Annotated in this window: 114 protein-coding genes, 1 tRNA gene and 4 pseudogenes (2 of these 119 only partly in view); 44 read left to right on the top strand and 75 right to left on the bottom strand. The window is 71.3% G+C overall.

Annotation, left to right across the window (positions count from 1 at the left end):
- The 9 genes from ABD385_RS12270 to ABD385_RS12230 all read right to left on the bottom strand — a co-directional run.
- Positions 1-1,512: the 5' end (the start) of a lantibiotic dehydratase gene (locus ABD385_RS12270; RefSeq protein ID WP_344575204.1), read on the bottom strand. The gene continues 1,554 nt to the left of window position 1, outside the view; only the first 1,512 of its 3,066 coding nucleotides appear in the window; its start codon is at positions 1,510-1,512; the stop codon falls past the left edge of the window.
- 84 nt (positions 1,513-1,596) lie between these two features.
- Positions 1,597-1,785 carry an FxLD family lanthipeptide gene (locus tag ABD385_RS12265; protein ID WP_344575203.1) on the bottom strand — a complete coding sequence of 63 codons (189 nt, stop codon included), beginning with the start codon at positions 1,783-1,785 and terminating at the stop codon, positions 1,597-1,599.
- Between the two features lie 50 nt (positions 1,786-1,835).
- Positions 1,836-3,050 (bottom strand): methyltransferase, FxLD system, encoded by a 1,215-nt coding sequence (gene fxlM, locus ABD385_RS12260; RefSeq protein ID WP_344575202.1) that lies wholly within the window; start codon positions 3,048-3,050, stop codon positions 1,836-1,838.
- 94 nt (positions 3,051-3,144) lie between these two features.
- Positions 3,145-3,315 (bottom strand): hypothetical protein, encoded by a 171-nt coding sequence (locus ABD385_RS12255; RefSeq protein WP_344575201.1) that lies wholly within the window; start codon positions 3,313-3,315, stop codon positions 3,145-3,147.
- Positions 3,316-3,532: 217 nt separating this feature from the next.
- On the bottom strand, positions 3,533-4,429 hold the full coding sequence (locus ABD385_RS12250; RefSeq protein WP_344575200.1) for a BUD32 family EKC/KEOPS complex subunit: 897 nt from the start codon (positions 4,427-4,429) through the stop codon (positions 3,533-3,535).
- 58 nt (positions 4,430-4,487) lie between these two features.
- Entirely contained in the window at positions 4,488-5,411 is a 924-nt protein-coding gene (locus ABD385_RS12245) for a serine/threonine-protein kinase (protein ID WP_344575199.1), read from the bottom strand.
- A complete protein-coding gene (locus tag ABD385_RS12240) occupies positions 5,408-5,878 on the bottom strand; it encodes a DUF6415 family natural product biosynthesis protein (RefSeq protein ID WP_344575198.1) in 471 nt (156 codons plus the stop codon). Before ABD385_RS12240 ends, ABD385_RS12245 begins: the two co-directional genes overlap by 4 nt.
- Entirely contained in the window at positions 5,875-6,345 is a 471-nt protein-coding gene (locus ABD385_RS12235; RefSeq protein WP_344575384.1) for an ATP-binding protein, read from the bottom strand. Before ABD385_RS12235 ends, ABD385_RS12240 begins: the two co-directional genes overlap by 4 nt.
- 130 nt (positions 6,346-6,475) lie before the next feature.
- The gene (locus tag ABD385_RS12230; protein ID WP_344575197.1) at positions 6,476-7,261 is read right to left on the bottom strand and encodes a TauD/TfdA family dioxygenase; all 786 of its coding nucleotides are present in this window, start codon (positions 7,259-7,261) and stop codon (positions 6,476-6,478) included.
- A 171-nt stretch (positions 7,262-7,432) separates the two neighbouring features.
- Here ABD385_RS12230 and ABD385_RS12225 point away from each other — a divergent pair, with 171 nt between their 5' ends.
- Together ABD385_RS12225 and ABD385_RS12220 are read left to right on the top strand one after the other, a co-directional pair.
- Positions 7,433-7,867 (top strand): NUDIX hydrolase, encoded by a 435-nt coding sequence (locus ABD385_RS12225; RefSeq protein WP_344575196.1) that lies wholly within the window; start codon positions 7,433-7,435, stop codon positions 7,865-7,867.
- Positions 7,868-7,873: 6 nt separating this feature from the next.
- Entirely contained in the window at positions 7,874-9,040 is a 1,167-nt protein-coding gene (locus ABD385_RS12220; protein ID WP_344575195.1) for an XRE family transcriptional regulator, read from the top strand.
- 223 nt (positions 9,041-9,263) lie between these two features.
- On the opposite strand, the gene ABD385_RS12215 is transcribed toward ABD385_RS12220, so the two are convergent.
- Complete coding sequence (locus ABD385_RS12215; protein ID WP_344575194.1) at positions 9,264-9,755, bottom strand: hypothetical protein; 492 nt, start codon at positions 9,753-9,755, stop codon at positions 9,264-9,266.
- Positions 9,756-10,088: 333 nt separating this feature from the next.
- On the opposite strand from ABD385_RS12215, the gene ABD385_RS12210 reads away from it, so the two are divergent.
- On the top strand, positions 10,089-11,330 hold the full coding sequence (locus tag ABD385_RS12210) for a helix-turn-helix transcriptional regulator (protein ID WP_344575193.1): 1,242 nt from the start codon (positions 10,089-10,091) through the stop codon (positions 11,328-11,330).
- A gap of 55 nt (positions 11,331-11,385) precedes the next feature.
- Here ABD385_RS12210 and cutA read toward each other — a convergent pair whose 3' ends face one another.
- Both cutA and ABD385_RS12200 read right to left on the bottom strand, forming a co-directional pair.
- Positions 11,386-11,709: a divalent-cation tolerance protein CutA gene (gene cutA / locus ABD385_RS12205; RefSeq protein WP_344575192.1), complete on the bottom strand. Its 324-nt coding sequence runs from the start codon at positions 11,707-11,709 to the stop codon at positions 11,386-11,388.
- A gap of 50 nt (positions 11,710-11,759) precedes the next feature.
- Positions 11,760-12,104, bottom strand: coding sequence for a hypothetical protein (locus ABD385_RS12200; protein ID WP_344575191.1), 345 nt, complete (start codon positions 12,102-12,104; stop codon positions 11,760-11,762).
- A 639-nt stretch (positions 12,105-12,743) separates the two neighbouring features.
- On the opposite strand from ABD385_RS12200, the gene ABD385_RS12195 reads away from it, so the two are divergent.
- From ABD385_RS12195 to ABD385_RS12185, 3 genes are read left to right on the top strand one after another with little or no spacing between them, the layout of a single operon-like run.
- Positions 12,744-13,055 (top strand): helix-turn-helix transcriptional regulator, encoded by a 312-nt coding sequence (locus ABD385_RS12195; protein ID WP_344575190.1) that lies wholly within the window; start codon positions 12,744-12,746, stop codon positions 13,053-13,055.
- 53 nt (positions 13,056-13,108) lie between these two features.
- Entirely contained in the window at positions 13,109-14,023 is a 915-nt protein-coding gene (locus tag ABD385_RS12190; RefSeq protein WP_344575189.1) for a tyrosine-type recombinase/integrase, read from the top strand.
- A 4-nt stretch (positions 14,024-14,027) separates the two neighbouring features.
- Positions 14,028-14,348 (top strand): tyrosine-type recombinase/integrase, encoded by a 321-nt coding sequence (locus tag ABD385_RS12185; protein WP_344575188.1) that lies wholly within the window; start codon positions 14,028-14,030, stop codon positions 14,346-14,348.
- Between the two features lie 296 nt (positions 14,349-14,644).
- On the opposite strand, the gene ABD385_RS12180 is transcribed toward ABD385_RS12185, so the two are convergent.
- Entirely contained in the window at positions 14,645-15,493 is an 849-nt protein-coding gene (locus ABD385_RS12180; protein WP_344575187.1) for a HipA family kinase, read from the bottom strand.
- 123 nt (positions 15,494-15,616) lie between these two features.
- Here ABD385_RS12180 and ABD385_RS12175 point away from each other — a divergent pair, with 123 nt between their 5' ends.
- On the top strand, positions 15,617-15,838 hold the full coding sequence (locus tag ABD385_RS12175; RefSeq protein WP_344575186.1) for a hypothetical protein: 222 nt from the start codon (positions 15,617-15,619) through the stop codon (positions 15,836-15,838).
- Positions 15,839-15,855: 17 nt separating this feature from the next.
- Here the strand turns inward: ABD385_RS12175 and ABD385_RS12170 are convergent, their stop codons facing one another.
- Complete coding sequence (locus tag ABD385_RS12170) at positions 15,856-16,869, bottom strand: NADPH:quinone reductase (RefSeq protein WP_344575185.1); 1,014 nt, start codon at positions 16,867-16,869, stop codon at positions 15,856-15,858.
- A gap of 786 nt (positions 16,870-17,655) precedes the next feature.
- Between ABD385_RS12170 and ABD385_RS12165 the strand changes: the two genes are divergently transcribed.
- The 3 genes from ABD385_RS12165 to ABD385_RS12155 all read left to right on the top strand — a co-directional run bounded on the left by ABD385_RS12165 (position 17,656) and on the right by ABD385_RS12155 (position 21,079).
- Positions 17,656-18,717 (top strand): S53 family peptidase, encoded by a 1,062-nt coding sequence (locus tag ABD385_RS12165; protein ID WP_425585395.1) that lies wholly within the window; start codon positions 17,656-17,658, stop codon positions 18,715-18,717.
- A gap of 254 nt (positions 18,718-18,971) precedes the next feature.
- A complete protein-coding gene (locus ABD385_RS12160) occupies positions 18,972-20,267 on the top strand; it encodes a C2 family cysteine protease (protein ID WP_344575183.1) in 1,296 nt (431 codons plus the stop codon).
- 203 nt (positions 20,268-20,470) lie between these two features.
- Positions 20,471-21,079, top strand: a complete 609-nt coding sequence (locus ABD385_RS12155) for a GNAT family N-acetyltransferase (RefSeq protein WP_344575182.1) — start codon at positions 20,471-20,473, stop codon at positions 21,077-21,079.
- Between the two features lie 201 nt (positions 21,080-21,280).
- Here the strand turns inward: ABD385_RS12155 and ABD385_RS12150 are convergent, their stop codons facing one another.
- The 3 genes from ABD385_RS12150 to ABD385_RS12140 form a co-directional block, all read right to left on the bottom strand.
- Positions 21,281-22,339 (bottom strand): tartrate dehydrogenase, encoded by a 1,059-nt coding sequence (locus ABD385_RS12150; RefSeq protein WP_344575181.1) that lies wholly within the window; start codon positions 22,337-22,339, stop codon positions 21,281-21,283.
- 73 nt (positions 22,340-22,412) lie between these two features.
- A complete protein-coding gene (locus tag ABD385_RS12145) occupies positions 22,413-23,315 on the bottom strand; it encodes a LysR family transcriptional regulator (protein WP_344575180.1) in 903 nt (300 codons plus the stop codon).
- Positions 23,316-23,522: 207 nt separating this feature from the next.
- Positions 23,523-24,455, bottom strand: a complete 933-nt coding sequence (locus ABD385_RS12140; protein ID WP_344575179.1) for a LysR family transcriptional regulator — start codon at positions 24,453-24,455, stop codon at positions 23,523-23,525.
- A gap of 83 nt (positions 24,456-24,538) precedes the next feature.
- On the opposite strand from ABD385_RS12140, the gene ABD385_RS12135 reads away from it, so the two are divergent.
- A complete protein-coding gene (locus ABD385_RS12135) occupies positions 24,539-25,507 on the top strand; it encodes an EamA family transporter (RefSeq protein ID WP_344575178.1) in 969 nt (322 codons plus the stop codon).
- A gap of 63 nt (positions 25,508-25,570) precedes the next feature.
- On the opposite strand, the gene ABD385_RS12130 is transcribed toward ABD385_RS12135, so the two are convergent.
- Complete coding sequence (locus ABD385_RS12130; protein WP_344575177.1) at positions 25,571-26,074, bottom strand: MarR family winged helix-turn-helix transcriptional regulator; 504 nt, start codon at positions 26,072-26,074, stop codon at positions 25,571-25,573.
- A gap of 132 nt (positions 26,075-26,206) precedes the next feature.
- Here ABD385_RS12130 and ABD385_RS12125 point away from each other — a divergent pair, with 132 nt between their 5' ends.
- Both ABD385_RS12125 and ABD385_RS12120 read left to right on the top strand, forming a co-directional pair.
- Positions 26,207-26,833, top strand: a complete 627-nt coding sequence (locus ABD385_RS12125) for a UbiX family flavin prenyltransferase (protein WP_344575176.1) — start codon at positions 26,207-26,209, stop codon at positions 26,831-26,833.
- Between the two features lie 56 nt (positions 26,834-26,889).
- A complete protein-coding gene (locus ABD385_RS12120) occupies positions 26,890-28,401 on the top strand; it encodes a UbiD family decarboxylase (protein WP_344575175.1) in 1,512 nt (503 codons plus the stop codon).
- A 45-nt stretch (positions 28,402-28,446) separates the two neighbouring features.
- Here ABD385_RS12120 and ABD385_RS12115 read toward each other — a convergent pair whose 3' ends face one another.
- The 10 genes from ABD385_RS12115 to ABD385_RS12070 form a co-directional block, all read right to left on the bottom strand.
- Positions 28,447-29,550 carry an NAD(P)-dependent alcohol dehydrogenase gene (locus tag ABD385_RS12115; protein ID WP_344575174.1) on the bottom strand — a complete coding sequence of 368 codons (1,104 nt, stop codon included), beginning with the start codon at positions 29,548-29,550 and terminating at the stop codon, positions 28,447-28,449.
- An 86-nt stretch (positions 29,551-29,636) separates the two neighbouring features.
- Positions 29,637-30,200 carry a cysteine hydrolase family protein gene (locus tag ABD385_RS12110; protein WP_344575173.1) on the bottom strand — a complete coding sequence of 188 codons (564 nt, stop codon included), beginning with the start codon at positions 30,198-30,200 and terminating at the stop codon, positions 29,637-29,639.
- Between the two features lie 143 nt (positions 30,201-30,343).
- Positions 30,344-31,588, bottom strand: a complete 1,245-nt coding sequence (locus ABD385_RS12105; protein ID WP_344575172.1) for a beta-ketoacyl-[acyl-carrier-protein] synthase family protein — start codon at positions 31,586-31,588, stop codon at positions 30,344-30,346.
- Entirely contained in the window at positions 31,585-31,854 is a 270-nt protein-coding gene (locus ABD385_RS12100) for an acyl carrier protein (RefSeq protein ID WP_344575171.1), read from the bottom strand. The genes ABD385_RS12105 and ABD385_RS12100 overlap by 4 nt, the downstream gene beginning before the upstream one ends.
- Positions 31,827-32,927 carry a beta-ketoacyl-ACP synthase III gene (locus ABD385_RS12095; RefSeq protein WP_344575170.1) on the bottom strand — a complete coding sequence of 367 codons (1,101 nt, stop codon included), beginning with the start codon at positions 32,925-32,927 and terminating at the stop codon, positions 31,827-31,829. The genes ABD385_RS12100 and ABD385_RS12095 overlap by 28 nt, the downstream gene beginning before the upstream one ends.
- A gap of 27 nt (positions 32,928-32,954) precedes the next feature.
- A complete protein-coding gene (locus ABD385_RS12090; RefSeq protein ID WP_344575169.1) occupies positions 32,955-33,797 on the bottom strand; it encodes an SDR family NAD(P)-dependent oxidoreductase in 843 nt (280 codons plus the stop codon).
- Complete coding sequence (locus ABD385_RS12085) at positions 33,794-34,909, bottom strand: 3-oxoacyl-ACP synthase III family protein (protein ID WP_344575168.1); 1,116 nt, start codon at positions 34,907-34,909, stop codon at positions 33,794-33,796. The genes ABD385_RS12090 and ABD385_RS12085 overlap by 4 nt, the downstream gene beginning before the upstream one ends.
- A gap of 13 nt (positions 34,910-34,922) precedes the next feature.
- Positions 34,923-36,767: an acyl-CoA dehydrogenase family protein gene (locus ABD385_RS12080; RefSeq protein ID WP_344575167.1), complete on the bottom strand. Its 1,845-nt coding sequence runs from the start codon at positions 36,765-36,767 to the stop codon at positions 34,923-34,925.
- A complete protein-coding gene (locus tag ABD385_RS12075) occupies positions 36,739-37,647 on the bottom strand; it encodes an acyltransferase domain-containing protein (RefSeq protein WP_344575166.1) in 909 nt (302 codons plus the stop codon). The genes ABD385_RS12080 and ABD385_RS12075 overlap by 29 nt, the downstream gene beginning before the upstream one ends.
- 306 nt (positions 37,648-37,953) lie before the next feature.
- Positions 37,954-39,309, bottom strand: a complete 1,356-nt coding sequence (locus tag ABD385_RS12070) for an NsdA family TPR-like regulatory protein (RefSeq protein WP_344575165.1) — start codon at positions 39,307-39,309, stop codon at positions 37,954-37,956.
- 426 nt (positions 39,310-39,735) lie between these two features.
- On the opposite strand from ABD385_RS12070, the gene ABD385_RS12065 reads away from it, so the two are divergent.
- Positions 39,736-41,082, top strand: a complete 1,347-nt coding sequence (locus ABD385_RS12065; protein ID WP_344575164.1) for an NsdA family TPR-like regulatory protein — start codon at positions 39,736-39,738, stop codon at positions 41,080-41,082.
- A 357-nt stretch (positions 41,083-41,439) separates the two neighbouring features.
- Here ABD385_RS12065 and ABD385_RS12060 read toward each other — a convergent pair whose 3' ends face one another.
- From ABD385_RS12060 to ABD385_RS12050, 3 genes are all read right to left on the bottom strand, one after another.
- Positions 41,440-42,198 carry a maltokinase N-terminal cap-like domain-containing protein gene (locus ABD385_RS12060; protein ID WP_344575163.1) on the bottom strand — a complete coding sequence of 253 codons (759 nt, stop codon included), beginning with the start codon at positions 42,196-42,198 and terminating at the stop codon, positions 41,440-41,442.
- Positions 42,199-42,256: 58 nt separating this feature from the next.
- Positions 42,257-43,216, bottom strand: coding sequence for an erythromycin esterase family protein (locus ABD385_RS12055; RefSeq protein WP_344575162.1), 960 nt, complete (start codon positions 43,214-43,216; stop codon positions 42,257-42,259).
- A 186-nt stretch (positions 43,217-43,402) separates the two neighbouring features.
- Positions 43,403-44,305, bottom strand: a complete 903-nt coding sequence (locus ABD385_RS12050; RefSeq protein ID WP_344575161.1) for a LysR family transcriptional regulator — start codon at positions 44,303-44,305, stop codon at positions 43,403-43,405.
- A 194-nt stretch (positions 44,306-44,499) separates the two neighbouring features.
- Here ABD385_RS12050 and ABD385_RS12045 point away from each other — a divergent pair, with 194 nt between their 5' ends.
- A complete protein-coding gene (locus ABD385_RS12045) occupies positions 44,500-44,850 on the top strand; it encodes a DoxX family protein (protein WP_344575160.1) in 351 nt (116 codons plus the stop codon).
- Between the two features lie 79 nt (positions 44,851-44,929).
- Here the strand turns inward: ABD385_RS12045 and ABD385_RS12040 are convergent, their stop codons facing one another.
- Positions 44,930-45,067 (bottom strand): hypothetical protein, encoded by a 138-nt coding sequence (locus ABD385_RS12040; protein ID WP_344575159.1) that lies wholly within the window; start codon positions 45,065-45,067, stop codon positions 44,930-44,932.
- A 128-nt stretch (positions 45,068-45,195) separates the two neighbouring features.
- Between ABD385_RS12040 and ABD385_RS12035 the strand changes: the two genes are divergently transcribed.
- Complete coding sequence (locus tag ABD385_RS12035) at positions 45,196-45,768, top strand: RNA polymerase sigma factor (protein WP_344575158.1); 573 nt, start codon at positions 45,196-45,198, stop codon at positions 45,766-45,768.
- A gap of 166 nt (positions 45,769-45,934) precedes the next feature.
- Positions 45,935-46,177, top strand: a complete 243-nt coding sequence (locus ABD385_RS12030; RefSeq protein ID WP_344575157.1) for a hypothetical protein — start codon at positions 45,935-45,937, stop codon at positions 46,175-46,177.
- 258 nt (positions 46,178-46,435) lie between these two features.
- On the opposite strand, the gene ABD385_RS12025 is transcribed toward ABD385_RS12030, so the two are convergent.
- On the bottom strand, positions 46,436-46,900 hold the full coding sequence (locus ABD385_RS12025; protein WP_425585394.1) for a nuclear transport factor 2 family protein: 465 nt from the start codon (positions 46,898-46,900) through the stop codon (positions 46,436-46,438).
- Positions 46,901-47,084: 184 nt separating this feature from the next.
- On the opposite strand from ABD385_RS12025, the gene ABD385_RS12020 reads away from it, so the two are divergent.
- Together ABD385_RS12020 and ABD385_RS12015 are read left to right on the top strand one after the other, a co-directional pair.
- Positions 47,085-47,660, top strand: a complete 576-nt coding sequence (locus tag ABD385_RS12020) for a PadR family transcriptional regulator (protein WP_344575155.1) — start codon at positions 47,085-47,087, stop codon at positions 47,658-47,660.
- Between the two features lie 312 nt (positions 47,661-47,972).
- The gene (locus ABD385_RS12015; RefSeq protein WP_344575154.1) at positions 47,973-48,728 is read left to right on the top strand and encodes an SDR family oxidoreductase; all 756 of its coding nucleotides are present in this window, start codon (positions 47,973-47,975) and stop codon (positions 48,726-48,728) included.
- A gap of 82 nt (positions 48,729-48,810) precedes the next feature.
- On the opposite strand, the gene arsB is transcribed toward ABD385_RS12015, so the two are convergent.
- Together arsB and ABD385_RS12005 are read right to left on the bottom strand one after the other, a co-directional pair.
- Complete coding sequence (arsB, locus tag ABD385_RS12010) at positions 48,811-49,929, bottom strand: ACR3 family arsenite efflux transporter (RefSeq protein WP_344575153.1); 1,119 nt, start codon at positions 49,927-49,929, stop codon at positions 48,811-48,813.
- Complete coding sequence (locus tag ABD385_RS12005; RefSeq protein WP_344575152.1) at positions 49,926-50,327, bottom strand: ArsR/SmtB family transcription factor; 402 nt, start codon at positions 50,325-50,327, stop codon at positions 49,926-49,928. Before ABD385_RS12005 ends, arsB begins: the two co-directional genes overlap by 4 nt.
- A 78-nt stretch (positions 50,328-50,405) precedes the next feature.
- On the opposite strand from ABD385_RS12005, the gene ABD385_RS12000 reads away from it, so the two are divergent.
- Positions 50,406-50,840 (top strand): ArsI/CadI family heavy metal resistance metalloenzyme, encoded by a 435-nt coding sequence (locus ABD385_RS12000; protein ID WP_344575151.1) that lies wholly within the window; start codon positions 50,406-50,408, stop codon positions 50,838-50,840.
- Between the two features lie 115 nt (positions 50,841-50,955).
- On the opposite strand, the gene ABD385_RS11995 is transcribed toward ABD385_RS12000, so the two are convergent.
- The 3 genes from ABD385_RS11995 to ABD385_RS11985 all read right to left on the bottom strand — a co-directional run bounded on the left by ABD385_RS11995 (position 50,956) and on the right by ABD385_RS11985 (position 53,325).
- Entirely contained in the window at positions 50,956-51,702 is a 747-nt protein-coding gene (locus tag ABD385_RS11995) for a phosphotransferase family protein (RefSeq protein ID WP_344575150.1), read from the bottom strand.
- A gap of 114 nt (positions 51,703-51,816) precedes the next feature.
- On the bottom strand, positions 51,817-52,467 hold the full coding sequence (locus ABD385_RS11990) for a LysE family translocator (protein WP_344575149.1): 651 nt from the start codon (positions 52,465-52,467) through the stop codon (positions 51,817-51,819).
- 216 nt (positions 52,468-52,683) lie between these two features.
- Entirely contained in the window at positions 52,684-53,325 is a 642-nt protein-coding gene (locus ABD385_RS11985; RefSeq protein ID WP_425585393.1) for a helix-turn-helix domain-containing protein, read from the bottom strand.
- A gap of 108 nt (positions 53,326-53,433) precedes the next feature.
- Here ABD385_RS11985 and ABD385_RS11980 point away from each other — a divergent pair, with 108 nt between their 5' ends.
- From ABD385_RS11980 to ABD385_RS11970, 3 genes are all read left to right on the top strand, one after another.
- Positions 53,434-54,420: an alpha/beta fold hydrolase gene (locus ABD385_RS11980; protein WP_344575147.1), complete on the top strand. Its 987-nt coding sequence runs from the start codon at positions 53,434-53,436 to the stop codon at positions 54,418-54,420.
- A gap of 346 nt (positions 54,421-54,766) precedes the next feature.
- On the top strand, positions 54,767-55,441 hold the full coding sequence (locus ABD385_RS11975) for a DUF4328 domain-containing protein (RefSeq protein WP_425585388.1): 675 nt from the start codon (positions 54,767-54,769) through the stop codon (positions 55,439-55,441).
- Between the two features lie 141 nt (positions 55,442-55,582).
- The gene (locus ABD385_RS11970) at positions 55,583-56,140 is read left to right on the top strand and encodes a GNAT family N-acetyltransferase (protein ID WP_344575145.1); all 558 of its coding nucleotides are present in this window, start codon (positions 55,583-55,585) and stop codon (positions 56,138-56,140) included.
- Positions 56,141-56,236: 96 nt separating this feature from the next.
- On the opposite strand, the gene ABD385_RS11965 is transcribed toward ABD385_RS11970, so the two are convergent.
- Positions 56,237-56,854 (bottom strand): TOPRIM nucleotidyl transferase/hydrolase domain-containing protein, encoded by a 618-nt coding sequence (locus ABD385_RS11965; protein ID WP_344575144.1) that lies wholly within the window; start codon positions 56,852-56,854, stop codon positions 56,237-56,239.
- Between the two features lie 133 nt (positions 56,855-56,987).
- Between ABD385_RS11965 and ABD385_RS11960 the strand changes: the two genes are divergently transcribed.
- Positions 56,988-57,674 (top strand): hypothetical protein, encoded by a 687-nt coding sequence (locus ABD385_RS11960; protein WP_344575143.1) that lies wholly within the window; start codon positions 56,988-56,990, stop codon positions 57,672-57,674.
- 180 nt (positions 57,675-57,854) lie between these two features.
- On the opposite strand, the gene ABD385_RS11955 is transcribed toward ABD385_RS11960, so the two are convergent.
- Positions 57,855-59,705, bottom strand: a complete 1,851-nt coding sequence (locus tag ABD385_RS11955) for an FG-GAP-like repeat-containing protein (protein ID WP_344575142.1) — start codon at positions 59,703-59,705, stop codon at positions 57,855-57,857.
- A gap of 67 nt (positions 59,706-59,772) precedes the next feature.
- Positions 59,773-60,492, bottom strand: a complete 720-nt coding sequence (locus ABD385_RS11950) for a hypothetical protein (RefSeq protein WP_344575141.1) — start codon at positions 60,490-60,492, stop codon at positions 59,773-59,775.
- A gap of 415 nt (positions 60,493-60,907) precedes the next feature.
- Between ABD385_RS11950 and ABD385_RS11945 the strand changes: the two genes are divergently transcribed.
- From ABD385_RS11945 to ABD385_RS11935, 3 genes are read left to right on the top strand one after another with little or no spacing between them, the layout of a single operon-like run.
- Complete coding sequence (locus tag ABD385_RS11945) at positions 60,908-62,008, top strand: hypothetical protein (RefSeq protein ID WP_344575140.1); 1,101 nt, start codon at positions 60,908-60,910, stop codon at positions 62,006-62,008.
- Between the two features lie 41 nt (positions 62,009-62,049).
- Positions 62,050-62,532, top strand: coding sequence for a hypothetical protein (locus ABD385_RS11940; protein WP_344575139.1), 483 nt, complete (start codon positions 62,050-62,052; stop codon positions 62,530-62,532).
- Between the two features lie 31 nt (positions 62,533-62,563).
- Complete coding sequence (locus ABD385_RS11935) at positions 62,564-64,090, top strand: NHL domain-containing protein (RefSeq protein ID WP_344575138.1); 1,527 nt, start codon at positions 62,564-62,566, stop codon at positions 64,088-64,090.
- A 104-nt stretch (positions 64,091-64,194) separates the two neighbouring features.
- Here the strand turns inward: ABD385_RS11935 and ABD385_RS11930 are convergent, their stop codons facing one another.
- The 3 genes from ABD385_RS11930 to ABD385_RS11920 all read right to left on the bottom strand — a co-directional run bounded on the left by ABD385_RS11930 (position 64,195) and on the right by ABD385_RS11920 (position 66,653).
- On the bottom strand, positions 64,195-64,926 hold the full coding sequence (locus ABD385_RS11930) for a Sua5/YciO/YrdC/YwlC family protein (RefSeq protein WP_344575137.1): 732 nt from the start codon (positions 64,924-64,926) through the stop codon (positions 64,195-64,197).
- Complete coding sequence (locus ABD385_RS11925) at positions 64,923-66,170, bottom strand: 2-isopropylmalate synthase (RefSeq protein WP_344575136.1); 1,248 nt, start codon at positions 66,168-66,170, stop codon at positions 64,923-64,925. Before ABD385_RS11925 ends, ABD385_RS11930 begins: the two co-directional genes overlap by 4 nt.
- A 264-nt stretch (positions 66,171-66,434) precedes the next feature.
- Positions 66,435-66,653 carry an EF-hand domain-containing protein gene (locus ABD385_RS11920; RefSeq protein WP_344575135.1) on the bottom strand — a complete coding sequence of 73 codons (219 nt, stop codon included), beginning with the start codon at positions 66,651-66,653 and terminating at the stop codon, positions 66,435-66,437.
- A gap of 189 nt (positions 66,654-66,842) precedes the next feature.
- On the opposite strand from ABD385_RS11920, the gene ABD385_RS11915 reads away from it, so the two are divergent.
- Positions 66,843-67,919, top strand: a complete 1,077-nt coding sequence (locus ABD385_RS11915) for a polyprenyl synthetase family protein (RefSeq protein ID WP_344575134.1) — start codon at positions 66,843-66,845, stop codon at positions 67,917-67,919.
- Between the two features lie 46 nt (positions 67,920-67,965).
- On the opposite strand, the gene ABD385_RS11910 is transcribed toward ABD385_RS11915, so the two are convergent.
- The 5 genes and pseudogenes from ABD385_RS11910 to ABD385_RS41330 form a co-directional block, all read right to left on the bottom strand.
- Positions 67,966-69,129: a UDP-N-acetylglucosamine--N-acetylmuramyl-(pentapeptide) pyrophosphoryl-undecaprenol N-acetylglucosamine transferase gene (locus ABD385_RS11910; RefSeq protein WP_344575133.1), complete on the bottom strand. Its 1,164-nt coding sequence runs from the start codon at positions 69,127-69,129 to the stop codon at positions 67,966-67,968.
- 153 nt (positions 69,130-69,282) lie between these two features.
- Positions 69,283-69,356: transfer RNA gene (locus tag ABD385_RS11905), tRNA-Met, on the bottom strand.
- A gap of 102 nt (positions 69,357-69,458) precedes the next feature.
- Positions 69,459-72,065, bottom strand: a complete 2,607-nt coding sequence (rph, locus tag ABD385_RS11900; RefSeq protein ID WP_344575132.1) for a rifamycin-inactivating phosphotransferase — start codon at positions 72,063-72,065, stop codon at positions 69,459-69,461.
- Positions 72,066-72,683: 618 nt separating this feature from the next.
- Positions 72,684-73,964 carry an IS701 family transposase gene (locus ABD385_RS11895; RefSeq protein ID WP_425585387.1) on the bottom strand — a complete coding sequence of 427 codons (1,281 nt, stop codon included), beginning with the start codon at positions 73,962-73,964 and terminating at the stop codon, positions 72,684-72,686.
- Between the two features lie 138 nt (positions 73,965-74,102).
- Positions 74,103-74,183 (bottom strand): annotated as a pseudogene (locus ABD385_RS41330) (transposase); the annotation flags it as partial.
- A gap of 272 nt (positions 74,184-74,455) precedes the next feature.
- Between ABD385_RS41330 and ABD385_RS11890 the strand changes: the two are divergent.
- Positions 74,456-75,049, top strand: a complete 594-nt coding sequence (locus ABD385_RS11890) for a lipoprotein (protein ID WP_344575131.1) — start codon at positions 74,456-74,458, stop codon at positions 75,047-75,049.
- A 44-nt stretch (positions 75,050-75,093) separates the two neighbouring features.
- On the opposite strand, the pseudogene ABD385_RS11885 reads toward ABD385_RS11890, so the two are convergent.
- From ABD385_RS11885 to ABD385_RS11835, 11 genes and pseudogenes are all read right to left on the bottom strand, one after another.
- Positions 75,094-76,213 (bottom strand): annotated as a pseudogene (locus ABD385_RS11885) (IS630 family transposase).
- Between the two features lie 87 nt (positions 76,214-76,300).
- Positions 76,301-76,795 (bottom strand): DinB family protein, encoded by a 495-nt coding sequence (locus ABD385_RS11880; protein ID WP_344575130.1) that lies wholly within the window; start codon positions 76,793-76,795, stop codon positions 76,301-76,303.
- A 70-nt stretch (positions 76,796-76,865) separates the two neighbouring features.
- Positions 76,866-77,984, bottom strand: a complete 1,119-nt coding sequence (locus ABD385_RS11875) for an acyl-CoA dehydrogenase family protein (protein WP_344575129.1) — start codon at positions 77,982-77,984, stop codon at positions 76,866-76,868.
- Positions 77,985-78,057: 73 nt separating this feature from the next.
- The gene (locus ABD385_RS11870) at positions 78,058-79,317 is read right to left on the bottom strand and encodes an acyl-CoA dehydrogenase family protein (protein WP_344575128.1); all 1,260 of its coding nucleotides are present in this window, start codon (positions 79,315-79,317) and stop codon (positions 78,058-78,060) included.
- Positions 79,314-80,864, bottom strand: coding sequence for an AMP-binding protein (locus tag ABD385_RS11865; protein WP_344575127.1), 1,551 nt, complete (start codon positions 80,862-80,864; stop codon positions 79,314-79,316). Before ABD385_RS11865 ends, ABD385_RS11870 begins: the two co-directional genes overlap by 4 nt.
- Before the next feature lie 60 nt (positions 80,865-80,924).
- The gene (locus tag ABD385_RS11860) at positions 80,925-81,512 is read right to left on the bottom strand and encodes a helix-turn-helix domain-containing protein (RefSeq protein ID WP_344575126.1); all 588 of its coding nucleotides are present in this window, start codon (positions 81,510-81,512) and stop codon (positions 80,925-80,927) included.
- Between the two features lie 99 nt (positions 81,513-81,611).
- On the bottom strand, positions 81,612-82,133 hold the full coding sequence (locus ABD385_RS11855; RefSeq protein ID WP_344575125.1) for a gamma carbonic anhydrase family protein: 522 nt from the start codon (positions 82,131-82,133) through the stop codon (positions 81,612-81,614).
- A gap of 81 nt (positions 82,134-82,214) precedes the next feature.
- Positions 82,215-82,673: a MaoC/PaaZ C-terminal domain-containing protein gene (locus ABD385_RS11850; RefSeq protein WP_344575124.1), complete on the bottom strand. Its 459-nt coding sequence runs from the start codon at positions 82,671-82,673 to the stop codon at positions 82,215-82,217.
- A complete protein-coding gene (locus ABD385_RS11845) occupies positions 82,670-83,911 on the bottom strand; it encodes an MFS transporter (protein ID WP_344575123.1) in 1,242 nt (413 codons plus the stop codon). The genes ABD385_RS11850 and ABD385_RS11845 overlap by 4 nt, the downstream gene beginning before the upstream one ends.
- 83 nt (positions 83,912-83,994) lie before the next feature.
- Positions 83,995-85,206 (bottom strand): amidohydrolase family protein, encoded by a 1,212-nt coding sequence (locus ABD385_RS11840; RefSeq protein ID WP_344575122.1) that lies wholly within the window; start codon positions 85,204-85,206, stop codon positions 83,995-83,997.
- A complete protein-coding gene (locus ABD385_RS11835; RefSeq protein WP_344575121.1) occupies positions 85,200-86,558 on the bottom strand; it encodes a MalY/PatB family protein in 1,359 nt (452 codons plus the stop codon). Before ABD385_RS11835 ends, ABD385_RS11840 begins: the two co-directional genes overlap by 7 nt.
- A 765-nt stretch (positions 86,559-87,323) precedes the next feature.
- Between ABD385_RS11835 and ABD385_RS11830 the strand changes: the two genes are divergently transcribed.
- The 4 genes and pseudogenes from ABD385_RS11830 (at position 87,324) to ABD385_RS11815 (ending at position 88,624) form a co-directional block, all read left to right on the top strand.
- Positions 87,324-87,464, top strand: a complete 141-nt coding sequence (locus ABD385_RS11830; RefSeq protein ID WP_344575120.1) for a hypothetical protein — start codon at positions 87,324-87,326, stop codon at positions 87,462-87,464.
- 69 nt (positions 87,465-87,533) lie between these two features.
- On the top strand, positions 87,534-87,806 hold the full coding sequence (locus tag ABD385_RS11825) for a Tn3 family transposase (protein WP_344575119.1): 273 nt from the start codon (positions 87,534-87,536) through the stop codon (positions 87,804-87,806).
- A gap of 31 nt (positions 87,807-87,837) precedes the next feature.
- Positions 87,838-88,023, top strand: a pseudogene (locus ABD385_RS11820) (MmyB family transcriptional regulator); the annotation flags it as partial.
- A 235-nt stretch (positions 88,024-88,258) separates the two neighbouring features.
- A complete protein-coding gene (locus ABD385_RS11815; RefSeq protein WP_344575118.1) occupies positions 88,259-88,624 on the top strand; it encodes a recombinase family protein in 366 nt (121 codons plus the stop codon).
- A 301-nt stretch (positions 88,625-88,925) separates the two neighbouring features.
- Here the strand turns inward: ABD385_RS11815 and ABD385_RS11810 are convergent, their stop codons facing one another.
- Entirely contained in the window at positions 88,926-89,930 is a 1,005-nt protein-coding gene (locus ABD385_RS11810; RefSeq protein WP_344575117.1) for a helix-turn-helix transcriptional regulator, read from the bottom strand.
- Positions 89,931-90,090: 160 nt separating this feature from the next.
- Between ABD385_RS11810 and ABD385_RS11805 the strand changes: the two genes are divergently transcribed.
- The 3 genes from ABD385_RS11805 (at position 90,091) to ABD385_RS11795 (ending at position 92,761) form a co-directional block, all read left to right on the top strand.
- A complete protein-coding gene (locus tag ABD385_RS11805) occupies positions 90,091-90,513 on the top strand; it encodes a VOC family protein (RefSeq protein WP_344575116.1) in 423 nt (140 codons plus the stop codon).
- Between the two features lie 114 nt (positions 90,514-90,627).
- The gene (locus ABD385_RS11800; protein ID WP_344575115.1) at positions 90,628-91,659 is read left to right on the top strand and encodes an aldo/keto reductase; all 1,032 of its coding nucleotides are present in this window, start codon (positions 90,628-90,630) and stop codon (positions 91,657-91,659) included.
- Between the two features lie 7 nt (positions 91,660-91,666).
- The gene (locus ABD385_RS11795) at positions 91,667-92,761 is read left to right on the top strand and encodes a winged helix DNA-binding domain-containing protein (protein WP_344575114.1); all 1,095 of its coding nucleotides are present in this window, start codon (positions 91,667-91,669) and stop codon (positions 92,759-92,761) included.
- Positions 92,762-92,764: 3 nt separating this feature from the next.
- Here ABD385_RS11795 and ABD385_RS11790 read toward each other — a convergent pair.
- From ABD385_RS11790 to ABD385_RS11780, 3 genes and pseudogenes are all read right to left on the bottom strand, one after another.
- Positions 92,765-93,269, bottom strand: a pseudogene (locus ABD385_RS11790) (Tn3 family transposase).
- A 107-nt stretch (positions 93,270-93,376) separates the two neighbouring features.
- Positions 93,377-93,532, bottom strand: coding sequence for a hypothetical protein (locus ABD385_RS11785; protein WP_344575113.1), 156 nt, complete (start codon positions 93,530-93,532; stop codon positions 93,377-93,379).
- Between the two features lie 238 nt (positions 93,533-93,770).
- Positions 93,771-94,238 carry a MarR family winged helix-turn-helix transcriptional regulator gene (locus tag ABD385_RS11780; RefSeq protein WP_344575112.1) on the bottom strand — a complete coding sequence of 156 codons (468 nt, stop codon included), beginning with the start codon at positions 94,236-94,238 and terminating at the stop codon, positions 93,771-93,773.
- Positions 94,239-94,407: 169 nt separating this feature from the next.
- On the opposite strand from ABD385_RS11780, the gene ABD385_RS11775 reads away from it, so the two are divergent.
- Together ABD385_RS11775 and ABD385_RS11770 are read left to right on the top strand one after the other, a co-directional pair.
- Entirely contained in the window at positions 94,408-95,634 is a 1,227-nt protein-coding gene (locus ABD385_RS11775) for an MFS transporter (protein ID WP_344575111.1), read from the top strand.
- A 68-nt stretch (positions 95,635-95,702) separates the two neighbouring features.
- Positions 95,703-96,527 (top strand): aldo/keto reductase, encoded by an 825-nt coding sequence (locus ABD385_RS11770; RefSeq protein ID WP_344575110.1) that lies wholly within the window; start codon positions 95,703-95,705, stop codon positions 96,525-96,527.
- 134 nt (positions 96,528-96,661) lie between these two features.
- Here ABD385_RS11770 and ABD385_RS11765 read toward each other — a convergent pair whose 3' ends face one another.
- Positions 96,662-97,579 carry an alpha/beta fold hydrolase gene (locus ABD385_RS11765; protein WP_344575109.1) on the bottom strand — a complete coding sequence of 306 codons (918 nt, stop codon included), beginning with the start codon at positions 97,577-97,579 and terminating at the stop codon, positions 96,662-96,664.
- A 129-nt stretch (positions 97,580-97,708) separates the two neighbouring features.
- Here ABD385_RS11765 and ABD385_RS11760 point away from each other — a divergent pair, with 129 nt between their 5' ends.
- On the top strand, positions 97,709-98,332 hold the full coding sequence (locus ABD385_RS11760; RefSeq protein ID WP_344575108.1) for a TetR/AcrR family transcriptional regulator: 624 nt from the start codon (positions 97,709-97,711) through the stop codon (positions 98,330-98,332).
- A gap of 21 nt (positions 98,333-98,353) precedes the next feature.
- Here ABD385_RS11760 and ABD385_RS11755 read toward each other — a convergent pair whose 3' ends face one another.
- Positions 98,354-98,836 carry a DUF7144 family membrane protein gene (locus tag ABD385_RS11755; protein WP_344575107.1) on the bottom strand — a complete coding sequence of 161 codons (483 nt, stop codon included), beginning with the start codon at positions 98,834-98,836 and terminating at the stop codon, positions 98,354-98,356.
- Between the two features lie 262 nt (positions 98,837-99,098).
- Positions 99,099-99,674 carry an Rv1733c family protein gene (locus tag ABD385_RS11750; RefSeq protein WP_344575106.1) on the bottom strand — a complete coding sequence of 192 codons (576 nt, stop codon included), beginning with the start codon at positions 99,672-99,674 and terminating at the stop codon, positions 99,099-99,101.
- 252 nt (positions 99,675-99,926) lie between these two features.
- Between ABD385_RS11750 and ftsH the strand changes: the two genes are divergently transcribed.
- Positions 99,927-101,879: an ATP-dependent zinc metalloprotease FtsH gene (ftsH, locus tag ABD385_RS11745; RefSeq protein ID WP_344575105.1), complete on the top strand. Its 1,953-nt coding sequence runs from the start codon at positions 99,927-99,929 to the stop codon at positions 101,877-101,879.
- 170 nt (positions 101,880-102,049) lie between these two features.
- The gene (locus ABD385_RS11740) at positions 102,050-102,385 is read left to right on the top strand and encodes an SHOCT domain-containing protein (protein WP_344575104.1); all 336 of its coding nucleotides are present in this window, start codon (positions 102,050-102,052) and stop codon (positions 102,383-102,385) included.
- 37 nt (positions 102,386-102,422) lie between these two features.
- Here the strand turns inward: ABD385_RS11740 and ABD385_RS11735 are convergent, their stop codons facing one another.
- The 3 genes from ABD385_RS11735 to ABD385_RS11725 are packed head-to-tail and all read right to left on the bottom strand — an operon-like array spanning position 102,423 to position 104,323.
- Positions 102,423-102,956, bottom strand: coding sequence for a hypothetical protein (locus ABD385_RS11735; RefSeq protein ID WP_344575103.1), 534 nt, complete (start codon positions 102,954-102,956; stop codon positions 102,423-102,425).
- Between the two features lie 49 nt (positions 102,957-103,005).
- The gene (locus ABD385_RS11730) at positions 103,006-103,551 is read right to left on the bottom strand and encodes a SixA phosphatase family protein (RefSeq protein ID WP_344575102.1); all 546 of its coding nucleotides are present in this window, start codon (positions 103,549-103,551) and stop codon (positions 103,006-103,008) included.
- Between the two features lie 34 nt (positions 103,552-103,585).
- Positions 103,586-104,323 (bottom strand): Type 1 glutamine amidotransferase-like domain-containing protein, encoded by a 738-nt coding sequence (locus tag ABD385_RS11725; RefSeq protein ID WP_344575101.1) that lies wholly within the window; start codon positions 104,321-104,323, stop codon positions 103,586-103,588.
- A gap of 186 nt (positions 104,324-104,509) precedes the next feature.
- Between ABD385_RS11725 and ABD385_RS11720 the strand changes: the two genes are divergently transcribed.
- The 3 genes from ABD385_RS11720 to ABD385_RS11710 all read left to right on the top strand — a co-directional run bounded on the left by ABD385_RS11720 (position 104,510) and on the right by ABD385_RS11710 (position 105,949).
- A complete protein-coding gene (locus ABD385_RS11720; protein WP_344575100.1) occupies positions 104,510-104,995 on the top strand; it encodes a ribonuclease FAU-1 family protein in 486 nt (161 codons plus the stop codon).
- A gap of 192 nt (positions 104,996-105,187) precedes the next feature.
- Positions 105,188-105,517: a DUF3040 domain-containing protein gene (locus ABD385_RS11715; protein WP_344575099.1), complete on the top strand. Its 330-nt coding sequence runs from the start codon at positions 105,188-105,190 to the stop codon at positions 105,515-105,517.
- A 105-nt stretch (positions 105,518-105,622) separates the two neighbouring features.
- On the top strand, positions 105,623-105,949 hold the full coding sequence (locus tag ABD385_RS11710; protein ID WP_344575098.1) for a hypothetical protein: 327 nt from the start codon (positions 105,623-105,625) through the stop codon (positions 105,947-105,949).
- Positions 105,950-106,008: 59 nt separating this feature from the next.
- Here the strand turns inward: ABD385_RS11710 and ABD385_RS11705 are convergent, their stop codons facing one another.
- The 5 genes from ABD385_RS11705 to ABD385_RS11685 form a co-directional block, all read right to left on the bottom strand.
- The gene (locus ABD385_RS11705) at positions 106,009-106,290 is read right to left on the bottom strand and encodes an acylphosphatase (protein ID WP_344575097.1); all 282 of its coding nucleotides are present in this window, start codon (positions 106,288-106,290) and stop codon (positions 106,009-106,011) included.
- A gap of 74 nt (positions 106,291-106,364) precedes the next feature.
- Positions 106,365-106,742, bottom strand: coding sequence for a 5-carboxymethyl-2-hydroxymuconate Delta-isomerase (locus ABD385_RS11700; protein ID WP_344575096.1), 378 nt, complete (start codon positions 106,740-106,742; stop codon positions 106,365-106,367).
- Positions 106,743-106,789: 47 nt separating this feature from the next.
- Complete coding sequence (locus ABD385_RS11695) at positions 106,790-107,914, bottom strand: prephenate dehydrogenase (RefSeq protein WP_344575095.1); 1,125 nt, start codon at positions 107,912-107,914, stop codon at positions 106,790-106,792.
- 128 nt (positions 107,915-108,042) lie between these two features.
- Entirely contained in the window at positions 108,043-108,981 is a 939-nt protein-coding gene (locus ABD385_RS11690; protein ID WP_344575094.1) for a DMT family transporter, read from the bottom strand.
- Positions 108,978-109,443, bottom strand: partial view of an aminotransferase-like domain-containing protein gene (locus tag ABD385_RS11685; RefSeq protein ID WP_344575093.1) — the 3' portion only. The gene runs 854 nt beyond the window's last position; only the last 466 of its 1,320 coding nucleotides appear in the window; the start codon falls outside the window, past its right edge; the stop codon is at positions 108,978-108,980. The genes ABD385_RS11690 and ABD385_RS11685 overlap by 4 nt, the downstream gene beginning before the upstream one ends.

Here is a 109,443-nt window from a genome sequence, read left to right as displayed (position 1 = left end):
GGGGCGGTAGGTGCGCGCGAGGGCATCGCGGTCCGCCTCGGGTAAGAGGTAGGCGAATCGGCCCGCCATGCTGTTAGTGGTCCGCGGCACGCTGGTGACCCACACGTCGAACCGTCCGCGGGCCAACTCCCGGGTGCTGGCCGCGTGAAGTTCGAAGGCCACCTCCAGCCGGGGGGCGAACTCGGGCTCCTCGGAGCCCGTGACGCGGGCCAGCTCGTCGACGTCCGCGTCGGTGAGCACCAGCTCCTCGCGCCCGTCCATGAGGACCTGCTGAAGATGGGCCAACAGCCACTCGTCGCGGTTCGTCCACGACGCGATCGACTTCTCCCGCTCCGCGCCGACGTAGGTCGCAGGCAGGCCCAGCCCGTGATCACCGATCAGGTCCAAGACGGGCACCGCGGCGCCGACACCGTAGCGGGCGCGGAAACGGCGGTGGTAGTCGCGCCATGCCTTGTGCCCGTAGGGATGCGGGGTGACCCGGTATAACGCGGCAACCGCGCGTTGCACCTCGGACACGACGGAGTGGGGGATCTGCACGTGACCGTCCACCGTCATGTCGACGAGGAGAGGCGCCGGAGCAACGGCCCGATCGCAGACGGCATGCATCCGCGGGACCGCGTCAACCAGCACCTTGCTGGAGGGAGCTTCGGCACTGAGGATGGCGTGGATGCCGTCCAACTCATGCACCAACGGGCCAACGCCAGGAAGGCCGTGCGCGCCGATCCGCTTCAGCTCGGCGCAGACGTGCGCCAGGGCGTCAACGGTGGTCATCGGCGCCCACAGGCTGGAGATCAGCAGATGCTGCGCGATGAGATCACCGAGCAGACCATCGACCTGCCCGTCAGAGGCGTTGGGGAACCGGCCGCGCATCTGCTCGCGCAACTCCCGATAGGAAACAGGCACGGCGGCAGCGGTCAAGGCCGCGAGGACGGTGCGCCGCGCCGGAACGGACACCTCCACGGGCGCCATCAACACCGCGCGTCCGTCAGCGGGCGGGCCCGAGGCCACGACCCGATCTCCGCGCACCACCGCGGTGTCGTTCGCCACGCACGACAGCCGCTCCACCACGGCGATGTCACTGTGCAGTTGGCGGATCACCTCGGCCAGCCACGCAGCATCGGCACGAGCCGTAGCCCGCGGCGGCCCGTGCCAGCGCACCTGCGCAGTCGGACCTACCGAGAGGGGGGCTATGCCGGCGAACCCCCCGAAGGGAGTGGCGCGGTGCTGCCACCGCAGCAGGTAGGAGGCGACCGACAGGACCGTCCGCTGGATCTGTCGTGGTCGTTTCTGTGCCCCGCTCACGAGGCTCTCGACTGCCTGACACAAAACGGGAGAGGCCACTCGCACGGCATCGCGCACGTCGGCGTCCTGCCAGAGGCCGCCGAGCCAGGCACGGGCAACGGCCGCGTCTCCCAGGCCGCCGCGCGGGAGGCCGGCGACGCCAGGGCGGGTGGTGGCGCGCAGCATGGCGCCGCCGTCGTACTCGTAGATCACCGGAGGGAAAGCGGACACGCAGGTTCCTTCGACGATGGGGAGTAATGGCCACAGGTGCTGGTGTGCCGGGCTGATGAGCCCGGCACACCAGCGAGGAGCCGATTAGGCCGGGTCCTCCGTGAACGACGTGCAGGCCGAAGCCCCGTTGGCGCAGGTGTTGCCGCACCCGTCGTTCGTGGCGCACAGCAGCTTGCCGTGCGGGTGGGCGGCGACGACGACCTTCACGTCCAGCGGCGCGAAGTCCTCCTCACCGTCGATCTCCGTCGGATCGAGCAGCGCGATGTGACTCATGAATCCTCCCCTTCAGTGATGGAGTGGTGCATGAAACCCTGGCCCCGCGGTTACTGCGTGGGCCAGGAGAGCGAGATCCGGCAGTGCACCTTGTCGATGACCCGGTCGCCGCGGACCTGGTCATCGCTGGTGCCGGCCGGATACACCCGGATGACCGGGCTGGGGCCGCCGCGGCGGCTGAATTCCCAGGTATGCAGCTGTTCCGCCACCTCGTCGGCGAGCTGCTGTGCGTGGGCCCCCAGAGCGTGCACGCCGAATTCGGACGCCTCACCGTCCTCGGTGCGGCGGTAGACGACGTACGCGAAGCTGTCCTTGTCGACGGCGGCGAGGGAGAAGCCGGGGTTGGTGGGCGCGACGATGCCGGAGTCGAGTTCCTTGTCGAGCGCCATGATGCAAAAGCCCGGCAGCCCGATGGCCAGGTGCATCTGCAGTGTGTCCATCAGTTCCCCGCGCCCGATGGTGACCCCGGTCCACGCCTCGACCCGCGGTGTGGTGATCGCGTTGTCGAGCTGGCTGGGTTCGATCGGGACACCGTCGTCGAACCGCAGACCGATCTCCGCGCTGCCCGCGACCAAGAGCAACGTCACCTCGTGGGCGGTGGCGCCCTGCATCGGCACGAAGCCGCAGATCTTCGCCGACTCGCTCTCCAGGTGACCATCGCGGCGGACGAAGGCGACGGAACGGGTCAGCCCCCGCATCCGCAGGGGCACCACCAGCCGCCCTTCGGGAGCGAGTTGATCGAGCCAGGCTGCGGGGATGTCCCAGGCCCCAGCGGTGACCATGATGACGTCGACCTCTCCCAGGCCGGGGATCGGCTCGGCGGCATCGGCGGTGACGACCTGGACGCTCTTGTAGCCCTGCTCGTCCAGGAGCCGCCGGGCCCGCTCGGTGACCTCGGGGTCGATGTCGACCGAGGTGACCTCGCCGGAATCGCCGACCAACTCGGCCATGTAAGCGGCGTTCAGTCCACCGGAGCCGATCTCCAACACGCGCATACCAGGGCGTAGTTGGGCCTGTTCGAGCATCATGGCCTGGATCTGCGGAGCGGAGACGCTGCTGATCTGCACGCCGTACTCGTCGGTCTTCGTGACGACGGCCGCGTAGGGCTCGTAAGCCTTTTCGAGGGGGGTCTCGGGGGCGAAGGCGTGACGCGGGACCTTCCGCATCGCCGCCTCGACCTCCGGCGTGACGAGCACGCCGTCCGCCCGTAGCTGGTCCATCACGGTGTTGCGCAGTCTCGTGGCCTGTTCAGTATCAACGGTCATGACGATCCTTCGTAGTGCGTTTCTGGAAAGCCGGCAGGCGGCGGACAGCGCAGCCTGCCACCTACGGCGAAGCTGACTCAGACGGCGTGGCCGGTCAACTGTTCGGGTTCAGCGGGCACGGCTTGTCGCAGTAGTCCTCACAGACGTGGGTCTGCCTGGTGTGTCGGGCGCCGAGTACCTCCTGCCTCTGGGCGTCGCCGCGGTTGTTGTTGCCCCGGTCACCAGCGCTCTTCGCCGCCTTGATGGTGTCCTTACCCTTGCGCACGTTGTCCCTTCGGGGTGGTTGTTTCGCAGGGCGGTGAAGTCCGCCCGTTGCCTGTGAATTGGTGGAATGCGTGGGTGAGGTTCAGACGGACGACCGCCACGAGGGTCGCCCGAGGACCGGCGGTGAGGCGCAGCCCGCGGTCCTCTCGAATCGCAGCGACAGGTTGGAGGGAGAACAGCGAGTGTCACGGTGGTGGCCGACCTACCTGCGTCCGCCGTCAGATGAGCGGGACGGCTTTGAGCTGGTCGGCGAGCTGAAGGGCGCTGGGTCGACTGCCGGGCGGCTGCGTCATCGCGGCGCTGAGCGGAGCGAGGAACTGGGGCCAGGGATGGCCGGCGGCCTTGGCGAGGGGGATCTTGATCGTGGCGATGGCGCGGCGCAGGGCGAGCGAGGTCATGGTGCTGGGGTCGATGCCGGCGTCGGCGTAGGCGAGGGGCCACGTGGTGGTGGCGGCCCACCACAGGCCGGCGGCCAGGGTGTAGACCTCGTCGTCGGAGTCGAGCACCACGCCTACCGTGGTGGACTCCAGGGCGGCGGCGAGTTGAGGGGAGAGCAGGTACACCAGGCCGCCGAGGTAGGAGGCGGAGATGGCGTTGCCGATCCGTGAGGCGGCGGTGCAGGACAGCAGCCGGACGCCTGCGGTGGTGTGGACGGCGTGGTGGGGGCGCAGGTCGCCGTGGACCCAGCCGACAGCGTGAAGACGCCCCACTGACATGCACAACTCGACTGCGGCGCGACGGGCTTCGTCCCGACCGGCGTTCGTGTCGTCGCGCAGTTTCTTGAACGTGTCCCACGTGGTGGGGCCGTCAGCCCAGGCGGTGATCAGCCAGGCCCAGGGCGCGGGGCAGTAGACGCCGTCAGCGGTGTGCAGGACGCGGACGCCCCCGGGCGGCATGGCCCGGAGAGCGGCGGCTTCGCGCACCAGGGCCCGGGCGGCGTTCTCGCCGCTGGCGACCTTCACGGCGACCGTCGTGCGCGGGCCGCGGACCTGCCAGAGCTGGTGGTCGTGGCGGTCGCGCATCAGGGTCCAGGTCGTGGGGGAGCCGGCGCATTGGGTGGCGTAGGCACTGGCGGTGTCAGGGCATTGCAGGCGTGGTGTGGCGCCGATGGTCATGGGGCTCCGTAATGAGAGGAAAGAGACATGCCGAACAGCTGGGGCGGGTACTGGCTAGTCAGAGCGGAATCGTGATCAACCAGTCCGCGAGCTGATGGGCGGTGGGCCGGCGGCTGAGCGAGGGAGACATCGCGGCGGCCAGCGGGTCCAGGAACTCCGGCCAGTGGTGCACGGTGGGATCGGCACGGGGCACTTTGCCACTGGCGATGACGCGCCGGAGTTGGGAGCGGCTCTTCGTCTGCGGATCGAATCCAACCTCGCGCTGCTCGTGATAGGCCAGCGGCCACGTACCGGTGGCTGCCCACCACAGCCCGGCGGCCAGGGTGTAGACCTCCGAAGGGCGGTTGAGGAGCACGCCGTTGCCCCGGGACTGGTCCACCGCGCTGGCCAGTTCTGGCGAGAGCAGATGCACCAGGCCCCCGCCGTAGCCGGCGCTGGTGCGCTTGCCGGCGTGGGTCGCCCAGGCGCAGGACAGCAGCCGGACACGGCCACGCCCACGGGTATGCACGACGTGATGAGGGTCGAGGGTGCCGTGCAGCCAGCCGGCCGTGTGCAGGCGACCGACGGCCCGGCACGTCTCAATCGCGACCGCACGAGCCTGCTCGCGACCTTGCCGATCGCCCTCGCGCAAGAGGCGACACGCCTCCCAGGTCGTCAGGCCGAGCACCCAGGGGGTTACCTGCCAGGCGAACGGATCCGCCGGGCGCAGGTCGCAGCCGGCTCCCAACGGCCGTAGGTTCCCGGCGGGCATGGCGCGCAGATTCTCGGATTCCCACACCAGGGCCTGGGCCGCACTCTCGCCTCCGGCGATCTTGACCGCCACCGACGACTCAGGGCCGCCGACATGCCACACATGGGTGCTGGTGTAGCTGCGGCACAGTCGCCAGATCGCGGGGGAGCCGACCAGCCGGTTCGCAAGGGTGGTGGCCTCGAACGGAGTACGCAGGCGCGGCTTGCGGCTAGATACGATGCTGCTGGTCACGTGAAGTCCTCCGCCGAGCACTCCCGGGCCGACGCACGGCCAGCGTCGGCCGTCGCCTCGTCGCGGAGCAGGCTGAGGGCGCGGTTCAGGGCCTCGACGAGTCGACCAAGGCCCTGCGCCCGGACCACCGCCTGCGGGAGAGCGAGGGGCGCCGGAAGCGGCAGCCGCCGGCCGGCTTCGCCGAGCGTGGCCCGCACGCGAGCAGCGTCGATCGAACCGACCGGACGGCTCGCGAGCACGGCGCGTATCTCGACGACGAGTCCACGTCCGTACGCGGTGAGCTGGTCCACCACCTCCTGGACCACCTCCCGCTCCCGGACGCCAGGACCCTGGGGTTCCCAGGCGCGAGCCAGCTCGACGAGCGCGCGAACCTTAACCTCGGTAGAGCGGGTGTTGCCGTCGGTCAGGCCCTCAACGACCTGGCGCTCTCTGCCTGCGAGAAGAACCTGCTCGAACGTCGTGTTCACTGTTCGACTCCCTGCCGGCCCACTCGCAGGAGGGCCCAGACGCTTTTGCCGGCGGACGTCTTCGCGACGCCCCAATCTGCGGACAGCTCGGACAGCACCCTCAGCCCACGCCCCGTTTCGGATTCCGCATCAGGGTGGCGCTGTACCGGACCGCACGGTGACGGGTCCGACACCGTGATCCGCACCGCGGTGTGCTCTGGCCGTTCCACGGTCAGGCGGCAGCAGATCGGTTCCTCTTCCGGCAACCGGATCGGCGTGGCATGGCGCAGGGCATTGGTGACCAGTTCCGAGACGACCAGCTGTGCGGAGTCGATCAGAGAGTCCAGACACCAGCACGCCAGCGTGGTGCGCACCGAAGCCCGAGCCTGGCCCACTGCCTGTGGGATCAGGGGAAGGGTCTGCGTGTAACCCGGGATCGTAAGGGTGAGAGGACGCAGGGGCGGCGCAACGGACGGAAGGGGGGCCATCGTCACCGGCCCCCTCGCAGTCCCGTGTACGGCTCGCGCCGGGTGCGGGTTGCCGCATCTATCGGCCGGGTGGTCCAGAGCTGCGTGATTTTGGATGTGGTCGAGCGGTGGTGCTCCTGGTTGTGTGTCATCAGAGCGTCTCCAGGGGGACTGCGGGTGCATCGTGGGGAGGGAATCCGCGGGGGAGGCGGAAGCGGGGGTTACCCAGGGCTCGGTAGCAGCGACGGGCTCCGAGGAAGGCGGTACGGGCGTGGAGCCATCGATGGTTGTCCAGCAGGTACCCTTCGCCGGCGTGGAGCTCCAGCGGCTGTTGGTGCCGGGCGGCAGAGTCACGGAGGTTGGGCAGGTACGTGCGTGTGAACGGGTGCCAGCGCACCAGGCCGTCCTGCCTCAGCCGTATCGAGAACCGGCCGCCGGGGAGGGGCGCGAAGACCGGGGCGAAGACGCCGTCGGCGCGGCCGAAGAAGGCGGCCTGCGGCTCGGAAAACGCGGCCAGGGCCTCGGGTTGATGGGCGTGGAGGGTTGAGGTCACTGCCTGGCCGTCGGTCAGCAGGCAGACGCCACCGCATTCGGCGGGCTGGGCGCAGACGAACAGCATCAAGCGCGGAGGCACAGGCAGGCTGGAGCGGTCGGTGTGGGGCGCCAGCTCGCCGTGACCTAGCCCGGCGAACCCCGCTCGACGGGTGTGTCGGCCGGTGTCTCGGATCACGGTCAGCCCGTCTGGGTCACTGTCGCGGTGGGCGCTGAGGTGCAGGTACCGGGAAGTGACCTCCAATACCGCGTCGCGAGAATCGAGACCGTCGAAGGTAACGAGACCGACGTTCCTGACCTGCTGCTCGACGGCGTGCGGAGCGTCGCGGACATGCAGGTTGACGTAGGAAGACGCGAAGAGGTCACGCGCAGTGGCACGGTGCACAGCCGAACTCCCTTGATGCGTATGGCCAGTGGCCTCACTGTCTGGAGTTGCTGGCGGCGGCGTAAAGCGACGAATTGTCGACTCGGGCATTTCGCCCACCACGGCTGAGGGCCGGCCACCGCGTGCTACGTTCCGACAGACCCGGTCGTCGACCTCTGCAAGAGGACCGTCATGTCGTACACACCCCCGCTGTGGCCCGTCTCCGTCAAGGGCATCGCCTGCGATGCCCAGGACCGAGTCCTGCTGTTGAAGAACGAGCGCGAGGAGTGGGAGCTGCCGGGCGGACGCCTGGAGATCGTCGCGCAATGCGGCCAGCCGGCCGACGAGAGCCCGCAGAGCGCGGTCGAGCGCGAATTGCTGGAGGAAACCGGCTGGAAGGTCAAAGCCGGCGCCCTCATCAACGGCGGCGTCTGGATCTACGAGCCGATCCCCGGCCGCCGGGTCCTGATCGTCACCTACGGATGCACGGTGCTCAACCCCGAACAAGAGCCGGTCCTGAGCCACGAGCACAAGAAAGTCGGACTGTTCACCGAACAAGAGGTACCGGGCCTCGTCATGCCCGACGGATACAAGCGGTCGATCGCGGCCTGGTACAAGACCAAGTAACCGACCATGGGCATCGGCCACCTCGCATCCCGCCCGACGAGCAACCACGTCGCATGGCACTGGGCGACCCCCCAAGCACAGACGATCCTGGCCACCCGCGACCTCGGCGCGATCCTGCGCTTCTACCGGGCCGTCCACAGCCTGAACCAGACCCAACTCGGCACCCTGCTCGGCTACGACAAGACCTACGTCTCCGCCCTGGAACTGCGCAAACGCACCGTCGACGACATCAGATCCCGACGCCGCATGTGCGAAACACTGCACCTGCCACCACACGTTCTCGGCGTCACCGACGCCGCCGACGCAGACCACCACGCGATGCTGCAGTTCGGACAGTCCACGGTGCGACTGGCCGAGATCGCCCGCCAGTCCGGCCACGCCTCCGAAGCGGTCGCCGAACTGTGGCCACTGGTTGCCCGACTTGAAGCCCGCGCCGAAGACGGCCACGCCGAACGCGACGTCCTGCGCTTGCTCGCCCGCGCCCGCGTCAGCCTCGGCGTCGCCCTCGGCAACATCCTCCCGGAAGAGAGGCTGAGCACCGCAGCCCACTGGACCGCCAAGGGCCTGGAGATCGCCAAGATCTTCGCCGAACCGAGCTTCACCTCCTACGCCCTGCGCATGCACGGCAACGAACTGCGCAAAGCACGACTTCGCGGAGCCGCGGTCGACCGCCTGTCCCGCGCCGCCGCACTGGCTCCAGATCACGATGCGCGAGCCGCAGTGCTGCCGCTCCTCGCCCGTGCCGCCGGCGCGCTCGGCAACGGCCCGCTGCTCGACAGGGTGATCAGCGAAACGGAGCACCTGCTTGACCAGGCCGAGCACACCAGCCTGTTCAACCCGTTCGCCCTGCACGAGATCCGACTGCGCGGCCTGATCGCCACGGGACGAGTCCACCTCGCCATACAGCGTGCGGAGAACACCCCAACACCGACCACAGCTGTCGCACCGCAGTGGCGCGTCATCGAGCAGGTGACCGTCGCCCACGTACGACTGCACGCCCAGGACCACGGAGGCGCCGCCGAATCGCTGCACACAGCAGTCCAGGAGGCGGTCAGGCAGCGCCTTCCTCACCAGCTCCAACGCGTCGTGCGCACTGCCGGAGAACAACTGCCCGAACTCAGGGACGCCGCTGAACACGCGCTCGCCAGGATGCGACAGGAGATGGCGGCTTGACCATGCGGAACGCGTGATAGTGATCTGGCTCATCGTCGGCCTCGGCTCGTCAGGGAAGGATGGGGTTGCGGGCAGGCCGAACGGCCTTTCAGGGGGCAGAGCTGCGCGCGAGGAGCGTCACGACGACGACGGCGACCACCGCGATCAGCAGGATCTGGCAGGCGATCTGTCGCCATCCCACGCCCCGACGATCAAGCCAGCGGAGCGGTGAACTAGGCAGTCTTCAAGTGCTCGTCTCCGCGCGAACCAGGAGCAACAGTGCATTGCGCTCGCCGAACCAACGCACCTCCCGCTCGTAGGCTTCCAAGTCCGAGCTGACGGTCTCCTGGTCCAAGACGATCACACCGTGGGCGAAGCCCTCGTAGACCGTCGCTCGCACCGTCGCCCAGCCGGAGCGCTCGTTCGGCGGGCACCCACGGCGCTCCCTTACGTACTGGTTGACGAATTGCCCTTGAGCTTTCGCTCGTTCGCGGAGTTGCGAGAACTCCTTGGAACCATCGTCGCCTCTCCCAGTCACCACGTAGGCAACCAGGCCCCTGGGCTGGGGAAAGCACTCGGTGGTGTGCGCGTTGTATGCGTTCCGCAGATCGCGAAGTCGCTTCCTCAGGAGTGGTTGGAACTGCCGATCCGGGGACGACCGGCCTTCGAAAGCACTCTCATCGCGACTCGTGCAGGCCATGTTGGGAACGGACTTCCGTAGGAGCTTGCCGATCACCACATGTCTCCCACGCCGAAGTAGAGCTCTTCGGCCACCTCTGCACCCCTGCTGCAAGGGATGCGGATGGGGGCGAAGCTGCCACCCGTACCGTGCGAACGGTGTCCGTTCTCCGGAACTCGAGACGGTCGGCATGATGCGATTGGCAGCGTCGACTCTCCTGCTGGCGAAGCCTCTTCAGAGGGTGGTGTTTCGCTGGTCATGACCCCATCGCACCGCGAGGCAGGGCCGTCTACCAGGGGAATCCAGAGGGGGGAAAATCTGTCAAGGGGGGAATTCCAGGAGGGAGTTGAGGCCATGATTGGGTTCCGCCCACCGACAGAGGTCACACTCATGCCAGACCCGTTCGCCGAACTCCTCGTCCAACTCCGGAAGGACGCCGGCCGGACACAGGAGGAACAAGCAGCCGCGATCAACGATGTCTCCCGCCGGGACACCCTGACCCGCCGCGAGGTCAGCCGCTATGAGAACTTTGAGAACGTCCCTACGAACCACACTCTCGGACACATCGCGGTGGCCTGCAGCTTCCCCTTCGAAGAACTAAAACGGGAGGCCCAGGCCGCCCGCGCTCGGCGGAGGAAGGGGAACGACCGTGAAGAGGAGGACCAGGACGCCATGAAGCGCCGCACGTTACTGGGAGGTGCCGTCGTCGGCGTGAGTGCAGCCGCTGAGCCTTGGGGACGGCTGGCCTTAGCCCTCAGCAAAGGCTCCCAAATCGATCACTCCGCTGCAGCCATGCTCATCGATCGGGCTGCTGAGCTGCACGTCCAGGAACTGAACCTCAGCGCCCGCCGCCTCCAGAGGATGGTGGAGTCACATCTCGACACGATCACCACTGCCCTGCCTCGCGCCGGGAAACACGAACAGGCACTTACCGTCGCAGCCGGGGAGACCGCGGCCCTGGCCGGATGGGTTGCATGGGACCTGGGCGAGCACGACAAGGCCGATGCCTACTACAAGGTCACATCACAGTGCGCGGCGACGGCTGGGCACCCTCCGCTCCGAGCGTTGGCCTTGACCTACGCCAGCTACGGGGCTACGGCACCGAGGGATAGGCTGACATTCCTCTCCCAGGCTGCCCAGGACGTACGGGGCCACGGGAATGCCACCGCTGCCGCCTGGGTCCTCGGCAGGCACGCGGAGGAAGCTGCGTCGCTAGGCGACGAGATGGGGGCGCTGCGTGCACTGGAGCGAGCGCGCTTCGCCTACGACTTCGCGGATCACACCAGTGAGCAGGCATGGGTCCGATTCGTAACGCCTTACCGCATGGACTCGCTAGCGCTCTCTGTGTACGGGCAGCTGGCGCGGTCCGAACTTGCAGCCACGGCCGATAGCGCGGTCGAACGCCTCGGAGAAGACCTACCGGATGGCGGTGTTGTCGTCCTCGGTGACCTCGCCGCGGCCCTGTTGCGCGGAGGCGACGTCGACCGGGGCGTCTACGTGTCGCGCCAGTTCGCTGCGGCGGCACAGGCCAAGCCCAACACGATGGGGAAGGACCGTGCCGTGCAGATCGCCGCAGGGCTCCCTGTTGGAGAACGGGAACTCGCGCTTCACCTGAAGCAGTTCGCGTCCTGAGCCGATCCCTGAGTTGGGCATCCGGGACGGCCCGGGACGCAATTACTGTCGTTCCTCAGCCCTTCGTCGTCTCCTCCACGACCCACGACAGATACGCTTCCGACCCGCCGGTCACGGGAAGGGTGATCCACTCGGGGACGTCGTACGAGTGCTTCTCTGCCACCCACGCCTCCAACTCCGGGAGACGCTCCGTGGTCGTCTTGTACGAAATCCGCCACTCCTGAGCGGTCTCGATCTCGGTCTTCCACCAGTAGAAGGCAGTGAACGGCGCATCGATGTGCGCGCACGCTGCCAACTTGCTCTCCACCGCGCCGCGCGCCAGTGCCTTGGCTTGGTCCTCGTCGTCGATGGTCGTCTGTGCAATCACGATGTCGGTCATGCCACTACCTCCCCAGCTCGGTGTACCCCGACCCTATCCAGCCGTCTGAGCTACCTCGAAAGTCCGATGCCGGAAGTTCTCGCCTCACCGTCGCCGAGGCGTCCGGCCTGGAACTGTGCAAACGCACCGTCGACGACATCGGATCCCGACGTCGCCTTTGCGAAACACGGCACCTGCCAACACACGTTCTCGGCGTTACCGATGCCGCCGACGCAGATCATCACGCGATACTGCAGTTCGGTCAGTCCGCGGTGCGACTGGCCGAGATCGCACGCCAGTCTGGCCACGCCTTCGAAGCGGTTGCCGAACGGCGGCCGCTGGTCGCTCGATTGGAAGCCCGCGCCTAGGCCAGCCGCGCCGAACGCGACGTTTTGCGCCTGCGTGCAGGCGTGCATGCCTGCACCCCGCGTCAGCATCGACGTCGCCCCAGCAGCGTGAGGCCCTGGACCTGTGACGCGTCGGGAGTGCCAACCAGAGCGTCCGCACCAATGTTCCCGTGGTCCTCCTATATAGGCAAATGAGTCGTCCGGCCGGTGCCTTGTCGGCCAATTATGGGATTCAGCCTCCTCCGCGTTCTCTGCTGAAATCGCTCACAGCAGAAGAGAAAGAGTTCGACCAAGACTGGAATATCCGCTGGACTGATGCCAAGGTGCAACGTCCTGAGGGTGGCATCTGGCCGGCGCAATGATCTGGTGCGATCTCTGCGTCATGAGGACGTCATTTGGTGAGAGGCCGGCTGCTGGTGTGTTCGTTCACGCGATAGTTGGTGCGAGATCGCCTCCCGATTCAGAGAGTCGAGGAGTGGAGGGGCACTTGGGAAGCGCAACATAGCCGACGACCACCGGTTAGCCAAACCGGCGACCGTGCAGACAATAGAAGGCGCTGACGCTCTGCTGTGTTTGCGAGAGGAATAGTGCGAACGAAGCTGGCGGTAGTGCAAGGAGTCAGAAGGTGGATCGCGAATATTTTGCGTGCAAACTTCTGGAAATCCGGTACGCCTTTCAAAGTAAGGCGTACTTCTAGAGAGGAGCTCTATGTCTGCATGTCCCCCGCCGGCTTCTTCGGCTTCACGTCATTCCGATCTCGTAGGCCGTGCGGCTTTCCTTACGGTCAAGGCTGCTGCGCTACACCTCGGCTTGTCACCCCATATGCTCTATGTGTGGAGGCATCGGCGGCTGGGGCCGCCGAGCTTCCGCATGGGGCCACGTGGGCGTGTGATGTATCGACGGGAAGCCTTGGACGCCTGGGTTCATGAACAAGAAGAAGTCGATTCCCGATCCAACACTGCTCTGAGTCCGTTGAGCGTCGCTCCGCAACATCTTTCCGGGCGAGCAAACGGCAGCTGAAGTGTGATGCGTCGTCGAGTCTAATTTCTCTCCCTTTCACCTAGGAGGTTGATTTGGCAGGATACATTGAAGATCGTTGGGTTAATAAGAAGAGGGCCCCAGTTACTGGGAGAAGGGAGAAGTCGGCTCGCTACGGTAAAGGTAAGCGATATAAGGTCGCCGGCATACCCGGAGTTCGGAACCGGTCGTTTGATTCTTTGGAAGACGCCAAGGCATGGCTCCGCCGGTCGGCGACAGATGAGGAGCGTGGGGAGTTCGTTGACGCTCGCGACGGGTCCATTACGCTCGCCGACTACATCTCGAGGCACTGGTTGCCAGGCGGGGGAGGCGCTCACAAGACCCAGCAGAACCAGGAGCGCAGGGTTCGGCTCCACATCATTCCGCATCTGGGGCAGTTGCCGCTGAGGAGCATCACGACGGCGGAACTCCGTTCCTATATAGCGAAGTTGGAGGCCGCCGTGGTCTCAGTCGACTATCGGCGTGGGATACTGTCGGAATTGTCGAGCCTCTTGGGGGCGGCTGTAGATGACAAGCGGCTTGTTAGCAACCCTATGTATGCGAAGTCCGTGAAGTGGCCCAAAGCGTCACAGGAACGCCGAGAGGCGTGGCCATCGGAGACCGCGGTCCGAGTTCGTGATGTGATTAGCCCACGAGGTCGAATCACCGTCGTACTTGGTCTGGGGTGCGGGCTTCGCCAGGGTGAGGTGTTCGGTTTGAGCCCGGATGACCTTGACTTCGCCAGGGGCATTCTCCCCGTACGTCGCCAAGTGCAGGCGATTGGAGGGAAGTTGCACTTCGCGCTTCCCAAGGGTGCGAAGACGCGTGCCGTCGACATGCCCTCGTCGCTGGCAGGGGAATTGAAACGCTACGTGGCACTGTTTCGGCCGACAGAGGTGGAGCTTCCGTGGGGCAGGCCGGAGGCAGTCAAGTGTAAGGGTATCCCTACTGCTCACGACGCGATTCGGTAGTGCTATGGCCGTGAACACGTGGAACACGTACATGTGGAAACCGGCATTGGCCAAGGCTGGCATCATCCCGCCGCTGCCTCAGGGGGCAAAGCGGTGGCAGTGGGAGGCGGCACCGAAGGACGGCTTCCACGTCCTGCGTCATACCTATGCCTCAGTCTTGTTGGAGGCGGGGGAGTCGGTGGTAACCGTGGCGCGGTGGCTCGGCCACTCCTCGCCAGCCATTACGCTAAGTTACTACGCTCACTTCATGCCCGAGGCCGGAGGTAGGGGGCGGACTGCCCTTGATGGGCTGCTGGGGAGCGAGGCGGATCGGAGCGCCGATTGAAACTCCCCAGATTCTCCCCAGAGCTGATCGCTGGCGGTCCTCGGACGTGCTTCTCTGGGGCGGCGGTGGTAGTGGAGTCTGAGATTTAGCGCGGTTTGGGGCACGTCCAGCGAGGCCGATCGCGGCGGGCTGCCATGTCGCTGCCCCGCGTGAGTGTGGGGTGTTTCCGAGTTCGTTGACGGTTGGGATCTCGGCGACGGTGACGCGAGGGCGGCCGTCATCTACCAACGGATTGACGGTCATTTCGTAGATGTGTTGGTTGGTGTGGCTGCTGCCTCCCCGTGTGCCCGCAGCGCTCACCTGTGTGGTTGCTCCAGTCGGTGGCCGGGTCGGTTGATGGGTGAGGGGAATTCCGTGGGGAGCCAGTGGGTGGAGGCTGCGGCTCGGGCTGCGAGGTGGGTGATGTAGGCGTTGCGGACGTCCGTCGGGGTGGTGAAGCCCGGCTCGTCGGTCAGCCAGGCGTCGGGGACGGTGGAGACGACCTCGTGGAGTAGTTCTGTGGTGATGCGTGGGGTGAACTCGGCGTCGGCTGTGGCCATTTCGGGTTGGTGGGAGGCGAGTGCGTGGTGGCGGAGGTCGTAGGCCTTGGTGGTCGTGTCGGGTGCGGTGCGCCAGCGGTGGTGGAAGACGAGGGCGGCGCCGTGGTCGATGAGCCAGAGGCGGGGGCGCTGGTGGCCGGGGGGCGGCCAGGTCATGAGGTTGGGGCTGTGGGTGGTGCGGTCGACGTTGGCGGTGAAGGCGTCGAGCCAGATGATGCGGGCGGCTTCCGTGGGGTCGACGTCGACGGCGTTCGGTGCGTTGGGGTCGAAGTCGGTGGCTCCGGGGAGGTGGTCCATGCCGAGGTTGAGTCCGGCGCTGGCGTGCAGGAGGTCTTGGACTTCTTGGTGCGGTTCGTCGGCGGCGACCGCGGGGTCGAAGTCGATCAGGACCAGTTCTGGTACCCGCAGACCCAGGCGCCTGGCCAACTCGCCCACGATGACCTCGGCCACCAGTGCCTTGCGCCCCTGCGCCGAGCCCGTGAACTTCACCACGTATGTCCCCAAGTCGTCGGCCTCGACGACACCGGGCACGGAACCGCCGCTCCGCAGCGGCGTCACGTACCGGACGGCCGTCACGGTGCGCAGCCCGCCCGAAGGAGTCCCCATGCCTGCCTGCCCCTGCCCCGTCGCCGCTCCGGTCGCCCGTGCGGCACCTCGCCAAAAACTGCAATGCATTGCAAATATACAACGCGCTACAGTTTTCGTGAGCTGCTACGAGAGGGGACGACGGTGACGACGACGCAGGAGCACGACGCCGCGGTGCGGCGGGCCAACGCGGCTCTGGAGACCTACACGCTCTCCGGCGACGGTTGGCGCGACAGCCCCGGCGAGACCTTGCAGCACGTCCTCGCCGACCTGCTGCACTGGTGCGCCGACACCCAGCGCGACTTCGACGCCGCCCTGGAGCGGGCGCGTGCCCGGTACGCCGGAGAGGGTGTGCCGCGCGGGTAGGCGCCCCGGCGGGGTGGTCACGGGACGTCGATCAGGACCCTCCCGACCACGCCCCGTTCGAGCGCGGCGTGGGCGTCGGCGGTGCGCTCCAACGGGAAGCGGTGCAGCGCCAAGCCCGCCTCCTCGCCCACGCGCAGGGCGCCGGCGTCCACGGCTGCCGCGACGTCGGTGACCGCCTGCTGCTTCGCCGCGGCCGGGACGGTGTAGACGAAGACGCCCTGCCAGCGCAGGTTCGCCGGCAGGGAGGACAGCACCGGGACGGTGAGCCGCTCGTCCTCGCCGCCCGAGTAGTAGGCCACCACGGCACCCGGGGCGGCGACCGCGACGTCGAGGGCGGCGTTGGTGCCCGGCGCGACCTCCACGACGATGTCGACGCCCTCGGGGGCGAGGGCGCGGATCTCCGTGACGGCGTCCTGCGTCCGGTAGTCGACCACCTGGTGGGCGCCGGCCGCGCGTGCCAACGCGGCCTTGGTGGGACTGCTGACCGTGCTGATCACCTGCGCCCCGGCCCAACGGGCCAGTTGGACGGCCGCGTTGCCGACCGCACCGGCGCCGCCCGCCACCAGTACCGTCGCGCCCCGCAGCGTGCCGGGGGCGATGCGCCCCGGGCCGCCGTCGTGAACGGTCAGTGCCCGGTGGGCAGTCAGGGCCGGAATGCCCAGCGCCGCACCGAGGTGGAACGGCGCGTGGTCGGGGAGGGCGACGGCGTGCCGGTCGGGGACGAGCGTGTACTGCTGGGCCGTTCCCCAGGGCCGTTGCCAGGCGGCCTCCCAGATCCACACCCGTTCGCCGACCCGCGTCGGCTCGACCCCCGGACCCACCGCGTCGATCACGCCGGCACCGTCCTGGTGGGGCACCTGCTCGGTGACGCCGGGCGGCAGCGGGCGCCGACGGCTGCGCCAGTCGGTGGGGTTGACGCCCGAGACGTGCACGCGTACGCGCACCTCGCCCCGGCCGGGCTCGGGCACCGGACGCTCGACGAGTTGCAGGACCTCGGGGCCACCGGCCGCCGTCCGGATGACGGACTTCATTTCGTACCTTGCCTTCGCTCGACTCGTTCGCTCGGCTCATGGATCCGCTACGGACGCTGGGGCGGCGTCGTTGCGGACATCCGCTGAACTCCGGTGCGGAGCGGAGTATTTCCGGCACGGGGAATTTCGGCACGGGGAATTCCGGCTGTGCCGGAGTGCTGCGGAAGGGGGAGTGGAAGGAGGGACTGGGGCGTTTGGGCGTCGTGGTGACGGTCGTCCGCGACGTGGCCGTCAGCGGACCGAGGGCAAGCCTTTGCCGTAGCTCGGTATCGCTTTGACGCAGGGTTCACTACTTTTCCCTACAGAGCCACCACTCAACGGGGTGGCATCACTGAGTGCACGTGCGCAACTCATCACCGGCAGGCTGGCGCGCCCTGATGGGGCGTCATCGTCGTTGCAGCATGAATGTCATGAACGCGCCAATTCCTGTGTGTCTGCCTGTTCGCTTGCAGGTGTGCAGGCATGCGGAGGCGCGGGTAGACGTGCACGCCACGCAACGCGGTCCGTTCCTCGGCGCGCTGACTGCCGGCCCCTTCCCCCACGGAGGTCGTTTCCTTGCGTTCCCTACGAAAGGGCAGATCGGATCGTGCCAGTGGCCTGGCACACCGCGCCGTTCCGGCCCTGCTGTCGGCAGCAACCCTCGTCATCGGCGGTGTGATCGCCGCCAGCCCGTCCGCCGCCGCACCGGCGACGCACACCACCCGGGCCGGTCACTCCGCGTCGGCCGGGTCCAGTGCAGAGGTGCCCACCCGCCGGTTGTGCGCGCACCCGTCGCACCCCGGCTACATGGCCTGCAACGCGGTGGCCCGCACAGACATCAAGCCGCAGCTCTCCCTGCGACCGCACGCCGCCCCCTCCGGCTACGGTCCCAGTGACCTGCAGAGCGCCTACAACCTGCCCCAGTCGGGCGGTTCGGGCCAGACCGTGGCGATCGTCGACGCCAACGACGACCCCAACGCCGAACAGGACCTGGCGACCTACCGTTCCCAATACGGCCTGCCCGAATGCAGCACGTCCAACGGGTGCTTCCAGAAGGTCGACCAGAACGGCGGCACCAACTACCCGGCTGCCGACTCTGGTTGGGCCGGTGAGATATCCCTCGACGTCGACATGGTCAGCTCCGCCTGCCCCTCGTGCCACATCCTGCTGGTCGAGGCGAACAGCGCCAGCATGGACGACCTGGGTACGGCGGTGAACCGCGCGGTCACCATGGGCGCCAAGTTCGTCTCCAACAGCTACGGCGGACCCGAGGACTCCACCGACCCCACCTCCGACGAGCAGTACTTCAACCACCCGGGCGTCGCCATCACGGTCAGCTCCGGTGACAGCGGTTACGGCGTCGAGTACCCGGCGGCCTCGCAGTACGTCACCGCGGTCGGCGGCACGTCACTCCAGCAGGACAGCAGCGCACGCGGCTGGTCCGAATCCGTCTGGGGAACCAGCGCAGGCGGTGAGGGCGCCGGTTCGGGCTGCTCGCAGTACGATGCCAAGCCGTCCTGGCAGAAGGACACCGGCTGCGCGAAGCGCGCCGTGGCGGACGTCGCCTCGGTCGCCGACCCGGCCACCGGCCTCGCGGTCTACGACAGCTACCAGGCCACCGGCTGGAACGTGTACGGCGGCACCAGCGCCGCCGCGCCGTTCATCGCCGGCGTCTACGCCCTCGCCGGCACTCCTGGTGCGTCGGACACCCCGGCTTCCTACCCGTACAGTCACACCTCGGCGCTGAACGACGTCACCAGCGGCGCCAACGGCTCCTGCTCGCCGTCGTACCTGTGCACGGCGGGTGCCGGCTACGACGGCCCGACCGGGCTCGGCACTCCGAACGGCACCGCGGCCTTCACGAAGTGACGGGCGCAGACCGCCGGTCGCGGTGAGCGGGTGGTGATCCGGTAGGCCAGGCACGGCGCAGTCGGCCGTCCCCCGGCGTCCGGCACGACCGCTCTCCGCAATCGATCGCCACAGTCCGGCAGCCTTCCGAGCTGCCGGACTCGTGGCATGAGTGCATGAGTGCATGAGTGCATGGGCGCAGGGGTGGTGGCGCGACGGCCCCGTCGGCTGCGTAGGCTCGTGGGCCGGGTGGGAGCCGGACGGGGGAGAAGCACGTGAACTACCACCGCAACAATTGGCGCCAGGTCGCCGGCGCCGCCGCGCCGTTCATTCCGGGCGGTCGCGCACTGATCGACGCCGTGAACGTGGTGCAGGGGTTCAGCGACAGCGTCGGACGGGACCGGCTCCAGTACGTGCCGGACGGTCGCCCGGTGGTCGAGCTGCCCTGGCAGCCGCCCGGCCCGCCGCCGGACCCGCAGCGGGCGGAGACGGTCGGGCGACAGGCATGGGGCGTGTTGTTCGCCGATGCGCAGCAGTACGGCGCCCGGTCGTTGCTCGACCAGGTCGGCACCTTGCTGGCGCCGCTGCCACCCACCGAACTCGACCTGGTCGTCCGCCGCTTCGGGACGCAGGGCCTGGACCGCTGGGACGCCCTCGCCCACGTCGAGGACGAGCACGGCCAACCGGCCTACGACTGGCGTCGCCAGCAGGAACTGTTCAGCTGGCTGCTGCGCACGGTCAGCCCGTACGGGGCCATGCTGGTCGGCACCGGGATGCCGTGCAGCCAGCCCGACTACGACGCCGAGTGCGGCTGCGGCGACCACGGCTGGGTGCTGCCCGAGGGGCCGTTCGCGCAGGTCGACGGGGCGTACGTCACCGAGAACTGGCAGTGGGTCTCGGCCTCGACCGAGGCGATGTCCTGGCAGGACATGGACCAGGGGAGGTTCGGCACCTGCTGGCTGTTGACGAGCATGCAGGCCGTGCTCCAAGCCAATCCCCAGTACGCCCCGCGCCACCTCCGGTTGGAGGCCAACGGCACTGTCACGGTCACCCTCTACGAGGAGGGCACCCCGATCGGGATCACGCTGGTGCCCGACCTGCCGTACGGGCACGGCGGTCTGTGGGGCGCCAAGGGACACACCGCGGACGCGCGGTACGCGGAGACCTGGCCGGGCTACTTCGAGAAGGCCGCCGCCCAGTACTTCGGCAACTACCACGACGTCGCCCACGGCGGCGCGGTCGGCGTCGCGCTCGCCCTGCTCACCGGGCGGGTGGCACAGCCGCTCGACCTCACCTCGCCGTGGCTCGCCCAGGAGGTCGCCGACCGCAGGGCGCGCGGCCAGGCACTCGTGGCCACCACCCCCGGAACGAGCGACCGCGACACCATCGCGGACGGCCGACTGGCCGCCAACCACGCCTACTTCATCAAGGACGTGGACCCGGCCGGCGGCCGGATCTGCCTGGGCAATCCGTGGGGCGACGGGGCCACCCGGAAGATGTGGGAGTGCTGGCTGACGCGGCAGGAGATGGGCTACCACCTGGTGCGGATCGACGCCGTTGACACGTGGTGACGGGGGAGGGGGCGTCGTCAGCTCCGCCTTCGTGCCGGCTCACGGACGGGAGGCCGTGAGCGAGCCTCGCCACGGTCGCCGCGCCCGATCCGCTGCGCGGCGTCCGTTATTGCCTGAACCTCCCTACTCTACTGTCCCGTTGGTCCGCGTATGTGTCGGGGCCCCGTCGAGCACCGAAGATCATCGGGTACAGAATGAGCCGTATGCCGAATGCGACCACGCCGCAGCAGACCACGATCGACGATGCGCCGCTGATCAGCCGCACCTTCGCCCGTGCCTTCGACGGCGACCCGATGATGCGCTGGTTCTTCCCCGACGCCGCCTCGCGCGAGACGGCACTGGGCCGCTACTTCACCACCCTCTTCACCCGGCAGTACGTCCACCACGGGGTGTGCGAACGCACCGCGTCGGCGGCCGCGTTCTGGGTGCCGCCGGAGGCGCAGGCCAAGGCGGTTCCCGACGCCGAGACCATCAAGGAACTCCAGGACATCCTCGGCGACCGGGCCGGGGCGTTCCAGGACGCCGTGCAGACGGCCGCCCAGCACACCCCCGAGGAACCGCACTGGTCCCTGGCGGTCATCGGCGCGGACCCGGCCGCCCAGGGCCAGGGACACGGGTCGGCGCTGCTCCGTTCGGGACTGGCCCAGGCCGACGCGGCAGGGCTGCCGGTCTACCTGGAGTCCTCCAAGGCGTCCAACGTCCCCGTCTACGAGCACTTCGGCTTCACCGTGCGCGCGGAGCTGGCGCTGCCGGGGGGCGGGCCCGCGCTGTGGGGCATGTGGCGCCCGGCGCGCCGCCCGGCCGACGGGTAGCCGTGCTCGGCACGGCCGCCCGGGCGGCCGTGCCTGGGCGGTGGTGCTTGGACGGGTGCCTGGATGGTGGTGGCCGCGCCGCCAGGCTTTCGAAGCCGGTCCGTGCGGAGCCCCGCGCCGGCCCGCGGCACCTGCGCAGCCCACGGCCCGGCTGTCACGCGCCCGACATGAGCCCAACAGCCTCACCAACTCGCCCATCAGCTAAAGGAGTTGGAGAATGGCTTCGGTGAAGTGCTCGGTGCTGGCGGTGCCGCCCAGGTCCGGTGTGCGGACGTCCGTCGTGGCCAGCAGGGTCGCGATGGCGTTGGTGACGTCGCCGGCGGCCTCCTGGTGGCCGAGGTGGTCGAGCATCAAGGCCGCCGACCAGATGGCGCCCAGCGGGTTGGCGACGCCCCGGCCCGCGATGTCGGGCGCGGAGCCGTGCACCGGCTCGAACATCGAGGGGAAGGTGCGCTCGGGGTTGAGGTTGGCGGCCGGGGCGATGCCGATGGAGCCCGCCACGGCGGCGGCCAGGTCGCTGAGGACGTCGCCGAAGAGGTTGGAGGCGACGATCACGTCGTACCGCGCCGGTTCCAGGACGAGTTTGGCGGCCAGCGCGTCGACGTGCTCCTGCTCCCAGGCCACGTCCGGATGCCCGGCCCCGCACGCGGCGACCAGCTCGTCCCAGAACGGCATGGTGTGCACGATGCCGTTGGACTTGGTGGCCGAGGTCAGTCGGCTACCGCGGTCGGCCGCCAGGCCGAAGGCGTAGTCCACCACCCGGGTCACCCCGGTCCGGGTGAACACCGCTTCCTGGACGGCGAGTTCCTCGGGGAGGCCGCGGTTGAGCCGGCCGCCGATCTCGCTGTACTCGCCCTCGGTGTTCTCGCGGACCACCACGAGGTCCACCTCGCCCGGGAGCGCACCCCGCACCGGGCTGTCGACGCCCCGGAACACGCGGATCGGCCGCAGGTTGACGTACTGCTGGAAGCCGCGGCGGATCGGGATCAGCAGGCCCCACAGCGACACGTGGTCCGGCACGTCCGGGTGGCCGACCGCGCCGAGCAGGATCGCGTCCTTGTCGCGCAGCTGGTCGAGACCGTCGTCGGGCATCATCGCGCCCTCGCGCAGGTAGCTCGCGCACGACCAGTCGTCGTACGTGGTGTAGGCGAGACGGAAGCCGTGCCGACGGCTGACGGCGTCGAGCACGCGCCGTGCCGGGGGCAGCACCTCGGTGCCGATGCCGTCGCCGGGGACGAGGGCGATGTGGTGGGTGGTCATGCGCCCGATTGCACCAAGCGGTGCCTGGACCCGTCCAAGACGCGATCGCGATCTGCCTGATCGGCCGCGCCTATCAGCGGCCCGGCGCGGACGTCTCCAAGGCGGCCGTCACGAACGCCCGCGCCGCCGGGGACAACCCGGTGCGGCGGCTGATCAGGCCGATGCGCAGCGTGGTGCGGGGTTCGATGTCCAGCACCCGGGCGCCGGCCCGCTCGGCCAGGCCGCGCCAGGACTCGGCCAACACCGCCACCCCCACCCCGGCCAGGACCAGGGGGAGCACGGACACCCGGTGTTCGGTCTCGGCGGCGACGGTGACGTCGATCCCCTGCTCCCGCAGCCCGTCCACGTACGCCCGCATCCCGGTGCCCCGCTGTCCGACGATCAGCCGCTGGCCGGCCAACTCCGCGCACTGTACGGAGCGTTGGCCGGCGAAGGGGGTGTCCCCGTCGGATCCGTCGCGGGTCACCAGCACGAAGCGCTGTTCGGCGAGGGGGTGCGCTACCACGTCCTCGTCCGGCAGCGGGCCGGGAGTGGCCAGCAACCCCAACTCGGCCGCGCCGGTGCGGACGGCGTCCACCACGTCCCGCGCGGTGAAGGCTGCCTGGATGGCCACCGACACGCCCGGGTACCGCCCGGTGAAGGTCCGCACCAGCGTCGTCAACGGTTCCACCGCCTGGGACGGCGTCGACGCCACGTCCAGTCGCCCGGTGCGCAGTTCCTGGACGGCCGCGACGCTGGCCCGGGCCGTCTCCAGGCTGCGCACCGCCGCGCGCGCCGGCTCGATCAGCGCCCGTCCCGCCTCGGTGAGCACCGCCCGCCGGCCGATCCGGTGGAAGATGTCACTGCCCAGGTCGCGTTCCAGGGCCTGGATCGCCTGGGACAACGACGGCTGGGAGACGTACAGCGCGGATGCCGCCCGGGTGAAGCCGCCGTGATCCACGATGGCGAGGAAGTACTCCAACTGTCGGATGTCCATGAAGCGCATTGTCACGTGCGGCGCCGGTCCGCGCTTCGACGGGCCGGCGGCAGTGCGACCGCGCGCTCCGGCGGTTGCCGGCCGCTTCGCGGTGGCTCGTCCTTCCGCACGCCTCTGCTTCGCCGGCGGTGACCGGTGCCTGGGGGTTCCTGGGCCGCGGGTGCGGGCGGAGCGGGGGTTCGCCCACGTGTGCCCGGTGTCCGCCCGTCAGTCGTCGGTCGGTCCGGGGGCGGTCGCCCCGGCGGCGTCCGGGCGGGTGGAGCGCTCGGTGAGGAGGTCGGTGATCAGGGCGAGCGGTGGCCAGTTCAGGCGGCCGTGGCGGGCGACGGCGTAGGCGCGCAACACCACGTCGGGGGCGGTCAGCGGCAGGAGGTGGACGTCGGGGAAGGTGGGGATGCCGGCCGGCAGCAGCCCCACGCCGAGGCCCGCGGTGATCATGCCCTGCACCAGGTCGAGGTTGTCGGCCCGGTGGGTGATGCGCGGGGTGAAGCCGGCCATGGAGGCGAGCGTGCGGATGACGGTCTCGTCGGCGGTGTTGCGGGAGTTGACGATCCAGTCGTGTGCGGCGAAGCGGGCGAAGACCTCGACCGTGGTTCCGCCACCGCGGGTGTCGTGGGCGGCGACGCCCAGGCCCCATGGTGCGGTCCACAGTGGGCTGGCGCGCACCGCGGGGTCGAAGGTGGCGGGCGCCAGGTTGTAGTCGTAGGTGAGGGCCAGGTCCGTGTCGTCCGTGATCAGCAGCGACAGGGCCTCGTCGGGTTCGTGCTCGCGGATGAGCAGGTGGACCCGCGGGTGGCTGGTGGCCAGCTCGCTGACCAGGGGCAACAGGTGGGCCCGGATGGCGGTGGCGAACCCGGCGGTGCGCAGGGTGCCGTTCGGCTCGGCGCCGGGGGCGAGGTCGAGGTGGGCGGCCTCCACGGCGCCCAGGATGGTCACGGCGTGCTCGGCCAGGCGCCGTCCGGCGGGGGTGAGGCGGACCCGGCGGCCGTCCGGTTCGATCAGGGCGGCGCCGGTCTCGCGGGCGAGCACGGCGATCTGCTGCGAGACGGTGGAGGTCGTGGTGCCGGTCGCCTCGGCGACCGCGCGCATCGACCCCAGTCGGGAGAGCTCCACCAGTAGCTGGAGCCGACGGGTTTCCATCCCTCCATTGTTCGGGATTCGCGAACGGAATGTCCACGATCGGCACGTGGACACGAACGATGCCCAGGGCATCTACTGTCCCCATGAGTGCGTTCGAGCCACCGCCCCCGGGCGGCTTCCCGTCCCGTCTCCGTACCGCCGCCGGTGGCCGACTGCGCCGCGGCGGTGCCGAGACCGGTTTCTTCATGGCGGTCGCCTCCATGACCTCCGTCCAGCTGGGGCTGGCCCTGGCCGTGCCGCTCTTCGGTCAGCTCGGCGCGATCGGCACGGCGGGGCTGCGGCTGGCGTGGGGCGGTCTGCTCATGCTGGTCCTCATACGCCCGCGCCTGCGCGACTTCACCCGGCAGGACCTGCTCGCCTGCACCGTGCTGGGGGCGGCGACCGCCGGCATGATGCTGTTCTTCATGCTCTCCGTCGCGCACCTGCCACTCGGCACCGCCAGCGCACTGGAGTTCCTCGGCCCGCTGGCCATCTCCTTGTACGGACCGGGCGGTGGCCGGAAAGTGTGGACGGCGCTGGCCGCGCTGGGCGTGGTGCTGCTGACCGAGCCCTGGCACGGCGGCCTGGACGTCGTCGGACTGGTCTGCGCGCTGGCCGCCGCGGGCTGCTGGGCCGTCTACATCCTGCTGACCCAGCGCGTCGGCGACCGGGTCACCGGGCTCAGCGGCCTGGCGGTCTCCATGCCGGTCGCCGGCCTGATCGGCACGCTGATCGCCGCCCCCGGCCTGTGGGGGCACCTGACCTGGCAGGCGGTAGGGATCATGCTGGTGCTGGCGGCGGTGAGCCCCGTCCTGCCCTTCGCCCTCGAATTCCTCGCCCTGCGCCGCCTGACCACCGCCGCCTTCGGCACGCTGATGAGCCTGGAACCCGCCATCGCACTGCTGATCGGGCTGCTGGTGCTGGGCCAGACGCCGGACCTGGCGCCCGCGGCCGGCGTGGTGCTCGTCGTGATCGCGGGGGTCGGCGCCACCCGGACCGGCGCCCGCACGCCGGAACCGGCCGCCGGGAGCGCCGAGCCCGAACCGCGGCCGGGCGTCGCGGAAACGGTCTGAGGGGACCGCATCGGTCGTGGCCCGCCGGGGAACCGGCGGGCCACGACCGTTTCCGGCTCCGGCTCAGCCTGAGGGTTCGGTGGTGTCGGGGCCGGCGGGCACCCCGGGGTCCGTCGCCGTCGGGGCGCCCCCGACCGCCCGGCGGAGCAAGCCGAGGAACTGCGCGCGCTCCGCGGGGGAGAAGCCGGCCAGGACCTGTTCGTTCACGTCGAGGACGGCGGGGGCGAGGTCGACGGCCAGGGAGCGTCCCTCGTCGGTGAGGCGGATCATCTTGCGGCGGCGGTCGGTCGGGTCCTTGGCGAGTTCGACCAGGCCGCGCCGCCGCAGGCGGTCCAGCAGGGGGGCGGCGGTGGACTTGTCGAGGCGGGCGCGGGCGCCGAGGGTGCCTTGGTCCATGTCCCCGTGGGTGTGCAGCAGGCTGAGGACGGTGAACTGCGGGCCGGTGAGTTCCCGGTCCACCTGCTCGTGCCAGAGCCGGGTGTGCAGTTGGTTCAGCTGGCGCGCCAGGGGCCCGACTCCGCCGATCGCGGCGGCCACGTCCCGCGCGTCCCCGTGCTGCTGTGCCATTGCTCCCCGCATCCCTCCGGCGCCGGCCACCCGGCTTGATTAGGACGTACACGTACTTTATCGTGGAAGCGGATAGGACGTGTACGTCATAAATAAGCGCGGGGGATGGAAGCAAGGAGAGGAGGCGGTGTCGTGCGCCTCGTCGTCGCGATGACCGGTGCCACCGGTGCGCCCCTGGCCGTGCGCCTGCTGGAGGCGTTGCGGGAGCTGGAGGTGGAGACGCACCTCGTCGTCAGCCGGTGGGCGCGCGCCACCCTCGCCCGGGAGACCGGCCGCTCGGTGCGCGCGGTGGAAGCCCTGGCGACGGTGTCCCACCACCCAGCGGACCAGGGCGCCGCGATCTCCAGCGGCTCGTTCCGGGTCGACGGCATGGTGGTCGTGCCGTGCAGCATGAAGACCCTCGCGGCCATCCGGACCGGCTACGGCGAAGGACTGATCGCCCGGGCCGCCGACGTGACCCTCAAGGAGCGGCGCCGCCTGGTGCTGGTGGCCAGGGAGACCCCGTTGTCCGCCGTCCACCTGGACAACATGCTGGAACTGACCCGCCTGGGCGCCGTCGTGCTGCCGCCCGTCCTGACCTTCTACCAACGCCCCACCGGCATCGACGACCTGGTCGAGCACCTGGTCGTCCGCATCCTCGACCAGTTCGGGCTGGACCTCCCCACGGCCCGGCGCTGGCGCGGCATGCGGGAGGACCCGGCCGAGCGGCCGTCCCCGGCGGGCGGCCCGGACCACGACCCGTCCGGCCGACCGGACTGACGCCGCGACGCCCCTCGCCGCTCCCGCTCCCTCCCCGCTTCTACGAAAGGTTCGCCATGACGCAACGCGGCAGCGCGCTCAACTTCCGGGACTTCGTCGACGAACTGCTCGCCGTCGGCGACGCCGTGGACGTCCGCCGTCCCGTCGACCCCCTCCTGGAGGCCGCCGCCGTCACCCGGCGCGTCTACGAAACCAGGAGCCCCGCCCCGCTGTTCGGGAACCTGACCGGCGCCGAGCCCGGCCACCGGCTGCTCGGCGCGCCCGCCGGTCTCAGCAGCGACCCCGCAGGCACCTACGGCCGGCTCGCCGCGCACTTCGGACTCCCGCGCGCCACCACCCCGCGCGAGCTGCTGGACCGGCTCATCACCGCCATGCACGCCGACCCCGTCGCCCCGCGCGTCGTGGACTCCGGCCCCTGCAAGGAGCACGTGCTGCGGGGCGACGAGGTGGACCTGGAACGGTTCCCGGTCCCGCTGCTCCACCAACAGGACGGCGGACGCTACTTCGGCACCTACGGATTCCACGTCGTGCGCACCCCGGACGGGCGGTGGACGAGCTGGTCCATCAGCCGCAGCATGCTCCACGGCCGGAACACCCTCGTCGGCCCCGCCATGCCCCAACAGCACCTCGGCATGATCCACCGCAGTTGGCAGGAGCGGGGCGAGCCCACCCCCTGGGCCATGGTGCTCGGCGCGCCGCCCGCGGCGCTGGCCGCCGCCGGCATGCCGCTGCCCGCCGAGGTCAACGAGGACGGCTACGTCGGCGCGCTGACCGGCAGCCCCGTCGAAGTGGTCCGCACCGAGACCAACGGCCTCTACGTCCCCGCCAATGCCGAGATCGTGCTGGAGGGGTACATCAGCCCCGACGAGACCGCGCCCGAAGGGCCGATGGGCGAGTACCACGGCTACACCTTCGCCGAGTCGAAACCGCAACCGGTCTTCCACGTCGAGGCCGTCACGCACCGCTCCGACCCGATCCTGCCGATCTGCGTCGCGGGCCGGCCGCCGGAGGAGAACCACACCATCTGGGGCACGATGATCTCCGCCAGCGCCCTGGACCAACTGCGCTCCGACGGCCTGCCGGTCGACCTGGCCTGGTGCTCCTACGAGGCCGCCACGTGCTGGATCGTGGTCTCCGTCGACATCCGACGACTGGCCGGAGCCGGCATGGACGAACGGCAGTTGGCGGACGCGGTGGCCGACAGCCTCTTCGGCTCGCACGCCGGCTGGCTGGTGCCGAAGGTCCTGCTCGTCGCCGACGACATCGACATCACCGACATCGACCAGGTGGTGTGGGCACTGGCCACCCGCTACCACCCCGGCACCGGCGAGTACGCGTACCCCGACGCGCCGGGCATCCCGATGGTGCCCTACCTGACCGCGGCGGAGGCGCGCGCCGGCCGCGGCGGCAAGTCGGTGGTCAGCTGCCTGCTGCCCGAGCACTTCGCCGGGCGCACCCGCGGCGTCACCACCGACTTCCGCCACGCCTATCCCCGTGCGCTCCAGCAGAAGGTGCTCGACACCTGGGCCGACTACGGGTTCGCCACGACGGGCGGGCCGGCGCGCTGAGGACCCGCGGCCGGTCGGCCCCGTGGCCCGACCGGCCGCCCCCGCTCAGGGGAAGCGGAGCACGGGCTTGATGACCTCGCCCGCGGCCGCGGCCCGGGCGGCCTCCTCGATCTCGTGGAACGGGAACTCGGTGATGATCTGGTCGAGCGGGAGGAGGCCCGCGCGGTACCGGGCGACCAGGTCGGGGAGGAAGGCGGCCGGTGCGGCGTCGCCCTCGATGACGCCGCGGATCCGGATGCCCTTCGTCAGCACCGTCATGATGTCGAACTCGGCACGGCCGCCGACCCCGACCAGGGCCAGCGTGCCGCGCTGGGCGAGCGCCGCGAGGGCCTGGGAGATCACGTCGGACCGCCCGGTGGTGTCGATGGCGAAGTGCGCGCCGCCGCCGGCGTGGTCGCGGACCGCGGCCCCGACGTCGGATTCGACGGTGGGGTCGACCGCCGCCACGGCACCGAACTCGACGGCCTTGGCGCGCCGGGCCGCCAGCGGGTCGACGGCGACGACCCGGCAGCCCTCGGCGACCGCGGTCATCACGGAGGTGAGCCCGACGCTGCCCGTGCCGAACACCGCGACCGACGAACCCCGCGGCGGACGCAGCATGTTGAGGACCGTGCCGACCCCGGTCTGCACCCCGCAGCCGAGCGGCGCCGCGACGGCCGGCGGCAGGTCGGCGGGGACCGTGACGACGTTGCTGGTGTGCGCGAGGGCGTACGTCGCGAAGGACGACTGGCCGAAGAAGCTGCCGTAGACGGTGCTGCCGTCGCCGGCGCGGGACAGCGGGCTGGTGCCGTCGGGCCGGGTGCCGGTGGCGTTCAGGGCGAAGATGCCCGTCTCGCAGTAGGCGGGGTGCCCGGCCGTGCACTGGCCGCAGCTGGTGCAACTGCGGTAGCTCAGGCACACGTTGTCGCCCGGGCCGACGTCGGTGACCGCGTCGCCGACCGCCGTCACCACCCCGGCGCCTTCGTGGCCGAAGACCATCGGGCTGAGCTGCTGCGGCCACCTCTGCCGGGTGCTGAGGTCGGTGTGGCAGATGCCGGCCGCCGCGATCTTGACCAGGATCTCGTCGGACCGGGGCGGGGCGAGGACCACGTCGTCGCGGACGGTGAAGGGGCCGCCGGGGGACTCCACGACGGCTGCCTGAATGCGCATCGATTCCTGTCGCTCTCTGGGACGTTGACGGACGGGGCGAACGCCGGTGACGTCGACGCACTGTGCGCGTGGCGCCGGCCGCCCGTTCAATTCGGGGTGAGGGCGGTGCGCCAGTCCTCGACGGTCAGGACGTCCGCCCAGCGTGGGAACAGCCGGTCGGTGAGCGTGCGGTGCACCTCGGGGTCGGTGTCGAGGCAGGCGTCCGCCAGGACGGTGAGGCCGAAGTCCAGGTCGTTCGCCTGGCACAGGGTGTACAGCACGACGCCGCTGGTGGCGATGCCCGCGAGCACCAGGTGGTCGATGCCGCGGACCCTGAGCACCAGGTCGAGGTCGCTCCCCGAGAACGCGCTCGCCCTTCGCTTGGTGATCACGACGTCGCCGTCCTGCGGGGCGACGTCGGGGTGGATCGCGGTGCCCGGGTCCCCCTCGGTGAACAGGCCGTCCCGCACCGCGGCGGACAGCACCTTGTGGTGTGGGCTGACGTCCGGCCGGCCCGGGCGGAACCCGATCACCACGTAGATCACCGGGAGGCCCGCCGCGCGGGCGCCGTCGATCGCGCTACGCACCCGCCGGAGGTACCCGGAGCCGCCGTCCGCGATCTCCACGACGTCCCGTTGGACGTCCATCACCAGCAGGGCGCTGTTGCCCATGGTCACTGTCCTTCCTCCACGGATATCCGTCAGAAACGCCCTAGTCCCACCGCCGACCACGAACGCGTCTCGGGGGTTGGCCGGGATGTGGGGTGATCTTCTCACCGGCCGGCGGTGCGGCGACATCGCCCGCCCGCATGACGTCAGGAGGCCGGCCGGAACGCGAGCACCGTGCAGTGGCCGCCGAAGCCCAGCGAGTTGCTGAGGGCGAGCGGGACGGACTGCGGGCGGGGGCGACCGGTGACCAGGTCCACGACGGGGGCGTCGGGGTCGGGGCGGTGGAAGTTGGCGGTGGGCGGGACGAGCTGGTGCTGGACGGTGAGCGCGGTCAGCGCCGCCTCGATCGCGCCGGCGGCGCCCATGGTGTGCCCCAGGACGCCCTTGGCGGAGGTCACCGAAGGGGCCGCGGACCCGAAGAGCCGGGCCAAAGCGGCGGCTTCCGTGCGGTCGTTGAGGGGGGTACTGGTTCCGTGGGCGTTGACGTGCGCGACCTCGTCCAGGGTGGCGCCGGCGGCGCGCAGCGCCTCCTGCGTGGCCAGCCGCAGGCCCCGGCCCTCCGGATCGGGGGCCACCGCATGGTGGGCGTCGGCGGCCAGGCCGCAGCCGGCGAGCCGGGCCCGGACCGGTGCCCCGCGGGCGACGGCGTCCGCGGCGCGTTCCAGGACGAGCACCCCCGCGCCCTCCGCGAGCACGAACCCGTCCCGGTCGACGTCGAAGGGACGGGAGGCGCGGGCCGGGCTCCCGTGCCGGCGGGACAGCGCGCCCATCCGGGCGAACGCGGTGGCGCACAGCGGAGTCACCATGGCGTCCGCGCCGCCCGCCACCGCCACGTCGCAGGCCCCCGCGGACAGCAGGAGCGCGGCCAGCGCCACCGCGCCGGCGCCCGACGCGCAGGCCGTCGCGGTGTGCAGGACCGGGCCCCGGGCGCCGAGGGCGAGGGCCAACTGCCCCGCGGCCATGTTGGGGAGGAACGCGGGGAGGGTCAGGGGGGAGACGGCCCGGGGGCCGCCGTCGGTCAGTTTGCGGAGCTGCTCCTCGTAGGTGCCCACGCCGCCGGCCGCCGACCCCAGGACCACCGCTATGCGGGCGGCGTCCCGGGCGGCCGGGTCCAGTCCGGCGTCGGTGACCGCCTCGTGGGCGGCCGCCAGGGCGAACTGGGTGCACCGGTCGTGCTGCCAGGGCCGGGGTCCCGGCACCTGGGCGCGCGGGTCGAAGCCGGGCACCCGGCCGGAGAACCCGACCGGCAGACCGGCCAGTTCGGGATCCGGGGCCGCGGTGCCCCGCCCGGCGCAGACTCCCTGCCAGGTCGCCGCGGTCCCGGAACCGGCCGGGGTGACCAGGCCGATTCCGGTGACCGCGAGACCCGCGTCGTCGCCTGGGACGCTCACTGCGGGGCTCCTCCCCGGTCGGCGGCGCCCTCGACGGTCAGCTGTGCCGACACGGCCTGCGCCACCTGATCCAGGGTCAGTTCGGCGGTGGCGCCGTCCTCGTCCAACGGGACGCCCCAGTGCTCCTGGAGGGTGACGTAGAGCTCGACGACGGCGAGGGAGTCGAGCTCCAGGGCGCCGAGGGTGATGTCGGGGCGGATCTCTTTGCCGTCCACCTCGAACTTGTCGGTGAGGACGGTCACGAGGTGGTCGTAGACAGGGTCCATGTCTTCCTCCGGGGTGTGGGACGGGGGGTGGAGTCGGTGGTGCGGGGTTCCGGGGCGCGGTCGAGGGGCCGGACGGCCGGCCAGGTCAGGGCGACCGAGGCCCAGGTGAGGCCGCCGCCGAAGGCGGTGAGCAGGGTCGGGGTGCCGGGGGAGACCCGACGGTGCGCGGCGGTGTCGGCGAGGGCCAGCGGGATCGATGCGCCGGCGGTGTTGCCGACATCGCGGAGGTTGCCGTAGCGGCGGCGCGGCGGGACGCCGACCCGGTCGGCGACCGAGTCGAGGATCCGCTGGTTGGCCTGGTGGCCGATGAACGCCCCCACCGCGGCGGGCGACCATCCGGTCTTTTCGAGGACGGCCCGCGAGGACTCGGTCATCCGGCGCACCGCCTGCCCGTACACCTCGCGGCCGCGCATCCGGAAGTAGTGGTCGTCGCGGCACCGTCGGCGCGCCGGGTCGGGCTGCCGGGCGCCGCCGGCGGCGATCGCGATGAGGTCGCTGCCGGAGCCGTCGGAGCCCCAGTCGGTGGCCGCGACCGCGCCGGGCTCGGCCCGGTCACCGGCGCGCAGCAGCACCGCGCCGGCCCCGTCGCCGAAGATCACCGCGGTGTCCCGGTCCAGCGGGTCGATGATGCGGGAATAGGTCTCGGCGCCGATCACCAGAGGGCGGGTGCAGACGCCGGTGCGGATCAGCGCGGTGGCGACCGTCAGGCCGTAGAGGAAGCCCGAGCACACCGCCGCCAGGTCGAAGGCGGGCACGGTGCCCAGCCCCAGCCGGTGGGCGACCTCGGGCGCGGTGGCCGGGCAGCGCCGGTCGGGGGTGGTGGTGGCGACGAGCACCAGGTCCGCCCCGGCCCGAGCGGACTCCAGGGCCGCCCGGCCGGCCGCCACCGCGAGGTCCCCGGTGCTCGTGTCGTCCTCGGCGGCCCGGCGCCGGGCGATGCCGGTGCGGGTGCGGATCCACTCGTCGCTGGTGTCCAGGACGCCGCGCCGCCGGACGTCCTCGTTGGTCAGCACCCGTGGCGGCAGGCAGCTGCCGATGCCGTCGATCACGGCTGTCGGACTCACCGTAGTCATGGTGGTGTTCCTCGATTCGCGGGATGGTCAGGCGGTGAACGGGGACGGCGGTTTGGGGATGCCGGCCAGTCCGCCGTCGGGCACGGAGGTGCCGCCGTCGAGCACCAGGGCCTGCCCGGTGAGGTACGAGGCGGCGGGGCAGGCCAGGAACAGTGCGGCGTGGGCGATCTCGTCCGGTTCCGCCCAGCGGCCCAACGGGACATGCGCCATCAACCAGTCCGACAGCGGCGCCAGGGAGTAGGCGAACGTCGTCATGTCGGTGCGGGTCCAGCCCGGGCACAGCGCGTTGACCCGGATGCCGTCGCGCGCCCAACCGACCGCCAGGCTGCGGGCGAGCGCGATCTGCGCCGCCTTGGAGGCGCCGTACGCCTCCATCCGCGGGGCGCCGGCGACCCCGGCGAGCGAGGACATCACCACGACGCTGGCCCGGGACGAACCGGTGAGGTGGCGGTGGGCCCGCCGGCACAGCGCCGCGGTGGCGTTGAGGTTCACCGACACGACGTGGTCCCAGTCGGCCTGCGCGGAGTCCTGGAGGGGCACGAGGATCGGGGCGCCGTCGTCCTGGGCGGGCAGCACGCCCGCGTTGTGGACGAGCACGTCGAGACCGCCGAGCGCCGCCGCCGCCTCGTCCACGACCGCCTCAGCGGCCCCGGGTTCCGCGAGGTCGCCGGGGACCAGCACCGCGGTGCGGCCCTCGTCCTCCACCAGCGCGGCGGTCTCCTTGAGCGCGCCCGAACTGCGCGCGGACAGCGCCAGGTCGGCGCCGGCCCGGGCGAGGGCCACGGCGGTGGCCTTGCCGATGCCCCGGGAGGCGCCGGTGACCAGGGCCCGCGCTCCGTCCAGTCGGAACGGGTCGTGAAGGGACGTCATGAGGAACTCCTCTGCAAAGTGGGGACGGGCCCGGCGGAAGCGGGCGGTGGGGCGGGGATGTGCGGCGCGGCGCGGGTGGGGGCGATGCGGATGGTGGGCGCACCGGTCCAGGTGAGCAGGGCGCTGCCCCAGGTCACGCCGGCGCCGAAGACGGCCAGCAGGATCCGGCCGCCGGGCGGCAACAGCCCGCGGGCGGCGGCGCCGGCCAGCGCGTACGGGGCGCTCGCGGCCCCGATGTTGCCGACCTCGTCGCCGACGATGACCAGCCGCCCGGGTGGGATGCCGATCCGTTCGCCGAGGCTGCGCAGCAGCACCGGGTTGGGTTGGTGGGTGATGACGGCGTCGATGTCCTCCAGCCGCAGGTCGTTGGCGGCCAGGCTCTCGCGCACGAGCCGGGGGAAGATCTCGACGATGAAGTCCCGCACCGCGCGGCCGTCCATGTGGATGCGGTGCCGGTGCGCGCCGAGCGTGGCGGGACTGGCCGGGACGCGGCTGCCGCCGGCCGGGATCAGGACGTGGTGCGCGCCGGTGCCGTCGGAGCCGAGGCGGAAGTCGCCGAACCCGGCGCCCTCCGGCACCGGACCGAGCACCGCGGCCGCCGCCCCGTCGGCGAACAGCACCGCGGTGCCCCGGTCGGTCGGGTCGAGGAACTTCGAGTACGCCTCGACGCCGACCACCGCCGCGTACCGCGCGCCACCACCGCTGCCGCGCAGCCAGTCGTGCGCGACCCGGGCCGCGAACAGCCAACCGGCGCAGGCGGCGCTGACGTCGAGTGCCACGGCGTGCCGGGCCCCGATCAGGGCCTGGATCCGGCAGGCGGTGGACGGGCCGAGTTCGTCGGGGGTGGAGGTGGCGGCGATCAGCACGTCGAGCTGGTCGACGTCGATGCCGGCGGCGGCCACCGCGGCGCGGACCGCGTTCGCCGCCAGGTCGGACGCCGCCTGGTCGGGATCGGCGACGTGCCGGGTGTGCACGCCGGTGCGTTGGGCGATCCACTCGGCCGTGACGCCGGCGGCGGCCGCGACGTCCTCGTTGGTGCGGGTGTCGTGCGGCAGGTAGGTGCCCATGCCCAGGACGCCGATGCGCGGCAGGGGGGAGGAGTGCGGGCTCATGACGGCCTTCCGGTCACCGGTCGAGGGAGTCGTACAGGGCGGCCGCGTAGTCGTCGGCGGCCAACGGGGCCGGCGCCGCGCCGGGAGGCGCGCCCAGCGCCTCGCACAGCAGCGGGAGATGGGGCAGCAGCCGGTCGCACAGGCCGTCGACCACCGCGGGCAGCGCCCGGACGGTGGCCGGGGCGAGGGTGCCGGTGGCCACCAGCCCGCCGGCCAGGCGGCGGGCTTCGACGGCCCCGTAAAGCGCGGCCAACGGGCGCAGCACGCACCGGAGTTCGGGCTGGTGGACGGCCTCCACGGCGGCGGCCACGGCGTCCGCGACCAGTCGGGCGCCGTACGCCTCCCCGAGGCCGTGTGCGGAGTCGAGCAGCGGGTTCCACAGGTCCAGGCCGGTCCGCCCGACCCGGGCGCCCTGGCGGACCGCGCGGTGCAGGTCCTCGCGCAGCCACCCCTCCTGCGCCCGGGCGACCGCCGGCCACCACCCCGGGTGGTCCGCGGGAACGTCGATCGGCCGCACGGAGCCGCCCGCTCCGCCGCCCCGTTCCTGAGCGAGCGCCCGACCGGCGTCCAACAGGATCAACTGGCTGTCGCCGCCCGCCGTGTCGAAGGCGTGCGCGAAGCCGTGGTAGCCGTCGAGGAGGTTGGGACGCAGGAAGCCGGCCAGCCCGCAACGGTGCTGGCAGTCGCCGGCCACCCGTGCGGCGCCGCGCACCGTGACCGCCTTGAGCACCGCCAGCGGCCGGTCGACGGCGGTCCACGGCGAGAAGGTCATGCCGTCCGCGCGGCGCGCCGGGGCACCGTGCGCCGCGGCGCTGCGGGACCGGGCCCAGATCTCCCGCGCGGTCCGACCGGCACAGGTCAGCGCGAACGAGGTGGCGAGCGCGCCGAGCAGCGCGTGCTGCTGGTTGCGGAACTCCAGCACGCTCGCGCCGGGGGCCAACCGGCCGTGCGCGCGCCGGTGCCCAGCGAAGCGGAGGGCCGTCACGGCGGACTGCCGGGCCATCGTGGCGACCGCCGAGGGCAGGGTGGCCCACAGGATCTGCCCCACGGACAGGGTCCGTTGGAGCCGGGCGTCCGGACCGCCGAGTGGATCGTGGAAGGACCCGTCCGCGTCGATGCGGGCCCGGTCGCGCAGCCACTGCACGTACGGCACGCGCACCCCGTCGAACCGCACCAGCGCGTAGTCCAGGGGCAGCGAGGGCACGTCCACGCTGCGGGTCACCTGCACGCCCGGGCGCGGGCCGTCGGCGTCGGTGAGTTCCACCACGAACGAGAAGACCCCGCGCGGGCTCCCGTCGACGACCAGTCGGGCGCACACCACGGCGCTCTGCGGCACCCCGGCACCCCCGACGGCGGAGAACTTCGCCGCGCCCACCACCGGGGTGTCGAGCACGAACTCCCGGGTCTCGGGGTCGAACCGGGCGGTGGTCCGGATGCCCAGGTGGCTGCTGGCGTCCCCGACCTCGGTCACCAGGAAGACGCCCTTGGTACGGCCGGTGGCCAGCGCCTGCCAGGGGCGACCGAGCGTCGCCGGGTCGTCGGCGAGGGTGACGACGGAGCCCAGGCAGAGCACGTAGTGGTTGACGACGGCCATGTAGAGCGGCGGATCGGCGAGCGCCACGCACTCGCTGAGCACCGCGAGTTGCTCCGGGTCGCGGAACAGCTCACCCACCGGAGGCAGGTTGTCCGCGAGGCGCCGCAGGCGCCGGTGCACCCGCCGGGCGGGGTCTTCGGGAGGGTCGGCGGCCTCCTCGCGGTCGGCCGCCAGGGCGGTCAGGAGGCGGCTGCGCAGGGCGTAGGGGCGGGCACCGTGGACGAGCGCGTCGAGCTCACCGGGCGGTTGCGGGTACGTGGTCATCGTGTTGGCTCCAGAAGGCGGCGGCGAGCGCGGCGTTCGGCCGGTCGGCGGTCGGGGCGCCGGGCCGCGGCCAGGGGAAGGTGGGATCGGTGAGCGGCGCGCGGGCGCCGGCCGCCTCGGGCGGCAGGGTCTGCCGGATGCTGCGGGTCAGCGCCCCGCCGGTGCCGGCCTCGAAGAACAGGGTGCGGCCGTCGGCGGTCAGCCCGTCGAGCACCGCCGGCAGCCGCACCGGGTGGACGAGGCAGTTGGCCAGGCCGCGGTGGACGTCGTCCCCCGGCCCGTAGGGGCCGCCGCGGACGGCCGAGTGCACGGGCAGCCGCGCCGGACGGGGGCCGAGGTGCCGGATCGCGGCGGCGAAGGCGTCCGCCGGCCCGGTGAGGGACGGATGGTGGGAGGAGAACGGCAACCGCAGGCGCGCGGCCGGCAGGCCCCGGCGCGCGGCGAGTTCCTCCACGGCGCCCAGGTCCGCCAGCGGCCCGCTGACGATGCTCTCGTCCGGAGCGTTGACGCAGGCCAGCGCGACGCCGGGACGACCGGCGGCGCGCACCAGGTCCGCCGTGTGGTACGCGCCGGCCCCGATCAGCGTCATCCCCCCTGCACAACGGGCCAGTTGGTGCGCCAACGAGCAGGCGATCCGGGCGCCCTCGGTGACCTCGAACACCCCGGCCGCCGTGAGCGCGGCGATCTCCCCGAAGCTCACGCCGAGCACCCGGTCCGGCGCCAGGCCGGTGGCGCACAGCGCGCGGTGCACGGCCACCGACGAGCAGAACAGTGCGAGTTGGGGGGTGCCCACGGGGCCGGCGGCGAGTTCGCGACCACTGGGCGGAGTCTCGCTCAACAACGCCTTCGCGAGCGGCACGATGCCGAATGCGTCACCCACTTCTTCGGCCTCTTCGCATACGTCACGCACGGCATTCCGCACGACCGCGTGCGTGCGCACCGCCCGGCTCAGCGGACTCACCGCGAAATCTCCCTGCCCGGGAAAGACATGGACGATCCGCAATGGTTCCGGGTCGCGTTCTCCTCTTTTGGTCGCGACGGCATCAGGCATTTCCTCACCCCAATTTCGGTGGTCCCCGGTCGGTGTTATGCCATTCAACATCCGTCCTCGGGCCCGTGGCCTCCGTTTACCGTCCGGGGCTGTTGAAAGAGGTGAACGCGCAGGCAAAGCGATGTCTCGGGAGTGCTAGGACGGTGACGTCACGGCGAACGTCCGGTGCAACACGGCGCTCGCCACCGGGAGTTTCCGGAAGGGCGTCAGCAGTTGCCGCAATCGTCCGGCGGCCAGATCCGCCGCCCCGGACCGCAGCTGGACGTAGTGGTCGAGGAAGGAATTCCACGAGGCGCACGCCTCTTCCACATGACCCAGCCCCATGAGTATTTCCGCGTGCTGAGCGTGACTCAGCGCCATGCCCCGGTGGTCCGCCACGGAACGGTGCACCAGCGAGTTGGCCAAGGCCGCCCGGGCGGCCGGTAAGTCACCGGAATGTCTGAGGACCTCGGCGCACTGGAATTCCAGCGAGCCGGGCGAGTAGGCGGTGAACGGCTCCGCCGCGCCGCCCCGCTCGCCCTTCGCCAGCGCGCGCTCGGCCCGGCCCAGGGACTCCCGCGCCGCCCGGTGCCGCCCGTAGGCCGCCTGCGTCACGGCCAGTTGGGACAGCAGGAACGCCCGGGCCGGGCCCTGGGAGACCCGGGTGGCGGCGGCGGCCTCGGCCGCGTGCAGGGCGACGCGCCGGTGGCCCAGCGCCAGTCCTTGGGCACTCAGCCCGCGCAGGACCACGGCGCGCGCCGTGGCGTCCCCGGACTCGTCGGCGAGCCGCAGCGCGGTGCCGAAGTGGCGCTGGGCGAGCCCGTGGAGGGAGGCGTCCTGGTACATCCGGGCGAGCAGGAACGCGAGCCGGGACGCCTCCACCAGCAGCTCCTGGCGCGGCTGGTGGCCGTCCCGCTCGCGCAGCAGCGGAGCGATGTCGTCCGCGAGGTACGCGGCCAGCGCGGACCGGGCCCGGCGCCCGCCGTGCGCGTCGAAGGAGGCCGAGTAGAAGCGCACCGCGAGCCGGACGACGCCGAGGTCGTCGCCGGCGGCCGGCGCGCCGCGCGGTGCCCGGGGCGTCGGCACCCGCTCCGCGCAGCCGGCCGCGACCCTCGCCAACTCCGCTTCCCGGTACGGCATCACACGGGCCGCGGCCCGGCGCGCGGGGTCGTTCTCCATGCTGCACAGCTCGGTGAGCGCGGCGCCCACCGGAAGGGCGGAGAGGGGGAGCCGCCCGCCCGCCGGAGCGGACGGCTCCCCGGAGAGCCCCGCCGCAGCGGGGGAGACCGAGCGGCCCAGCCGACGGGACAACGCCTCCGCGAGCAGTTCCGGCACCGGGGGCGCCGGACGGGTCCCGCTGAGCCAGTGCGCCACGGCCGTGCGGTCGTAATTGAGGTCGAGGTCTATCTCCGCGGCGAGGGCGTTGACCGTGCGCGCCAACGCCGCCTGGGTCCAGCGGGCCTCCGCCAGCAAGGCCCGCAGATTGTCGTTGCGGCGGCGTGACGAGGGCACTCAGGGCTCCCGGCACGGGGGTTCGGGCGGGGTGCGCAGGACGCGCGCCGCGTCATTCCGCGTCAATTCCCCAGTCCTGCCGCGGAGGCCCGAAAGAGGGGAACCGGAGAAACGGATGGTGCCAAAGGAGTTCATGGGGAACGACGTCCGTACGTGGTATTGCCGTGGTGCCTGATCAATTTCCTACCCACCGCTGCGGGGGCCCTCCGGAGTGTCCGGGGAATTCTTCCGGGGCAGCCTCTCCGTGGCCGGAAAGGCGCCTTGCGGACCGCTGAGCCGTAGCCAACAGCCGTCCACCAACGGAACCATGAATCCAGCCCAGGTGGAACGCCGGGCCCCGGCGGGAAGCGTGAACGTGTTGAAAGCCACTCGCCCCGACGAACGATCCTCAGCCCGAGCCCGACCAATGAGCGAGGCAAAGAGACGATGACGCCCCCGCGCCGCCCCAACCGGATGCTCGCGGCACTGTTGGCCGAGGCCGACTGGACCGCCACGGACCTCGCCCGCGCCGTCAACGCCCTCGGCGCCGCCCAGGGCGTGCGCCTGCGCTACGACCGCACCTCGGTGGCCCGCTGGCTCAACGGAGCCCGCCCCCGCCCGCCGGCCGGCCAACTGATCGGCCAGGCGCTGGGCCGCCGCATCGGCCGCCGGCTCACGCCCCGCGACACCGGGTTCGCCGACCCCGACCCGGCCGGCGCCCTGACGACCGCGCTGGGCGGCCGTGACCCGGTACTCCGCCTCGCCGCCCTCTGCCGAGCCGAGACCGACCCCGCACACCGGGCGGACCTGGCGCGCACCGTCCTCTCCGCCCCACCGCCCCCGTTCAGCGGCTGGGGGAGCCGACGCCCACCCCTGCCCCCGGCGGACCTCCGCGCACCGCAGGTGTCCGCCGCGGCCCCGGCGCGCCTGGAAGCGGTGGCCATCCGCAGTGCCCACGTGGGCGAGCGACACGGCGGCGCCCACGGCCGCCCCGCACTGGCGGGCTACCTCGCCACCGAAGTGGTGCCGCTGCTCACCGCCCCCGCACATCCCACGGTCCGCCGGGCCCTGCTCACCGCCGCCGCGCACCTCACGGTCCTCCTGGCCGGCCGCACCTGCGAAACCGGGCACCCCGCCCTCGCCCAGCACTACTACGACATCGCCCTCGAACTCGCCCGCGCGGCCGGCGACCACAGCTCCTACGCGATCGCCCTGCGCTGCCTCAGCCTGCAGGCGCACCAACTCGGCGACCACCACCAAGCACTCGCCCTCGGCGAGGCTGCCATCGAGATCGCGGGATCGGCGGTGCCCAGCGCGGTCCGCTCCTACCTGCATGCGGGACGCGCGGTCGTCCGGGCCGGTGCCGGGCAGAGCCGGGCGGCGGTCGCGGACCTGCTGGCAGCCGAACAGCACCTGGCGCGCGCCACCGGCCCCGAAGGCCCCTTCACCAGCTATCCGGAGACCGCCCTGCGCTACCAGCGGGCCGAGGTGCTGTCATGCCTGGGCGACCACAAGGCCGCACTCGGCGAACTGGCCGACTCCCTCGCCTGCCGGCCCGCCGACCACCACAAGGCCCGCACCCTGCTGCACGCCCAGCTCGCCCACACCCTGCTCGCCCTGAACGAGGTGGACGCGGCGGTGGAGCACTCCCTGCACGCCCTGCGCCACCACCGGCAGCTCACCGCGGGTTCCGTGCACGGCACGCTGCCCCGGCTGGCCCAGCGGCTGGCACCCCATCAACGCAATCCGCACGTCAGGGCGTTCCGGGAGCGGCTGCGCGCGACGGCCCTGTGAGGTCGGCGCCGGCCGCCTCCCTCGGACGGCACGGTTGCGGGTCGGCCGGGCGGCCGTCCGCTTGCTCGCCGGCCGCAGGCCCCGGGGGGAACCCGCCCAGCAACACCATCGCCACGTCCACAGGATCCGTCACAAGCCCAATAAAGGGGAGCGCGGCGCCCGTATCGATTCCCGGCACGCCCAGCCGGCCGCACTGTTCACCCGGACGCACGCAGTCCGCCCGCCCGGCGGACGGTGCGACGCCCACCGCCGGCCACCCCCGGAACTGTGCCCGGTCGCAGGGAAATTGCCCGCCCCGCGGCACCGAGCCGACGGACCCGCCCCGCGTCGAGCACCACCCGGCCCGCCGTGTGGGCGTCAGGCGCCGGACGGGCGGAGGGTGGCGAACACGCCGCGCTGCTCCGCGTCGTCACCCGACCGCCAGACACCGGTGACCGCTCCCAGGAGCCCCGGGCCGTCGGCCGCCACGTCGCCGGCCGTGAAGTCGGGACCGGCCACGGGCTCCAGCAGGCGCGCGAGGCGCAGGCCGAGGCCGCTCGAAGCCGGCGCCGGCCGGCCGGCCGCCGCCGACCCGGACGCCTGCTCCGCGCCCGGTGCGGTGGTGGTCGCCAGGGCCAGCTCGGTGCCCCGGGTGCCGTGGGCGACGGTCACCGCCCCCACCACCCGCGACGAGCCGAACGCCGCGGCGTCCTCGACGTGCCGCGTTACGGAGTCGTCGCGGGTGTCGGAGTCGTCCTGCGCCTGCGGCACGGCACGCCCCTGGAACAGCGCGAGCAACTCGGCGGCGAACACCGGGTCGTGGGCTCCGTCGTAGATCCACCGCTTCCCCAACACGCCGTGCTGGGTGGTGCCGACCAGTGCCCGCTCGGCACCGTCCAGCGGCGCCCCGCGGTAGGTGAGCGGGACGAAGTAGGACCGCGGAACGGCACCGGACGCGTCCGTGACGACCAGGCATTCGATGCCCACCTCGCCCTGCGGATCGTCGAGCCGGAAGCCGCCCGCCTTGGTCAGCTCCGGTGACGGGTGGTCACCCCGGAACCACGGCTGGCCGGGCAGCCAATCGGTGAGGAGCTCCAACTTGGTGGGCTTGAGCGTGGTGTGGTGAATGGCAGCCATGCCCCGTCAACACCGCCCCCACCGACTTCATTCCGCCCCAACACCGTTCCGCGCCGCGTCATTCCGCGCCGGCGGGGTGCCGGAGCGGACGCGTCGGGGTGGCCTCCGGTACGTGCACGACGGCGTCGAACCAGTCGGCGAGCGATCCGCCGGACATGTGGTGGTCGGCATCGGCGCCCGGATCGTAGGCGGGGCCGATCAGCCGGGTCCTGGTCGGTGTCGCCAACCAGGTCCGGACGGCAGTCGGAGCGGCGGCCCGCAGGTCCAGCAGGTAGGCGTCCGTGCCGGCGGTTCCCAGGACCGCCTCGGCGAACTCCGGCGGGGGAGCGGGCACCGGGAACGGCACGTTCCCGTGGTGGAAGGTCAGCCCGAGGGAGACGAAGCGGGCCCCGTATCGGGCGCGCAGGTGACTGCCGGCGTTCCGGTGCGTCGTGGGCGTCGGGGAGGGCGAAAGGGTACGGGGGTCGCCGTTGGAGGTGTGGGCCAGACCGCCCCAGTAGACGACCTTGTGCCCGGTGCGCTCCTGCCAGCGGATGGTGTCCTCGGCCAGGCACCGTTCGATGGTCGCGAGCTGGTCGAGGGAGGTGGGCGCCTGCCGGACCCCGCCGTTCGAGCCGGTCAGGCGCACCGGATCGCGCGGGTGGCGGCGGTTGTGGTCGCGCAGCCACTCGACGAGGTCGAGGATCTCCTCGGTCCGCCAGAACGACCGGGCCGCCGACAGCAGCGCCCGCGGGTCGCCCGGCCCGCCGTTGACGTACGCGTCGAGACCGATCCTGGAGGGGACGTCACCCTCCAACACCAGGGTGCGGAAACCCTCTTCCTCGACCAGCAGCCGCACCATCCGGTGGGCCAGGACGGACAGCTCGCGGGACTCCCGGCCGGCGGCGCCCAGCGCCACGACCTGGGCATCGCGCACCACGTCCGCCAACGGCCGCAGGTCGGTGAGCGGGGCGGTGGGCTCGTCCGTGGTGAGGTGGTGGGCGTTGTCCCTGATCCACCGCGTGACCTCGTCGACCATGATGGGCGCTGCTCCTCTCGTGTGGCGCCGCCGCGGCGCCGACCGGCCCCGGACGGGAACCGGCTGACCGGGCGGACCTGAACGGTGCGGCCCCGCCGGGCGGTTGCCGCAGGAACAGCCTCGAACATCAACCATGATCGAGGTCAAGTGCATGGGGTGCCTGGCGCCACGCCCGCACCCCGGGCCTCAGCCGTCCGCCCGTCCCGTCTCCGCCAGGCAGCACCGGACGAAGTCCTGGACCACGGGGTTGCTGTCGTCCGCCGGAGCCCAGGCGACGGCGACCTGACTGGGACTGACGCCGGTGACCGGCCGGTAGGTGATCCCGGGGCGCGCGTAGAAGCGGGCGGCGGATTCCGGAGCGAGCGCCACGCCGTAGCCGTTGGCGATCGCGCTGAGCCACTCGTCCGGTTGGTCGGTGACGGCGCCGACGTCGACCGGATGCCCCTCGCGCTCGTCGGCGGCCAGCCAGTAGTCCCGCCAACGCCCCGTCTCCGCCGACGCCGCCACGAACGGCTCGTCCCACAAGGCGCGGAACGGAACCACCTCGCACGCGGCCAAGGGGTGGGCGTCGGCGAGCGCGACGCAGCGGGGTTCGGTGAAGAGCGTCACGACGCGCAGCGACTCCTGGCCGGGGAACGGCAGCCGTACCAAGGCGACGTCGACCTCCGCGTCGGCCAGTCCGGCCGACGGACGGGACCAGGCGGCCTGGCGCATCTCGGCCCGCCAACCCGGTCGCCGCCGCGCGAACTCCGCGACGATGCGCGGCGTCGCCTCGTTGGCACCGCTGGCCACGAATCCGACCCGCAGCACCTGGGCCGACCGGCTCGCCGTCGCCTTCGTCTCCCGCACGGTCCGGTCCCAGTCGGTCAGCAGGGCCGGCACCCGTTCCGCGAGCGCACGCCCCGCCTCGGTGACGGCCATGCCGGCCCGGGACCGCGTGAACAGGCGCACTCCGAGCTGCGCTTCCAACTGCTGGATCTGCTTGGTCAGCGCCGGTTGCGAGACGAACAGGCGCTGTGCGGCCCGGGTCAGGCTCCCGTCCTCCGCCACGGCGACGAAGCAGCGCAACAGTCGGGTGTCGACATCCATGCCGCCAGGTTATGGCCGCAGGTATTGGACGCCGCGGCACGGCGCGACGAGGCTGGTCACAGACGGCCCGAGCGGAACCGCGCCCCCGAAGGACCGGCCCGCCACCGGTGCACCCGTCGCGTTCACCGCGTCCGCGCAGCAGGGAAGCAGCAGGGAAGCAGTAACGAAGCAGCAGGGAAAGGGAGGCGTCGCCCATGGCTACGGCCTACGTGATCATCATCGTCCTGACGGTCGCGGCGAACGCGGCGGTCGCCGTCGCGGACCTCGTGCGGGCCGAGTTCGTCCTCGCCAACTCCGCCGCCGTGGGCGTTCCGCGGTCCTGGCTCCCGTGGCTCGGCGCCCTCAAGGGTGCGGGAGCGACCGGGCTGCTGATCGGCCTCCTCGGCCTCCGCCCCCTCGGCGTCGCCGCCGCCGTCGGGCTCGTCCTCTTCTTCGTCGGCGCCGTCGTCGCCCACGTCCGGGTGCGCGCGTACGCCACCATGGCCGCTCCCGCCGGGTACTTGGGACTGGCGGCGGCCTCGCTCGCCCTCACCGTGCTGAGGTAGGCGGAGCCCCGGGACGGCGACCGGTGGCGGGGCCGCGGCGGCGTCGAGCGGGCACCGTGCCCCGCCGCGTCCGGCCCGGCTACTTCTCCAGGAGCGACAGGAGCAGGGTGACCACGACGACACCGATGCCGATGGCCGCGCCGAGCACGGGGTGGTAGTAGGCGAGGTAGACGGCCAGGCCGCCGAGTACGAGGGCGAGGGCAGTACGCGTGTCCATGCCCTGAGGTCCCGTCGAGGACCGCGGATCTTTCATCCGGCGGCAATGAAAGGAATCGGGGCGCCGACTCGTCCTCCTACTGAGCCCGGGGCCCTGTTGCGGTACCCGGTCAGTGGAGAGGACGACACATGAGGCAGCTCTCAGGGGGCGGCGACGACTCCGGAGAGGCGCACCGCCGGTTGTCGAAGGCACGCGAGGCCGCGCTGATGGAGGATGCGCTGCGCGCCATCGAGCCCCGGCTGATCTCCTCGGTCACGCGGGTCACGCGTGACTACCACCTGGCCCAGGACATCACCCAGGAGACCTGCATAGCGGTGCTCCAGGAGTTCCGCCGGGGTACCAAGTTCGAGAAGCCGATCATCGTGTTCGCGACCGTCGTCGCCCGCAACAAGCTCCGGGACCACTGGCGCAAGGCGTCCTCGGGCGAGCAGCCCTACGACGAACCCCCGGAACACGCCCGGCAGTTAGCGACCGGTCCGGCCGCCGGGCTGGAGTACCTCGAACTGCTGGAGTCGGTGAAGACCGCGATCGCCGACGAGCGGCAGGCCGCCGTCTGGGAACTCACCCACGTCTGGGGACTGAAGGGCGTCGAGATCGCCGAGCTGCTGGAGGTCTCGTCCGCGACGGTCAGCCGTGAGCTGGCCGCGGCCGAGACCAAGGCGAAGCGCTGCCGTGACGACGAGGAACCGGCCCCCGCGTAGGCCACGGCCCGGGCACCCGGCGGCCGCGGCGTGCGGCCGCCGCGCCCGGCCCTGGCGCGGCGCCGGACCGGACCTCGCCCCGGGGCCACGGGACGGTCGTCGACCGACCCCGTGGCCCCTGGGTGGGACCGATCCACCCCCAACAGTTCCTGAGGGAAGGGTGATCATGAACAACAGCCATTCCTCTCCGCACGAGAGGATGCTGGCCTACCTCCGAGAGGGGGACCAGCTCGTGCCCCCGGACGCGCGCAGCCCGCGTGACCGGGAAGACCGGTACGACATGCGGTCGGCGGCCGCCGAGCCGACCGCGACGGCGCCGAACCCGCCCGAACGCCTCGACGTGTCGCCGGACGCCTGGTACCGCGACGGGCTCGACGAGGTGCTCGGACGATCGGTGGTGGAGTGGTGACGCCGCAACCGCACCTCCCGGGTGCCGGTGCGGAGCCGCGCGCGGTCCTCCCGCGAACGGCTGCGGGCGTTCCCCGCCGTCACCAACCCCACTGCGGGCGGGGGCGGTTGCCGGACCCTCGCCGGGGGGAGGCGCGGTTCGGACCCGCCCCGACGGACCGGTGCGGCATACGAGGGTTGCCGCAGCGGACGCCGGCGTAGGTCGACGACGGCACGGGCAGCGCGGCCCACACAGGGGGATGGGCCGCGCCGCTCCGCTTCACGAACGGGCGGGCGCGGGCGCCAGCCCGTCGGCCACCAACCCGGCGAGGACCGCCTCGCCCAGGGCCTGCACGGCGGACTGCGGCCGCACCATCACGTTGATCTCCTTGATCCGGCCGCCCCCGGCTCCGTCCCCAGCCCCGGCTCCCTCCTCAGCGTGGTGCAGCAGGTCCATGCCGTGGATCTCCCTGCCGTTGACGGTGGCGCGGAAGATCAGCACCGACGAGGGGGTGGCGGTGCCGTCCGCGCTCGTCTCGGCGGCGCCGGCGAACTCGCCGACGTAGCGGAAGTCCTCGAAGGTGCGCAGCAGGACCCGCAAGAGGCCCACCACCGCCGGCCTGCCTTCGAACGGCCGGAACTTCACCGGGCTGTACAGGCGGACGTCCTCGGTCAACAGCTCCTCCAGCGCCGCCAGGTCGCGGTCCTCGACGGCGGTCCGGAAGCGTGCTGCGGGCGCGGTCATGGTGTCGTCTCCCATCCTGTTCGTCCTTCCCGTCCGGCCCTCGCTGCCCTCACCAGCCGGGCCACCGAACACCGGACTCCTCTACTCATGATTCTGACTAATCAGAATCATGAGTACCATGACCCGTGCATCCCTGAGTAGGGGACGAGCGCTACGGCGCCGCCGAGCGGCGGGAGGAGAACCGATGGCCTTGCGGCACGCAGTCCTGGCGGCCCTGCTGGGCGCGGAACTGAGCGGATACCAGCTGGCGAAGTCCTTCGACCTCGGGGTCGCGAACTTCTGGCACGCCCAGCCGCAGCAGGTCTACGCCGAACTGACCCGGCTGGAGAACGACGGGCTGATCACCGGCCGCGAGGTCGTCCAGGACACCCGCCCCAACAAGCGCCTGTTCCACGTCACCGACGCCGGCCTGACGGAACTGGAGCGGTACGTCGCCGCCACCACCAAGCCCTCCTTCATCCGCGACGACCTGCTCGTCAAGGTCCAGGCGGCCGGCCACGTCGACACCGCGGAGCTGATCGCCCGGCTGACCGAACGCGGCGCACTCGCCCGCACCAAGGTCGAGCAGTTCGACGCGCTGCTGCGCACCCTGCGCGGCGAACGCACCGAGGAGGAGTACCTACGCCACGGCACCCACGTCGGCCCGTACCTGACGTGCCTACGCGGCCTGGCCTTCGAGGAGGGCAACCGCGACTGGTGCGCCCGCGCGGCGGCCGTACTGCAAGCCAGACTGACGGCGCAGGACGAGGGCCGGCACTGACCGGACGGCCACGAGTTCAGCCGCGCTGCGCGCCCAACTCCACGGCCTGGAACGGGAGATCGCCACCCGCCAGGCCGTCCGCTCCGCGCTCACCGGACTCCTCGCGACGACCACGCCGCCCTCGGCGCCCGAGGGGCGATCGGCCGGCCGGGTGAGCCGCCGGCGCCCTGCGGATGCGATCACGGGGGTGCCTGCATAGCGTCGGGGTGGCCGCGCGCCGCACGTGACGGGCCAGGTCCCGGGCGTGCGGGCGCCGGTGTGCGCCGGCACGCCCGCGCGGGGACGGACACCCATCTCACGAGGAGACGCGTCATGCCCGCTCGTACGCTCAAGGACAAGGTCGTCGTGGTCGGCGGCGCCTCCAAGAACCTCGGCGGCCTGATCAGCCGACGGCTCGGCGAACACGGCGCCAAGGTCGTGGTCCACTACAACAGCGACGCGTCCCGCTCCGGCGCCGAGGAGACGGCCGCCGCGGTCAAGCAGGCGGGCGGGGACGCGGTGACGCACCAGGCGGACCTGACGCGGGTGGCCGGGGTCGAGGGGCTCTTCGACGCGGCGTTCGACGCGTTCGGGCGGGTGGACGCGAGCGTGAACACCGCGGGCATGGTGGTCAAGAAGCCGATGACCGAGACCTCGGAAACCGAGTACGACCGGATGTTCGCGGTGAACTCCAAGGCCGCCTACTTCATGATGCGCGAGGCCGCCAAGCGCATCGACCGCGACGGCTCGATCATCACCGTCGTCACCTCGCTCCTGGCCGCGTACACCGGCCTGTACTCGGTCTACGCCGGCAGCAAGTCACCGGTCGAGCACTTCACCCGCGCCCTGTCGAAGGAACTCTTCGGCCGCAACATCAGCGTCAACAACATCGCCCCGGGCCCGATGGACACCTCGTTCTTCTACCCGGCCGAGACCGACGACTCCGTCGCGTTCCACAAGTCCTCGTCCATGAACGGCGAACTGACCAAGATCGAGGACATCGTGCCCCACGTCATCTTCCTGCTTACCGAAGGCTGGTGGCTGAACGGCCAGACGCTCTTCGTCAACGGCGGGTACACGACGCGCTGACCCGGAGGCCCGTCGGCACGGCCGCCTGAAGCCGTCGGCCGCGGCCGACGACTGGCGACCACGACGCCGACGGCTCGGGAGGCTAGCGCCGGGCGGCCTCCTGGCCGGTGGTCGACTCGCCGGCGAGGGCAGGGGAGTTGGGGAAGATTCGGCGGGCGGCGAGGGCGACGTAGACCAGGCCGATCAGCACGGGCACCTCGATGAGGGGGCCGACGACGCCGGCCAGGGCCTGCCCGGAGGTCGCACCGAACGTGGCGATGGCGACGGCGATGGCGAGTTCGAAGTTGTTGCCGGCCGCGGTGAACGCCAGCGTCGTCGCCCGCGGATGGTCCAGCCCGACGGCCCTGCCCAGCGCCATCGATCCGGCCCACATGAGCGCGAAGTACGCGAGCAGGGGCAGGGCGATCCGTGCGACGTCCAGCGGGCGGGAGGTGACCGCACCGCCCTGGAGGGCGAAGAGCACCACGATCGTGAACAGCAGCCCCCACAGGGCGAACGGGCCGATCCGGGGGACGAACGTCGTCTCGTACCAGGCGCGGCCCCTGGCCTTCTCGCCCAGGCGGCGGGTGAGGAAGCCGGCGGCGAGGGGGATGCCGAGGAAGATCAACACGCTGCGGGCGATCTCCCACACCGAGACGTCCAACCCGGTCCGTTCCAGCCCGAGCCAGCCGGGGAGGACCGAGAGGTAGAACCAGCCCAGCAGGCTGAACGCGAGGACCTGGAAGACGGAATTGAGGGCGACCAGGACGGCGGCGGCTTCGCGGTCGCCGCAGGCCAGGTCGTTCCAGATGATGACCATGGCGATGCACCGGGCCAGCCCGACGATGATCAACCCCGTCCGGTATTCCGGCAGGTCGGGCAGGAAGAGCCAGGCCAGGGCGAACATCACGGCCGGGCCGACGAGCCAGTTGATCACCAGCGAGGGGATCAGCAGCCGGCGGTCGCGGGTGACGGTGTCGAAGCGGTCGTAGCGGACCTTGGCCAGGGCCGGATACATCATCACCAGCAGCCCGAGCGCGATCGGCAGCGAGACGCCGGTGACGGTGACCTTCGCCAGCGCGTCGCCGAGCCTGGGAACCAGGCGGCCCAGACCGAGGCCCGCGGCCATGGCCAGCAGGATCCACCCGGCCAGGAAGCGGTCCAGGAACGACAGCCGGGCGGCGACCGGCCCCGTTGCGGCGATGGCGCCCTTCGTCGTCACGAGGCGGCTCCGGAATGCGTCCGGTCGGCCCGGGCCAGGGGCTGGCCGGCGGGGCGGGTCAGGATTCCGGCGAGGCGGTCGGTCATCTCGGGCAGCAGCCAGTAGTAGACCCACGTTCCGCGGCGTTCGCAGTCGATCAGTCCGGCCTGTCGCAGCAGCTTGAGGTGGTGGGAGATCGTCGGCTGCGACAGGTCGAACGCCGGGGTCAGATCGCACACGCAGACTTCGCCGCCGGCGCGGGAGGCGATCATCGACAGCAGCCGCAGCCGCACCGGGTCACCCAGGGCCTTGAAGACCTTCGCCAGCTCGGTGGCCTGGTCCTCGTCCACCGGCGCGGTCAGCAGCCCGGGGCGGCATTCCTCGGTCCGGCCGCGCACCACACGCTCTTGATTCGACATCCCTCTATGTTGACGAACTTCGATTCAAGGCGCAAGGTTGCATCGATGAATATCAATGCAACGTGCTGAGGAGACCCCATGTCCCGAGTCCAGCTCGCCCTCAACGTCCCCGACCTCGAAGCGTCGGTCGCGTTCTACGCCAAGCTCTTCGGCGTCGAGCCGGCCAAGCGCCGCCCCGGCTACGCCAACTTCGCCCTCACCGAGCCGCCGCTGAAGCTCGTCCTGATCGAAGGCGAGCCCGGCCGGGAGACCCGCCTGGACCACCTCGGTGTCGAGGTCGCCTCCACCGACCAGGTCACCGCCGCCACCGACCGCCTCAAGGAAGCGGGACTTGCCACCTTCGAGGAGAACGACACCTCCTGCTGCCACGCCCTCCAGGACAAGGTCTGGGTGCACGGACCCGGCAGGGAGCCCTGGGAGGTCTACGTCGTCAAGGCCGACGCCGACCGCATGGGCAAGTCCCCCGTCCTGGAGGGCGACGCCTGCTGCCCCGGCGGTGAGGCATCGGCCTGAGGGCCCGATCGGCGGCGCGCTGCCCGCGCCCGACGGGGCGATTCCCGCACCGCGCCGGCCGCGCGACCCCGCCGTGACGCCACGCACCGCACGCGCCCAAGCGCCCCCCGCAGCCTCACACCAGGGACCTCAGCACGTCGACCTCACAGCCCGGCGCGGTCGGGTCGAAGCCGTGCTCGACCAGCCAGCGAACGCACAGCAGGCTTCGCAGCGCCCACCACGCGCGGATCACGTCGAGGTCGACGGCGGTGCCGTAGCCGGCGACCACGTCGCCGAGGTGCTCCTGGTGCCCGAGCGTCAAGGTGGCGAGGTCGAACAGGGCGTCACCCCGGCCCGCCTCGGACCAGTCGATGATGCCCGTGACCTCGTCGCGGTCGACGAAGACGTGCGCGATCTGTAGGTCGCCGTGCGTGAACGCCGGGGTCCACGGCCGGAGTGCGACGTCGGCGACCTGACGGCCGCGGGTGACCAGGTCGGCGGGGAGGACGCCGTTCCGCACGAGCCACGCGCACTCGCCGTCGAGCTCCGCCACCAACTCGTCCAGGCCCCGCCCGCCCCGGCCGGGCCACGGCGGCAACGGCGCCTCGTGCACCTTCCGGACGGCCGCACCCGCCGCGGCCCACGCCGCCGGGGACGCGGTCGACGGCTCGCCGAGCCGGCCGAGCGCCGTCCCCGGGACCGCGGCGATCGCGAGCACGGGCGGCTTGCGCCACAGGACCTCCGGGGTCGGGACCGGTGCCAGGGCCATCGCCTCGACCTCGACGTCGATGCGCGCCTGATCGGCGTCCACCTTCAGGAACACGTCGCCGACGCGCAGCGTCGCGCGCTCCGCATGGGCGACCACCACATTGACCTCATCCATGGCCGACCAGTATCCCCGAGCCGACCGTCGACGTCGCCGGCCCGCAGCGGACCGGTATCAGGGACGGCTCGCGGGTGTCACCCTGTCGCCCCGTCAGCTGGCAGCTGCCAGCCGTCAGCGCAGGGCGACCGCCGCGCCCGTGCGTTCGGTGGCGATCTTGACGGCGAAGCCCGCCAGTGCGGTGCCCGTCACGTAGCGGTGCACGCGTTGCCAGAGCGGGTGCCGGGCGAAGAACCCGGCGACGGAGCCGGCCGTGACGATGAAGAACGCGTTGCCCGCGACCCCCACCGCGATCTGCGTCAGCCCCAACAGCACCCCCTGTAGGCCGACATGACCGCGTGCCGGGTCGACGAACTGCGGCAGCAGCGAGATGTAGAGGATGGCCACCTTGGGATTGAGCAGGCAGGTGAGCAGGCCCATCAGGAAGAGCTTGCGGGGCCGGTCCGGCGTCAGTTCCTGGGGCGCGACGGCGGATCGGCCGCCTGGCCGGACGGCCTTCCAGGCAAGCCAGAGCAGGTACCCCGCTCCGGCCAGTTTGATCGCCAGGTAGATCTCCGGCACCAGCGCGAAGACGGTGGCGATGCCGGCGGACACCGCGAAGAGGTAGACCAGGAAGCCGAGGAAGACCCCGGCCAGCGAGATCAGCCCCGCCCGCCGGCCCTGAGCGATCGAGCGGGAGACCAGGTAGATCATGTTCGGCCCCGGAGTCAGCACCATGCCGAACTCCACCACCGCGATCCCCGCTATCGCTCCCAGCCCGATCACAGCACAACCCCCCCGTAGGCCCGTACGCCCGTTCGCCTGGACGCAACCTAGCAGCCCACGAGCACGTGCCATGTCCGGCTCCGTCCGCCATCCGTCGAGGAGGTCGCGGGGAAGGACCCGTCCGGGAAGTCGTTCGCCGACCGTGGCTGCGGCTTCGGGCGTGAGTAGTTGAGGTACAGGAAATCCCGGGACGTCAGGCCGTTCGTTCGCTGCTTGTTACCGGGCCCTGGGGCCGGGGGCGGGCGGGGTGCGCGGTCGCAGGCGCTCTCCCTGCGGCCCGAACATGATCAGGTACTCGACCGGGCCGCCGGGGCCGGCGCTCGCGACCCCGTGGGGATTGCGGGTGTCGAACTCGGCGACGTCCCCGGCACTCAGGACGAGGTTCTGGTCGCCGAGTGCGAGCCACAGCCGCCCGTACAGGACGCACAGCCATTCCCAGCCGTCGTGGGAGACCTGCCGGGGCCGCGCGGGCGGCTCCTGGACGGCGGGTAGGACGTGTTTGTGGGCGTGCAGGCCCCCGACGTACCGGGTCAGCGGCAGCACCGCCTTGTCGTCGCCGAAACGCTGGAGCGCGGCGGTGCGGGGCTCGGCGGCGGGGGCGGCGCCGGCCAGTTCGTCCAGGGAGACGCCGTACTCCTTCGCCAACTGCAGCACCACCTCCAGGGTGGGCTTGCGCCGGCCGGTCTCGATCCGCGACAGCGTGCTCGGAGAGATGCCGGTCGCGCAGCTGACGCCGGTGAGCGTGGAGCCGCGGTGTTCGCGCGCGGCCCGCAGCCGGGGGCCCATCGCCGCCAGCGTGGCGGCCACGTCGTCGTCTGTCACCCGCTCTGCCCCCTTCCGGACGTGCCGCTCCACCATCCTGTCCTGCAAGTTTGCCAGAGTGGCAAGGGTAGTCGCGGTGGACGGTCGCTGCGCCGCATGATCGATGCGTACCTGCCTCCACCCGCGAACCGAGGAGAAGCCCCCATGCAGCCCGAGCCGTCCGCCGTACTCCGCCACCGCACCGTCGAGGCCCCGGCCGGGCGCCTTCACCTGGTCGAGCAGGGCACCGGCCCGCTGGTCCTGCTCGTGCACGGCTTCCCCGAGTCCTGGTACTCCTGGCGCCGCCAGCTCCCGGCCCTCGCCGCGGCCGGCTACCGGGCGGTGGCGATCGACGTGCGCGGCTACGGCCGCTCCTCCAAGCCTACGGAGAGCGACGCCTACCGGATGCTGGACCTGGTGGAGGACAACGTCGCCGTCGTGCGCGCCCTCGGCGAGGAGAACGCGGTGGTCGTCGGCCACGACTGGGGCTCCAACATCGCCGCCGCCTCCGCCCTGCTCCACCCCGAGGTCTTCCGGGCCGTCGCCCTGCTGAGCGTCCCGTACGCGCCGCCCGGCGGCCCCCGCCCCACCGACGTCTTCGGCCAGATCGGCGGCCCCGAGCAGGAGTTCTACGTCTCCTACTTCCAGGAGCCCGGCCGCGCCGAGACGGAGATCGAACCTGACGTGCGGGGCTGGCTCGCGGGCTTCTACGCCGCCCTGTCCGCCGACACCATGCCCGCCCAGGGCGAGCCCGACCCGCACTTCGTCGCTCACGGAGGCCGGCTGCGCGACCGTTTTCCCGCCGGCCCGCTCCCGGCGTGGCTGACCGAGGACGATCTCGACGTCTACGCCGGAGAGTTCGAGCGCACGGGTCTGACCGGCGCCCTCAACCGCTACCGCAACATGGACCGCGACTGGGAAGATCTCGCCCCCCACCGCGGCGCCCCGATCAAGCAGCCGTCCCTGTTCGTCGGCGGCGCCCTGGACGCCTCCACCACCTGGATGTCCGACGCTATCGACGCCTTCCCCACCACCCTCCCCGGCCTGACCGCCTCCCACCTCGTAGAGGGCTGCGGCCACTGGATCCAGCAGGAACGCCCCGAGGAGATCAACCGTCTGCTGACCGGCTGGCTCAACACCCTCACGGGCTGAACCGCCAGGCGCGGCCGGGGCTTCTGTACACGGAACAGTTCGGCCCGCGTACCAAGCGCAGCGGCTACGGCCGGGTGCTGCGTGATTCTCAAGCCGCCACGTCCGACGGCGCACAGGTCATCGGCCCCCGCCGCCCGGTCCGCGCCCGCACCACCGGCCGCGGAAGCGGCACCGACCCGTAGCCGATGGAACGGCTCACAGGCATGTGGAACCGCAGCAAGATCAATCTCACCGGGATTTCCTGTACCTCAACTGCTCACACCCGGACTTCGAACCTTGTGTCCGCTGCTCCAAGTCAGGCTGTTCTGCGGTGGCCTGGCCAGCGTGCGTTCCACCGGACTGTGACATGCGGGCCCCGGCAGGTCAGGATTGCCGGGTGAACGATCAGATAGCTCAGCAGGTACTACGTCCGGTACAGGGCCACGCCCGAAGTGCCGTCGTCACTCTCGTCCTCGCCGGTGCCGCCTGGGTGACCCGGGCCGTCTGGCAGGTCCGGCTCGCCGCGACCGGGCTGCCGCCTTCCGGGCCGCCGGACCAGGGCGACGGCCGACACCGCCCGTTGACCGGGCTGGAGAACTCCTACCACATCGTCAGTTCCCTTACGGATGCCGCCACTTTGCTCTGCGCGATCGCCTTCCTCTGGTGGCTGTTGCGCGTGCGGGACAACGCGCACGTCCTCTCGGGACGGCCGCCGCGCCACGCCTGGCCGTGGGTCTTCCTGGGCTGGATCGTGCCCGTCGCCCAACTGTGGGTGCCCCGCGGGATCGTCGTCGACGTCCACCAGCGGAGCGCCCCGAAGGAACGGTTGCCGCGCGCGGTGAACTGGTGGTGGGGACTGTGGCTGGCCGGGATCCCGAGCGGGTTGCTGGTGTCCGGCGCCTCCACGGACGAGGTCATCGCGCGGGTCTACACGGACGTACGGCTCCTGCTGGCGGCTGATGTGGCCGTCGTGGCCGCAGCCGTGGCCGCCGTCCTCGTCGTCCGAGAACTCACCGCCGTCCAGCAGAAGCACCTGGGCTGAGCGGGGGAGGGCGCCGGAGGGAAGCACCGCGGCGCCGCGCTGACCTGCCGCTCGTCCGACGCCCCACGGCGACGGGGGCCGATGGGGGCCGACGGGGGCCGATGGGCGACCGTCGTCGGACTCCCTGGCTAGCCTGGAACCATGTCTGCATCCATGCCTGCATCCACGTCTGCATCCGTTCCCGGGAACGACACTCCGACGACCTTCCGGCCCGCGAAGTCCGCCGACGCGGAGGCCGTTGCGGCGATGTGGCGCAGCGGCTGGCGGGACGGCCATCTGGGACACGTCCCCGATGAACTGGTGGCGGTACGCACGCCCGAGTCGTTCGCGTCCCGCGCGCGAGAGCGGGTCGCAGACACCACCGTCGCAGTCCGTGAGGGCGCGGTGGTGGGCTTCGTCATGGTCGTCGCCGACGAGGTCGAGCAGGTCTACGTGGGTGCGGCCCATCGCGGCACGGGCGTGGCGGGCGCGCTCCTCGCACGCGCCGAGGGCCTCGTCCGGGAGCACGGCCACGAGCGGGCCTGGCTCGCCGTCGCCACGGGCAACGCCCGCGCGCGCCGCTGCTACGCACGCAACGGCTGGTGCGACGAAGGCGCGTTCGACTACCTGGCAGCAGGCCCCGACGGACCGGTCTTGGTCCCGTGCCACCGGTACGCCAAGCAGCTGGCGGCGCCGTGCAGCGCGCCGGCGCGCCCCTGAACCGGTGCTGTGGCGTCGAACGGACGGGCCGGCCGGCGGCCCGGTCGCGCGAGGACGCGTACCGAGGGCGAGCGTGCCGCCAGCCCGTTCACGGCCTCACAGGCTGGCGAAGAGGCAGTCGAGCGGGGGTGGCGTCCGGTCCGGTGCGAGGGCCTCGACGAGGAGACGGCCGTAGCGGATCTTGCGGCCCTTCTTCGTGCCGAGGAAGCGCCGCACCTGTTGATGCCTGGGCCGGCCGAGTTGTGCGGGCTGGCGCTGGAAGGTCTGCCAGGCACGGAAGTCGCCCTCGGCGCGAATGATCTCCTCGACCTCCGCGGTGCCCAGCGCGCGGATGAGTTCGTCCTCCAGGTCCGCGGCGCACGCGTAGACGTCCTGGAGCGGTGCCTGTGCCCGCGTCAGGCCGCGTTCGTAGAAGCCCCGTTCACCCTCGTCGCAGAGTCCGGTCAGGCGCAGCCCGAGGCCCGGCGGTCCGAGGAGGCCGGCGTAGCGGGCGACGCTCATCGCCCCGCCCATCGGCATGACGCACACGCCCTCGGCAGCCAGGTCCCGGCCACGGCGGTCGGCCAGCGCCTCGACGGCCGCGAGATCGCTCAACCCCTCCACGAGCACCGCGGTCCGCGCGCCCAGCCGCCCCGCCAGTTCGCGCACCGGCCTGTCGGGACCGCCCGTCGCCCAACTGGTGACCGCATCCCGGAACGCCCTCATGTCCGCCATGGGGCGAGTCTGCCCTGTTGATGGTCGTGTTAGCCGGGTGTTAGTGGAGCGGCGGCCTGGCGATAGTGCTCTTGCGCAGAGTGGGGACGTACCGAGGAGACCTCGTCACCGACTGCCCCGGAGGGGACCCGAAATGCGCTCCAGCACCACCGTCCGCATCGCCCGTAGCCGTTCGTTGCGCGTGGGCGCGGCGGCCCTGACCGCGGCCGCCGCTCTGTCCCTGGTCGCCTGGTCCGGCTCGGGCGCCACCGACGCCCAGGCCGCGGGACACCCGAGCGCGCGTGCGGCCGTCGCCGACGCCAGTCCCGCGGGCTGGTCCGGATTGCAGAGCGTCGGCGCCAAGGCGGCCCTCGCGGGCGAGCACTCGGGCAGCATGCGGGCCTCCACGGCCAAGTCGGCTTCCCCGGTCCGCACCCAGACCCTGGTGGACGGCAGCACGGCCAGGATCTACGACCTGGGCCGGCAGCGCTACCGCGCCGAGATCGTCAGCCGCGGTGCGGTGCTGGCGACGTTGGAGACGACGGGGGAGGAGATCGACGCCGGGCTGGACGCCAACGACATGTTCGTGGTGCTCACGATGGGCGGTGAGGTCCGCTCCTGGATGGGCGGTGGGCAGCAGGGCCCCGGCACCTTCCACCTTGCCGGTGGTTGGACGGCGAAGGTGACGAAGGTCGGCGAGTTGCGGTACCGCGCGCAGATCATCGGCCACGACGGCTCGGTGGACGCGACGTTGGAGACGAAGGGCCACGACGTCGGCCTCGACGCCAACGGTGTCTCCATCGTGCTCAGCGCCGGCGGCGTGATCAGCGCCCACGAGTGAGACCCGCGCCGACTGCGACCCGGTGGAGCGCGCGACGGCGGTTCCACCGGGTCGCTCGCGGCCGTTCGACGTGCGGCCTCGCAGGCGAAGGCGTGCGAGGCCGCACCTCGGGTCGGAGTGACAGGTTCCGGTACCCCGACGGAGAGTTGTCCGGGTACGGCCGTGGAGGCCCTCCGCGGGCTATCGGGTCCTGAAGCGGCGGAAGAGGTTCCGGGCCACGTACACCCCCGGGCCGCCGAACCCGACGATGTCGACCCGCCCGTCGCCGGTGACGTCGGCGACGAAGCGGGGGTGCCGGTCGACCCGCCAGCCGCCCGCGTCCTCGTTGTACCCGAACCCCCGGCACACCAACTGTGCCTGCTCGAACCGGCCGTCGCCGCGACTGTGCGACACCCAGACCCCCTCGTTGCCGAAGCCCACGATGTCCGGGTCGCCGTCGCCGGTGACGTCGGCGAGGAACCGGAGGTGCTTCCCGCTCCGCCACCCCTGCGCGAGCCCGAAGTCGTTCAGGACGAGCTTCGGGCGCTCGAACGTGCCGTCGCCGCGCCCGCGTGCCACGACGACGCCCTGCGGGCCGAACCCGACGATGTCCGTTCGTCCGCCACCGGTCGTCCCGAGCAGGAACCGGGGGTGCTCCTCGACCGAACTCCACCCCTGGTCGACCCCGAAGTCGTCGAGGACGTACAGGGGGTCGGCGAACGTGCCGTCCTCGTCCTGGAGCGATACCCAGACGCCGTCGTCGTGGCAGCCGACGACGTCGAGCCTGCCGTTGCCGGTGGTGTCGGCGAGGAAGCGCGGGTGCTTGTCGAGGAGCCACCCACCCGCCTTCTCGTCGTGGCCGAACGCCCGGAGAACCGGTTCGTCGCCGATCGGCGCGAACGTACCGTCCTCGTCCTGGAGCGATACCCAGACGCCGTCGTCGTGGCAGCCGACGACGTCGAGCCTGCCGTTGCCGGTGGTGTCGGCGAGGAAGCGCGGGTGCTTGTCGACGAGCCACCCACCGGCCGGCTCGCCGTGTCCGAACGCCTTGAGGACCGGCTCGCCGCCCGCGGGCGCGAACGTCCCGTCCTCGCCCAGAGGGGACACCCGGACACCGTCCGCGGCGAGCACGACGACATCGGGCGTGCCGCCGCCCGTGGTGTCCGCGAGGGTCCACAGGTCCTCGGGGCTCGCGGCGGGCACGGGCGGGTGCAGGACGCGCTCTTCCTCGTCGAACGTGCCGTCGCCCCTGCTGGACGACGTCACGGCCCCCTCCGCGGGCCTGAGCCCCACGATGTCCGCCCGCTTCGCTCCCGTGGTGTCGGCGAGGAACCGCGCACCGGCCCCGGCCCACCAGCCCGGTTGGCCGCCGGGAGAGCCGGTGGCCCCGTCGCTCTTCCACTTCCCGGCGTCCTCGTCGCTCCCGAACTGTTCGAGGACCAGCAGCATGTTGCTGAAGGCGGGCGTCGCACCGGGCGCCGGCCGCACCGCGGTCGAGGCGGCCAGGCGCCAGGACTGGCGACCGTTCCAGTGCCCCAGTGCCGCCCAGCGCAGCACGGCGTCGCTGGTGCGCTCGGGTTCGGCCGGCACGAACCGCCACCGCTGGCTCTCCGCGCCGTCGTCGTGCTCCCGCAGGACGATCCTCCGGACGTCGTCCGCGCCGGGCTCGTCGAGGTCGAGGACGGCGCCGTCGGCCGCCCCCTCGATGAAGAAGAGGCCCGCTTCGCCCTCGACGGGGACGACGCGCCACTGCTGGCTCTGACTGCCGGCGGCGGCGTCCCACTGGCGGACGGCGCGGTCCGCGGCAGCGGGGTCGTCGAGCACCTTGCCGCTGACCGCGTTGCGGATCACATATGCCTGGTTGTCCTCCGCTTCCTCGCCTGCCGTGGCCTGCACGGGGGCGAGCTGCCACTGCTCCGGGCTCGGGCCGCCGTCGGGGAAGTCGCGGACGACGAGCACCCCGTCCGCGCGCGGCGCGGCCTCGGCGCCGAGGGTCTTCCCGGTGGCGGCGTTGACGATCTCCAACTTCAGTTCTTCGATGGGCACGGGCATCGTGGTGCCTCTTCCAGGCGGTGCGGGCGTTGACTCGGGACGGGTGCGGCGCGGCGGTGCCCGCGGATCACGTGAAGACGTGGTGGTACGGGACGTTCCACTCGCTGGGCAGCCGCGGGTAGAACGTGTTGATGACCGTCCCGGTGAAGTCCCCGCCCCAGTTGTAGGTGAGCCGCACCTCGCTGTCGGCCGTCACCGCGTGGTCCTTGAAGCCGAGGATGGCGTCGGGGTGGGTGATCGGCACGAAGGTGATCCCGCCCCACGGCGTCACCGTGACGACCCAGAGCTGGGTGTCCTCGGGCGCACCGTTCTTCCCGCGCCACTTGTCGCCGACCTTGTCGGGCAGGCCGACCTGGACGGTGTCGGCCGTGCTCTTGGGCGCCTCCTGGTGGACGGCGATCCGCCGGCGCTTCGGCTTCGGCGCGCCGTCGTCGCCGCGCCCGGCGTCGGCTTCGCCCGCACCGGCGGGTTCGGGCGACACCTGGCCCGCGGCGCTCTCGATGAAGTACAGCGGTCGCTGCCCGAAGAAGCCGGCGGGGGTGATGTACCAGAGGTGGCCCTGCGCCTCCTTGGTGTCCGGGTCGAGCGCGGTGGCCAGCTTGACCCCCTTGTCGTGGCTCTCCTCCTTCAACTCGGCGGGCCGCAGGTAGCCGCCGTTGAAGGCGTGGACGAGCATGACCGGCCGGTTTTCGAGCAGTGCGGCCACGATGGCGTTGTCGTAGCTGTTCACCGCCACCGGTCCGCCGACCACCAAATTCGACATCGTCGTGCGTTCTTGGGTGTACATCGCGGAAACCTCACCTGTTCTGAATGTAGGAGAACGACGCGTCGGGAGTTCGGTTCAGTGCTTTGTCGCGCGGAATTGCTACAGGCTCAATCGCCCTCGCTTGAGACGACTTCGAGAGCAATGGGACGGCCGAATCCAATCCCTCTACCCACACCCGCGGTTGCGGTCGCAGTGCTCGCCGGCGGGGCCGTTGGAAAGTGATTGATCGGGTGATTGGCGGCGCCTCAACGTACCTGTGATTTCCGAGAGTTGAGAACAGTCACCGAACCTTGATCACTCGATTGGGTGAATGCCTGGCGTCACCGTTTGGGTGACGGGGCCCGTGGTAATTTCGACCATCGGGACAAGCGCAGATGCCTGTTACTGCCTGACCGTTCACCGAACGCAGTCCGACCAGACCAGTCGAGGACGGGGAATGCCTTCCAACGCGTACAACCTGGAACGGGCCAAGCGCCAGCCACTGACGAAGAAGAACCTGCGGGAACTCAATATCGAGCAGACCTGGCAGTCCATTCTGGACCACCCCAACCTGGTCTACGTCGACGACTACGGCGTGCGGCACAAGCCCGTCGGGTTCTCCTTGAACAAGTCGAGCTTCGGCACCTTCCCCGGGTCCGCGTTCAAACTGGGTTGGCTCGCCTACATGAACCTCGGGGAGCCGCTGATCGAGGAGCGGCGCAATGTCAACCAGCCCGCGCCCGACACGTTCTCCTCGCGCGCCTACGTCAACCGCAGCCAGACGTCCACGATGAAGTTCACCGACTCCGTCGAGTTCACGGTGGCGAACGAGGTCACGTGGACGCTCCAGGGCGAGGCCCAGCTCACCTTCGGCGGCAGCGTCGGCGCGGAACTCCAGCTCCAGCTGGCGGCCCAGCTCCAGCTGGACCTCCAGGCGCAGCTCGGGACGCAGCTCCAGAACGACATGGAGAACAAGGTCACCAACAGCGTGACCAACGAGAACAGCAAGGACGACATCGGGACCGACACCGCGAACGGCACCGAGAACGGCGTGACGAACTCGGTGGCGAACTCCGCGTCGAACTCGGTGACCAGCTCGACGGCGTTCACGACCACGGGCAGCGCCACCGGCAGGGCGGAGCTCAACGCCCAGTTGATGCTGGGCATCATGGCCTCCGTCGGCGGCTCCCTGACCACCAGCTGGGCCTCCAACTCGCAGATCGAGGGCGAGGTCCCGCCGGGCTCCCGCGTGGAGACCATCGTCACGCAGCGGCGTACCCGCAAGCAGTACTCCTACGAGATCCCGGTGACCTTCTCCGGGCTGCTCGCGGTGAAGTACGACGTACCGGTGGCGGTCCTGTCTCCCCCGCAGTCCAGGGACTACCCCGGCCTCGAATACGTGGTCGCGCGCGACCTCGGCGACATCGACCTGGCGGGCGGCAACGGCTTCCGCATGAAGGGGCTGGCCGAGGTCGTCTCCGCCCTGGAGGTCCACCACACGATGTTCGACGGCGAGAGCCTGACCGGCAGCGAACGAGAGCTGCACAAGAAGCCTTGACCGGGCGGGCGACGCCGCCACGACGACCAGGGGTGACCACCATGGTGTTCGACAACATCTTCGGCTTCGCGGGCAAGGGCGCGGGGCTCTTCTCCGTGACCACCGACGGGGCCAAGCCGCAGCCGGGCGCGGGCGTCGACTTCGAGGACGCCGACGACGACACGTACGACGACACGAGCGCGAGCCTGTTCAACAGCTCGATCCACGGGGCCAACTCCCGCGCGAAGGTGGTGCAGGAGCAGTCGCCCGAAGCGCGGGCGATCCTCGGCTTCCTCGGCTCCTTCATCCAAACCACCCAGGCATCGGCCGGCGCCCAAGCCCAGTACGCCCAGGATCCCGGCTCGGTGTCCAAGGGAGCGTCCGCCGGCATGCGGGAGTCGAGCTCCACGGTGACGGAGCACAGCGGCCTCCAGAAGGACGAAGACCTGCAGAACATGCCGAAGAAGAGCGACTTCTCCAAGCCTCCGGAGGCACCCAAGCCGAAGGCCGAGGACCCGTCCGCCTCCAACGACAACCGCTCGTAGCAGGCAGTCAGTTAACGGTGAAGGGATGACGATGAGCACTGCTCAGGCGGCCAGCACAGGTGGCGAGGTCTCCGCCCCTCCGATCAGCACGGTCGCGGGGACCGGGGTCGGTGGGTTCTCAGGGGACGACGGGCCTGCCGTGTCGGCCCAGTTGCGAAACCCGTACGAGGTCGCGGTGGACACCACCGGAGCCCTCTACGTCTCCGAGTTCAACAACCACCGGGTCCGGAAGATCACGACTGACGGGAAGATCAGCACGCTCGTCGGCACCGGCACCAAGGGCTTCAGCGGTGACTGCGGCCCCGCCGTCTCGGCCCAACTGAACTACCCGCGCGGGGTGGCGGTGGACGGCGCGGGCGCCGTCTACATCGCCGATTCCTCCAACCACCGGGTCCGGAAGGTCACGGCCGACGGGAAGATCTGCACGGTCGCGGGCACCGGCACCGAGGGCTTCAGCGGTGACGGTGGCCCCGCCACCGCCGCCCAGTTGAACAGCCCGCGCGGGGTGGCGGTGGACAGTACCGGAGTCCTCTACGTCTCCGAGTACGACAACCGCCGCATTCGGAAGATCACGACTGACGGGAAGATCAGCACGGTCGCGGGGACCGGGACCGCGGGATCCGACGGAGACGGCGGTCCGGCGGCTTCGGCCCAGCTGAGCCACCCGAGGGGAGTGGCGGTGGGCCGCGCGAGCGACCTCTACATCGCCGATGAAGGACACCACCGGGTCCGGAGGATCGCGGCCGACGGGAAGATCAGCACGGTCGCCGGCACCGGCACCAAGGGCTTCAGCGGTGACGGCGGCCCCGCCACCGCCGCCCAGTTGGACGGCCCGTTCGGGGTGGCGGTGGACAGCATTGGCACCCTCTACATCGCCGAATTCAGCAACCACCGGGTCCGGAAGGTCACGGCCGACGGGAAGATCAGCACGGTCGCCGGCAGCGACACCGCGGGCTTCGACGGTGACGACGGCCCGGCTACTTCGGCCCAGCTGAACAAACCGACCGGGCTCGCCGTGGACCGCGCCGACACTCTCTACATCGCCGACCACGCCAACCACCGGGTCCGGAAGGTCGCGTTGCCGGAGCGGGCCGGGCTGCCCGATTCGGGCACGGTGGTCTCCTGGGCCAACGTCCGCAGCAGGCTGCGGATGGCGGTCCAGCGCGAGTCCACCAAGGACGGAGCCGAGATCCACCAGTCCCTCGCCACCCCCAGGGGCCACCAACAATGGCGGCTGGTCGTCACAGGCGAGTACAACGGCGAGAACCTGTACAGGATCGAGAACGTGCGCAGCGGCAAGGTCCTGGAGATCCTCGGCGCGCACGAAACGGCCGGGGCGGTGGTCGCGCAACGCGCCTACGAGGGCGACGACGCCCACCACCAGCACTGGAGGCTCATCCCGGTGAGCTCCACGACCGACACCCCACTGGTGTACGAGATCGCGAACCGCAACAGCGGTCTGCTCCTGCGCGTCGACACCAACGCCCGCACGGCGATCCAGCAGCACCGGGCGGAGGGCGACCACCGGGACCGGCAGTGGCACCTGCTCCCCGTGTGACGCACGCGTGGTCAGGGGCGTCCGCGCCCCTGACCACGAGATCGCGGTACGGGTCTGGCACGGCAGTCTCATCACGAATTCGGGCGGCGGCCGAACGTCGTCCATCAGCCCGGCGGGATCGGCCCGCCGGGCAAGTCCTCGGTGGTAGGCGGCGTCCGGTAGGTGTGGTGGAGGTGGTTGAGGTAGTGCTCGGCGCTGGGGTGGGGGTGGTCCTGGGCGCCGTGGCGGTGGAGTTCGGTGCGTGCGTCGGGGTGCAGACGGATGGTGGTGGTGGCCCGCCTGACGGGCGTGGCGGTGGCGGCGAGGGGGGCGGGTGCGGTGAGGACGGGGGTGTGGGGGGCGAAGTGGGGAGCGGCGTCGTCCGGTGTGGGGGCGGGCGGGTGGCCGGTGCGGTTGGCGCTGCTGACGTAGAGCAGGGGGAAATCGTCCAGGAGAGGCGCCAGGGGCTGCCAGCGGGCGGCGAACAGAAGCGTCCAGCCGTCTTGTGCGGCAGGCGTCAGCCAGGACGGGATGTCGTGCGGGTGGCGCAGCGGCGCGAGGAGGGTGACGCGTTCTTCGGTGAGCAGGCGGCGGGCGAGCCGGTGTGCTGCGGGGCTGAGGTCGAGGTGCTCGGCCAGCGCCTCGCGTGTGTGCGGGTGGTGGGCCCACAGGGCGACGGCCTGGTCGGCGGGGCGTCGTTTGGCGAGGTTGACGGCGGCGGGTCGGGTTGCGGTGACGACGCAGGTGAGTGGGGCGGGGTTGGGCAGGACGACGGCCCGGCCCTGGGCGAGGGCGCGGCGGACGGTGCCGGTGTCGCTGGTGGCCGGGGTGGCGTCGGCTGCGGGTCGGTGGTTCATGCGGTGGCCTCGGTGTCGTGGGCGGTGAGGCCGTCGAGGTAGGCGGCGAAGGCGTGTTCGTCGACGACGGCGCGGCCGGTGCGGAAGGCGTGGGCCTTGACCCAGGCTCTGGCGGCCCTGCTCTGCGCGGCGTCGAGGCGGTGGCCGATCCGGGCGGCGACGGCGGTGACGACGCGGGTGCTGGCGAGGTGGGTGAGCACGATCCGCGGTTCGATGCCCAGGAGGGCCTTGGGGTCGTAGGGCTGGAACAGATCGGGGTCGACGAAGGGGGTGCCGGTGGAGAGGGTGCCGACCCCGGTGCCCACCACCGGGGTGGTCACCGTCAGGGGCACGCCGGTCTGTTCGGAGACCAGGGCGGCGATCGCGGGCAGGCGGGTGAGGTCGGGCGCCCGCCACCACAGGCTTGCCCCGGGGGAGGGGCCGAGCAGCTCGGCGGTGCGGTCCGGGGCGTGGGCGAGGATGAACAGCAACTGCTCGGTGGCGACCATGCCGGAACGCTCCGCGAGCCCCAACCACGAGCTGGAGACCACCCGCACCCCTGCCTGGAGCGCCTGGAGGGTGTTGGCCAGGCCCAGGCCGAGGTCGTTGTGCAGGTGCGAGCCGAGCACCGTCCCGGGGGCGGACGCCGCGGTGACGCGTGCGAACATCTTGGCCGCCTCGCCGGGGAGTTGCCGGCCGACGGTGTCGGCAAGGATCACCGCGCCGGCCCCGGCGGCAGTCAACTCACCGGCGGCGACGGCCATCAGGAGGTGGTCGGCGCGGGAGGCATCGGCCAGGCACACGTCGACGGCGACCCGATCGTCCAGGTCGCGGGCGGCCTTGACCAGGTCCACGCCATGCGCCAGCGCCGCACGGGCGCCGCGGTGGACCATCACCTGGGCCATCGCCTCCGAGGCCGGCACGACCACCATCACCCGCGCGTGCCTGCTGCCGCGCACCGACGCCACGGCCTGCTGGACGTCGGCCAGGGCGCCCCGGCACACGGCCGCGACGCTGACGTGCCCCTCGGCCTCGACGGCGACCTGTCGCACCGCCTCGAACTCCTCGGCGCACACCGCGGGGAAGCCGGCCGCGAACACCACATGGCGCGGCCCGTCCGCACCGAACAGGGCTCCCTGCGCACACGCCAGGCGCACCCGGAACCGGCCCGGCATCAGCGTCTTGGCCTGCGCCCCGTCTCGTGCCGATTCCTCCCACACCACCAGTCGGCCCGCCAACGCCGACTCACGCACGACATCCCGCACGCCTGCCCCCCACTTTCGCAGCCACCCCGTAGGGGCATTCACCGTGCCGGTGAACTCGCGAGGCGTGATGTTAGCGTGCCAAGTGGCCGCCGGCGTCGGGTAGTTGCGCCTGGATGGTGACCTCTGCTAGAGGCAGATGGGTCCCCCTGCGGGATGCCCGTCCTCTGGATGACTGCGCCGCAGGCAACCTGCTGCGTGCCAGTCACACCGGATCGGGGGGAGACGAACCGGGTCCGGCACGGTCACGTGCCGGACCCGGCAGCGTCAGCCATTCATGGCCGCCCAGAACTCCTCGAAGGACATCATGCGGTCGCCGTCCGTGTCGAGGGAGTCGATCAGCTCCTGAGCCTGCGCCTCGGTGATCTCCGTACCCTCCAGCTCCGCGACGACCTGCCGGTATTCCTCCGCGGTGACCTGACCGTCCCCGTCGACGTCGTAGCGCGCGAAAACCTTCCGTGCCGCCGTCTCCACGATGTCCGCCATGTGCTCCGCCCTTCCGTGATCTTCACTGACGGGCCCAGGTTATCCGTCCGTCCAGACGCGTCGCGGGGCGCCCGACGCACCAGTGGCGGCGAGCCCCGCACCGAGCCGATCCGATGGTGTTGAATGCGAGCTGACGGTGTCTGTCGAGCCTCGACGGCCGTCCTGTTCGACGGGGTACCAGGGAGAGTAATGAGCGCTGAGATCGAGGCCGGTGTGCACGCACGGCTCGCCGGATACCGGGACAGTTTCAACGGGCTGTTCGCGGACTACTTCGACTTGGTCGCCAGGCAGGGGCCGCCGCGCAACGCGTTCGTGCCCGAGGCGTTGGCGCTGGTGCGGGACATGTCGCTGCGGGGCGGGAAACGGCTACGGGTCGCGTTGGTGTACGAGGCGGCACGACTGGTGACTCCCGATGCCGTGGTGGGCCTGGACGAGGCCGCGCTCAGCATCGAGTTGTTGCAGACGCACGGGCTCATCCACGACGACATCATCGACGACTCCCCGGTGCGCCGAGGGGCGCCGTCGGTGTACTACGCCTACCGCGAGCGGTTCCCCGACCGGCTGCACACGGCACTGGGCCTGGCCGTCCTGGCCGGGGACCTGGCCGCGTTCCTGTCGGTCCAGGTGCTGCTGACCGCCCCGCTGCCCCGCGAGCTACGGCAGGCGATGGCGGCGGTCCAGGCGACGGCGGGGGCGGACACGGTCCGCGGCCAATTCCTCGACCTGGAGCGCGACTTCGGCCCGGTGCCCGACCGTGCGGTGCTGGACACCGTGTCCGAGTACAAGAGCGCCCGGTACTCGGTGCTGGCCCCGTTGCAACTGGGCCTGCTCGCGGCGGGCGAGGACGTCGCCGCCCATGAGGAGGAACTGACCCGGTACGCCCGACTGCTCGGCGTGAGCGGGCAGATGCGCGACGACTACCTGGACCTGTTCGCGGACGCGGGCACGGTCGGCAAGCCGGCCGGATCGGATCTGCGCGAGGGCCGCCGCAGCTACGCGGTGTGCGCGCTGCTGGCCGCCACGAGCGGCGCGGAGCGCGCGGTGGTGGAGTCGGCGCTCGCCGGCCCCGGCTGCCCGCCGCAGACCGTCGAACGGGTTCAGGAGATCGCCAGGCAGCACGGCGTCGACGAACAACTGCGCGCCGAGATCCGCGGCGGAGCCGAGGAGGCGGCCGCCGTCGCGGCGACCTGGCGGGGGCGGTGGCGGGACGAAGCCGTCGAGTTCTTCGAGCAACTGCCGCTGTGGGGCGCACTGCGCACCCAGTGACGCGCCAGCGACCTCGCGAGTCCTTCCCAGGCGCGGTGCGCAACGGTCAGCCGGATGCGGCGGACACCAGCACCTCGACCAACCGCTCCGCCGCATCCGGCCGCCCGTGCGCTCGGGCCCGCTCCGCCATCGTCGCCCGCAGCGCGGGGTCGGCGAGCAGCGGGCCCAGGGCGTCCTTCAGGCGGCCGGCGGTGACGTCGCCGAGCAAGGCGAGGGCGGCCCCGGCCTGCTCCAAGTGCCGTGCGTTGTGCGCCTGTTCGTCGCCCGCCGCAGAGGCCAGCGGCACGAACACGGCCGGCTTGCCGAGCGCGGTGAGTTCGGCCAGGGTCCCGGCACCGCTCCGCGACACGACGACGTCCGCGAGCGCCAGGACGTCGGGGAGTTCCGGGCCCACGAAACCGGTCACGTGGTAGCGGCCGGCCGACGCCGGGGGCAGTGCGCCCGCCTGCCGGCGCAGTTCCGCGACGTTGTCGGGGCCGCACTGGTGGACGACGTTGGCCTGCTGGAGCAACCACGGCAAGGTGTCCCGCACGACGTCGTTGATCTGCTGGGCCCCTTGCGCGCCTCCGGTGACGTACACCGTCGGCAGCCTCCGTTCGAAGGCATGCAGCCCCAGGGCCCGCACCGCGTTGTCCGCCTGCCCGGCGAGCACCTCGGGACGGATGGGGTTGCCCGTGACGACCGCCCGACCGCGCACCCGCTCCGGCAACAGCGGCACCGACGACTTCGACGACACCGCGATCCGCGTCGCCGAGCCGGCGAGCTTGTGGTTGGCCAGGCCCAGCCGCACCGTCTGCTCGTGCAGCACCAGCGGACGCCGGCAGACGCGCGCCGCCAGGCCGGTCGGCACGGCGACGTAGCCGCCGGTGGCGAGCACCACGTCCGGTCCGAACCCCGCGACCAGCTTCCGCGCCTGTGCGACGCCGAGCGGCACCCGCGCCATGTCCTTGACGTTGGCCGCCGACACCATCTTGAGCGGGTTCTTCGCGCGGCGGACCTTGCCGGTGGCCACCGTGGCGAACGGGATGCCTTCGGTCGCCGCGACCCGGGCCTCCAGGCCGTCGGCGGTTCCGATCCACAACACGTCGAGGGCCCTGCCCTCGGCCGACAGCCGCCGCTGCAACGTACGGATCGCGGTGAGCGCCGGATACGTGTGACCGCCGGTGCCGCCACCCGTGACGACGAGACGAAAGGCGTCGACGTTGCGCACTGGAGCTACCTCACATCTGGCGACGGTCAGCGGGAAGCGCCACAGTAACGGTTCGCCGAGGACATTCCGGGCGACCGGCGGACGCGCGGCCGGCTCGGGCGCGGAAAAGCAGTGAAGGCCCGGTGGGATCCACCGGGCCTTCACCGTCTTCAGTAGCGGGGACAGGATTTGAACCTGCGACCTCTGGGTTATGAGCCCAGCGAGCTACCGAGCTGCTCCACCCCGCGACGGCTCGATGAACTCTACGGCACCGAAGCGGATCGAACGAATCGACGTCGGGTGGACGCGGGCGCGGGCTCGCTACGGACGCGGCCGCGCGGTGTGGTCGGTCACGACAGGATCTCGACGTAGCCGTCGGTGCCGTGCACGCGGATCCGGTCTCCGTCCCGGATCAGCCGGGTGGCCTGGGCCACGCCCACGACGGCCGGCAGGCCGTACTCCCGGGCGATCACCGCGCCATGGGTCATCAGTCCGCCCACCTCCGTCACCAGGCCCGCGATGCCGACGAACAGCGGCGACCAGCTGGGGTCCGTGAACGTCGTGACCAGGATGTCGCCCGCTTCGAGAGCGGCCTCCGCCAGGTCGAGGACGACGCGGGCCCGCCCCTCGACGGTCCCGACCGAGACCGGCAGGCCGACCAGGGCGCCGGCCGGCACGTCGTCGCGCCGGTACGCCCCGGTGACGGCCTCGCCGTCCGAGGTGAGCACCCGGGGCGTCGTGAGCGCCTGGTACGAGCGGAACGCGTCCTTGCGCTGCTGGATGAGCCGGCCGTCGACCTGGTGGGAGCGCACGACGTCGTGGAGTTCCTGGAACGTGAGGTAGAAGACGTCCTCCTTCGCGGGGAGCACGGCGGCCTGCACGAGCCGCTCGGCCTCCGCCAGCAGGGCCCGCTTATACACGAAGTAGCGGCTGACGATGCCGTACTTCGGGTACTCCCGGTACCCGATGAAGGTCCTGACCCGGTCGATCATCCGCTTGGTCTCGTCGGCCTTCCGGTCCCCGTCCGGCAGGGCCCGCAAGCGCGCCAGCACGTCCGCCTCCTTCGCCTGCGCCTTCTGCCGCCCTTCCTCGAAGCGGCGCCCGGCGGCGCCCGGCGCGAAGTTCCGGACGTTGTCGAGGAGCACGGGCGCGAGCGTGGCGGGGCGCTCGCGCCAGCGCGGCCGGGTGATGTCGATCTCGCCGACGCAGCGCATGCCGTACCGGTCGAGGTAGCCCTCGATGGCGTCGCGCGCCTCGGCCCCGCCGGTGACCTTCGCCAGCTCCTCCAGGAAGGCTTCGTCCTGGACGTCCTGGACGTCCCGGAGGAAGGCCACCACCTCAGGCTGCGCGCGGATCACGTCCGCGACGTCGAGCAGAGCCAGTCCCATCTCGGAGGTGACGTTGTCGGGGGCGGACAGCGTGAGCGTGTCGGCCGCGTTCTTCTCGCCCAGCCACTCGTGCAGCTTGTCGTTGAGCCACCAGGTGGCCTCCATCCCCGCCATGATCGCCTGGATGCTCAGCGGATCACTGAGGACCCGCTTGTGCTCCTCGAAGGACCCCAGCAGGAAGTCGAACAGCTCCGGTCCGGTCTTCGTCCGGATGTCGCACTCCAAGGCGGCGACGGACGCCCGGCTGCGCTCGATCAGCTCGGTGACGACGGCCGGATCGTTCTCGAGGGGAGCGGGCGCACCGCCGGCCGGCGGGCCGGCGGGAACCGCGTCCGGGAGCGTCGGGACGAAGCCGTCGCGGTCGAGGACGGTCTCCAGCGCGTCCCTGACCAGCGGGTCGCCCTTCCCCATGACGTCCAGGAGGGCGGCGCGGCCCCCGGGCGAGGACAGGCGCCGGGTGACGTCGACGAACAGCCGCCCGCCGGCCGCGTGCATCGGCACCATGGCCGTCAGCTGCCACATGGAGAGCCCCAGGGGCTTCATGGGGTCGGTCATCATCTGTTGGTGACCGACGGAGACGTAGACGTGGTTCTCCTGGTCGCCGGTCTCGGGAACGGGGAACAGCGTCGTGATCGGCCGGCTCTGAACGATCTGGAAGTCGTCGTCGACCAGGCACCATTCGATGTCCTGCGGGCGGCCGAAGTGCGCCTCGATCCGCCGCCCGAGGTCCACGAGACGCACGACCTGGGCATCCGTGAGTGACGGCTGCTCCTGTTGCTGCGGGTCGATCGCCACCTCCTGCGTACCGCCGGCCGGCAGCGCCTGCACGGCACGCTGTTTGGCGGCGATCGTCTTGGCCACGATCTGGCCGTCCCGGACCGTGAAGACGTCCGGGTTCACCAGTCCGGAGACCAGGGCCTCGCCGAGGCCGAAACCGGCGTCCACGGTGGCGACCTTCCGGTTGCCCGTGACGGGGTCGGCCGTGAACAGGACGCCGGAGGCGTGCGGGAAGGCCATCCGCTGCACGACCACGGCCATGCGGACCGCGCGGTGGTCGATGCCGTTCCGCTGGCGGTAGGTCACGGCCCGCTCGGTGAACAGCGAGGCCCAGCACCGGCTGACGTGCTGGAGGATCGCCGCCGGCCCCACGACGTTGAGGTACGTGTCCTGCTGGCCGGCGAAGGAGGCCGTCGGCAGGTCCTCCGCCGTCGCGCTGGACCGCACGGCGTGGGCGGCGTGCTCGCCGAACCGGGCGAGCGCGCCGGTGATCGCCGCCGCGAGATCGTCCGGGACGGCGATCCCTTCGATGGTCCGGCGCAACTGCGCACTGAGCGTGCGGACCGCCGCCCGGTCGTCCGGGTCCAAGCGCGCCAACTGATCGAGCTGATCGTCGATCGACGGCGCTTCCGCCACGATCCGCCGGAAGGCGTCCGTCGTCACGCAGAAGCCCGCCGGCACGCGGACGCCTTCGATCCTGGACAGCCCGCCCAGGTGCGCGCCCTTGCCGCCGACGACCGCCACCTGCGTCTCGTCAGCGTGGTGAAGATCCCGTACGTACTGCTCGATCACCGCGACACCTCCGCGTCGGTCGCGCTCCCTCGTCCTGCGGCGGCCGACGGCATCACCGGTGCCTCCAGTGGTTCGACGGCACCGCGTCCCCCATACGTCGACAACAACTCACGCACGTAGTGCCCCAATTTCCGTAGGCTGTGGCATCGGTCGACGATTGTGCGGCATGCCTGGGGCCTTGCGGCAAGCCCCCCAGTGCGCTATATCTTGAAAATGCAAGGAGAGGTCTCTCCTTGCATTTGTTTTTTGCGCCCAGGGGAGCGGCAACGACCGGGAAGCCGCTCGCCCAGTGGTGACGCGCCCCGTCGCGGACACGCAGATCGCCCCCGCTGCTACCGCTTCCCATCGGCGAGCGCAGGTGCACCGCGGGCGGTCGCGCCCCGTGGCCACGTCAACGACATGGGCCCGGGACAGTCACCCGAGCGACCGGGCGAGTCCTAGTACTCCAGCAGGATTTCGCTGTCTGACCTGCGGGTTTGACCGGGCGGCTGGAGTGTAGCGGGTGACGGAGTGGTCAGGGGCGGTCTCACGGAGGCCGCCCCTCGAACGTGTGCTGTCGCCGCTGATAATGGCAGCGGCGTGAGACTGCTTGTCGTCGGCGGCGCCAGCTCGACCAGTTCACCGCGTGGCGTCGGCCCCGGTGTCCGCGCTGGTGCGGGGGCCGGGGACGACAAGCTGCCAGGAGTCGCCGAACCTCCGCCACTGTGAGCTCGATGGCCCCAGCGGCCTCACCGGTTCCACCCCCTTTTCCCTGGCCTGATGTGCCGTGGCCGCCAGGAAGGCGTGCGCGAGCATGGCAAGGGTGATGTGCCGGTACCAGCCCACGTAGCGGCGGACCTCGTACTGGTCCAGGCCGCACTCGTTCTTCGCGGTCTGGAAACACTCCTCGATCGCCCAGCGCGACCCGGCAACCTGCACCAACTCCCGGACGGTGGCCTCCAACGGGGCGTAGGCGAGGTAGTACGCAATCTCATCGGGCTTGTTGATGCTGCGCCGGGCCAGCGCCCACCGCATTCGGTGGGGGACCTCGCCCTGGCGGTCGAACTCGGCAACGGCAGGAAGCCGCACTGCCGCCCAGTGGTAGACGCGCGGCCCCTTCGCCCCGTTGCCGCACGAGATCGTCTCCCACGCCTCGTCCGGCGCCTGCGCGAACAGGCCCTCGATGCGGGGACAGCCCACGGTGAACTGGGACTTGGGAACGGCCAGCACGTAACCGACGCCCGACTGTTCCAGGAGTCGGCGGAAGCGACTCTCCTGTCCGTAGGCGGAATCCGCGGTGCCCCAGGCGATGGGCAGTGGTGAGGCGAGGGCCCGCAGCACCATGTGCCGGGCCAGTTCGCCCTTGGTGGCGAACTCCCGCTCGTCGGGGACCTTTGCGGTGCGGCAGCGTTCGCGGTCCTCGGTCCAGGACTTGGGGAGGTAGAGCTCGCGGTCGACCAGGGCCCGGCCACCGGCGGTGGTGTAGGCGGCGAAGACACCGATCTGGCAGTTCTCGGTGCGGCCGGCGGTCCCAGAATATTGGCGCTGGACCCCGGCGGAGGTAGCGCCTTTCTTGATGAACCCGGTGTCGTCGATGATGAGGACGCCGTCGTCCTCGCCGAGCTTGTCAGCGACGTACTGCTGCAGGTCGTCGCGGATGTCATCGGGTTCCCACTTCGCACCGGCGAGCAGGTGCTGCAGGCCGTCGGGAGTCAAGTGACTTGCCTGCTCGGCCAGTTGCCAGCTGTTCTTGCGGGCCACCGGGGCCAGCAGACCGCGTACGTAGTCACGCATCCGGCGGCGCAGTTCCACACGGCCGAAACGATGGCCGATGGCCACGAAGAGATCGTCCAGTTCCAGGTCCCACTGCTCGGCAACACGCTCGCTGATCACGAAGGACACGTTCCCCGCCGCTGCCATTATCAGCGGCGACAGCACACGTTCGAGGGGCGGCCTCCGTGAGACCGCCCCTGACCACTCCGTCACCCGCTACACTCCAGCCGCCCGGTCAAACCCGCAGGTCAGACAGCGAAATCCTGCTGGAGTACTAGTGCCGCATCAGGCAACGTTCGCCCTATCGACCACCTCGCCTAGTCGTTCGTCGGCGGCGTGCTTGTTCCGCCAGATGATGTAGCGGCGGGCCTTTCTGACAGGTCGGCGATCAGTAGATACCGCCGGCTCGATGAGCTGTTCCCCTATGGAGCTTTGAGGAGCACTCCGGTACGGGAGCCCTTGCCAGCACTGCGACTTCGACTGGTCATTGGGTACGTGTCGCGTGAAGCCGTGGACCACGTGAAGAGCCCGCCTGACCGATCCGCCGACGTTTCGGCCGCCCGGCCTCTACTGCATCAGTTGAGTCGTTGTGCGGAAGTCGGCTACCGTCCGGCGGAACCAGAGGGAGGGGGATCCGGGTGCCGAGCCAGATGCGACGACGGACCGCGGGGGTGCTGGGTGTTGCGCTGCTGGCCGGGGCGGCCCTGGGGTGTGCGCGGGACGACGGCGAGCGCGTCGCGTCGATGGGCAGTGCCCGTTCGGCGTGCGAGTTGCCGGTGACGTTCGATGTGGGCGGCCCCTGGAAGGCGAAGCCGCTTGAACCGATCGACTCGGGCACGAAGAAGTGGTTCCACTTCTCCCATGCCTGCAAACTTGAGCTGGGGGCGGGGAAAGAAATGGTGGAACTCACCGTCGACGTGGACGACCTCAAAGGAAACAACCCTCGCGAGGTGCTGGGCGGCCATGACGGCGAGCACATATCCAGCCATGGCGAGTACACGCACGACGAGCACATAAACGAGCAGGCGACGGTCGCCAAACAGCCGGCAGCGGAAATGGAATACCGGATCAACCCGCCAGCCGATATACCCGACATGTGGGTCCGGAAGCTCGCGGTGGTAGCGCCAAAGGGCACCATCGTGGTGGAAGTACAGAGCAACGACCCCGGTGGCAAGGAACGCACCCGCCAGGTGTACGACCAGCTGAAGTCCTCCATGCGGGTTGCCTCGTGACCTCTGCGGCCTCCCTTCGGCGGGAAATCTGGACCAGTGCCGCATCAGGCAACGTTCGCCCTGTCGACGACTTCGCGTAGCCGTTCGTCGGCGGCGTGCTTGTTCCGCCAGATGATGTTGCGGGGGATCATGCTGCTCCGCTCGGTGTGGCTGGCGTGATCGGTGCCGTCGAGGGCGAAGTAGCGCAGGGCCGTGAACTGGGCCTCGATGCGGTTCAGCCAGGAGCTGTTGGTCGGCGTGTCGGCGAACTCGACGTTGTTCGCCGTGGCCCAGTCGCCGACACGGGTGTCCTCTTCGTGGCCAGGCGAGGGGAGAAGTTGTCGAGCACGATCACGATCCGGATCTTCGGCGTGTGGAGGCCGCGCAGGTAGCGGCAGAACTCCAGGAACCTCGTCCGGTTCTCCTTCGGCTTGATGTGACCGTAGAGCCTGTCCTTGGCCAGGTCGTAGGCGGCGAACAGATGCCGGACCCCGTGCGGGCGGGTGTAGGTCGCCCGCCGTCGCGGCCGGGGTCCCTACGCCGTCCGCCACGCTCGGCCCACTGCCGCCCCGGGTGGGGCTGGAGGTTGAGTGGCCCGAACTCGTCGGTGCATAAGACGACTTCGGGTTCCCCATCCTCGGGTATGACCTCACCGTCGGCGATCGCGTAGAGGTGTTCGACGCGGGCCTTCTTGGCGGCGTAGTCCGGTTCGCAGGAGGATTTCCAGGTCTTTATGCGTTGAAACGACACGCCTTCGTTTCGGAGCAGGCCCCGAAGGCCCTCGTGGCTGATGTCGTCGACCACCCCCTCGGCGACCAGGAAGTCAGCCAGCTTGACCAGGCTCCAGGTCGAGAACGGCGGGCCGTGCTCGGCCGGCTTGGACTTGGCGATCTTCTTGATCTCACGCCACTCGGGCAAGGTGAACGTCCTTGGCCAGCCGCCGGAGTACTTCGGATACAGGGGGTCGAATCTGTCTGCATGGAAGTTGTGAATCACGTCCCGAACCCGGTCCGGGCTGGTGAACGTCACCTCGGCGATCTTCACCACCGGCATAGTCTGGGCGGACAGCAACACCATCTGCGCCCGTCGCCAGGTCACCACCAACCCGCTGCCCCTGCGGACAATCCGCAGCAACTGTCTGCCTTCGTCGTCATCGATCTCGCGGACGCGTACTCGTTCCGCCACCCGGACAGCCTGGCGGCACCGAACCGCACGGGCCAACGTCCACCGTCGTGTCACATCACAACGGGACGAGGGTTCTGTGATGCGGAACTAGCGCCCGGTCGTCCCGTCGATCTGTTCCCGCAAGATATCGGCATGGCCAGCATGCCGGGCGGTCTCGCTGGTCATGTGAGCAACGACCCACCGCACCGAGAGGAACGTGCCCTCGACCGGTATCGCGACAGACTCTCCCAGATCGCCGACGGAACGAATCGCGGCGTCGCTGGCCGCGATCGCCGCGTCGTAATCGGCCAGCACCTGCCCGGCACCACGACCGGCCGGCACCTGTATGCCGACATCCCCGGGATTGTCCGACTCCCGACCGGCCACGTGATACCCGAACCAGAACCGCTCCGCCAGAGTCAGATGATGGACCAGGCCCAGCAGCGTGGTCCCCGACTCCACCAAGCCCCGGCGTAGCTGCTCCTCCGTCAGACCATCGGTCTTCTTCACCACGCACTGCCTGGCGAACGACAGGAAAGCCATCGCGGTATCCAGTTCACTACCGTCATTGCGGGGCACCGGGCGGCGCTGAGTCTCAGCCATGCCGGTGACTTTAGCTGCGCGCGTCCCGCCCGCGCCTCGAATTACAGGGCGAACCTTGCCTGATACGGCACTAGAGCCCCAGAGCCGTGGCCACGTGTGAGGTGTGGTGGTCGGCGTCGCCGAAGGCCAGGGCGGTGGCCGTCGCATGGCGGGTGAAGAGGTGCAGGTCGTGTTCGGCGGTGAAGCCGATCGCGCCGTGGACCTGATGGGCCAGTGCACACACCTCCTGGTACTGCTCGCTGGCGCAGGCCTTGGCCAGCGAGACCTCCAGGGCGGCGGGGAGGCCGTGCGACAGCCGCCAGGCCGCGTCGTAGGCGAGCAGGCGGGTGGTGAGGACGTGCACGGCCATGTCCGCGCAGTGTTGCTGGACTGCCTGGAAACTGCCGATGGGGCGGCCGAACTGGGTGCGGGTCCTGGCGTGCTCCACCGTCATGTCGAGTACGCCCTGTGCCGCGCCGGCCATCTCGGCGCAGGTCGCCGCGGCGCCCAGGGTGGCGACGGTCTCGGCCACGGCGCCGCCGTCGCCGACCTCGCCGATCACCTGCGAGGCGGGGACGGCGGCATCGGTGAAGTCCACGCGGTATTCGGGGGTGGTGCCGACGACGTCGAGACGGTGCCGGCCCAGGCCCGGGGTGGTCGTCTCCACCAGCAGTGCCGTGAGCCCCGCTCGGTCGTCGGTGCGGGCCATGACCACGAGGGCGTCGGCTGCCTGGGCGTACGGTACGAACAGGGCCGTTCCGTCGAGCCGGAAGCCCTCGCCCGACGGGGTCGCCGTGATGTCCGAGCCGGCTGCGTCCCAGTGGCCGTGCGGTGCCGCCCGGGCGTAGGTGAGGATGCGGCCCTTCGCCACCGCGCTCAGCCACTGCGCGCACTGCGAGGGGTTGCCGTGGCGGGCGAGGGGCAGGGCCGCACACGCCACGGTGGTCAGCAGTGGGCTCGGTGTCCGGTGGCGGCCCAACTCCTCGCAGAGCAGCCAAAGGTCCGTGAAGTCGCCGCCCAGTCCGCCGTGTTCCTCGGGCAGGGCGAGTGCGGGCCAGCCGAGTTCGGTCATCTCTTCCCACAGCGCCGACGAGTGGCCGAGTGGGGTGTTGCGTACTGCCCGCGCGTCAGCCGTGGCGTGTCTGTTCGTCAGGAGGTCCGTCGCCGCCGCCCGGATGCGCCGTTGGTCCTCGGTGGCCGTCAGGTCCATAGCCGCTCCGATGTCGAGGATGTGGGGGTGTGGGGGGGTGTTGGGATAGGGGGGTCGCGGGTGCTCGTGGGGGTCAGGACCGGGGGAGGCCCAGGCCGCGGGTGGCGATGAGCCTTCGTTGGATCTCCGTGGTGCCGCCGAGGAGCGTGGCGGCCACCGCGTCGAACCGCATGTGCGCGAACGCGGCGGCCATCGGGGCCGTGCTGCGCTGCCACAGTTGTGCGTAGGGGCCGAAGGCTCGGGCGCCGGTGTGGGCGAGCCGCTGGTGCAGTTCGGCGCCCAGGAGTTGGCCGACCGACGCCTCGTAGCCGGGCACGGCGCCGGCGCCGTGCCCGGCGGCGGTGAGGCGCGCCACCGCGTAGTGCGCACGCACCTCGACGTAACGCCGGGCGATCTCGTGCCGGAGGACGGCGGTGTCCGCGCGGACGAGACCCTGTCCCTCGGCCGACCGCAGCTGGCTGACCAGTCGCTTCAGCACCTGCTCGAACTTCACGGGGGCACCGATGCCCGCGCGTTCGAAGCCGAGTGCGGCCATGGCCACGTACCAGCCCTGGTTCTCCTCGCCGACCCGCTGGGTGACCGGGACCCGTACGTCGTCGAAGTGGATCTCGGCGAACGGGGTGGCGCCGCGCATGTCCTCGATGGGGCGGATGGTGACGCCGTCGCTGGCGGCGTCGACGAGCAGGAAGGTGATGCCCTGGTGCCTGGGTGCGTCCGGCTCGGTACGCACCAGGACGAACAGCCAGTCGGCGTACTGGGCCGACGAGGTCCACACCTTCTGCCCGGTGACCCGGTACGCCTCGGGCCCGGCCGGGCCGGCCGGCGCACGGACCGCCGTGGTGCGCAGTGCGGCCAGGTCCGAGCCGGCGTCCGGCTCCGAGAAGGCCTGGGCCCACGCCGTCCGGCCGCACGCGATGCCCGGCAGATGCGCCCGGCGCTGCTCCTCGGTGCCGAACTCCATGAGTGTCGGGGCGAGCAGCATCGCCCCGATGCCGTTCACGGTGGGCACCTCGGCGCGCATCATCTCCTCGCGGAGGACGAACTCCTGCACGGGGGAGAGTCCGGCACCGCCGTACGCGGCCGGGAGGTGCGGGGCGATCCAGCCCTGCTCGGCGAGGGCCGCCGCCCAGGCAACGGCGCCGGCGCGCCGCTCCGGGTCCGGGGATCGCCGGTCGGCCGGCCAGTCGTAGCCCCAGACGTCCTCGGGCTCCAGGCTGTTCTCGGCCTCCGGGTCCGGCCGGTAGCAGGCGGGGAAGCGCTCCTCGACGAAGGTGCGTACCTCCTGGCGGAACTCCGCGTCCTGAGCCGTCTCCGCCCAGTGCGCCCCGGTCACCGGGCACCGCCCCTCGGCAGCAGGTGCTTGGCCACCTTGTCGGTGGCGGTGCGCGGCAGTTCGTCGAGGAACTCCAGGTAGCGGGGGACCATGTGCCTGGGAAGCCGCTTCTGGCAGAACTCCAGCAACTCGTCGGCCTCCAGGCCGGATCCGGGGTGTGCGACGACGAACAGCTTCACGTCCTCCTCCTCCAGCTCCGACGGCACACCGACGGCGGCGCACTCCACCACGGCCGGGTGCAGGTTGACCTCGCACTCCAGGTCGAAGGCCGAAATGTTCTCGCCGCGCCGGCGGATGGCGTCCTTCATGCGGTCCAGGAAGTAGAAGTAGCCGTCCGAGTCGCGCCAGAGTCGGTCGCCGGTGTGGAACCACAGGTTGCGGAAGCAGTGCGCGGTGGCCTCGGGAGCGCCGTAGTACCCGCTGGTGATGATGGACGGCTGCTTGGGCCGGAGCACCAACTCGCCCGGCTCGCCCGGGCCGACCTGCCGGTCCAGTTCGTCCACGACGCCGGCCTCGAAGCGCTCGTGGTGTGCCTGGCCGCACGAGCCGAGCCGCCACTCACCGTACGGGCTGCCGGTCGCGATGCCGGCCTCGGTGCTGGTGTAGCACTCCGCGGAGCGGACTCCGAAGCGGTCGTGCAACGGCTTGTCGAGGGCGGATTTGCCCATGTAGAAGACTTCGAGGGGGTGGTCCTTGTCCCGCTCGGTCGGCTCCTGGTTGAGCAGCATGGGGATCATCGAGAAGACGCTCAACGCCACCTGCGCGTCGAAGTGCCGCACGTCGTCCCAGAATCGCGACACGTGGAACCGGTCGGCGACGGCCAGCGGACTGCCGGACAGCAGCGCGGACAGCACGCCGTCCCACAGGCCCGCGGCGTGGAAGAGCGGCAGTGGGCAGTAGGCCGTCTTGCCCCACCGGTCGAGGAAGTCCAGCGAGTCCAGGGCGCAGGCCAGGGCCAGTGAGTGGGAGACCATCGCGCCCTTGGACGGGCCGGTCGTCCCCGAGGTGTACATGATGGCCTGGAGGTCGCAGAACGACACGTCGGCGCGCGGGGTGTCGGCGCCGTAGGACAGCAGACTGGAGAGCGCGACGGCCGGCTTGCCCAGCGCCGCCAACGGCACCGACGAAGCGTCATGGGTCCGCACGACGAGGTGCGCCAACCCGGGCAGACAGGGGGCGAGGACCGACAGCTCCTCGGCGTACCGGGCGTCGACGACGAGGTAGCGGGAGCCGGAGTCGGCCAGGATGCGGCGCAGGAGGTTGCCGCACAGGGCGGTGTTCACCGGAACCGCAACGGCCCCGAGGCGGCTCAACGCAAAGACGGTGTAGAGCAGTTCGGGGCAGTTGGGCAGCATCACCGCGACGTGGTCGCCGGGGCGGACGCCGAGGGATGCCAGGCCCTGGGCCACCCGGTTGGACATCTGGTGCACGTGTCCGAAGCTGAGGTCGCCGTCGTGGAACCTCAGGAAGGTCTCGTCGCGGTGGCTCCGTGCCCGCGTCGCGAGCACGTCCCCTATGGTCATCGACTCCAGTGCGATGTCAATCATCGGTGCCTCCGTCGCCACTGCCGCTGTGTCCCGCCGAACTCACCACCGGGTGCGCCCGGTTCACGGTGCCGTGCCTTGGAATTCCGCATCGACCTCGTCGGGCCGGGACGGTTCGACCAGGTCGGCGTCGCCTTCCTCGCCGTCGCAGGTGGTGAGGGTGTAGCCGCGCCCCCACGCGGTGCGGATCTCCAGCCGCAGCGGGGTGAGCCGGCGGCGGATCCGCATGATGTGGAGGTCGAGCGCGTTGCGACTGGCGTGGCGGTCGCCCTGGCACAGCCGCTTCCGCAGGGATTCGCGTGAGACGATTTCGCCGAAGTTGACGGTCAGCAGCCGGACCAGTTCCGCCTCGGTGGGGGAGACGGTCACGGTGCACGAGCCGCGGCGGATCACGCCGTTGGGATCGACCTGCGGAGCGTAGTGGCCCAGGTTGCGCGCCTGGAGCGTGGCGATGCGGACCCGGATGTCCTCGTTCCTGGTCGGCAACCGGATCCAGTCCTCGCGGACGTCCGCGGATACGGGCGCGTCGGTGCCCTCGTCGATGACCAGCAGCCTCAACTGCCCGGACTTCCGGCACCATTCCCGCTTGTACGCCTCTCGCGGCCAGCGGATGATCTTCACACACGGGTGACAGCTCGGACTGTTCAACATCGTTTCTCCTCGGCCATCCGCCGGTACCCCCGATCGTCGGTGTCCTGGACAACCATGGTGCGGAGCGCCGCAGTCGGCTGGTCTGCCGCGGTCATTCGGCTACACCACCCTGCGCAACGCAGTGCGGAACCGTCGGGCGGACGCGACGTAGTCCTCGACGATGTCCGCGACGGCATCCATGGGGAACAGGGTGTTCTCCCGGTTCTTCGCCGGAACACCGAGTGCGATGCAGCCGGACGGCACATGTCCGTCGAAGGTGACGACCGCGCCCGCCGCGACCATGGCACCCGACTCGATCACCGCGGAGTTGAGCACGATCGAACCCGATGCGACCAGGCAGCCGTCGCCGATCCGTGCGCCCTCGACATGGACCATGTGGCCGATCACCGTGCCGGAGCCGATGACGGCGGGTGTCTCGGGGGCCGCGTGGATCACGCTGCCGTCCTGGATGTTCGTCCGGGCGCCCACCTCGACGCGGCCGTCGTCGCCGCGCAGCACCACCTGCGGCCAGACGGACGCATGCGCGGCCACGTGCACATCGCCGATCACGGTGGCGTCGGGGTGGACATAGGCATCGGGATGGATCTGGGGTTCCACGTCGCCCAGGGCGTAAATGGGCATGTCGGAACGTTCCTTTCCTTCGGGGGACGAGCGAGGGAGGGGGAGAGGGGGGAGAGGGGAGTCGGGCAGGGGAGGGAAACGTCAGGCGTAGATGCGGTACACCACCTGGGCCACGCAGGCCGGTTTGGGCGCGCCTTCGACCTCGACGGTGGCGTCCAACAGCATCTCCCTCGCCCCGCCCCGGACTTCGGTGACCGTGCCGACCACGGCGTGCAGCCGCACCCGCGCGCCGACCGGTACGGGAGCGGGCAGTCGGAGCCGGTTCACGCCGTAGATCACGTTCATCCGGATCTCCTGGAACTCCAGCAGCCGGTCGACGAGCGTGCCCACCAGGCCCAGCGTGTGGAAACCGTCCGCCACGGGCCCGCCCAACGGCGGCGCGGACCCTTCCTCGGCGGCGTCGGCCTGGTGGGCGTGCCCATGGGTGGCGTGCGCGAAGGCCGCCACGTGCTCCTGGTCGACCGGTACCCACGGCGTCCGGCCCAGGTCCGTTCCCGCGAGCCCCGCGAGTTCGGCGAGTCCGTACACGGTGGTCGTCATCGGCTCTTCCGTGCCTGGGCGCGCTGCTGCACCGGCGCGCCCGCCGGCTGTCGCGGAGCGCGCGGTGGTGGGGCGTGCCGTCCGTCGTCCCCGCTGTTCGGACGTGCTTCTGGCCTGCGGGGTTCGCGCAGTCGCCACGCCAGGGCGGCCGGTACGAGGAGGATGCCGATCAAGGTGGCGAGCACGGCGCGCACGCCCCAGGCATCGGCGAGCATGCCGAACAGCGGGGAGAGGAGCCCGCCGGCAGACAGCGTCACGCCCAGCGTCAGCCCGCTCGCGGTGCCGATGCGGGTGGGCAGGTAGTCCTGGGCCAGGGTCACCTGTGCGGCGAACGGGACGAACAGCACCGTTCCGTAGACGAGCGCGCAGACGAGCACCCCGGCGAGGTTCGGCATGAGCACCATGCCGGCGACCGCGAGGACGGAGACGAGGTAGCCGTAGCGCAGGGACGGCAGGCGGCCCCAGCGCTCGGCGCTCCAGCCGCCCGCGAGGGTGCCGACGACACCGCCCGCGGTGAAAGCCGTCAAGGCCGCCGCCCCGGTCGCCGCCGAGACGCCGAAGCGGCTGATCACGTACGGCGCGGCGAGTGCGCCCATCACGACGTACGGAATCGACCAGAACACCGAGATGACGGAGAGCTTGCCGAACGCCCGCCAGTCATCGGCCCGGCCGGCCTGCGCCGTTCCGCCGTTCGCTCCCTGTGCGCGCGGGCCCGTCGCGGGGGCCACCCGCCAGAACCGCCGGACCAGAGTGCAGACCACGCCCATCGCGAGGGCGGGGAACGCGAGCAGCCAAGTCCCCGGGATTCCGGAGCTGTTGATGACCAAGGACACGTAGAGCGGGGCGACGGCGACACCGATGTTGCCGCCGACCGCGAAGATGCTCATCGACCGGGTGTCGCCACCGCCGATGACGCGGGCCGCCATGGCACCCGACGGGTGGTACGCGGCCAGGCCGATCCCCGCCAGCGCCACGGCCAACCACGTCCACACATAGGTGTCACCCAGGCCGGACAGGCCCACGCCGATGCCCGCGGTGACCATTCCGACCGGGACCAGCCACCCCATCGGCCGCCGGTCGGCCAGCAGTCCGACCACCGGCTGTATCAGACTGGACAGGCCGGTGGCGGCGAGCGTGATCCCGGTGATGAGGGTGTAGCTGTAGCCGCGTCCGGCCTGGAGGAAGGGCAGCAATGCGGGGATCGCGCCCTGGTACATGTCGTTGACCCCATGGGTCACGGTGAGCAGGGTCAAGTCTCTCTTGCTCTTCACAGGTCCCCCGTTGATTGATGGACGTTCTCCGGCGCCGGCCTGATGTTGCGTCAGGCGCGTTCTTCGGCGCCGCGTACGGCATGCGGCTCGCCTCTGGCCACGACGAGGCGCACCGCACGCAGGACTGACAGATCGAGGCGTGGATCACCGTCGACGACCACCAGGTCCGCATCGAGCCCCGGCGCGACACGTCCGGTCGTGCCGGACAGGCCCAGCGCACGGGCGGTGGAGACGGTGGCCAGTTCGATCACGCGCTCGGCGGGGAAGCCGAGCCAGGCATAGAGCTCCAGCATGCTGACGTAGTCGTCGAACACGGCCTGCGGGATACCCGCGTCGGTGCCCGTGATCAGGGCTACCCCGAGTTCGTCGAGCCAGCTCAGCCGGTCGTAGAAGGCGCGGGTGGCGGCTTCGCCGTCCCGCGCCAGTTTGGTCCGCCAGTCGTACCCGCACAGGGACCCGCAGACCGCGATCCCCCGTGCGGCCATCGACCGGGCGACGGCGGTGCGGCGGTCGACGCCGTCCGGTCCGTCCATCCACAGACAGTGCTCGACGGTGCTCACCCCCGCCTCCACGGCCGAGGCGACGGCTGCCGCACTGTGTGCATGGGCGGCCACCGGAAGCCCGAACCGGTGTGCCTCGTCGACGACCATGGCGAGTTGCTCGGTGGTGAACTGGGACTCCCACATCGCCGCGCCGCCTTCGGTGATGTGCCCGCCGCTGGCCATCACCTTGATCACATCGGCGCCGGCCTCCGCGTTGCGCCGTACCAGCGCCCGCAGTTGGGCCTCGTCGGCCACCTCACCCCCCAGGAACCAACAATGTCCGCCCGGAGGGGTCAGCGGGGACCCGGCGGCGAGAATCCGCGGTCCCCTGACGCGGCCGGCGGTGATGGCCTCGCGCAGCCGGATCGCCGCGGCCCCGCGGTCACCGAGGTCCCGGACCGTGGTCACCCCACAGTCCAGCAGCTGACCGGCGCGCCCGGCCATGGCGCTCAGGAGCCCGGGCGTGGGCACCTCGCTCGCCAGCAGTGCCGTGAAGGGTTCGGCGCTCGCGTCGAAGCTCAGGTGCACATGGCCGTCGATCAGGCCGGGCAGCAGCGTGCCGCCGGGGAAGTCCCACCGGGCCACGGACGCGGGCGCTCGGGCCACGATCGCCTCGCGTGGGCCGACTGCCGCGATCTTCCCGTCCCGGACGAGGACGGCCGCGTCCGTGGTGCGTTCCCCGACGGGACCGTGCAGCAGCTCACCCACCGTGATCAGCATGCCGGCTCTCCGGCCAGGGCGTGGGGGAGGACCTCCCTGCGGGATCCGGTGCCTGAACGTGATGCGGTGTCAATGTCCTTACGGGGCACCGCGCGAGGCGTGGTGGGCGCAGTGCCGGCCGCATCGCCCGCCGCCAGGCCGGCTCCGGCTTCCGCCGTCTCGGCCAAGCGATCGAGGAGCTGTTCCAGCAGCCGCCCCGACGTCGCGAAGTTGACGCGCACGAAACCGTCGCCGCCCGGGCCGAATCCGGGGCCGGAACCGAGCTCGACGGCCCCGCGTTCCCGGAACCGGGCTGCCGGGTCCGCGCCCCAACCCAGCGCCCGGCAGTCGAGCCAGGCGAGATAGGAGCCCTGCGGCGGATGGTGTCCGATCTGCGGCAGCCGCTCGGCCAGCCCCACGGCGAGCCGGTCCCGCAGCCGCGTCAGATGCCCCCGAACAGCGGTCAGCCAGGCATCCCCCTGCGTCCAGGCCAGCAACGAGGCATGCACGCCGAGCGGGTTGGCGGCGCCGTACAGTTCGACGGGCTGGTCGTCCCAGGCAGCGCGCAGCGGGGCCGGGCCCAGGTGCCCCACGGCGCAGCGGAGGCCGGCGAGGTTGAAGGCCTTGGTCGCCGAGGTGAGTGTGACGGTGCGCCGCTCGATCTCGGGGGAGAGCGAGGCGAAGGGGGTGTGGCGGTGCGGGGCGTGGGTCAGGTCGGCGTGTATCTCATCCGAGATGACCAGGAGGTCGTGTCGTTCGGCGAGTTCGGCGAGTTCGAGGAGCTCGGCCCGGGTGAACACCCGCCCCGTGGGGTTGTGCGGGTTGACCAGCACCAGGGCGCGGCAGCCGCGGTCCGCCACCTGTCGGGCGAGTGCGTCGGAGTCCCAGGTCCAGCCATCGGGGCCGTCGTGCAGCGGAATCGGGAGGAGTTGTCGCCCCAACCGGGCGAGGCCCTCACGGAAGGGGCCGTAAACGGGAGTGTGCACGGCTATCGCGTCGCCGGGTTCGGTGCCCAGGTGCACCGCGAGATGGACGCCCTGGGTGACGGTCGCGAACTCCCTGACCGGTCCGGGCTGCGGGTGCCAGTCGAACCGCCTCGCCATCCGTTCGGCGAAGACCTCTCGCACCGGGCTGCCGTCCGGCCAGTACGGATAGCCGAGGGGGCCGCGGTCGAGATACCGCCGCAGCCCCTCGCGTATCGGCTCCGCCACGGGGAAGTCCATCTCGGCCAGCCCGGCCGGCAGCACGCCGGGGGCCGTCTGTCGCCACTTCTTCGAACCGACGCCGGAGCGGAGAACGTTCGGGTCCACCGCGTCGAAATCGTCCGAGGTCTTCGGCGGCGAATCGGACGCGCCGCGCTCCCTCGCGTTCATGTTTCCTCCCCCGGTCCGTGCCTGTGCGCACGGGGTGCAGTACGGCACGTCACCGCGCCGCATATGCGTACGGCCCTCCGCCCCTCCGTTGGTTGAATTCAGAATTTATTTCGCACGTGATGGGGCGAAGCGGTTGCGCGTGCATCGGTCATGGCGGACGCTAATCGATTGCCGTCGCGCAGCACAGGAAATATTGCAGAGATCTGTCAAAGGTAAATAGAACTTTAACTGCTGACACTCCGACAGGGTTCCATGCCCAGCTGGTCGAACGGATAGCGTGCTCGCTTTGCGTCGCCGCCATCTCCCGCCTGGCCTCCCCATCTGGCATTACCGGTCGGTATTCCGCGCCGGTGGGCGGCGAATGATCGAAAATCGGGCCCCCTCGCCGGCTCCCAGCGGAATATCGGCGACGCCCTGCAAATCCACCTCGCGAAGCCGAATTCCAGACGAAACACAAAAGCGACAGCCGGGTCTGTTTTCGGGGTGCGGGTGCGGGTGCGGGTGCGGGTGCGGGTGCGGTGCGAGTGCGCCTGTCCCGTCATGACTGCCGGGGCGACGCTGTCGGTTGAGGCCGTCGGTCATGACTGTCGTGCAGCAAGTCGCGGATGAGGCCCTGGAGTCCTAGCTCAGACACCAGCCGCAAAGTAGGTCGCGGGTGGCCGGACAAGCCCGTTTCCGGTCCTGGGCGTCGCCGTCGGCCTGATCGAGTGATCGAGGCCGAAGGGGAAGCTGTCCGCCGCGCTCACGGACGGCTCGGCGGGCGGGGTGAAGATCACCACCCGCAAGGGCGAGCCGTGGATCACCGTGCCGAAGCTGGAGCCGCTGGCCGAGCCCACCGGCTTGGCGGCCCTCAAGGACGAGGTCGCACGCTGCTGGGGCGTCCTGGACCTCTTGGACGCGTGCTGAAGAACGCCGACTTCCCGACCGGCTTCACCGAGGAGTTCCCCTCGGTCGCCGCGTACGAGCGCATCGAGCGTGACACCCTTCAACGCCGCCTGCTGCTGGCCCTCTTCGCCCTGGGCACGAACACGGGCATCCGGGCTGGCCACCGGCGAGCACGGCGAGCGCGAGGCCGCGCTGCGGCACGTCCGCCGGGACTTCATCACCATCGACAACCTGCGCACCGCAGTGACGAAGCTGGTGAACGCCACCTTCGCCGCCCGCGACACCGCCTGGTGGGGCCGAGGCACCGCGTGCGCGTCCGACTACGTCGACACCCACTGCGCGAGCATCGTCGGGTTCGCGTAAACCGAGTTGCTCAACTTCCGCCTGCTGCCTCAAGAGGATCGTCCACCCCATGCTCGGCGTCATCGAACTCGACTGCTACAACCTCCTCAGCGAGGACGGACGCCAACGCCTGCTGTGGTTCACCGCCCCGCCCGGAAGCCCAGGAGCCGAGCAACTGGAACTGCTGTCTGTCGTAGGGACCCAGGAGCTGAGCGTCACGGAGGGCATGGCGCCGTAGAGGTTGTCCGTGGCGGAATCCCGATCGCAGCGCTGACCCGCCGGAGAGCCAGGACCGCCTTCCCCGCAACGCGTGGCGGCCCTGCCCCCACAGAGATATGTTCTCCGGTCCGGGGCTCACGACGACCCCCTTGATTCCCGTTTTCCCCACGCTCACGGGACGGTCTCCGCAGCGGCAGGTATACCGGGCGCGGTAGTGCGGGTGTTTCATACGGGTGTTTCATAGGTGGTCGCTCATGAAACACCCGGCCGGGGGGGTGTCCACCCGCGCCACCCGGCGCCCCGAGCTGGAGGCCGCCGTGAAGCTCGCCGGGGAGATCCGCTCCTCCGGCGTCGCCGTCACCCTCGTCGTGCACGAGCGCAAGCGGCTCGGCCGCGGCATCGAACTCGCCATGCTCGCCGAGGAGCTGACAGCGAGACACGTCGGCCTGGATGCGCTTGGCTGCGAGCGCGTCGAGCTGTGTCCGGAGTTCCTGGGGGAGGGTCGAGCGTCGGGCGTATCCGATGCGGATGTCGGCGCTCGGGATGTCGGGGGCGATGGGCGCGGGCGCCGGGGTGCCGGGCCGCCACGGCTGGCCGGGCCCGCGGTCGGCGGGGGTTGACACGCGCAGGCGTTTCGCGAGCCGGGGCACCTTGGTGAAGCGACTATGCGGTTTGAGGGTCCGTCATGACCCCGAGTGCTGTCACAGACATTTCTCAGAACGTGCCTGGTTCCATTTCTGAGTGAGAACGAGTCGTGACAGTGAATCCGCGATCCGGACCGCTTCCGTCGACCGTTCTTGATCTTGCTCCGGGAAAGGGTCGTTTATGCGAACCCCTTCCCTGCTCTCGGATTGCGCGTAACTGATCGTTGGGTCGGCGGCGGAGGTTGGGACGGGTTGAGCGGCGTGGTGAGTTCTGTTCTCACCGCGCCGGGACGGTCTCTGGTCTTGTGGTGCGGGCTGCGTGGGCGTAGCGGGCGGCGAGGTCCCCGAATGCGGTGGCCAGTTGGGGCGGGCCGATGACCTCGATATCGGTGTCGAAGCGACCGATGGCGGCGGCGAGTCCGGTCCATGACCAGGAGCCGAGGATGAGTCGGCAGTGGTGGGGGTCGAGTTCCACGACGATTCCGTCCTGGGCGAAGGGCGCGACCTCGGCGGCCGGGAGGTGGAGGATGACTTCGCCTCGGCAGGGCCAGTCGGTGGTGGTCCCGTCGTTGCCGCGGAATCGGCTGGTGATGAAGGTGGCGACGTTGCCGTCGGGGAGGTCGCGCGGGGCGAAGTGAGGGCCGGTGGGTGTGCGGGGGCGGATGCGGTCGGCGCGGAAGGTACGCCAGTCCTCGCGGTGGAGGTCCCAGGCCACCAGGTACCAGCGATGACGCCAGGTGACCAGGTGGTGGGGTTGTACGCGGCGGACGTCATCGGCCGAGGTGCTGGGGCCCGGGGCGTAGTCGAAGCGCAGTTCCTCGCGGGCGTGGATGGCGCGGCTCAGGTCCATCAGGACCTGAGCGTCGACCGGGGGGATGTCGCCGGCCGCCGCGGGCGGTTGGACGGCGGTGATGTGCAACAGGTCGATGCGGTGGCGCAGACGGGGCGGCATGACCTGGCGGAGGGTGGCCAGCGCGCGGGAAGCGTCTTCGGCGACGGTGGTGCCGACGGCCGCGGTCCGCAGCGCGACGGCCAGGGCGACGGCCTGCTCGTCGTCGAACAGCATGGGCGGCAGGTGAGTGCCCGCCTCCAGGCGGTAGCCGCCGGCCGGTCCCTTGACGGTCGTGATCGGGTACTCGAGTTCGCGCAGGCGGTCGATGTCACGGCGCACGGTGCGCGAGGTGATGCCGAGCCGCCCGGCGAGATCATCGCCGGACCAGTCACGGGTCGTCGTTTGAAGGAGCGAGAGCAGCGCGAGCAGCCGAGCGGACGTTTTATGCATGACACCCATAGTTCCTGGAGTACCGGACACACCCTGTCCTCTACCTCTGCCATCGTGGCATACGAGCCGTTCGGGAGGCATACCCCCCGGTCACGGCCGCCGCTCGGCAGCATCGGCGGCCGACGGCGCACATGTGTCATATCGAGGCAAGGAGCAGGTCATGTCTGTCACGACCACCACTCACCTGAACTTCCGGGGCACCGCGCGTGAGGCGCTGGACTTCTACCAGTCCGTCTTCGGCGGACGTACCGTCGCGGTCACCTACAAGGACGCGGGCGCCGTGCGGAACGAGAGCGAGGCGGACTGGGTGATGTGGGGCGAGGTGGTCGGCGGCAACGGCTTCCACGTCATGGCCTACGACGTGCCCTCGCAACTGCCCTGGAACCAGGGCGAGAACTCGTTCTTCGTCTCCGTGCGTGGAGATGACGCCGAGGAGATCAGCGCCCTGTGGGGCAAGCTCGCCGAGGGCTCGACCATCGTGAGTCCGCTGGAGCCCGCGCAGTGGGCGCCGCTGTACGGCATGCTCACCGACCGCTTCGGCGTCACCTGGGTCCTGGACGTCACCGCTCCGTACAACGGCTGAACCAGCTGACCTGGACCTGACCATGCCTACGCCGTCCGGGCCGCCGCAGCCACACGGGCGGCCCGGACGGCGCGGGCACCGAACACGTACAGCAGCGGAAGGAAACGCGCCCCTGTGAGGATGCGGAAGCTGGGACGGACCGGCATCGAAGTCAGTGCCTACTGCCTGGGCACCATGGTGTTCGGCAAGATGGGCAATCCGAATCACGACGACTGCGTGCGCATGATCCACCGGGCGCTGGAAGAGGGCGTCAATTTCGTCGACACCGCCGACGTCTACGGCTACAGCGAGACCGAGGAGATCGTCGGAAAGGCCCTCAAGGGACACCGCGACGAGGTCGTGCTGGCGACCAAGTTCAACGGACCGATGGGCGAGGGCCCCAACCGCGGCGGCAGCTCTCGGCGCTGGGTCGTCCAAGCGGTCGAGGGCTCGCTGAAGCGGCTGCGGACCGACTACATCGACCTCTATCAGATCCATCACCCCGACCCGTACACGGACATCGAGGAGACCCTCTCCGCGCTCACCGACCTCGTGCGGGCCGGGAAGATCCGGGCGATCGGCTCCTCCAACCTGCCGGCCTCGGAAATCGTCGAAGCCCAGTGGGTGTCCCAGCGGCGTGGACTGCACCGCCTGCGCACCGAGCAGCCCACCTACTCCCTCCTCAACCGCGGCATCGAGCGGGACATCCTGCCCGTCTGCCACCGCTACGGCTTGGGCGTTCTGGTGTGGAGCCCGCTGGCCATGGGCCTACTCACCGGCCGCTACCGCAAGAACGCGCCGCGGCCGGACAACGCCCGCATGGACTGGGTCCCCCGGCACCTCACCGACGAGCGCAAGCTCGACGCGGTCGAGCAGTTGCTCACCCTCGCCGAAGAAGCCGGTCACTCCCTCACGCACCTGGCCATGGCCTTCGCCACCAGCCATCCCGACGTCACCTCCGCCATCATCGGCCCGCGCACCATGGACCAGCTGGACGACCTGCTCGTCGGCGCCACGCTCACCCTCGGCGACGACATTCTCGACAAGATCGACGCGATCGTCCCGCCCGGCACCGACATCGGCCCGCTGGACGTCTCCTACACACCTCCCTCCCTCACCCACACCGACCTGCGCCGACGCCCGTCCCACGAACGAGCCGCCGCGTGAGAATGCCATGACTGTCCTTGACGCTCGTGCCCTCAATCGCGCCACCCTCGCCCGCCAGCACCTGCTCAAGCGCAGCGACAGATCCGTATCGGAGGCAGTGGCCCATCTGTGCGGCCTGCAGGCGCAGGATCCTCAGGAGCCTTTCACCGGGCTGTGGTCCCGCCTGTCCGACTTCAAACCCAAGCAACTGGACGATGCGCTGACCGGTCGCGCGGTGGTGCGCACCCACCTGATGCGGCGCACCGTCCATCTCGTCACCGCCGACGACGCGCTCGCATGGCGAGCCCGCCACGACGCAATGCTGCGCCAGCGAGTACTGGGAACCTACCGGCGCGAACTGGCCGGCATCGACGTGGACGAGGTCGCCGCCGCCGGCCGCGCGGTCATGGCCGACCAGCGGCCCCGCACCATGACCGAGCTCGTACAAGCTCTCGAAGACCGTTGGCCCGGCCCACCACGCCGTGTCCTGGGCGAGCTGCTCATCGCAGCCCTCATCCCCATGGCCCAACTCCCGCCCCGCGGTCTGTGGCACCAGACCGCCGGCGTACGCAACCTGCCGTTGAGTACCTGGCTGGAACGGGACATCGCCCCCGTGCCAGCCGATGACAGTGATCCCGTCGGACAGCAACTGCTGCACCGCTACCTCGCCGCGTACGGGCCCGCCGCCAGTGCGGACGTACGTGCCTGGTGTGGCCTCGCCGGCCTTCCCGCCGCCATCAAAGCCGCCCGAGAAGAACTCGTCGTCTTCCGTGACGAACGCGGCCGCGAACTGCTCGACCTGCCCGACGCACCCCGCCCCCACCCCGACACCCCGGCCCCCGTCCGGTTCCTTCCGGCCTTCGACAACGCCATCCTCGGCTACCACGACCGTAGTCGCATCATCGACGCCGCCCACCTCGGTCTGTCCGTAGCAGGCCACCGCACCGTCCTTGTTGACGGACGCGTCACCGCCACCTGGACCGTGCGCGACCACCAACTCCACATCAGCTCCCTGCGCCCCCTCACCGCCCTGGAACAGGAAGCCGTTCACACCGAAGCCCAGGACCTGACCGCCTTCCTGGACAACTGCATCGAGCACATCCAACTCGACACCGAAAACTGACGATCACGCATTCCAGGTCCCGACGTGACGGGACTGTTCCCAAAACGTGCCAGCGCCGCCCGCGTGGACCGGGACGAGCGCCTGGCGGTCCGCGTCGGTGAGCTTGTCCGCCCACCTCGGCGCGGCCAGGACCTCCTGCACCAACAGCGTGTTGACGTGCACCAGTGCCGACTGGAGCAGGTGCAGTGCGAGCATGCTGACCTTCTGGGACTCCTTGTCCGAAGTTGCAGATGAAGGCGGTACGCATCGCCCGCCCGAGTTCTTCGATCGCCCGGTAGGTGGGGTGCTTGGGGCCGCCGCGGGTGAAGCGGCGCAGGACCTGCTCGGCCTCTGCGGTGCCCAGGCGCCGGGCGATGGTGTACTTCACGATCTGGTCGTACTGCTGGGCGATCAGGTCCCGGTCGATCGTCTTGGTGGAGAGCACCGGGCCCAGGTTCGGCCACTTCTCGTCTTCCCCGGCTGCCGGCCGGTACAGCTTCGCCGAGCCGACGTTCTTCAGCCTCGGCATCAGCCAGCTTCCGCAGGGCCGCGCGCATGGTGGCGCGGTTGACGAACAGGTGCCGCACCCGCCGCAGCGTCGCCTCGCTCCCGCCGTGCTTGCCCCTCGACCCGAATTCACGGCTCGCCGTGCTTCTGCACGATCGCCACCCCGCCCGTCGTACCCTCCGCCAGCGCCTGCCCGAAGCGATCCAGCGAAGTGCGGAGCCTGCCTTGCAGGGCGGCGATGAACTCCCCGGCGTCCTGCGGCCGACCCAGCGCGGCGTAGTGCACCTCCCGGTTGTCCTCGAAGTCCGCCGGCAGGTCGTCATCCGGGTTACGTCACCGGTTCGCCCCCACCACCCGGACCTCCCGGCGCCGCACCGCATCCCGAAGCGCCACCAGCACGCACAGCTCATACGGGATGCGCTCGACCCGGCCGTGCGGCTGACCGCTGCGGCGTTGTGGCGGGGCGCCATGGAAGCAAGTGCCGGTCCCAGCCCGTTAGTTGGGGGACTGGGCCAGCGGTGGGTCAGGCGGGGTGGATGCCGTCCTGGAGGTGCTGGACGGCGCGGACGAGCGGCGCGAGGGCGGGTTCGGTGGCTGCCTCGTCGAGGGCCTGGCGCAGGGCGGTGTTGTGGGTGGGGCGGGCCGCTTCTAGTAGGCGCCGGCCGTCGTCGGTGACGTTGGTGTAGATGCCGCGGCGGTCGGTGGGGCACAGGAAGCGCGAGAGGAGCCCGCGGTCCTCCAGTCGGGTCACCAGCCGCGTGGTCGCGCTCTGGCTGAGGACGACGGAGTCGGCGACCTGGCGCATCTGGAGGTGGCCGCCCTCGCCGTCGTGCTGGCGGCTCAGCACGTCGAGCAGCGCGTACTCGCGCGCGCTGAGCCGGTGCCCGGCCTGGAGCGCGCGTTCGACGCTGCCCTCGATGCGTCCGTGCAGCAGCGAGAGCGCCGACCAGCCGTGCGCCAGTGCGGTCATCGCCGGGTCGGTGGCGGTCATGAGCGGCTCCCTAGGTCGGGTCGTGCGGGCGGCGGCACCGGAGGGGCCTACCGCGACATCACCCACATCACTATACCCGCGTTTGCCATTAACCAGCGTGTGCAACTATTGTTGAAGCGCGTAAGGCGCTTGCGCATCTTCCTTCTTCTCATGTCAAAGGACCCTCGTCATGCCGCTCGCACTGCTGGCCCTGGCCATAGGGGCTTTCGGAATCGGCACCACGGAATTCGTGATCATGGGGTTGTTGCCCCAGGTCGGAGGGGACCTCGGGGTGTCCGTGCCGACCGCCGGCTTCCTGGTCACCGGCTACGCCCTCGGCGTCACGATCGGCGCACCGATCATGACCGTCCTCGGCACCAGGATCTCCCGCAAGAACATGCTCATGCTGCTGATGGGCCTGTTCATCCTCGGCAACCTCATCTCCGCCGTCGCCCCGGTCTTCGCCGTCATGCTGATCGGTCGGGTCGTCGCCTCGCTGGCGCACGGCGCCTTCTTCGGCATCGGTTCCGTCGTCGCCGCCGAACTGGTGGCACCGGAGAAGAAGGCCGGCGCGATCTCCATGATGTTCACCGGACTGACGGTGGCCAACGTCGTCGGCGTGCCCCTCGGCACCTTCGTGGGGCAGCACGCCGGCTGGCGGGTGACCTTCCTGATCGTCGCCGCCCTCGGCGTGCTCGGCCTGGTCGGCGTCGCCAAGCTCGTCCCCGACGTGCCCAAGCCGGCCGGGGTCCAACTGCGGCACGAGGTCGCCGCCTTCAAGGACACCCAGGTCATCTTGGCCATGGCCATGACGGTCCTCGGCTTCGGTGGCGTGTTCGCCGCGACCACCTACATCGCGCCCATGATGACCGGGGTCGCCGGCTTCGCTGAATCGTCCGTCACCTGGCTGATGGTGGTCTTCGGACTGGGCATGGTGACCGGCAACCTCGTCGGCGGCCGCTTCGCCGACCGCAAGCTCATGCCCCTGCTCTACACCGCCCTGGGCGGACTGGCGCTGGTCCTGCTGCTGTTCGCCTTCCTGGCCTCCGGCAAGGCAGCCTCCGTCGTGGCGATCTTCCTCATCGGTGCCCTCGGCTTCGCCACCGTCCCACCGTTGCAGAAGCGCGTCCTGGACCACGCCCACGGAGCCCCGACGCTCGCCTCCGCGGCCAACATCGGCGCCTTCAACCTGGGCAACGCCCTGTCCGCCTGGCTCGGCGGCCTGGTGATCTCGGCCGGCCTCGGCTACGCCGCACCCAACGCCGTCGGCGCCGTCCTGGCCGCCGCCGCGCTGGCGCTGGCCGCCCTCTCCCACCGGCTCGAACGACGCCGCAGTCGCACCGCCACGGCCCCCGGCCCCGTCGCCGCCCCCGACCAGGACGCCGCGCCCGCCGCGGCGGGCGCCGTCCGCTCCTGACCCCCGTACCCGCACGGCACCGCACGCGTGCCCGCACCGGTCCCCTCCCCATGAAAGTAGTGCCCCTGATGACCTCCGTTCCCCACGTGACGCTCAACAACGGCGTGACCATGCCGCAGCTGGGCTTCGGCGTCTTCCAGGTCCCCGACGAGGAGACCACCGCCGCGGTCACCAGTGCCCTGGAGGCCGGCTACCGCAGCATCGACACCGCCGCGATCTACGGCAACGAACGCGGCGTCGGCAAGGCCCTCGCCGCCTCCGGCCTCCGCCGCGAGGAGCTGTTCGTCACGACCAAGCTGTGGAACGACGACCAGGGCCACGACCGGACGCTGGCGGCCTTCGACGCCTCCCTGGACAAGCTCGGCCTGGACCACGTCGACCTCTACCTGATCCACTGGCCCACCCCGGCCCGTGACCTGTACGTGGAGACCTATCAGGCGCTGGAGCGGATCCTCACCGACGGGCGGGCCCGTGCCATCGGCGTCTCGAACTTCCAGGTCCCGCACCTCCAACGGCTCCTGGAGCACACCGGCACCATCCCGGCGGTCAACCAGGTGGAGCTGCACCCCGGCCTCCAGCAGAGCGCGCTGCGCGCCTTCCACGCCGAGCACGGCATCGTCACCGAGGCGTGGAGCCCGTTGGCCCAGGGCGCGGTCCTCGACGACCCGGGGATCGTGGGCATCGCCGCGGCGCACGGCGTCACCCCGGCGCAGGTCGTCCTGCGCTGGCACCTCCAGACCGGCAACATCGTGATCCCCAAGTCCGTCACCCCCGCGCGCATCCGGCAGAACCTCGACGTCTTCGGCTTCGCGCTCACCGACGCGGAGCTGGCCACCCTCACGGGCCTCGACCGGGGGCTGCGCACCGGCCCGGACCCCGACACGCTGAACTGACGCCGCACGTCCCGGGTGCCCGGCCACGCCGGCGCGGCAGTTCCACGGCCCCGGACGAGAGATCCCGGCCGATCGTCCGATCGGTCGGGATCTCTCGCGTCGACTGGCAACTGGGGCGTGCCGGGCGCGCTGGGTCAGTCGACGGTGTCCATGAAGCGCAGCATCCGGCGGTTGACCTCGTCGGCGTGGTCGATCTGCGGTCCGTGGCCGGTCCCGGTGATGATCTCGGCGCGGGCCCCGGGGATCACGCGGGGTACCCGCTCCAGTTGACGCTTGGGGTGCACGAGCAGACTGCGCTTGCCGAGCACGAGGTAGAGCGGGGTGCGGACGGTCGACAGTTCGGCGTCCGACAGGGGGAGCGGGGCCGGGCGGCGGATGCGGTGGGCGCGGACCGCCGCCCTGACCATCGCGCGCAACTCCGGCACGACGAGCACCGGTTGTTCGAGCCAGGCGGCCAGTCGCGGCCGCAGGGCCTTGGGGGCGGCGGTCGCGAACAGGCTGGCGAAGATCCAGGCGAAGAAGCGCAGTCCCACCCTCTCCAGGCCGCCGGGATCGAGCAGGGTGACCGAGGCGAGACGGTCGGGGCGCCGGTGTGCCTGGTTCACGGTGAGCCAGCCGCCGTAGGAGGCGCCGACGAGGTGGACGCGGTCGAGGTCGAGGGCGGCCAGGGTCTCGTCCAACCACTGGGCGGCGCGCTCGGGTTGGTGCAGGGGCGCGCGCTGCACGCTGCGCCCGGGGTCGCCCGGGGTGTCGATCGCGTACACCGGGCGGGCGGCGCTGAGGGCGGGGGTGTTCGGGTACCACATGGCGGAGCAGGAACCCGAGCCGTGCACCAGGACGACGGGGGTGCGGGAGCGGGCGGCGGGGTCGGCCGGCTCGTAGCGGTAGACGTGGGTGGTGCCGAAGGAGGTCTCCACGTCGCCCTCCGCGACGGCGGTGGCGCCCAGGGCGTAGACCGCGTCGCAGGCTGCGAAGTAGCGGTCGCGCAGGGTGTCGCTCACGTAGCGGCCGACATCGGCCTGGGCGCGGGTCGTGGTGTTGGGCACGGCCACCTCCGGGGAACGGGTTGTTCGTGGTCTTCGTGATACGAACGTACCATGAAGTTGATACGGCGGTATCATCAAAAGGGGCGGGGGAACCCAGTGCCGAACCAACGCGACTGACGAAGGACGACGCGACCGATGCCCAAGCGCGTGGACCATGCCGAACGACGCAACGAGATCGCCCAGGCACTCCTCCGGGTCGCCGGGCGACGCGGGCTGCACGCCGTGGGGATGCGGGACGTGGCCGCCGAGGCCGGGGTGTCACTGCGGCTGGTGCAGTACTACTTCGAAACCAAGGAGAAGCTGCTGCTCTACGGATTGCAGCGGCTGGCCGAGGGATTCGGCGAGCGGGTCGCCGCCCGCCTGCGGGCCGCGGGGGACGGCGCCGGACCGCGCGCCGTGATCGAGGCGCTGCTGATGACGTCGCTGCCCACCGACGAGGCGAGCCGCACCTTCCACCTCGTCTACACCTCGTACGCCGTGCTGTCCGTGACCGACCGGGCGCTCGCCGGTCAGCCCTTCATCAAGGACCCCGACGCCGCCGAGGACACCCTGGCCGAACTCCTGCGCCAGGCACAGGAGGCGGACCTCACCCGACCCGGGGTCGACCCGCGCAAGGAAGCGATCGGCCTGCTGGCCATGTCCGCCGGGCTCGGCACCAGCGTCCTGGTCGGCCAGCGCACCGCCCGGTCCGCCGCCGCCGTCCTGACCCACCAGCTCGACGGGATCTTCCGGGAGGGTGGGGGCGGCGCGCCCGCCTAGGCGGGCGCCGCACGGTCCCGCTCAACCTCCTTGTGCTGCCTGCTCGGTCGCGTCGGCGGAGGGACCGCCGTAGACGCACAGCCCGTAGATGGCCAGCACGTCCAGCGCGATGATCAGGACCGACCACACCGGGTAGGACGGGATGAAGAACATCTGGGCGAAGGCGTTCAGGCCCAGCACCGCGACACCGAACCAACGGGCGGCTTCGGAGCCCTTGGTGAGCACGCCGACGGCGGCCGCCGCCTGCAGGATGCCCAGGGCGAGCATCAACCAGCCGAATGCCTGCAGGTCCCCGAGGACCAGCGAGACGTTCCCCACGAAGACGTGGGAGTTGACGATCGCCGCGATGCCGTCGAGGCCGTTGAACAGGGCCAACAACGCCAACATCACCCCGGCGAACATCACCAGGCCGTGGCCCCTGTGGTCCTCGTGCCGTGGTGCGGTCGATCTCCCGCCGTAGCCGGGGTGCGGTGTTCCGGTCGGGTGACCTGCTGCTGATGCCATGGGAACCTCCGTGATCGAGGGGCGGTGCACCGCTGCCGCACCGGTGAAGTCCCTCGACGCGCAGGGGACTTCGGCCGGGGCGTCGCTCCCGCCGTCCGGACCGTGACCCGGCGTACGACGTCGGGGAGGACGGCGGTTCCGGCTGGTCAGCCGGCCGGCAGCGCCGGGCGGGACGGCCGCCAACTTCAGCGTGGCAGGGACGTTCCCGGGCCGCCACGCGAGGCGCCGGGGCGCCGCGACCCGAGCCCGGCGCCGCCGCCGCTCACTGCTGCGGGTGCCGCCACCGGGCGTCGACCTCCGCCCACTCCTTCTCCCACTGGGCGTACCGCCGACGATCCAACAGGCGCACGGTGAGCCGCTCCGCGCCGAAGAACAGCAGCCCGGCGGCGGAACCGACCACCGTACCGGCCACCACGCTCTCGGCCAGTGAGTCCGTCGGGGTGCTGGGGTCCCGCACCAACGCCCCGTTCCGGTCCAACCAGACCGTCGTGCGGTCCCCGACGTGGACGCCGGCCGCCAGGGTCGTCTCGCCCGTCCGCACGGTGTGGTCCGGCGCCGTCCAGCGCACCGTCGTGTGCACCCGGCCCCCCGTGCCGGTCCCGCTGTCGACGGTGATCCGGGTGGCGGGTTCCTGCGTCACCACCGCGGAGACGGGCCGCCAGCTGGCACTCTCCCGGTGGGCCGCGGCGTCCACCGCACTGCCGGCCACCACTCCCGCGGCCGGGGCGGCCACGGCGATCAGCACCCCCGTGGCCAACACGACCCAGGACTGCGCCACGTCCGTACCGCGCCGGAGCGGGCCGGGCCGCCAGGGCGGACGGAACTTCGCAAGAGGCATCACGCACCCCCTTCGCCTGCACTTCGAGCGTCCCACACCTGGCCCGCCCGCCCCACACCACGGAGTCGGCGCCGCCCTGCGGGAACGCCGGGGACAGCCGATCGTGGAGGAGAGGGTGCGGAGCGTGTTCGCCGGCGCGGTGGGAAGGCCGCCGGGGCCCGTCACGCGGCCGGGAGGAGTTTCCTGGAAGGAGGACTCAAGGAGCGAAGGAGCGAAGGAGCCTCAGGAGTGAAGGAGCCTTAGGGGACCGTCGTGATCACCGCAGTGCGCCTGCCCCGGCGCCACGCCTCGCGCTCGGCGAAGCCCGGGCCGCCCCGCGAGCCGCCGAAGCCGCCGGCCGCGCCGCGGGCCCCCGGCTGGCGGCCGTGGCTGCTGCCCGTCATCCTCGTCGCGCTCTTCGTCCTGCTGCTCAGCCGGGCGCACAACCCCGCCGGGACCTCCCTCACCTACAGCGCCTTCCTCGGCAAAGTGGACGCCGGGCAGGTCAAGACCGTCGACATCGACGACAAGGGCGGCGTCGACGGGCAGCTCAAGGACGGCCGGAAGTTCACCACGCAGCTCCCCACCGCCCTCGGCCCCACCGGACTCGCCCAGCAACTCCGGGCCAAGAACGTCGACATCACCGCCTCCGGCAGCAGCACCGGCGGGAGCTGGGTGGGCCCGCTGGCCGTCGTCCTGCTGCCACTGGTCCTGCTCGGCGCGCTGTTCCTGTGGACCGGACGCCAGGCCGCCCGCACCCTCACCGGAGGGCTCAGCGGCATCGGCCGCTCCCGCGCCAAGATCATCGAGGCGGAGCGGCCCACCACCCGCTTCGACGACGTCGCCGGGTACGAGGGCGTCAAACAGGAGATCGGCGAGGTCGTCGACTTCCTGCGCCACCCCGAGCGCTACGCGGTGGTCGGCGCCACCGGACCGCGCGGCGTGCTCATGGTCGGGCCGCCCGGCACCGGCAAGACGCTGCTCGCCCGGGCGGTCGCCGGGGAGGCCGCCGTGCCGTTCCTGTCGGTGACCGGATCGGCCTTCGTGGAGATGTTCGTCGGCGTCGGCGCCTCCCGCGTCCGCGACCTCTTCGACGAGGCCCGCAAACGCGCCCCGTCGATCATCTTCATCGACGAGATCGACGCCGTGGGCAGCCGCCGCGGCGGCATCCGCCTGGGCGGCAACGACGAACGCGAACAGACCCTCAACCAACTCCTCGCCGAGATGGACGGCTTCGACCAGAGCAGCGGCATCGTGGTGCTCGCCGCCACCAACCGCCCCGAGGCCCTCGACCCGGCGCTGCTGCGGCCCGGCCGCTTCGACCGGCACGTCACCGTCCCGCTGCCCAACCAGACCGAGCGGGCCGCCATCCTCGCCGTGCACGCCCGCGGCAAGAAGCTGGCCCCCGACGTGGACCGCAGCGTGGTCGCCCGGGCCACCCCCGGCTTCTCCGGCGCCGACCTCGCCAACCTCGTCAACGAGGCCGCGATCCACGCCGTCCGTGCCGGCAACACCGTCATCTCCGCCCGGGACCTCGACGACGCCCGGGACCGGGTCCTGCTGGGACGCCGCGAGTCCTCCAACGCCCTGCTCCCCGAGGAACGGCACGCCGTCGCCGTCCACGAGTCCGGCCACGCCCTCGTGGCCGCCCTGTGCGAACAGGCCGACCCGGTCGCCAAGGTGACCATCCTGCCGTCCGGACCGGCGCTGGGCGCCACCGAGCAACTCCCGGAAGCCGAACGGCACCTCTACACCGAGGGCTACCTCACCGACCTGCTCACCGTGCGCCTCGGCGGGCGCGCCGCGGAACTCGTGGTCTTCGGCGAGGGCTCGACCGGCGCCGCCGACGACCTGGCCGGCGCCACCCAGATCGCCGGCCGGATGGTCCGCGACTTCGGCCTGTCGCCGTCGCTCGGCCCGATCGGCTACGCCGCACCCGGCGCCCTCCACCGGCTCGGAGAGGAACCCGCCGGCGAGACCCTGCACCGTCCCTACTCCGAGCGGACCCAACGCCTCATCGACGAGGAGACCGCCCGCCTGGTCCGGCAGGCCGAACAGCGCGCCACCGCCCTGCTCCGGGACCACCGCCCGGCCCTGGAGCACCTGGCCGACCTGCTGACCACCCGCGAGACGATCGACGGCACGGTCGTCCAGGACGTCCTGCGCCGGTGGCCCGGGACGACCCCCGAAGCCCCCGTGCCCGGCCCCGAACGCCCGCCGCCCTGACCCGACCGCCCCGCACGGAGCCCCGCCACCGCGACGACGGCCCGCAGCGGCCCCGCCCCGCTGCGCGCGTCCGGTCGGTCCCGGCGAGCGAGAATCGAGGTGGGGGCACCTGTCCGCGTGCGGCCCTCGTACGGGCCCGCACCCGCCCCGAGCAGGGAAGGTGAGGTCCGATGTTGTTCTGGTACGGCCACGGCGGTGGCGGCGGGTGGGGATGGCTCGCGGCCATGGTCGGCATGGTCCTGTTCTGGGCACTGGTGATCACGGTCGGGGTGCTGGTCTTCCGCGCCCTGTCCCGGTCGGGACCGGCCGGGACGGGCGAACCGAGCCGTCACCACCCCGGTTGGCACCCCACGGGCCCGCCGCCCGGCGGGCCGCCCGACGCGGAACGGATCCTCGCCGAGCGCTACGCCCGCGGTGAGATCGAGGACGAGGAGTACCGGCGGCGACTGGCCGTGCTCCGCTCCGCACGGGCCGGACCGACCGCCCCCGACGCGCCGAAACCCTGACCCGGTGCACCTGGCCCCGGCCCGGACGGACGGGCGCTCAGTGCAAGCCGGCCTTGAGGACCACGACGACCAGGCCGAGCACCAGGTTCACGAGGGTCGACAGCACCACCAGACGGCGCGAGGCCCCGGCGCGGATCGCGGCGAAGCAGGCCCAACCGACCTGCTCGGCCACGGCGACGGACAGCGCGAACCAGGCCGTTGCCGCCACGCTCAGCCCCAGCAACGGGCTGATCGCCACGGCGACGGCCGGCCCCACCGCCGCCTGCGCGATCGGCCACTCGTCGCCCGCCACGTGCCGGACCCGCTGCCACGTCAGGTCCCGGTACGACGCCAGGTCGCCGACGAGCCGCGCGTACACGTGCGCCACCCAGAAGACCAGGCCGGTGACGAGCAGCAGGAGCACCAACCCGAGCCGGGGGAACGGCCCGAACGCGGCGGTGCCGGCCACCACGGAAGCGGCCTGCAGCGAGCCGTAGACCGCACCCCCGTAGTCGGTCTGCTCACGGTGCGGCTGGGGGATCCCCCGGCCCGAACCGTCCGTCCGGCCGCCGGGGTGCGTGCCGTCCGCCATGCCCCACAGGATCGCCCCCGAGGCCCCGGACCGCACGTCGGTCCGCTCCTCACTGGTCGCGCGGCCGACCGCGGGGCACCGCGAAGTCGGTGAGCACCGCGCCGCCCGGCGCCAGGCCCGCCCACCCGCCGGGCAGCGTCAGCACCGCCACCGCGGACGTCGGGAACTTCGCACGGACCCGAACGACCGCTTCGCCGCCCCCGGCCAGTGCGAGGACCAGGTCCTGCACGCCCGGTTGGTGGCCGATCAGGAGCACCGTCCGCCACCGGTCGGGGAACGCGCGCACCACCTGGAGCAGGGTGGCCGCGCTCGCCGCGTACACCCGGGGTTCGACGACCACCTCCGGAGGCGTCGCGGCCGTCCCCGGAGCCGTGAGTTCCGCGGCCACCCGGTCCCAGGTCTCGCGGGTCCGCAGGGACGGCGAACAGATCACCGCGTCGGGCGCGCAGTGCCGTTGCCGCAGCCACCGGCCGGCCGCCGGCGCGTCCCGCCGCCCCCGGCCGGCCAGCGGACGGTCGAGATCGGGGACGCCCGCCGGCCAGGCGGACTTGGCGTGCCGCAGCACGATCAGGCGGGTGGTCCGGCAGGTGTTCATCGCACGGCTCGCTGGGGGTGTCGGAGGGGCGGGACTACGGAACGGGGGCGAGCCGGCGCGGCTCGATGCGCTCCTCGACCGCCGAGTCGCCGTCCCGGGTGACGACGTAGGCGCCCTTGCCGGGGACTTCGGTCACCGCCTCGACCAGTTCGGTCCCGCGGTAGACCAGCCCCACGCCGTCGTCGGTGCAGTGGGCCACCGGCAGGGTGCCCTCCGCGACCAGCCGGTGCGTCAACGGTCGGCGCCCCTCGTCGACGTCGTAGTGCACGCCGTTCCCGTACGGCAGGAGGCCGAGGCCGTTGGTCAGCGGGCGCAGCTCCGGGCCGAACGAGTCGGTCGCGCCGCCCTCGAACCAGCACAGGGACCCCGCGCTCACCCCGCTCAGCACGACCCCGGCCCGCCACGCGCGGCGCATGACGGCGTCCAGCCCGTGCACGCGCCACACGGCCAGGAGGTTCGCCACCGAACCGCCCATCACCCAGACGACGTCCTGGTCGAGCACCGCGCCCTCGACGTCCTCCAGGTTGGGCATCGGGAACAGGTGCAGCGGCGTCAGCTCGAACCCGGCGACCCGGGCGGCCTCGGTCATCCGGGCGGTGAAGTGCTCGGCGTCCCCGATGGCGGTGCCGACGTACATCACGCGGGGCCGGCGGCCGTGGACGCCCGACAGGTCGACCGCGTGGTGCACCAGCGAGTTGAACCGCACCATGGTGCGGCCGCCCGTCCGGTGGCCTCCGGAGGTGGCGAGGATGGTCGGATCCGGTGCTGTCATGACCTCGACCCTATCGGTGCGGATCGGGCCGGTCCCGCGGCGTCGGCCCCAACGCGGTTGCGGCGCAGGCCGGTCGGGCCCGTCCGCGGAAAAGCGCTGGCCGTGCGGTCGCGGATCGGGAGAGGGTGCGGGTGTTCCGTACCGGGACCGGCGCGAGTGGAGGACGAGGGAACTGTGGGGACGGCGATGACGCTGACGGCGGGTGGCGACGTGCAGGTGACGCTGACGAAGGCGGGGCGGACCAAGGTGCGCTACCCCGCCACCGTCGTGGACGACGACGGGGTGCGCGTCGTCGTGCGGGCGCCCTGGGGACGGCCCACGGTCCGGGACTTCGGGTTCGTGCGGTTCGAGCCGGGCGACGTCTTCACCGAGCACTACTGGCGCGACCGCTGGTACGCCGTCAAGGAGGTGCGGGCCGCCGACGGCTCGGTCAAGGGCTGGTACTGCGACGTGACGCGTCCCGCCGAGGTCGGCCCGGACGGCATCGTGATCGAGGACCTGGACCTCGACCTGTGGCAGTCGGCGGACGGTTCGACCGTGCTGCGCCTGGACGAGGACGAGTTCCGCCGGAGCGGCATCGAGGACCGCGATCCGGTCGCGGCCGCCCGGGCGCGGCAGGCCCTGGACGCACTGGAGGAGCAGGCGCGCGGCGGGCGGTTGCGCGCTCTGTGACGGTGGACCCGCCGGCCGGCGGGCCGCCGACTTGCGGACCCGGTGCGGCCGTGCTGCCGCGCCCGCGCGGTCGGTGACGTCGGCGGGCCGTGGCCCGGGTCCGGGGCGCAGCGATTGCCCGGTCGGCGGGGCGGGACCACAGTGGGGAGGAGAGCGGAAGGCGTGGGGGCGGTCTCACGGAGGAGTACCGCAATGACTGAGGCACTCTCCCGCCGGGAGCGATTCCTCCTGGCACAGATGGAACAGGACCTGCGCGGGCAGGACGCGGAGCTGGACCGTCGCCTGACCACCATGCGGTGGGACGACGTCCCGCCCCCACCGGCGCCGCCGCCCGACCGGCACGGGTGCTGCACGGTCTCCCACCTGCTGGGCGCCGCGCTGAGCGGCCTGCTGGGCGCCGTCCGGACGGCCGCCACCGTGGTGGCGGTCCCGGCGTGCACGACGGTCTGGGGACTGCTGCTCGCCTGCCTGGCCCGGCTCGTGGGCCGGTGCGCGCGGCCGCGCAGCGCGGACCAGGGCTGACCGTCGGCCGGCCTGCCCCACCCACGTGGACGGTCGGTGGGGACGGCGCCGCGGCCGGCGGGGCACTCCGATGCCCCGGCGCGTTGACGCGCACACTTCATGTGCGTGGGACAGCATGAGCGGCGTGCTCCCGCACTCCGGGAGCCCCGCGGACGGGACACTCCCAGGTCCCGTCCGCACCGGGCCGCTCAGGCGCGGGGAGCATCGTGGTGGCGCGGCACGCTCCGGCTGCTGCCCTACGGCTTCCCGATCCTCTACCTGCTCCAACTGGCCATGCTCCTGGGCCTGTTGATGAATCGTTCGGGGACCCTGGAACAGGCCGCCTACGCCTGGCCCGCCCTCGCCGTCTGCGCGACGGTCGGCGCGGTGGCCGCCACCGCGGTCGTCGTCGCCCGGTTGCTCGCCCTGGGCACGTACCGGTGGCGCCGCTGAACGGACTGCGTGGTCGTGGGGTCGGGTGCCCGCACGCGGTGCGCGCGGGCGTCGTGCGGTCAGGGACGGGGAGCGGACCGGACCTCGAAGCCGGCCAGTCCCGTCGGTTCCTCGTCCCGCGCCTCGACCCCGGTGACGTGCGCGGTCGGTGGCCCGTGCTGGGCCCACTCGACCATCTGGGCGACGCCCTCCGGCGGCCCCTCGAAGACCGCCTCGACGTCCCCGTCGGGCAGGTTGCGCACCCAGCCGGAGACGCCGTGGGCGAGCGCGCTCTGGCGGCAGGTGTCCCTGAAGAAGACGCCCTGCACCCGTCCTGACACGATCACGCGCTTCCGCACCATGGGACAGGACTGTAGGACACGGGGCCCGGCCGGGGGACGACCGCCCGCGGCCGGCGTGCCTCGGCCGCCGTCCGTCACCGCGCGGCGGCGGCCGGCCGTACGTGTTTGACGTAGGCCGCGTCGAGGTCGCGGACCTCGACGGAGGCGTGCACCGTGCGGTCCGTCGCCGCGGCAGTGCGGGCGCGCACCAGCTCCAGCACCGCCTCGGCCAGGCGGGTCTTGGTATCCGTACTGCGTCCCGGAAGGAGGGCGAAGTCCACGTGGATCAGCGCCTGTTGGGGCTCGTCATGGGCGATGACGACCTCGTCGACGCAGCGGAACCGGGTCTTGCAGCTCTCGATGGTGATGCCGTCCACCGTCTCGGCGGCGAGGGCGTGCAGTGCGTGCGCGAAGCGGCGGTGGTCCAGGGCCTCGCGCAGCGACGCGTCGTGGTCGACCAGGATGTGCGGCATGGGGGTCTCCTCCGGAGCAGGGGGCGGCGGTGGCTGCGGAACGAAAGCTAATGGACGGCCCAGCCGCGGTCGCGGAGGGCCTCGGTGAGGGGGCGTGCCACACCGGGGGCCACCTTGAGGCCGACGGAATCGGCCGCGGTACCGGCGCCGGCGCCGGGGCGGTCCGGGCGGTGCGGTGCCAGACCCGCCAGGTCCACGTCGTCCAGCTCCAACCGGGCCGCGTCCACGTCGTCCAGGAGCCGCGAGAGCGGCCGGTCGTGGTCGCCCAGGGCGACCGAGAGCATGGTGTGCGGGCGGGACGCCGGGTCGTTGTACGGGGGCGTGATGCGCGCGCGGCCCTCGACGCCGCGGTGCAGGAGCGCGGTCAGGGCGGCCAGCGCCTCGGCGGTGGCCGCCGGGTCCGGAGCGGCCGCGGACAGTTGGGCCAGGGCCTCGGCGGCGGTCGCCAGGTCCGAGCTGAGTTCGGTCAGGAGCGGGGCGAGGGCGGTGGCGTTGGCGGCGAGGATGTCGGCCCAGAGCGCGGCGTCACCGGACGCGACCCGGGTGGCGTCGCGCATGCCGCGACCGGCGAGCCGGACCGCGTACTCCTCGCCCTCGCGCAGCCGACCGGCGGTGAGCGTCGCCATGAGGTGGGGGAGGTGCGAGACGAGGGCCACGGCGCGGTCGTGGTCCGGCGGTTCCAGCAGCGCCGGCACCGCTCCGCACAGCGACACCAGTTCCAGGGCCCGGTTGAGGGCGGCCTCGGAGGTGTCCGGTGTGGGGGTGAGCACCCAGTGGTGGTCCTGGAAGAGGTCGGCGCGGGCCGCGAGCGGGCCGGAGCGTTCGCGGCCGGCCAGCGGATGGCCGCCCACCAACGTCGTGGTGTCGCAGCCGAGGGCCAGGCACTCGGCGTGCGGGAGCGCCTTGACGCTCGCCACGTCGGTGTAGACGCGGGCGAGCCCGGCCCGTTGCTGAGCGGCGAGGACTGGGGCGGTGCGCGACGGGGGGACGGCGATGACCGCGATGTCCACGGGTTCCGACGGCGGTTCCGGGGTGCCGGCGCCGCGCGCGGCGGCTATCCGGACGCGGTCGGGATCGCGGTCGAGCAGATGCGTGGTGACTCCGCGGGCGGACAGGGCCAGGGCGATCGAGGTACCGATGAGACCGGTGCCGACGACTGCGGCGGTGTGCAAGGTGACGCTCCTCGGCCGTACGGGGGACGGGCGGTGCAGGTCCCGGGCCCGGCCGGGACGGCGGACGGACGGGCCCGGGAGGGGCGTGCATGCAGTGCTGGTGGTGCTGGTCGTGCCCGGTGGTGCCGCTACCGGTCGGCCGGGGCGGGTGCCGCGGGGTCCCCGGCCGGGGCCGGTTTGCCGGTCAGCCGCCGCAGCAGTGCCGGATTGGTGAGCATCACCGCGTTGCCGAGGAGGATCAGCGCCACGCCCGCCAGGTCCCGGCCCGTCCAGGTGAAGTTCTCGAAGACCGTGGACAGCAGCAGCGACACGATCGGGAAGAGCACCATGGCGTAGGCGGCGCGCTCACCGCCGATCCGGCCGAGCAGGGTGAGGTACGCGCCGAAGCCCACCACCGAACCGAACACTGCGAGGTAGAGCAGCGAGCCGGTGTACTTCAGGGTGGGTTGGAACAGCGCCCCGTGCCCGTAGAACGCGGCGAACGGGGCCATCAGCAGCGCCCCGTACGCCATGGCGTAGCCGGTGCCCTGGACCACCGGGACGCCCGCCGCCTGGGTCTTGCCGGAGACGACGTTGCCCAGGCAGAAGACCAGGGTGCCGGCCACCGAGAGCAGGATGCCCTGGCCCGAGCCGGAGGACAGGCCGAAGTGCTGGAACTCCGGCCAGAACACCGTGCCGATCCCCAGCAGTCCGATGCCCCCGCCGACCAGCATCTTCGCCTTGATCGTGCGCCGGAAGAAGACCCGCGCGAACACCATGTTCACCAGCAGGGACATGGCGAAGACGATCGAGACCAGTCCGGTGGTCAGGTACTGCTCGGCGAAGTAGAAGCAGACGAAGTTGGTGGAGAACATCAGCCCGCCCATGAGGACGAACTGACCGTGCACCCGCAGCGGATAGCGCATCGGAAGCCCGCGCAGCCGGGCCCAGGCCAGCAGGATGACGGCGGCCAGCGCGAAGCGGTACGCGATCGACGCCGTGGGGTGCACGTCTCCCAACTGCCCCTTGATGGCCAGCCAGGTGGAGCCCCAGATCAGCACCGTCACGACGTACAGGACGGCGTTCACCCGCACCTCCCTTCCAGCAGCGCGACCAGCCGGCGGGCGCCTTCCGCAACTTGAGTGGGCGTCAAGTAGCTCAAGGAGAGCCGCATTTGGTGACGTCCGCCGTCACCGTCGGGATAGAAGTAGCTCATCGGTGTCCAGATCACTCCGTGCTCGCGGGCGGACTCTTCCAACAGTGCATTGTCCGCCGGAACCGGGAGCGTCAGGGTCAGGAAGAAGCCACCGGCCGGCACGTTCCAGCTGATTCCGGCCGCCTCGCGTCGTTCGCGGGGGAGCAGCCGGTCCAGACTGTCGAGCAGGACCCGGAGGTTGGACTGGTAGAAGTCCGCGGCCGGCTTGTTGGCCTCCCGCAGCCGGAAGTCGTGACTGACCAGCATGCCGCCGATGACCGCCTGGCTGAGCGCCGGGGTGTTCACCGTCACCATGCCCTTGATCTTCGACAGTTCGTCGGCCAGCAGCGTGCGG

This window comes from Streptomyces lunalinharesii (genome assembly GCF_039532155.1).
Taxonomy (GTDB): Bacteria; Actinomycetota; Actinomycetes; order Streptomycetales; family Streptomycetaceae; genus Streptomyces; species Streptomyces lunalinharesii.
The sequence above is the reverse complement of the archived record's forward strand: the minus strand, read 5'-3'. Positions and strand labels throughout refer to the sequence as shown.

What these genes read in the sequence shown, in the direction of transcription:
- ABD385_RS11705 (WP_344575097.1), bottom strand. Translation starts at nt 106,290, where the DNA reads ATGGTGCGGAAGCGCGTGATCGTGTCAGGACGGGTGCAGGGCGTCTTC.
- ABD385_RS12100 (WP_344575171.1), bottom strand. Translation starts at nt 31,854, where the DNA reads ATGGACCCTGTCTACGACCACCTCGTGACCGTCCTCACCGACAAGTTC.
- ABD385_RS12210 (WP_344575193.1), top strand. Translation starts at nt 10,089, where the DNA reads ATGCCAGACCCGTTCGCCGAACTCCTCGTCCAACTCCGGAAGGACGCC.
- ABD385_RS12155 (WP_344575182.1), top strand. Translation starts at nt 20,471, where the DNA reads ATGCCGAATGCGACCACGCCGCAGCAGACCACGATCGACGATGCGCCG.
- ABD385_RS11735 (WP_344575103.1), bottom strand. Translation starts at nt 102,956, where the DNA reads ATGGCGGACGGCACGCACCCCGGCGGCCGGACGGACGGTTCGGGCCGG.
- ABD385_RS11965 (WP_344575144.1), bottom strand. Translation starts at nt 56,854, where the DNA reads ATGGCGGACATGAGGGCGTTCCGGGATGCGGTCACCAGTTGGGCGACG.
- ABD385_RS11970 (WP_344575145.1), top strand. Translation starts at nt 55,583, where the DNA reads ATGTCTGCATCCATGCCTGCATCCACGTCTGCATCCGTTCCCGGGAAC.
- ABD385_RS11770 (WP_344575110.1), top strand. Translation starts at nt 95,703, where the DNA reads ATGACCTCCGTTCCCCACGTGACGCTCAACAACGGCGTGACCATGCCG.
- ABD385_RS11740 (WP_344575104.1), top strand. Translation starts at nt 102,050, where the DNA reads ATGTTGTTCTGGTACGGCCACGGCGGTGGCGGCGGGTGGGGATGGCTC.
- ABD385_RS11700 (WP_344575096.1), bottom strand. Translation starts at nt 106,742, where the DNA reads ATGCCGCACATCCTGGTCGACCACGACGCGTCGCTGCGCGAGGCCCTG.
- cutA (WP_344575192.1), bottom strand. Translation starts at nt 11,709, where the DNA reads ATGACCGACATCGTGATTGCACAGACGACCATCGACGACGAGGACCAA.
- ABD385_RS11995 (WP_344575150.1), bottom strand. Translation starts at nt 51,702, where the DNA reads ATGGATGAGGTCAATGTGGTGGTCGCCCATGCGGAGCGCGCGACGCTG.
- ABD385_RS12065 (WP_344575164.1), top strand. Translation starts at nt 39,736, where the DNA reads ATGACGCCCCCGCGCCGCCCCAACCGGATGCTCGCGGCACTGTTGGCC.
- ABD385_RS12040 (WP_344575159.1), bottom strand. Translation starts at nt 45,067, where the DNA reads ATGGACACGCGTACTGCCCTCGCCCTCGTACTCGGCGGCCTGGCCGTC.
- ABD385_RS11755 (WP_344575107.1), bottom strand. Translation starts at nt 98,836, where the DNA reads ATGGCATCAGCAGCAGGTCACCCGACCGGAACACCGCACCCCGGCTAC.
- ABD385_RS12020 (WP_344575155.1), top strand. Translation starts at nt 47,085, where the DNA reads ATGGCCTTGCGGCACGCAGTCCTGGCGGCCCTGCTGGGCGCGGAACTG.
- ABD385_RS12235 (WP_344575384.1), bottom strand. Translation starts at nt 6,345, where the DNA reads ATGGCCCCCCTTCCGTCCGTTGCGCCGCCCCTGCGTCCTCTCACCCTT.
- ABD385_RS11715 (WP_344575099.1), top strand. Translation starts at nt 105,188, where the DNA reads ATGACTGAGGCACTCTCCCGCCGGGAGCGATTCCTCCTGGCACAGATG.
- ABD385_RS11985 (WP_425585393.1), bottom strand. Translation starts at nt 53,325, where the DNA reads ATGGTGGAGCGGCACGTCCGGAAGGGGGCAGAGCGGGTGACAGACGAC.
- ABD385_RS11730 (WP_344575102.1), bottom strand. Translation starts at nt 103,551, where the DNA reads ATGAACACCTGCCGGACCACCCGCCTGATCGTGCTGCGGCACGCCAAG.
- ABD385_RS12130 (WP_344575177.1), bottom strand. Translation starts at nt 26,074, where the DNA reads ATGGCACAGCAGCACGGGGACGCGCGGGACGTGGCCGCCGCGATCGGC.
- ABD385_RS12185 (WP_344575188.1), top strand. Translation starts at nt 14,028, where the DNA reads ATGGCCGTGAACACGTGGAACACGTACATGTGGAAACCGGCATTGGCC.
- ABD385_RS12170 (WP_344575185.1), bottom strand. Translation starts at nt 16,869, where the DNA reads ATGAAGTCCGTCATCCGGACGGCGGCCGGTGGCCCCGAGGTCCTGCAA.
- ABD385_RS12035 (WP_344575158.1), top strand. Translation starts at nt 45,196, where the DNA reads ATGAGGCAGCTCTCAGGGGGCGGCGACGACTCCGGAGAGGCGCACCGC.
- ABD385_RS12090 (WP_344575169.1), bottom strand. Translation starts at nt 33,797, where the DNA reads ATGACGTCCCTTCACGACCCGTTCCGACTGGACGGAGCGCGGGCCCTG.
- ABD385_RS12005 (WP_344575152.1), bottom strand. Translation starts at nt 50,327, where the DNA reads ATGTCGAATCAAGAGCGTGTGGTGCGCGGCCGGACCGAGGAATGCCGC.
- ABD385_RS12195 (WP_344575190.1), top strand. Translation starts at nt 12,744, where the DNA reads ATGTCTGCATGTCCCCCGCCGGCTTCTTCGGCTTCACGTCATTCCGAT.
- ABD385_RS12015 (WP_344575154.1), top strand. Translation starts at nt 47,973, where the DNA reads ATGCCCGCTCGTACGCTCAAGGACAAGGTCGTCGTGGTCGGCGGCGCC.
- ABD385_RS11945 (WP_344575140.1), top strand. Translation starts at nt 60,908, where the DNA reads ATGCCTTCCAACGCGTACAACCTGGAACGGGCCAAGCGCCAGCCACTG.
- ABD385_RS11815 (WP_344575118.1), top strand. Translation starts at nt 88,259, where the DNA reads ATGAAACACCCGGCCGGGGGGGTGTCCACCCGCGCCACCCGGCGCCCC.
- ABD385_RS12085 (WP_344575168.1), bottom strand. Translation starts at nt 34,909, where the DNA reads ATGAGCCCGCACTCCTCCCCCCTGCCGCGCATCGGCGTCCTGGGCATG.
- ABD385_RS12060 (WP_344575163.1), bottom strand. Translation starts at nt 42,198, where the DNA reads ATGGCTGCCATTCACCACACCACGCTCAAGCCCACCAAGTTGGAGCTC.
- ABD385_RS11935 (WP_344575138.1), top strand. Translation starts at nt 62,564, where the DNA reads ATGAGCACTGCTCAGGCGGCCAGCACAGGTGGCGAGGTCTCCGCCCCT.
- ABD385_RS11930 (WP_344575137.1), bottom strand. Translation starts at nt 64,926, where the DNA reads ATGAACCACCGACCCGCAGCCGACGCCACCCCGGCCACCAGCGACACC.
- ABD385_RS11915 (WP_344575134.1), top strand. Translation starts at nt 66,843, where the DNA reads ATGAGCGCTGAGATCGAGGCCGGTGTGCACGCACGGCTCGCCGGATAC.
- ABD385_RS11960 (WP_344575143.1), top strand. Translation starts at nt 56,988, where the DNA reads ATGCGCTCCAGCACCACCGTCCGCATCGCCCGTAGCCGTTCGTTGCGC.
- ABD385_RS11940 (WP_344575139.1), top strand. Translation starts at nt 62,050, where the DNA reads ATGGTGTTCGACAACATCTTCGGCTTCGCGGGCAAGGGCGCGGGGCTC.
- ABD385_RS12135 (WP_344575178.1), top strand. Translation starts at nt 24,539, where the DNA reads ATGAGTGCGTTCGAGCCACCGCCCCCGGGCGGCTTCCCGTCCCGTCTC.
- ABD385_RS11750 (WP_344575106.1), bottom strand. Translation starts at nt 99,674, where the DNA reads ATGCCTCTTGCGAAGTTCCGTCCGCCCTGGCGGCCCGGCCCGCTCCGG.
- ABD385_RS12120 (WP_344575175.1), top strand. Translation starts at nt 26,890, where the DNA reads ATGACGCAACGCGGCAGCGCGCTCAACTTCCGGGACTTCGTCGACGAA.
- ABD385_RS12080 (WP_344575167.1), bottom strand. Translation starts at nt 36,767, where the DNA reads ATGACCACGTACCCGCAACCGCCCGGTGAGCTCGACGCGCTCGTCCAC.
- ABD385_RS11720 (WP_344575100.1), top strand. Translation starts at nt 104,510, where the DNA reads ATGACGCTGACGGCGGGTGGCGACGTGCAGGTGACGCTGACGAAGGCG.
- ABD385_RS11980 (WP_344575147.1), top strand. Translation starts at nt 53,434, where the DNA reads ATGCAGCCCGAGCCGTCCGCCGTACTCCGCCACCGCACCGTCGAGGCC.
- ABD385_RS11835 (WP_344575121.1), bottom strand. Translation starts at nt 86,558, where the DNA reads ATGAACGCGAGGGAGCGCGGCGCGTCCGATTCGCCGCCGAAGACCTCG.
- ABD385_RS11795 (WP_344575114.1), top strand. Translation starts at nt 91,667, where the DNA reads ATGACTGTCCTTGACGCTCGTGCCCTCAATCGCGCCACCCTCGCCCGC.
- ABD385_RS12000 (WP_344575151.1), top strand. Translation starts at nt 50,406, where the DNA reads ATGTCCCGAGTCCAGCTCGCCCTCAACGTCCCCGACCTCGAAGCGTCG.
- ABD385_RS12030 (WP_344575157.1), top strand. Translation starts at nt 45,935, where the DNA reads ATGAACAACAGCCATTCCTCTCCGCACGAGAGGATGCTGGCCTACCTC.
- ABD385_RS11780 (WP_344575112.1), bottom strand. Translation starts at nt 94,238, where the DNA reads ATGACCGCCACCGACCCGGCGATGACCGCACTGGCGCACGGCTGGTCG.
- ABD385_RS12180 (WP_344575187.1), bottom strand. Translation starts at nt 15,493, where the DNA reads ATGGGGACTCCTTCGGGCGGGCTGCGCACCGTGACGGCCGTCCGGTAC.
- ABD385_RS11810 (WP_344575117.1), bottom strand. Translation starts at nt 89,930, where the DNA reads ATGCATAAAACGTCCGCTCGGCTGCTCGCGCTGCTCTCGCTCCTTCAA.
- ABD385_RS11725 (WP_344575101.1), bottom strand. Translation starts at nt 104,323, where the DNA reads ATGACAGCACCGGATCCGACCATCCTCGCCACCTCCGGAGGCCACCGG.
- ABD385_RS11975 (WP_425585388.1), top strand. Translation starts at nt 54,767, where the DNA reads ATGCGGGCCCCGGCAGGTCAGGATTGCCGGGTGAACGATCAGATAGCT.
- ABD385_RS12150 (WP_344575181.1), bottom strand. Translation starts at nt 22,339, where the DNA reads ATGACCACCCACCACATCGCCCTCGTCCCCGGCGACGGCATCGGCACC.
- ABD385_RS12220 (WP_344575195.1), top strand. Translation starts at nt 7,874, where the DNA reads ATGGGCATCGGCCACCTCGCATCCCGCCCGACGAGCAACCACGTCGCA.
- ABD385_RS11880 (WP_344575130.1), bottom strand. Translation starts at nt 76,795, where the DNA reads ATGGCTGAGACTCAGCGCCGCCCGGTGCCCCGCAATGACGGTAGTGAA.
- ABD385_RS12050 (WP_344575161.1), bottom strand. Translation starts at nt 44,305, where the DNA reads ATGGATGTCGACACCCGACTGTTGCGCTGCTTCGTCGCCGTGGCGGAG.
- ABD385_RS12110 (WP_344575173.1), bottom strand. Translation starts at nt 30,200, where the DNA reads ATGGGCAACAGCGCCCTGCTGGTGATGGACGTCCAACGGGACGTCGTG.
- ABD385_RS12140 (WP_344575179.1), bottom strand. Translation starts at nt 24,455, where the DNA reads ATGGAAACCCGTCGGCTCCAGCTACTGGTGGAGCTCTCCCGACTGGGG.
- ABD385_RS12055 (WP_344575162.1), bottom strand. Translation starts at nt 43,216, where the DNA reads ATGGTCGACGAGGTCACGCGGTGGATCAGGGACAACGCCCACCACCTC.
- ABD385_RS12025 (WP_425585394.1), bottom strand. Translation starts at nt 46,900, where the DNA reads ATGACCGCGCCCGCAGCACGCTTCCGGACCGCCGTCGAGGACCGCGAC.
- ABD385_RS11855 (WP_344575125.1), bottom strand. Translation starts at nt 82,133, where the DNA reads ATGCCCATTTACGCCCTGGGCGACGTGGAACCCCAGATCCATCCCGAT.
- ABD385_RS11840 (WP_344575122.1), bottom strand. Translation starts at nt 85,206, where the DNA reads ATGCTGATCACGGTGGGTGAGCTGCTGCACGGTCCCGTCGGGGAACGC.
- ABD385_RS11760 (WP_344575108.1), top strand. Translation starts at nt 97,709, where the DNA reads ATGCCCAAGCGCGTGGACCATGCCGAACGACGCAACGAGATCGCCCAG.
- ABD385_RS12095 (WP_344575170.1), bottom strand. Translation starts at nt 32,927, where the DNA reads ATGACTACGGTGAGTCCGACAGCCGTGATCGACGGCATCGGCAGCTGC.
- ABD385_RS12225 (WP_344575196.1), top strand. Translation starts at nt 7,433, where the DNA reads ATGTCGTACACACCCCCGCTGTGGCCCGTCTCCGTCAAGGGCATCGCC.
- ABD385_RS11955 (WP_344575142.1), bottom strand. Translation starts at nt 59,705, where the DNA reads ATGCCCGTGCCCATCGAAGAACTGAAGTTGGAGATCGTCAACGCCGCC.
- ABD385_RS12115 (WP_344575174.1), bottom strand. Translation starts at nt 29,550, where the DNA reads ATGCGCATTCAGGCAGCCGTCGTGGAGTCCCCCGGCGGCCCCTTCACC.
- ABD385_RS12045 (WP_344575160.1), top strand. Translation starts at nt 44,500, where the DNA reads ATGGCTACGGCCTACGTGATCATCATCGTCCTGACGGTCGCGGCGAAC.
- ABD385_RS11875 (WP_344575129.1), bottom strand. Translation starts at nt 77,984, where the DNA reads ATGGACCTGACGGCCACCGAGGACCAACGGCGCATCCGGGCGGCGGCG.
- ABD385_RS11920 (WP_344575135.1), bottom strand. Translation starts at nt 66,653, where the DNA reads ATGGCGGACATCGTGGAGACGGCGGCACGGAAGGTTTTCGCGCGCTAC.
- ABD385_RS11895 (WP_425585387.1), bottom strand. Translation starts at nt 73,964, where the DNA reads ATGGCAGCGGCGGGGAACGTGTCCTTCGTGATCAGCGAGCGTGTTGCC.
- ABD385_RS11950 (WP_344575141.1), bottom strand. Translation starts at nt 60,492, where the DNA reads ATGTACACCCAAGAACGCACGACGATGTCGAATTTGGTGGTCGGCGGA.
- ABD385_RS12265 (WP_344575203.1), bottom strand. Translation starts at nt 1,785, where the DNA reads ATGAGTCACATCGCGCTGCTCGATCCGACGGAGATCGACGGTGAGGAG.
- fxlM (WP_344575202.1), bottom strand. Translation starts at nt 3,050, where the DNA reads ATGACCGTTGATACTGAACAGGCCACGAGACTGCGCAACACCGTGATG.
- ABD385_RS12200 (WP_344575191.1), bottom strand. Translation starts at nt 12,104, where the DNA reads ATGCACGCCTGCACGCAGGCGCAAAACGTCGCGTTCGGCGCGGCTGGC.
- ABD385_RS11805 (WP_344575116.1), top strand. Translation starts at nt 90,091, where the DNA reads ATGTCTGTCACGACCACCACTCACCTGAACTTCCGGGGCACCGCGCGT.
- ABD385_RS12250 (WP_344575200.1), bottom strand. Translation starts at nt 4,429, where the DNA reads ATGACCATCGGCGCCACACCACGCCTGCAATGCCCTGACACCGCCAGT.
- ABD385_RS12145 (WP_344575180.1), bottom strand. Translation starts at nt 23,315, where the DNA reads ATGGACATCCGACAGTTGGAGTACTTCCTCGCCATCGTGGATCACGGC.
- ABD385_RS11775 (WP_344575111.1), top strand. Translation starts at nt 94,408, where the DNA reads ATGCCGCTCGCACTGCTGGCCCTGGCCATAGGGGCTTTCGGAATCGGC.
- ABD385_RS11860 (WP_344575126.1), bottom strand. Translation starts at nt 81,512, where the DNA reads ATGTTGAACAGTCCGAGCTGTCACCCGTGTGTGAAGATCATCCGCTGG.
- ABD385_RS11850 (WP_344575124.1), bottom strand. Translation starts at nt 82,673, where the DNA reads ATGACGACCACCGTGTACGGACTCGCCGAACTCGCGGGGCTCGCGGGA.
- ABD385_RS12165 (WP_425585395.1), top strand. Translation starts at nt 17,656, where the DNA reads ATGGCCTGCAACGCGGTGGCCCGCACAGACATCAAGCCGCAGCTCTCC.
- ABD385_RS11865 (WP_344575127.1), bottom strand. Translation starts at nt 80,864, where the DNA reads ATGATTGACATCGCACTGGAGTCGATGACCATAGGGGACGTGCTCGCG.